The organism is Pseudochelatococcus sp. B33 (assembly GCF_053570585.1).
Map to the genome: position 1 here is coordinate 1 of NZ_JBSEFH010000018.1, position 115,343 is coordinate 115,343.

The 115,343-nt window shown below is 65.7% G+C and carries 100 protein-coding genes, 2 tRNA genes and 1 pseudogene (1 of these 103 running past the window's edge); 69 read left to right on the forward strand and 34 right to left on the reverse strand.

Going from position 1 to position 115,343, the window contains the following annotated elements:
- Positions 1-336: 336 nt before the first annotated feature.
- A protein-coding gene (locus ACUSIJ_RS19245) for an IS630 family transposase (RefSeq protein WP_449310031.1) occupies positions 337-1,283 on the reverse strand; the annotation gives its coding sequence in 2 pieces (ribosomal slippage) (positions 337-944 and positions 944-1,283; 948 coding nt in all).
- Between the two features lie 162 nt (positions 1,284-1,445).
- Between ACUSIJ_RS19245 and ACUSIJ_RS19250 the strand changes: the two genes are divergently transcribed.
- Entirely contained in the window at positions 1,446-4,112 is a 2,667-nt protein-coding gene (locus ACUSIJ_RS19250; protein ID WP_449310032.1) for an ATP-binding protein, read from the forward strand.
- Between the two features lie 80 nt (positions 4,113-4,192).
- Here the strand turns inward: ACUSIJ_RS19250 and ACUSIJ_RS19255 are convergent.
- Positions 4,193-4,417 (reverse strand): annotated as a pseudogene (locus ACUSIJ_RS19255) (electron transfer flavoprotein subunit alpha/FixB family protein); the annotation flags it as partial.
- Positions 4,418-4,560: 143 nt separating this feature from the next.
- On the opposite strand from ACUSIJ_RS19255, the gene ACUSIJ_RS19260 reads away from it, so the two are divergent.
- From ACUSIJ_RS19260 to ACUSIJ_RS19270, 3 genes are all read left to right on the forward strand, one after another.
- Complete coding sequence (locus ACUSIJ_RS19260; RefSeq protein WP_449310033.1) at positions 4,561-5,178, forward strand: tyrosine-type recombinase/integrase; 618 nt, start codon at positions 4,561-4,563, stop codon at positions 5,176-5,178.
- Between the two features lie 274 nt (positions 5,179-5,452).
- Positions 5,453-6,466, forward strand: a complete 1,014-nt coding sequence (locus ACUSIJ_RS19265; protein ID WP_449310034.1) for a restriction endonuclease — start codon at positions 5,453-5,455, stop codon at positions 6,464-6,466.
- A 339-nt stretch (positions 6,467-6,805) separates the two neighbouring features.
- Complete coding sequence (locus ACUSIJ_RS19270) at positions 6,806-7,645, forward strand: DUF4238 domain-containing protein (RefSeq protein ID WP_449310035.1); 840 nt, start codon at positions 6,806-6,808, stop codon at positions 7,643-7,645.
- A 514-nt stretch (positions 7,646-8,159) separates the two neighbouring features.
- Here the strand turns inward: ACUSIJ_RS19270 and ACUSIJ_RS19275 are convergent.
- The 4 genes from ACUSIJ_RS19275 to metX all read right to left on the reverse strand — a co-directional run bounded on the left by ACUSIJ_RS19275 (position 8,160) and on the right by metX (position 12,763).
- The gene (locus ACUSIJ_RS19275; protein ID WP_449310036.1) at positions 8,160-10,322 is read right to left on the reverse strand and encodes a ParB/RepB/Spo0J family partition protein; all 2,163 of its coding nucleotides are present in this window, start codon (positions 10,320-10,322) and stop codon (positions 8,160-8,162) included.
- A gap of 436 nt (positions 10,323-10,758) precedes the next feature.
- Positions 10,759-10,835: transfer RNA gene (locus ACUSIJ_RS19280), tRNA-Arg, on the reverse strand.
- 89 nt (positions 10,836-10,924) lie between these two features.
- The gene (metW, locus tag ACUSIJ_RS19285; RefSeq protein ID WP_449310037.1) at positions 10,925-11,593 is read right to left on the reverse strand and encodes a methionine biosynthesis protein MetW; all 669 of its coding nucleotides are present in this window, start codon (positions 11,591-11,593) and stop codon (positions 10,925-10,927) included.
- 3 nt (positions 11,594-11,596) lie between these two features.
- Complete coding sequence (gene metX, locus ACUSIJ_RS19290) at positions 11,597-12,763, reverse strand: homoserine O-acetyltransferase MetX (protein ID WP_449310038.1); 1,167 nt, start codon at positions 12,761-12,763, stop codon at positions 11,597-11,599.
- Positions 12,764-13,049: 286 nt separating this feature from the next.
- On the opposite strand from metX, the gene ACUSIJ_RS19295 reads away from it, so the two are divergent.
- The 3 genes from ACUSIJ_RS19295 to ACUSIJ_RS19305 all read left to right on the forward strand — a co-directional run bounded on the left by ACUSIJ_RS19295 (position 13,050) and on the right by ACUSIJ_RS19305 (position 16,086).
- Positions 13,050-13,898: a chorismate mutase gene (locus ACUSIJ_RS19295; protein WP_449310039.1), complete on the forward strand. Its 849-nt coding sequence runs from the start codon at positions 13,050-13,052 to the stop codon at positions 13,896-13,898.
- 87 nt (positions 13,899-13,985) lie between these two features.
- Entirely contained in the window at positions 13,986-15,098 is a 1,113-nt protein-coding gene (hisC, locus tag ACUSIJ_RS19300; protein ID WP_449310040.1) for a histidinol-phosphate transaminase, read from the forward strand.
- Entirely contained in the window at positions 15,091-16,086 is a 996-nt protein-coding gene (locus ACUSIJ_RS19305) for a prephenate/arogenate dehydrogenase family protein (RefSeq protein ID WP_449310041.1), read from the forward strand. The genes hisC and ACUSIJ_RS19305 overlap by 8 nt, the downstream gene beginning before the upstream one ends.
- A gap of 76 nt (positions 16,087-16,162) precedes the next feature.
- Here ACUSIJ_RS19305 and ACUSIJ_RS19310 read toward each other — a convergent pair whose 3' ends face one another.
- The 6 genes from ACUSIJ_RS19310 to hemB form a co-directional block, all read right to left on the reverse strand.
- A complete protein-coding gene (locus ACUSIJ_RS19310; protein ID WP_449310042.1) occupies positions 16,163-17,278 on the reverse strand; it encodes a DUF2125 domain-containing protein in 1,116 nt (371 codons plus the stop codon).
- A gap of 280 nt (positions 17,279-17,558) precedes the next feature.
- On the reverse strand, positions 17,559-18,317 hold the full coding sequence (locus ACUSIJ_RS19315; RefSeq protein ID WP_449310161.1) for a lysophospholipid acyltransferase family protein: 759 nt from the start codon (positions 18,315-18,317) through the stop codon (positions 17,559-17,561).
- Between the two features lie 135 nt (positions 18,318-18,452).
- On the reverse strand, positions 18,453-19,163 hold the full coding sequence (locus ACUSIJ_RS19320; protein WP_449310043.1) for a YdcF family protein: 711 nt from the start codon (positions 19,161-19,163) through the stop codon (positions 18,453-18,455).
- 83 nt (positions 19,164-19,246) lie between these two features.
- Positions 19,247-20,242, reverse strand: coding sequence for a cell division protein FtsX (locus ACUSIJ_RS19325; RefSeq protein ID WP_449310044.1), 996 nt, complete (start codon positions 20,240-20,242; stop codon positions 19,247-19,249).
- 13 nt (positions 20,243-20,255) lie between these two features.
- Positions 20,256-20,915, reverse strand: a complete 660-nt coding sequence (gene ftsE, locus ACUSIJ_RS19330; protein ID WP_449310045.1) for a cell division ATP-binding protein FtsE — start codon at positions 20,913-20,915, stop codon at positions 20,256-20,258.
- Between the two features lie 272 nt (positions 20,916-21,187).
- Entirely contained in the window at positions 21,188-22,243 is a 1,056-nt protein-coding gene (gene hemB / locus ACUSIJ_RS19335) for a porphobilinogen synthase (RefSeq protein WP_449310046.1), read from the reverse strand.
- 312 nt (positions 22,244-22,555) lie between these two features.
- Between hemB and ACUSIJ_RS19340 the strand changes: the two genes are divergently transcribed.
- The 11 genes from ACUSIJ_RS19340 to ACUSIJ_RS19390 all read left to right on the forward strand — a co-directional run bounded on the left by ACUSIJ_RS19340 (position 22,556) and on the right by ACUSIJ_RS19390 (position 33,520).
- Positions 22,556-23,188: a LysE family translocator gene (locus ACUSIJ_RS19340; RefSeq protein ID WP_449310047.1), complete on the forward strand. Its 633-nt coding sequence runs from the start codon at positions 22,556-22,558 to the stop codon at positions 23,186-23,188.
- A 79-nt stretch (positions 23,189-23,267) separates the two neighbouring features.
- Entirely contained in the window at positions 23,268-23,759 is a 492-nt protein-coding gene (locus tag ACUSIJ_RS19345; protein ID WP_449310048.1) for a DUF6163 family protein, read from the forward strand.
- 208 nt (positions 23,760-23,967) lie between these two features.
- Entirely contained in the window at positions 23,968-25,239 is a 1,272-nt protein-coding gene (locus ACUSIJ_RS19350; RefSeq protein WP_449310049.1) for a L,D-transpeptidase family protein, read from the forward strand.
- Between the two features lie 193 nt (positions 25,240-25,432).
- Positions 25,433-26,740: a serine hydroxymethyltransferase gene (gene glyA, locus ACUSIJ_RS19355; RefSeq protein WP_449310050.1), complete on the forward strand. Its 1,308-nt coding sequence runs from the start codon at positions 25,433-25,435 to the stop codon at positions 26,738-26,740.
- Between the two features lie 12 nt (positions 26,741-26,752).
- Positions 26,753-27,292: a transcriptional regulator NrdR gene (gene nrdR, locus ACUSIJ_RS19360; protein WP_449310051.1), complete on the forward strand. Its 540-nt coding sequence runs from the start codon at positions 26,753-26,755 to the stop codon at positions 27,290-27,292.
- The gene (gene ribD / locus ACUSIJ_RS19365) at positions 27,273-28,478 is read left to right on the forward strand and encodes a bifunctional diaminohydroxyphosphoribosylaminopyrimidine deaminase/5-amino-6-(5-phosphoribosylamino)uracil reductase RibD (RefSeq protein ID WP_449310052.1); all 1,206 of its coding nucleotides are present in this window, start codon (positions 27,273-27,275) and stop codon (positions 28,476-28,478) included. The genes nrdR and ribD overlap by 20 nt, the downstream gene beginning before the upstream one ends.
- Entirely contained in the window at positions 28,478-29,119 is a 642-nt protein-coding gene (locus tag ACUSIJ_RS19370; RefSeq protein WP_449310053.1) for a riboflavin synthase, read from the forward strand. Before ribD ends, ACUSIJ_RS19370 begins: the two co-directional genes overlap by 1 nt.
- Positions 29,120-29,160: 41 nt before the next feature.
- Complete coding sequence (gene ribH / locus ACUSIJ_RS19375) at positions 29,161-29,649, forward strand: 6,7-dimethyl-8-ribityllumazine synthase (RefSeq protein ID WP_449310054.1); 489 nt, start codon at positions 29,161-29,163, stop codon at positions 29,647-29,649.
- Positions 29,650-30,114, forward strand: a complete 465-nt coding sequence (nusB, locus tag ACUSIJ_RS19380) for a transcription antitermination factor NusB (RefSeq protein ID WP_449310055.1) — start codon at positions 29,650-29,652, stop codon at positions 30,112-30,114.
- Between the two features lie 38 nt (positions 30,115-30,152).
- Entirely contained in the window at positions 30,153-31,196 is a 1,044-nt protein-coding gene (thiL, locus tag ACUSIJ_RS19385) for a thiamine-phosphate kinase (RefSeq protein WP_449310056.1), read from the forward strand.
- Between the two features lie 200 nt (positions 31,197-31,396).
- Positions 31,397-33,520 (forward strand): sodium-translocating pyrophosphatase, encoded by a 2,124-nt coding sequence (locus tag ACUSIJ_RS19390; protein ID WP_449310057.1) that lies wholly within the window; start codon positions 31,397-31,399, stop codon positions 33,518-33,520.
- Between the two features lie 370 nt (positions 33,521-33,890).
- On the opposite strand, the gene ACUSIJ_RS19395 is transcribed toward ACUSIJ_RS19390, so the two are convergent.
- Positions 33,891-33,966, reverse strand: a tRNA-Lys gene (locus ACUSIJ_RS19395).
- A 1,050-nt stretch (positions 33,967-35,016) separates the two neighbouring features.
- Between ACUSIJ_RS19395 and ACUSIJ_RS19400 the strand changes: the two genes are divergently transcribed.
- From ACUSIJ_RS19400 to ACUSIJ_RS19450, 11 genes are all read left to right on the forward strand, one after another.
- Positions 35,017-35,544, forward strand: coding sequence for an FAS1-like dehydratase domain-containing protein (locus ACUSIJ_RS19400; RefSeq protein WP_449310058.1), 528 nt, complete (start codon positions 35,017-35,019; stop codon positions 35,542-35,544).
- Positions 35,545-35,591: 47 nt separating this feature from the next.
- The gene (locus ACUSIJ_RS19405) at positions 35,592-36,071 is read left to right on the forward strand and encodes an acyl dehydratase (RefSeq protein WP_449310059.1); all 480 of its coding nucleotides are present in this window, start codon (positions 35,592-35,594) and stop codon (positions 36,069-36,071) included.
- Between the two features lie 57 nt (positions 36,072-36,128).
- Positions 36,129-37,088 carry a hydroxymethylglutaryl-CoA lyase gene (locus tag ACUSIJ_RS19410; RefSeq protein ID WP_449310060.1) on the forward strand — a complete coding sequence of 320 codons (960 nt, stop codon included), beginning with the start codon at positions 36,129-36,131 and terminating at the stop codon, positions 37,086-37,088.
- A 59-nt stretch (positions 37,089-37,147) separates the two neighbouring features.
- Positions 37,148-38,098: a tripartite tricarboxylate transporter substrate binding protein gene (locus tag ACUSIJ_RS19415; protein WP_449310061.1), complete on the forward strand. Its 951-nt coding sequence runs from the start codon at positions 37,148-37,150 to the stop codon at positions 38,096-38,098.
- A gap of 82 nt (positions 38,099-38,180) precedes the next feature.
- Entirely contained in the window at positions 38,181-38,648 is a 468-nt protein-coding gene (locus tag ACUSIJ_RS19420; protein WP_449310062.1) for a tripartite tricarboxylate transporter TctB family protein, read from the forward strand.
- Between the two features lie 83 nt (positions 38,649-38,731).
- On the forward strand, positions 38,732-40,300 hold the full coding sequence (locus tag ACUSIJ_RS19425) for a tripartite tricarboxylate transporter permease (RefSeq protein WP_449310064.1): 1,569 nt from the start codon (positions 38,732-38,734) through the stop codon (positions 40,298-40,300).
- Positions 40,301-40,377: 77 nt separating this feature from the next.
- Complete coding sequence (locus ACUSIJ_RS19430; RefSeq protein ID WP_449310065.1) at positions 40,378-41,595, forward strand: ATP-grasp domain-containing protein; 1,218 nt, start codon at positions 40,378-40,380, stop codon at positions 41,593-41,595.
- A complete protein-coding gene (locus ACUSIJ_RS19435) occupies positions 41,592-42,551 on the forward strand; it encodes a succinate--CoA ligase subunit alpha (protein WP_449310066.1) in 960 nt (319 codons plus the stop codon). The genes ACUSIJ_RS19430 and ACUSIJ_RS19435 overlap by 4 nt, the downstream gene beginning before the upstream one ends.
- The gene (locus ACUSIJ_RS19440) at positions 42,548-43,699 is read left to right on the forward strand and encodes an enolase C-terminal domain-like protein (protein WP_449310067.1); all 1,152 of its coding nucleotides are present in this window, start codon (positions 42,548-42,550) and stop codon (positions 43,697-43,699) included. The genes ACUSIJ_RS19435 and ACUSIJ_RS19440 overlap by 4 nt, the downstream gene beginning before the upstream one ends.
- A gap of 94 nt (positions 43,700-43,793) precedes the next feature.
- Entirely contained in the window at positions 43,794-44,222 is a 429-nt protein-coding gene (locus ACUSIJ_RS19445) for a GlcG/HbpS family heme-binding protein (RefSeq protein WP_449310068.1), read from the forward strand.
- 324 nt (positions 44,223-44,546) lie between these two features.
- Positions 44,547-45,278: a GntR family transcriptional regulator gene (locus tag ACUSIJ_RS19450; protein ID WP_449310069.1), complete on the forward strand. Its 732-nt coding sequence runs from the start codon at positions 44,547-44,549 to the stop codon at positions 45,276-45,278.
- A gap of 20 nt (positions 45,279-45,298) precedes the next feature.
- Here ACUSIJ_RS19450 and ACUSIJ_RS19455 read toward each other — a convergent pair whose 3' ends face one another.
- The 4 genes from ACUSIJ_RS19455 to ACUSIJ_RS19470 form a co-directional block, all read right to left on the reverse strand.
- Positions 45,299-45,988: a GntR family transcriptional regulator gene (locus ACUSIJ_RS19455; protein WP_449310070.1), complete on the reverse strand. Its 690-nt coding sequence runs from the start codon at positions 45,986-45,988 to the stop codon at positions 45,299-45,301.
- 257 nt (positions 45,989-46,245) lie between these two features.
- Entirely contained in the window at positions 46,246-47,202 is a 957-nt protein-coding gene (locus ACUSIJ_RS19460) for a hydroxymethylglutaryl-CoA lyase (RefSeq protein ID WP_449310071.1), read from the reverse strand.
- Positions 47,203-47,289: 87 nt separating this feature from the next.
- Positions 47,290-48,564, reverse strand: coding sequence for a mandelate racemase/muconate lactonizing enzyme family protein (locus ACUSIJ_RS19465; RefSeq protein ID WP_449310072.1), 1,275 nt, complete (start codon positions 48,562-48,564; stop codon positions 47,290-47,292).
- 107 nt (positions 48,565-48,671) lie between these two features.
- Complete coding sequence (locus tag ACUSIJ_RS19470) at positions 48,672-49,355, reverse strand: metal-dependent hydrolase (RefSeq protein WP_449310073.1); 684 nt, start codon at positions 49,353-49,355, stop codon at positions 48,672-48,674.
- Positions 49,356-49,686: 331 nt separating this feature from the next.
- Here ACUSIJ_RS19470 and ACUSIJ_RS19475 point away from each other — a divergent pair, with 331 nt between their 5' ends.
- The 8 genes from ACUSIJ_RS19475 to ACUSIJ_RS19510 all read left to right on the forward strand — a co-directional run bounded on the left by ACUSIJ_RS19475 (position 49,687) and on the right by ACUSIJ_RS19510 (position 59,564).
- Positions 49,687-50,487, forward strand: coding sequence for an enoyl-CoA hydratase/isomerase family protein (locus tag ACUSIJ_RS19475; RefSeq protein ID WP_449310074.1), 801 nt, complete (start codon positions 49,687-49,689; stop codon positions 50,485-50,487).
- A gap of 174 nt (positions 50,488-50,661) precedes the next feature.
- Positions 50,662-51,657, forward strand: coding sequence for a Bug family tripartite tricarboxylate transporter substrate binding protein (locus ACUSIJ_RS19480; RefSeq protein ID WP_449310075.1), 996 nt, complete (start codon positions 50,662-50,664; stop codon positions 51,655-51,657).
- A gap of 79 nt (positions 51,658-51,736) precedes the next feature.
- The gene (locus tag ACUSIJ_RS19485; protein ID WP_449310076.1) at positions 51,737-52,768 is read left to right on the forward strand and encodes a Bug family tripartite tricarboxylate transporter substrate binding protein; all 1,032 of its coding nucleotides are present in this window, start codon (positions 51,737-51,739) and stop codon (positions 52,766-52,768) included.
- Positions 52,769-52,879: 111 nt separating this feature from the next.
- Positions 52,880-53,374: a tripartite tricarboxylate transporter TctB family protein gene (locus ACUSIJ_RS19490; RefSeq protein WP_449310077.1), complete on the forward strand. Its 495-nt coding sequence runs from the start codon at positions 52,880-52,882 to the stop codon at positions 53,372-53,374.
- Positions 53,362-54,885 carry a tripartite tricarboxylate transporter permease gene (locus tag ACUSIJ_RS19495; RefSeq protein WP_449310078.1) on the forward strand — a complete coding sequence of 508 codons (1,524 nt, stop codon included), beginning with the start codon at positions 53,362-53,364 and terminating at the stop codon, positions 54,883-54,885. The genes ACUSIJ_RS19490 and ACUSIJ_RS19495 overlap by 13 nt, the downstream gene beginning before the upstream one ends.
- 45 nt (positions 54,886-54,930) lie before the next feature.
- Positions 54,931-57,120 (forward strand): acetate--CoA ligase family protein, encoded by a 2,190-nt coding sequence (locus ACUSIJ_RS19500; RefSeq protein WP_449310079.1) that lies wholly within the window; start codon positions 54,931-54,933, stop codon positions 57,118-57,120.
- Positions 57,121-57,174: 54 nt separating this feature from the next.
- Complete coding sequence (locus ACUSIJ_RS19505; RefSeq protein ID WP_449310080.1) at positions 57,175-58,128, forward strand: 2-hydroxyacid dehydrogenase; 954 nt, start codon at positions 57,175-57,177, stop codon at positions 58,126-58,128.
- A 170-nt stretch (positions 58,129-58,298) separates the two neighbouring features.
- On the forward strand, positions 58,299-59,564 hold the full coding sequence (locus tag ACUSIJ_RS19510) for an MFS transporter (RefSeq protein ID WP_449310081.1): 1,266 nt from the start codon (positions 58,299-58,301) through the stop codon (positions 59,562-59,564).
- Between the two features lie 176 nt (positions 59,565-59,740).
- Here ACUSIJ_RS19510 and ACUSIJ_RS19515 read toward each other — a convergent pair whose 3' ends face one another.
- Together ACUSIJ_RS19515 and ACUSIJ_RS19520 are read right to left on the reverse strand one after the other, a co-directional pair.
- Positions 59,741-60,688 carry a hydroxymethylglutaryl-CoA lyase gene (locus ACUSIJ_RS19515; RefSeq protein ID WP_449310082.1) on the reverse strand — a complete coding sequence of 316 codons (948 nt, stop codon included), beginning with the start codon at positions 60,686-60,688 and terminating at the stop codon, positions 59,741-59,743.
- Positions 60,689-60,735: 47 nt separating this feature from the next.
- Positions 60,736-61,263 carry an FAS1-like dehydratase domain-containing protein gene (locus ACUSIJ_RS19520; RefSeq protein ID WP_449310083.1) on the reverse strand — a complete coding sequence of 176 codons (528 nt, stop codon included), beginning with the start codon at positions 61,261-61,263 and terminating at the stop codon, positions 60,736-60,738.
- Between the two features lie 211 nt (positions 61,264-61,474).
- On the opposite strand from ACUSIJ_RS19520, the gene ACUSIJ_RS19525 reads away from it, so the two are divergent.
- The 13 genes from ACUSIJ_RS19525 (at position 61,475) to ACUSIJ_RS19585 (ending at position 79,044) form a co-directional block, all read left to right on the forward strand.
- A complete protein-coding gene (locus ACUSIJ_RS19525; RefSeq protein ID WP_449310084.1) occupies positions 61,475-62,437 on the forward strand; it encodes an NAD(P)-dependent oxidoreductase in 963 nt (320 codons plus the stop codon).
- A 309-nt stretch (positions 62,438-62,746) separates the two neighbouring features.
- The gene (locus tag ACUSIJ_RS19530; protein ID WP_449310085.1) at positions 62,747-63,547 is read left to right on the forward strand and encodes an ImuA family protein; all 801 of its coding nucleotides are present in this window, start codon (positions 62,747-62,749) and stop codon (positions 63,545-63,547) included.
- Positions 63,498-64,982 carry a Y-family DNA polymerase gene (locus ACUSIJ_RS19535; RefSeq protein ID WP_449310162.1) on the forward strand — a complete coding sequence of 495 codons (1,485 nt, stop codon included), beginning with the start codon at positions 63,498-63,500 and terminating at the stop codon, positions 64,980-64,982. Before ACUSIJ_RS19530 ends, ACUSIJ_RS19535 begins: the two co-directional genes overlap by 50 nt.
- Entirely contained in the window at positions 64,979-68,185 is a 3,207-nt protein-coding gene (locus tag ACUSIJ_RS19540) for an error-prone DNA polymerase (RefSeq protein ID WP_449310086.1), read from the forward strand. Before ACUSIJ_RS19535 ends, ACUSIJ_RS19540 begins: the two co-directional genes overlap by 4 nt.
- Positions 68,186-68,504: 319 nt before the next feature.
- Entirely contained in the window at positions 68,505-69,872 is a 1,368-nt protein-coding gene (locus tag ACUSIJ_RS19545) for a V-type ATP synthase subunit B (RefSeq protein ID WP_449310087.1), read from the forward strand.
- 10 nt (positions 69,873-69,882) lie between these two features.
- Positions 69,883-70,515: a V-type ATP synthase subunit D gene (locus ACUSIJ_RS19550; RefSeq protein WP_449310088.1), complete on the forward strand. Its 633-nt coding sequence runs from the start codon at positions 69,883-69,885 to the stop codon at positions 70,513-70,515.
- Positions 70,512-72,350 (forward strand): V-type ATP synthase subunit I, encoded by a 1,839-nt coding sequence (locus tag ACUSIJ_RS19555; RefSeq protein ID WP_449310089.1) that lies wholly within the window; start codon positions 70,512-70,514, stop codon positions 72,348-72,350. Before ACUSIJ_RS19550 ends, ACUSIJ_RS19555 begins: the two co-directional genes overlap by 4 nt.
- A 12-nt stretch (positions 72,351-72,362) precedes the next feature.
- Positions 72,363-72,809 (forward strand): ATP synthase subunit C, encoded by a 447-nt coding sequence (locus ACUSIJ_RS19560; RefSeq protein WP_449310090.1) that lies wholly within the window; start codon positions 72,363-72,365, stop codon positions 72,807-72,809.
- 24 nt (positions 72,810-72,833) lie between these two features.
- Positions 72,834-73,538 carry a hypothetical protein gene (locus ACUSIJ_RS19565; protein WP_449310091.1) on the forward strand — a complete coding sequence of 235 codons (705 nt, stop codon included), beginning with the start codon at positions 72,834-72,836 and terminating at the stop codon, positions 73,536-73,538.
- Entirely contained in the window at positions 73,535-74,227 is a 693-nt protein-coding gene (locus ACUSIJ_RS19570) for a hypothetical protein (RefSeq protein ID WP_449310092.1), read from the forward strand. Before ACUSIJ_RS19565 ends, ACUSIJ_RS19570 begins: the two co-directional genes overlap by 4 nt.
- On the forward strand, positions 74,224-76,059 hold the full coding sequence (locus ACUSIJ_RS19575; RefSeq protein ID WP_449310093.1) for a V-type ATP synthase subunit A: 1,836 nt from the start codon (positions 74,224-74,226) through the stop codon (positions 76,057-76,059). Before ACUSIJ_RS19570 ends, ACUSIJ_RS19575 begins: the two co-directional genes overlap by 4 nt.
- 167 nt (positions 76,060-76,226) lie before the next feature.
- Positions 76,227-77,738 carry a polyphosphate:AMP phosphotransferase gene (gene pap / locus ACUSIJ_RS19580; RefSeq protein WP_449310094.1) on the forward strand — a complete coding sequence of 504 codons (1,512 nt, stop codon included), beginning with the start codon at positions 76,227-76,229 and terminating at the stop codon, positions 77,736-77,738.
- Positions 77,739-77,928: 190 nt separating this feature from the next.
- Positions 77,929-79,044: a pyridoxal phosphate-dependent aminotransferase gene (locus ACUSIJ_RS19585; protein WP_449310163.1), complete on the forward strand. Its 1,116-nt coding sequence runs from the start codon at positions 77,929-77,931 to the stop codon at positions 79,042-79,044.
- Between the two features lie 74 nt (positions 79,045-79,118).
- Here ACUSIJ_RS19585 and ACUSIJ_RS19590 read toward each other — a convergent pair whose 3' ends face one another.
- From ACUSIJ_RS19590 to ACUSIJ_RS19605, 4 genes are all read right to left on the reverse strand, one after another.
- Complete coding sequence (locus ACUSIJ_RS19590) at positions 79,119-79,265, reverse strand: hypothetical protein (protein ID WP_449310095.1); 147 nt, start codon at positions 79,263-79,265, stop codon at positions 79,119-79,121.
- 249 nt (positions 79,266-79,514) lie between these two features.
- Positions 79,515-79,985 (reverse strand): type III secretion system chaperone, encoded by a 471-nt coding sequence (locus tag ACUSIJ_RS19595; protein WP_449310096.1) that lies wholly within the window; start codon positions 79,983-79,985, stop codon positions 79,515-79,517.
- A 268-nt stretch (positions 79,986-80,253) separates the two neighbouring features.
- Positions 80,254-80,691 (reverse strand): HIT family protein, encoded by a 438-nt coding sequence (locus ACUSIJ_RS19600; RefSeq protein ID WP_449310097.1) that lies wholly within the window; start codon positions 80,689-80,691, stop codon positions 80,254-80,256.
- Positions 80,692-80,990: 299 nt separating this feature from the next.
- Positions 80,991-81,374 (reverse strand): response regulator, encoded by a 384-nt coding sequence (locus ACUSIJ_RS19605; RefSeq protein ID WP_449310098.1) that lies wholly within the window; start codon positions 81,372-81,374, stop codon positions 80,991-80,993.
- Positions 81,375-81,582: 208 nt separating this feature from the next.
- Here ACUSIJ_RS19605 and ACUSIJ_RS19610 point away from each other — a divergent pair, with 208 nt between their 5' ends.
- From ACUSIJ_RS19610 to ACUSIJ_RS19625, 4 genes are all read left to right on the forward strand, one after another.
- Positions 81,583-81,888: a DUF3572 domain-containing protein gene (locus ACUSIJ_RS19610; protein WP_449310099.1), complete on the forward strand. Its 306-nt coding sequence runs from the start codon at positions 81,583-81,585 to the stop codon at positions 81,886-81,888.
- A 117-nt stretch (positions 81,889-82,005) separates the two neighbouring features.
- Positions 82,006-82,476 carry a RidA family protein gene (locus tag ACUSIJ_RS19615; RefSeq protein WP_449310100.1) on the forward strand — a complete coding sequence of 157 codons (471 nt, stop codon included), beginning with the start codon at positions 82,006-82,008 and terminating at the stop codon, positions 82,474-82,476.
- On the forward strand, positions 82,476-83,222 hold the full coding sequence (locus tag ACUSIJ_RS19620) for a glycerophosphodiester phosphodiesterase family protein (protein ID WP_449310101.1): 747 nt from the start codon (positions 82,476-82,478) through the stop codon (positions 83,220-83,222). The genes ACUSIJ_RS19615 and ACUSIJ_RS19620 overlap by 1 nt, the downstream gene beginning before the upstream one ends.
- A gap of 11 nt (positions 83,223-83,233) precedes the next feature.
- On the forward strand, positions 83,234-84,394 hold the full coding sequence (locus tag ACUSIJ_RS19625; RefSeq protein WP_449310102.1) for a GNAT family N-acetyltransferase: 1,161 nt from the start codon (positions 83,234-83,236) through the stop codon (positions 84,392-84,394).
- A 90-nt stretch (positions 84,395-84,484) separates the two neighbouring features.
- Here the strand turns inward: ACUSIJ_RS19625 and rpmG are convergent, their stop codons facing one another.
- Positions 84,485-84,652 (reverse strand): 50S ribosomal protein L33, encoded by a 168-nt coding sequence (rpmG, locus tag ACUSIJ_RS19630; protein WP_449310103.1) that lies wholly within the window; start codon positions 84,650-84,652, stop codon positions 84,485-84,487.
- A 300-nt stretch (positions 84,653-84,952) separates the two neighbouring features.
- On the opposite strand from rpmG, the gene ACUSIJ_RS19635 reads away from it, so the two are divergent.
- The 7 genes from ACUSIJ_RS19635 (at position 84,953) to ACUSIJ_RS19665 (ending at position 91,350) form a co-directional block, all read left to right on the forward strand.
- Positions 84,953-85,195, forward strand: a complete 243-nt coding sequence (locus ACUSIJ_RS19635) for a twin-arginine translocase TatA/TatE family subunit (protein WP_449310164.1) — start codon at positions 84,953-84,955, stop codon at positions 85,193-85,195.
- 165 nt (positions 85,196-85,360) lie between these two features.
- Positions 85,361-86,017, forward strand: a complete 657-nt coding sequence (gene tatB / locus ACUSIJ_RS19640; RefSeq protein WP_449310104.1) for a Sec-independent protein translocase protein TatB — start codon at positions 85,361-85,363, stop codon at positions 86,015-86,017.
- Entirely contained in the window at positions 86,014-86,880 is an 867-nt protein-coding gene (gene tatC, locus ACUSIJ_RS19645; protein WP_449310105.1) for a twin-arginine translocase subunit TatC, read from the forward strand. Before tatB ends, tatC begins: the two co-directional genes overlap by 4 nt.
- 82 nt (positions 86,881-86,962) lie before the next feature.
- A complete protein-coding gene (serS, locus tag ACUSIJ_RS19650) occupies positions 86,963-88,258 on the forward strand; it encodes a serine--tRNA ligase (protein WP_449310106.1) in 1,296 nt (431 codons plus the stop codon).
- A gap of 38 nt (positions 88,259-88,296) precedes the next feature.
- Positions 88,297-89,070, forward strand: coding sequence for a 5'/3'-nucleotidase SurE (gene surE, locus ACUSIJ_RS19655; protein ID WP_449310165.1), 774 nt, complete (start codon positions 88,297-88,299; stop codon positions 89,068-89,070).
- A 16-nt stretch (positions 89,071-89,086) separates the two neighbouring features.
- Complete coding sequence (locus ACUSIJ_RS19660; protein ID WP_449310107.1) at positions 89,087-89,794, forward strand: protein-L-isoaspartate O-methyltransferase family protein; 708 nt, start codon at positions 89,087-89,089, stop codon at positions 89,792-89,794.
- A gap of 296 nt (positions 89,795-90,090) precedes the next feature.
- The gene (locus tag ACUSIJ_RS19665) at positions 90,091-91,350 is read left to right on the forward strand and encodes a peptidoglycan DD-metalloendopeptidase family protein (RefSeq protein ID WP_449310108.1); all 1,260 of its coding nucleotides are present in this window, start codon (positions 90,091-90,093) and stop codon (positions 91,348-91,350) included.
- Positions 91,351-91,418: 68 nt separating this feature from the next.
- On the opposite strand, the gene ACUSIJ_RS19670 is transcribed toward ACUSIJ_RS19665, so the two are convergent.
- The gene (locus ACUSIJ_RS19670) at positions 91,419-92,378 is read right to left on the reverse strand and encodes an ATP-binding protein (RefSeq protein WP_449310109.1); all 960 of its coding nucleotides are present in this window, start codon (positions 92,376-92,378) and stop codon (positions 91,419-91,421) included.
- A 147-nt stretch (positions 92,379-92,525) separates the two neighbouring features.
- Between ACUSIJ_RS19670 and yajC the strand changes: the two genes are divergently transcribed.
- The 5 genes from yajC to ACUSIJ_RS19695 all read left to right on the forward strand — a co-directional run bounded on the left by yajC (position 92,526) and on the right by ACUSIJ_RS19695 (position 96,943).
- Positions 92,526-92,873: a preprotein translocase subunit YajC gene (gene yajC / locus ACUSIJ_RS19675; protein ID WP_449310110.1), complete on the forward strand. Its 348-nt coding sequence runs from the start codon at positions 92,526-92,528 to the stop codon at positions 92,871-92,873.
- Between the two features lie 81 nt (positions 92,874-92,954).
- A complete protein-coding gene (gene secD / locus ACUSIJ_RS19680; RefSeq protein ID WP_449310111.1) occupies positions 92,955-94,562 on the forward strand; it encodes a protein translocase subunit SecD in 1,608 nt (535 codons plus the stop codon).
- 143 nt (positions 94,563-94,705) lie between these two features.
- Entirely contained in the window at positions 94,706-95,647 is a 942-nt protein-coding gene (gene secF, locus ACUSIJ_RS19685) for a protein translocase subunit SecF (RefSeq protein WP_449310112.1), read from the forward strand.
- 16 nt (positions 95,648-95,663) lie between these two features.
- Complete coding sequence (locus ACUSIJ_RS19690; protein WP_449310113.1) at positions 95,664-96,050, forward strand: Mth938-like domain-containing protein; 387 nt, start codon at positions 95,664-95,666, stop codon at positions 96,048-96,050.
- Positions 96,051-96,061: 11 nt separating this feature from the next.
- A complete protein-coding gene (locus tag ACUSIJ_RS19695; protein ID WP_449310114.1) occupies positions 96,062-96,943 on the forward strand; it encodes a phytoene/squalene synthase family protein in 882 nt (293 codons plus the stop codon).
- Here ACUSIJ_RS19695 and trmFO read toward each other — a convergent pair.
- From trmFO to uvrA, 3 genes are all read right to left on the reverse strand, one after another.
- Complete coding sequence (gene trmFO, locus ACUSIJ_RS19700; RefSeq protein WP_449310115.1) at positions 96,920-98,434, reverse strand: methylenetetrahydrofolate--tRNA-(uracil(54)-C(5))-methyltransferase (FADH(2)-oxidizing) TrmFO; 1,515 nt, start codon at positions 98,432-98,434, stop codon at positions 96,920-96,922. The two genes, ACUSIJ_RS19695 and trmFO, sit on opposite strands and share 24 nt — an antisense overlap.
- Before the next feature lie 177 nt (positions 98,435-98,611).
- The gene (locus tag ACUSIJ_RS19705; RefSeq protein ID WP_449310116.1) at positions 98,612-98,767 is read right to left on the reverse strand and encodes a DUF1127 domain-containing protein; all 156 of its coding nucleotides are present in this window, start codon (positions 98,765-98,767) and stop codon (positions 98,612-98,614) included.
- 197 nt (positions 98,768-98,964) lie between these two features.
- Entirely contained in the window at positions 98,965-101,910 is a 2,946-nt protein-coding gene (gene uvrA, locus ACUSIJ_RS19710) for an excinuclease ABC subunit UvrA (protein WP_449310117.1), read from the reverse strand.
- A 303-nt stretch (positions 101,911-102,213) separates the two neighbouring features.
- Here uvrA and ssb point away from each other — a divergent pair, with 303 nt between their 5' ends.
- Positions 102,214-102,720 (forward strand): single-stranded DNA-binding protein, encoded by a 507-nt coding sequence (ssb, locus tag ACUSIJ_RS19715; RefSeq protein WP_449310118.1) that lies wholly within the window; start codon positions 102,214-102,216, stop codon positions 102,718-102,720.
- A 109-nt stretch (positions 102,721-102,829) separates the two neighbouring features.
- Positions 102,830-103,672 carry a nucleoside triphosphate pyrophosphohydrolase gene (mazG, locus tag ACUSIJ_RS19720; RefSeq protein WP_449310119.1) on the forward strand — a complete coding sequence of 281 codons (843 nt, stop codon included), beginning with the start codon at positions 102,830-102,832 and terminating at the stop codon, positions 103,670-103,672.
- Here mazG and hflX read toward each other — a convergent pair.
- The 5 genes from hflX to ACUSIJ_RS19745 form a co-directional block, all read right to left on the reverse strand.
- Entirely contained in the window at positions 103,662-105,026 is a 1,365-nt protein-coding gene (hflX, locus tag ACUSIJ_RS19725; RefSeq protein ID WP_449310120.1) for a GTPase HflX, read from the reverse strand. The genes mazG and hflX overlap by 11 nt on opposite strands.
- Before the next feature lie 45 nt (positions 105,027-105,071).
- Positions 105,072-105,323 carry an RNA chaperone Hfq gene (gene hfq / locus ACUSIJ_RS19730; RefSeq protein ID WP_449310121.1) on the reverse strand — a complete coding sequence of 84 codons (252 nt, stop codon included), beginning with the start codon at positions 105,321-105,323 and terminating at the stop codon, positions 105,072-105,074.
- A gap of 209 nt (positions 105,324-105,532) precedes the next feature.
- Positions 105,533-106,661 (reverse strand): peptide chain release factor 2 gene (gene prfB, locus ACUSIJ_RS19735; protein WP_449310122.1). Its coding sequence is split into 2 segments (ribosomal slippage): positions 105,533-106,591 and positions 106,593-106,661, totalling 1,128 coding nucleotides; the frame shifts between segments, so codons are not numbered across the junction.
- Positions 106,662-106,770: 109 nt separating this feature from the next.
- Positions 106,771-109,203 (reverse strand): penicillin-binding protein 1A, encoded by a 2,433-nt coding sequence (locus ACUSIJ_RS19740; protein ID WP_449310123.1) that lies wholly within the window; start codon positions 109,201-109,203, stop codon positions 106,771-106,773.
- A 368-nt stretch (positions 109,204-109,571) separates the two neighbouring features.
- Positions 109,572-110,837, reverse strand: coding sequence for an N-acetylmuramoyl-L-alanine amidase (locus tag ACUSIJ_RS19745; protein WP_449310124.1), 1,266 nt, complete (start codon positions 110,835-110,837; stop codon positions 109,572-109,574).
- Positions 110,838-112,139: 1,302 nt separating this feature from the next.
- Between ACUSIJ_RS19745 and ACUSIJ_RS19750 the strand changes: the two genes are divergently transcribed.
- Positions 112,140-114,908 carry an Rne/Rng family ribonuclease gene (locus ACUSIJ_RS19750; protein ID WP_449310125.1) on the forward strand — a complete coding sequence of 923 codons (2,769 nt, stop codon included), beginning with the start codon at positions 112,140-112,142 and terminating at the stop codon, positions 114,906-114,908.
- 150 nt (positions 114,909-115,058) lie between these two features.
- Here the strand turns inward: ACUSIJ_RS19750 and ACUSIJ_RS19755 are convergent, their stop codons facing one another.
- Positions 115,059-115,343 carry the final stretch of a hypothetical protein gene (locus tag ACUSIJ_RS19755; protein WP_449310126.1) on the reverse strand. It continues 627 nt past the right edge of the window, so the window shows 285 of its 912 coding nt (coding positions 628-912); the start codon falls outside the window, past its right edge; the stop codon is at positions 115,059-115,061.

Here is a 115,343-nt window from a genome sequence, read left to right on the forward strand (position 1 = left end):
TGGGAAGCGGACGGGCGGCTATCCGGCATAGAATGACCGCTTCGCGCCAACTGCGGTCATTGTGCCTTGTCGGAAATCTCCTTCGTAAAGCGGATAATCACGAATCTGGGCGTGCTGGATGTTGTTGAAGGTGGCCTACGGTTGGTCGAGCTTGTAGATGGGGTCTCCAAAGAAGAGCTTCATGCCGCGACCGACGCCACCATCATCGGTAGATAGCCACGAGGTCGGGTGGATCAGTTACGGTCTGCCCGTCCCCGGTCCGTCGAGTATTTCTGTCAAAACTTTCGGATAGCTACTTTTGAGAGTAGTAAAGCGAGACGTTAGAGCGTAATCCTATCAGGTTGCATCGTATCCAGCCGCGCTGAAGTAGTTTACGCACTCGGAGGGTGGAAAGAGGTCGAGGATGCGGCCTATGGCGTCCCATAGACCGTTGACGGTTCGTTCGGCGGTCTTTCTCAGCATCGCCTTGAGCTTGGCGAAGGCGTTCTCGATGGGGTTGAAGTCGGGGCTGTAGGGCGGGAGGTAGCGCAGATTGGCACCGGCCGCGTCAATCAACTCGCGCACACGCGGCCCTTTGTGGCTGGACAGGTTATCCATGACGACGACGTCACCGGGCCGCAGTTCCGGGACCAGCACCTTGGCGATATAGGTTTCGAAGGTATCCCGATTGATCGGCCCGCCCAGCACCCACGGTGCGATGAAGCCGCGAAGGGTCAGCGCGCCGACGAAGGTCGTTGTCTTCCAGTGCCCATGCGGCACGCCCACCCGAAGCCGCTCGCCTCGCCGGCAGCGCCCGTGGCGGCGGGCCATGTTGGTCGATGCCCAGGTTTCGTCGATGAAGACCACTCGTTCGGGATCGAGGTCGAGTTGCCCCTCGAACCATTTCTCGCGCTTTGTCAGGACGTCGGCGCGATCCTGTTCGGTCGCGTGCGCGGTCTTTTTTTACGCGTGATGGCGTGGCGCGCGAAGAAACGCTGGATCGTACCATAGCCAAAGACGAGACCCTGCTTCGCCAAGCTGGCGCGCACCTCCTCGATTGTGGCGTCTCGGCCTGGTCCAAGTGCCGCTATCACGGTATCACGATGAACCTCGATCCGACCCGAACGCCGATCCCCGCCGAGCCGCCCGGGGACCGGGTCGCCCTGTTCGCGTTCCCGCTGCCGCCAACGGCTGACGCTGGCGGCGCTCACGCCAAAACGCTCGGCCGCCTCCCGGTGTGTCGCACCGGCTGCAACAGCTCCAAGGACCCGAACTCGAAGATCGACCGATAGGGCTCTCGACATGCCTGCCGGCCTCCATCCGGCAGGCACTCTGAATCACTTCCCAATTGATTTGGGAACCCCTCTCGATTCATTCAGTTCGGATTCCGCTCTAGCTGTCTATTTTCGCTGGGAAGTGGTAACTTAAGACTCCGTCATTTGGATTCGCTCATCTCCAGCTGCAGCATGAACCACGATTCGAAGTTCAAAATAGCCATCCCGCTAGACAAGAGCCGCTCCGACTTTCGAGAAGTCAAAGGCCGTCTTCTTGAATCGCTTGTCGGGCGTTTCCTCACCTATCAGAGCTACGTTGTCAAAGAGCGTGTTCGTGATGCGGGTAGCGAAATAGACCTCAAATGCCTTAACCGGCTTTCTGGCGACAGCGCGATTGTCGAATGCAAGGCGCGCACGGAAACTGTCCAAACCGACGCGGTTAACAAGCTCCACAGTGATGTCAGTCTTGAAGAGGCCGACCATGGCTGGATTTTTTCGATATCCGACATCGGGAAGGAAGCTCAGGCGAGACTGGACAGATTCAACGCAAAAGCTGGGAAGAACGTTTTCAAATTCTTCCCGCCACATGAACTGGTGACACTTCTAGTCGACGCCAAGGGTTTCGAACTTCCGGCGTTGCCGGGCAGCAACGGGGCTACCGAGGTTTTCCTTTGCTTGTTGGAGGGACGAGAGATTTGGGCCGTCCCGATGTGGACACCTAACAGGGAACTCAAGGGTCTTCTGGCTTGGGGCGCTAGTGACGGGTCTCCGATGAAACCAAGAGACTTGCCGGAACTGGCCAACACGGATTTTCCGTATCCCGAGGCGGGTTGGCTAGACCACAAGCACGTGGAAGTTCCTCCAAGCAAAGATGTACAGCCCGTCGTCGAAGTTATCCCCGGCGAAGAATGGAGCGATTATCGCCCATCGCGACCTGTAGACTTCGTGGGTCGGGAGGGACTGATTTACGACATACGGGATTTCTTTGATCGCATCCGGGAAGGTAAGACCTCGTCGAGGCTTTTCGGCATCAAGGGGCAGTCTGGTTGGGGAAAGAGCAGCCTCGCGCTGAAGCTTGCCCACGAACTACGGAAGGATAAGATTTTTATTCTCCCGGTCGATTGCCGAGCTGCGAAGACTTCGTACTACGCCGATCTGGCAATGTTGCGGGCATTGCAGGCCGCCGAGCAGTATATATCGCCCGGACCGCTGTTCCGCAGCACTCCGAAGATCGAGACGAACCCGTTCAACGATCCGGCAGTGCAAGAACTTCTGGCGCAGGCCCAGTCGCAGAACGCGGTAGTCTGCCTGATTTTCGATCAGTTCGAGGAAATCATCCATCGCTCCGAGCTCAGCGCGGCATTCAGCCGTATGCGAGACTTGGCACTGGCGGCGGATGAAGCGCGAGCGCCTTTCGCTATCGGCTTTTCCTGGAAAACGGATGGTACCGTTGGTTCCGATTATCCCGGATATCACCTGTGGCACTCGCTTTCGGATCGTCGAAAGGATTTCGTGGTCGACAGGTTCGCACGCGAGGATGCAGATGGCTTCATCGTGCTTGCACAACGCGAGTCGAAGCAGGCCCTGAAATACAACATTTCGAAGTTCATCGTCGAAAACTACGCGGGCTACCCATGGCTCCTAAAAAAGTTGGTGCGCCATTATATCGAAGATGCCAAGGCCGGCCGTGATCCGGGACCGTTGGGATCGCTCCCGAGCCTTGAGACGCTCTTCAACAACGATCTCCAGGAACTGTCGCAGGCCCAGACCCGGGCTATCCGGTTCATTGCCCAGAACTCTCCTGTCGAATACGGAGCTACGGCGGACAAGTACGGTGCTGACAACGTCGCGTCGCTTGTGAACCAGCGGCTCGTCATCAATACAGGTGGCAAGCTAAACCTCTACTGGGACATTTTCCGGGACTACATCCTCTATAACGAGGTGCCTCAGCTTCCGAATACATACATCCCGACGATCTCGGTCCGTCGAATTAGGGGCATTCTCAAAACTGTGCTTGGAGCGGACCGGCTCGACTACGAGCACTTCGCTGCGAGCTTGAATCTCAGTCTCACGACGACCGACAACGCCGTCCGCGACCTGGTCAACATGGGTATCGTCAGGTCGAACCGTCTGGAGCAATATTTCGAAAGAGCTTTTGAGAACTCGGCGGCGGCGACGGCCAAGATCATCGAATTCCTGCAGAGCAATTGCATCTTCATCAAGGCCCGAGAGCTCGTCGCCGCGCAGGGCGGGGCGACCTTCGCGGAAATCTGCACGGCGTCCGCACCGGAGTACGCCTTCCTTTCCATCGATGAGCAGACGTTGCAGCAGTACAATCGCCGTATCCTGGCGTATTGCTGGCACTTCGGTCTCCTGTCGAAAAACGGGATGCATTTCGTCCTCGGCGACCCTGTTTTCGACATCATGGAATCTGCCGAGCGAGTGGCGAACATCAGCGAAGTCGATATTTTCCGGGCGGCTGCACCACCGGAGCGCGTGATCGAACTCGTTGATCAGGTCAGGGGCGGTGTCTGCAAAACCAAGAAGGAAGCGGAGAGCCAAGGTCTTCGCAACGCGGTCTTCGCTGCAAGCACCCTTGGACTGATCGTTCAGCAGAATGGCGAGATAAGCATCGCAGATCATGTGAAGGACGACATGCCGACGTCAATGCTTGTGCGGCAAGCCCTCGTGCAAATCGAGCCCTTTAAGAGCAGTCTGGCCGAAATAGAATATCCCGGCCTTCCAGCCAGCGAGCTCGGTGCCATCATTGCCGATCTCTACGGCCTGAACTGGTCTACGGGGTCGTGCGAGCGTCACGGCTCTGCAATCAAGCGCTGGACGTCCTGGATGGCTCAGTAAGGGATTAGTCGAAATCTAGTAGTACATGTGCGGAGCGCGTGACGCCCTACCGCCCGCACGGGTACTCTCCCAGCCCCGGCTTACGCCCCGGCCAGTTTCTCGAACTCTGGCAGCACGTGGAAGAGATCGGCCACGAGGCCGTAGTCGGCGACCTGGAAGATCGGTGCCTCCTCGTCCTTGTTGATGGCGGCGATGACCTTCGAATCTTTCATTCCGGCCAGGTGCTGGATCGCGCACGATATGCCGCAGGCGATGTAAAGCTGGGGAGCGACGACCTTGCCGGTTTGACCGACCTGCCAGTCGTTCACTCCATTTAGCTGTCAGGGTCAACCCGCTGAAGAATGCCAATCTAAAGCCTCGTCCGCAATGGGCCGAGTAGCGATAACCGTGATAGCATCGACTTTCCCAATACGGGCGACGAGGTGGGAGGAGCGGAAGGGGCTTTGTCATGGACACTGTGCTGCGTACCCGCCGTCCTTGGAATAAGGGGATTTTGGTTGGTCAAAAGCGACCGCTTCAGCCGAAGAACGTGTGGTCAATCCGCGTTCGGCTTGAAATGAGCGGAGCGCACCGAGAACTGACGCTCTTCAATCTTGCCATCGACAGCAAGCTCCGCGCCTGTGATCTAGTTAGGTTGAGGGTCGAGGACTTGTGGTCAGGTAGCTCGATCCGGGACCGCGCCACCATCATCCAGAAGAAAACGAAGCGGCCCGTGCAATTTGAGGTCACTGAGCAGACGAAGAACGCGCTTGCCGCCTGGCTTCCGTTCGTTCGAAGAAATGGTGGTAGCTATCTGTTTCCCAGTCGCCGAAAAACATCGCGGCATTTGTCAACACGACAGTGCGCTCGGATCGTGCATCGATGGGTGGTTTCCATCGGGTTGGAAGCCAACGCCTACGGCACGCACTCGTTAAGGCGGACGAAGGCGGCGCAGATATACAAGAAGACCGGCAATCTCCGGGCTGTCCAGATTCTGCTTGGTCATTCAAAGCTCGAAAGTACCGTCCGATACCTTGGCGTCGAGGTAGATGACGCGCTCCGGCTCGCTGAGCAGATCGAGCTATAAGGGCAAATGACCATCGGTAGCCGCCGGTGGTCTCCCTTGCGCCAACATCGGACATTGGTTCGCCCATAAGGAACAACTTCCTCACGGCTGCCCAAGAACCGTCGAAGTCGAGTAAAGCTAGGTAGACATCTACTTACGGGATGCGATCAGTGAATTACCACAGACTCAGGAATAATCTCCAACAACAGAGGGGCATACAATCGATTTTTAACAGGACGGATGTTAGCGAGCGGCATAATCATCGACGGCTAGTCGCTCCAAGGGGAGAAAAAAGGTGCAGGACCAAGCTGATAACGGCCAAGAATTCAACTTCGCCGATTTGAGCTATCAGGAGTTTGAGCTTATCGTCGGTGCGTTGCTCGCCCGCTCAGGTCTTCAAATCGTTCATCAATCGGGGCTGGGCCATCCTGGCCCAGACATCGAGGCTGTCCTTCCGGGTGGCGAACGGCTGATCGTAGAGATCAAGCATTATCGTCGCCCCATTCCGCTTGCAATCGCGCGTCAGTTTGTTGGCGATATAGCGCGTTACCGGCTGCAGTCGCCCAGCACAGTAGCACTGCTTGTCATATCCGGCGAGCTTTCAGAGTCGGCAAGAAGAAGTCTCGAGCAGTCTGGCATAGATATTTGGACGGGCGTCGATGTGCGGAGCCGCCTTGCTCAGCATCCCGACATCGCTGCTGCGGCGCGTGCAAGCTCTGGGGCCTTGACGTCGCTGCAGATGATGATCGCCGGGGCAACCCCTCAACCGCTGAAGACCCTTGTAGGTCAATTCGAAGACAGGCTCTCAAAAATCGCTCCCGGCAACGATGACTGGCGGAAATTTGAAAAATGGGGCACGGAAATACTGACCGAAATCTTCAAACCGGACCTTGGGCCGCCCGACCAGCAGGTGCGCAGCGACGATACGTTAGACATCATGGACGCCATCTTTCCAATTCGCGCAGGTAGCCCGCCATGGTCCCTCGTTCGCGCTGAATACGTTACGCGTTTTGTTGTGGCCGAGTATAAGAACTACGGAGGCCCTATCGGTCCTCGACAAGTAGAATCGATCCAGCAATATCTGTGGAGTCAGGCTAAACGCCAGTTTGGGCTACTTGTCTCACGCCATGCTCCAGCACCGCAAGCCCTCGCACAACGTCGGCGCGCTTGGCTTGAGCAGGAAAAGATGATCGTCTTTCTCACAGCTGACGATCTCTTAGGAATGCTCGATATGAGTGAGAATGGTGGAGACCCTTTTGAAGTTATCGATGCTCAGCTAGAAGATTTCCTGCGCACCCTAAGCCCGTGATATATCGATATCGATTCCAGTTCCGGCATTGTCGTGGCGATAACCACTCAGAGACTGTGTTTAAGGAAGGGCACTCGAAGTCCGCTTTGGGCCGGAAGCTGTCGTCGACTAGGCGGGCTGCCAATGACCGCGATGAGGGTCGGAATCTGAACGACCGGATCGGGGTGGTTTCCGGTCAGACCGCTTTCTGGAAACATCGAGAGAAAGCCGGCATTCATAAAGCTACCACGCCGTGAAACAGAATTGACAATTCTGTTTCACGCGCGATATTATAGTAATGGCAGTGCCCTTGAATGTGCTAAGTAGCGTTATTTCATCAACTAGGCTTCCGACAGCGGTATGTCTCGCAACCCGTCCAAAAACCACCATTGGCTTCCCCAATGTCTTATGCGGCCGTGGGAAGGAAGTGACAACCTAGTGGAGTCGTTCTCGATTCAACCATGGGGGCTTTCTTCAAGAAGGAAAAGCAGTAAGGCAATCGGTTCCGAGAATAACCTACATAGGATTGACCTGCTTGAGGAACCGAATCTGGTGGAGACCATTTTTGGCAGAGTCGAAAGCAGCTTTGCCGATGCAAAATGTAAGGCCATCAATAAAGGAATTTCCGCGCTTAACAGGAATGAGCGGGAAGAGTTCGCCTTCTTCGTTGCTTTGCTGTCAAACCGGCGACCCGAGAAGCTTAAGGTAACTTCTATGGAGGCCGCCAACAGCTTGATGAAAAATTTAGGCGATAAAATAGTCAGTGCGTCCCCCTACCAAGCGGATATGGTTACAAAAAACGTTGGTAAATACGTTGCGATACGGGCCTCAATTGAGTTTGCTGCTGAAATTTTCCCGGAAATTGTGCGACTTGAATGGCGGATTATCGATTTTTCAGATATCCCCTTGAAACTTGTATTAGCAGACCGGCCTGTGCGAGCATGGGGTGAAGGCGCCAAACTTACGCAATTGACCTTTCCCTTGGGACCAGATCATCTGTTTGTCGCCGGAATATTCCCACCCCACAAGGAAATAATATTTGGCGAAAATTTTAGAGAAGTGCTAGCTATTGATATAATTGGGAAACAATTTCGGCAGGCTGCTAACTTTGTGGTAGCTTGTTCACGCGAGCCATATTTCAAGTTAGCGGAAACTATTATGAAGAATACTAACGCAATACCACCAAAAGGCACGTTGTAATTTAATGAATTATGAGCATGACTGCGAGATTATGCCGGTTTCCTGTAATTTATATTTCTCTATCGCCACTCTTTGTATGAAACAGAATCATAATTTTCTGTTTCATGGATCAAATGTCCGCTTCAAAGCAGTGAAAGTGGCAATACGAACGACTGAGATTGGGTCGGAAGCTGTTATTGGACTATAGCAGCGGGAATGGCAGCTTTGGTTCATCAAGCGCCGGAAAGCTGCCAGTCCGCAGGCGACCCTCTGTCAGCCATTCGTCCAACGGACTCTGAACACCCATAATCTGCTCAATGGCGTCGGCTCTCAACCAAACGGCAAGACCCTTTCGGGTTCAATGCCATTATCGCTACAATGAACTGAAAAGCCGGCAGGTGTTGCCAGTGCTGTGGACGGTGCAATTGCGTGATTCCAGTTTGCCCGTCGAGGTGATCCGGCCGCGCGACGAAGTCGCGCGGCCGCGGTTTTTCGGTGGAAAGCCGGGGTGGCGAAAGCGGCCCCGGCTCGTCCGTCATTCCGCTGCGGCCGGGAAGGTCTCGCCGCTTTCCATTTCCGGCTCGGTGCCGGGCTCGATGTCTGCTGCCTCCGGTTGCGTCCCGTTCAACCGTGCTGGCGGGTCGGTGCGCAGCGACGGCGGCAGCCATCCGGTGCCGGCAAGCAACTGCTCGGCCGTTTCCGCCATCGCCTGCTTTTTCAGGCCCGCGATCCGGTCCGCCGCCTCGTCGCCAAGGGCTTCCCGCACGGCGGCGAGGATATGTGCCTTTGTCACGCGGCCGAGATAGGTGCGCACCGTGGGCGTCCAGTGCGTCGTCATGTCCAGCGCAAGCGTCGTCGCCAGCTTGTCGGCCGTTGCATGGGCACGCTGCCTGCTGTCCCACGGCAGCTTGAGCACATTGACGGTCAGGGAGGCGCAGTGCGCGAACAGCGCCATGACGCTCGCCTGATCCAGCCCGGCAATGAAGTCCCAAAGCTCCCGAACGTCAGATGGCATGTCAGCTGCCCATCCGGCATGACGGTCCGCGAGCGCCTTCGCCGCCGCCGTATCCTCGATCCCTTCTGCGTGGCTCGCAAGGTGTGGGCTGCTCGGGAGTATTTCGAGGGCGTGAACGTCAACGCCACGATAGAAGGTCTGCGCGGCCAGCGCATGGGTGACGGCGATCAGGGCGATGTCCGGCTGTTCGCCAAGCGCAAGGCGCAAGCCAAGCGTCCGGTGCGCGGACAGGTCACGAATGAGCGCGTCGGACAGCGGCCTGCTATCGTCCTCCGCTTCCTCGTCCACGGGCGCGTCGCCGGCAACGGGATTCCCGTCCTCATCATGGTCGTCTGCTGCCATGATCGGGCCATCATCCACGTTACCGCTCCCGGTTTTCTCCGGCTCCGGCTTCTCGTCCTCCGGCCGGATGAAGCCACGTTCGATCCGAACTTCGCCATCATAGGAAATCGCCAAGATAATGCCGCCGCGCACGATGTCGTCGGGATCGTAGGCGCGGCGCATGGCGGCGATACGCTCGATTTCCGCCTGTAGCTCTCCGAGCCGCGCTTCCACATCGTCGGGCAAGTCCTCCACGCTCTCGTATTGTGACGACAGGCTTTCATATGCCTCCTGCGCGACCTCGAAAGCAGCCTCATCCTCATCGGAAAGCTCAACCGGGTGCGGATAGGCACGGCGCAGGCCGTTGCCGTGCGGATAGTCGAGATGAATCGAAGTCCATTTCCAGCCTTCCGCCTCCTGAATGTCGGCTGCGATCCCCTCCAGTTTGGCGATGGCGAGCCGGTCCAGAAGCGCGGCGTCCTCGAAATATCCGCCGCGATCCTCGCTGAACAGGTCGCGGAGAATGACGCCACCCGCTTCCGTATAGGCTTCCGCGCCGACGAAGATCGCGCGCCGGTCGGTTGCCGGCACGTTACCTTTGGTCAGGTCACGGCGGATGATCCACGGGTCGCGGTTGTAGGACAGGTTTTCGTAGACCCGCTCCTGCCGCGCGTGGTCCTCCGTGATCGCGAAGGCCGTCAACTGGTCGAGGTTCAGACCGCCGTCGCGGTATACCTGCAACAGTTTCGGGCTGACGGCGCCGAGGCGAAGCCGCTGCTTCACCACATGCGCGGTGACGCCGAAGCGGGCGGCGATATCCTCCGCCCCCCATCCGTGCTGTTCGGCAAGCTCGCGGAACGCCTCGAACTGGTCAGCCGGGTGCATGGCCTCGCGGGTGACGTTCTCGTCGAGGCTGATTTCCTGCGGATCGTTCACGCTGTCCAAAACGCAGCGGATAGGCTCGGCCTTGCCGATCTCCTTGCGCTTCGCGCGCAACAGGTGCGCGAGCCTGCGGCCTTCGCCGACCGTAACATAATAGAAGCCGGTTGGCTGGCCGGCCGCATCAAGCTCCGGCTCTACGATCAGATTTTGCAGCATACCTTTTGCGGCAATGCTGGCGGCCAGCGCCTCGATATGGGCCTCGCTGTGCGGCACCTTCCGGGCGTTGCGCGGCGACTTTTTCAGCCTGTTGAGCGGGATGAAAATTTCCGCGCCGTGTCCGGCTTCCGTTGCTGGCTCCGTCACCGGCAGGGCGGCGACCACCTCCGCCGCGATATTCCCGATGCTGCGGGCTTCGGTGTCCGCTGCCGCTTCCGTCGCCGCAACCGTGGCGGCGCTCGTCTTCCTTGCTGTCCTTGCCATTGTTCCAGTCCTTTCCCTGTCAATGCCGAAGGCATGTCCCCCGACATGCCTTCCGGGGGCGCGCGAGCGCGCGGCAGAGAGGGGGGCGGCTGCGGACGAGCATGGCCGGGCTGCGCAGCGAGCGGGGCGGATGGATGGTTTGGATGTGACGGCTATGCGCCGACCCTGCGAGTGCGCGGCCCTGCCATCGCGCAGACGGCGGTTGCGGGGGAGAGATGGCCAAGACCATCTCTCCCCATGTCGGGGAATCGGCAGGGCGACGGGAGGGACTGTGAAGCTTGAAAATCCGTCAGCGCGGACGCGCGTGCAGACCGGGTCTCAGGAGCCCTGCGGCGCGCCTCGGGCATTTTTGGTTGCAATTTGGTTGCAAATCGCCCGCGCTAAAATCCCCCTGGATTCTGGGGGATTATTAACTATCTGATTTATCTTGGAAATTTGGCGCACCCGACACGATTCGAACGTGTGACCTTTGCCTTCGGAGGGCAACGCTCTATCCAGCTGAGCTACGGGTGCTTGGGCCTTTCGGCTGATCGTCCCCATGCGATTAGCGTATTTTTCCCGGTGGCGCCATCCTTTTTTGAGGAGGGTCCACACCTTGCTGCTCACGCCGCACGTCGTTCCCGTGAATCGGACGCCGGCCTGCGGTGAAGCAGGAAAACCGCCTGTGAGCCGAACAGATTCCAGAACCACCATGGCGCGTTGACACGCACCGGGCGGCCGCTCGCGTGGAGCGCCACCGCGCGCTCGATGCCGGCGCCGATCACGTCGCACAGCTCCACGAAATCCCTGATCGTGCAGAAATGGATGTTCGGCGTGTCGTACCACGTCTCCGGCAGGTTCTCCGTCACCGGCATCGTGCCCTGGATCGCCAGGTGGGCCCGCACGCGCCAGTGGCCGAAGTTCGGCAGCGACACGATGGCCCGGCGGCCGATGCGCAGCAGATGCTCCAGAACCATCCGCGGACGGCGCGTGGCCTGAATCGTCTGCGACAGGATGACGTAATCGAAACAGTCGTCCGGGTAATCCGCAAGGTCCGTGTCGGCGTCGCCCTGGATGACCGAGAGGCCGCGCGCCACACAGCGGCTGACGCCGTCGTGCGACAGTTCGATGCCGCGGCCATCGACGTCGCGCTCGCGCACCAGCAGGTCGAGCAGCGCGCCGTCGCCGCAGCCCACGTCCAGAACGCGCGAGCCCGGCTCCACCATGCGCGACATGAGCAGGTGGTCGTGGCGCTCGCCGCTGCGCCCGAAATGCGGGGAGGAAGTCGCCAATTGTCAGATCCCCCGCGTCCGTGCCGCCGCCCGCAGAAAACCGCCCGTCGTGGCGATCAGCTCCGGCTCGTCGAGCAGGAAGGCGTCATGCCCCTTGTCGCTCTGGATCTCGACGAAGCTCACCGACGCACCCGCCGCGTTGAGCGCATGCACGACGGCGCGCGAGTTGCTCGTCGGGAACAGCCAGTCCGACGAAAAAGAAATGACGCAGAAGCGCGTGCGCGTGCCGCGGAATGCGTTCGCCAGCACGCCGCCGTAGCTGCCGGCGAGATCGAAATAGTCCATCGCCCGCGTCACATAAAGGTAGCTGTTGGCGTCGAAGCGCTCGACGAAGGCCTCGCCCTGATGGCGCAGATAGCTCTCGACCTGGAAATCCGCGTCGAAGGTGAAGGTGGGGGCGGCGCGGTCCTGCAGCCGGCGGCCGAACTTGCGGTGCAGCGCCGATTCCGACAGATAGGTGATGTGCGCGCCCATCCGCGCCACCGCAAGGCCCTGCGCCGGGCGCGTGCCGGCCTCCAGATAGCGCCCGCCGCGCCATTCGGGATCCGCCATGACGGCCTGGCGCCCCACCTCGCTGAAGGCGATGTTCTGCGCCGAGTGAATGGCCGCAGCCGCGATCGGCATGGCGCTGTAGACGCGCTCGGGAAAACTCGCCGCCCATTCCAGCACCTGCATGCCGCCCATCGATCCGCCCGCGACGCAGAAAAGCTGGTCGATGCCCAGATAATCGATGAGCATCGCCTGCGCCCGCACCATGTCGCCGATCGTCACCAGCGGGAACGTCAGCGCCCACGGCTTGCCCGTCGCCGGGTTGATGGAGGCCGGCCCCGTCGTGCCGAGGCAGCCCCCGACGACGTTCGAGGAGATCACGAAGTAGCGGTCGGTGTCGATCGGCCGGCCCGGCCCCACCATGGTGCTCCACCAGCCGGGCTTGCCCGTCACCGGATGGACGTTCGCCGCGTGCTGGTCGCCGGTCAGCGCGTGGCACACCAGAATAGCGTTCGAGCGCGCCGCGTTGAGCTCGCCATATGTCTGATAGGCAATCTGCAGCGGCGACAGCTCCACGCCGCTGTCGAGCACGAGCGGACGGCCGGGGCCGAAGTGGACCACGAGACTGTCGGGCGATTCGACCTGCGAAACGGAAGTGAGGGGGACGGCGCTGCTCGTCATCGATAATGAGGTGTCCGAATTTCAGGAAATGAGCAGGCCCGGCGAAGGTGGTGGAACGGTCGTCGCGCCGAAGCCGGGGTCGCCATAACCGCTTGTGTTCTTTATTCCGAACATTTCTGACAGATCGGCAACGCTGTCAAGGGCATGCCGGCCGCGATGCGAACGGACGAGACATTCAGCCTTGCATATCGGCGCTCTGCATATCGACGCTTTGCATATCGGCATGGGGGCTTTACAACGAAGACTTCCACCCGCCCGGCGGATGCGTGCGAAAATGGGACCCGTGATGAGCGCACCTGCAAGCATAGAGAAGACGGACGCCGCCCGGCTGACGGAACTGCGTCAGGACATCGACCGCATCGATGCCGAGATGCATCGGCTGCTGATCGAGCGCAGCGAAATCGTCAATGCGCTGATCGCCGTCAAGGGCACCCAATCGTCGGGGCAGGCGTTCCGTCCGGGGCGCGAGGCCGACATGATGCGCCGCCTCGCCGCCCGCCACCGCGGCATTCTGCCGCTCGACACCGCCGAGAACATCTGGCGAATCATCATTTCCACCTTCACCTATGTGCAGGCGCCGTTCAGCGTCCACGCCGACGTGTCGGCGGGCGATGCGCCGATGCGCGATTCCGCCCGGTTCCATTTCGGCTTCACCGTTCCCTATGTGCCCCACGCGGGCGCGGCCGCCGTCATTTCCGCCGTGGCGCACTCGCAGGGCGATCTCGGCATCTTCCGCCCGGACCAGAAGACCGCCGTCAATCCTTGGTGGGAGGCGTTGCGCGGCCGCGACGCGCCCAAGATCATCGCGCGTCTGCCGTTCATCGAGCGCCCCGACCATCCGGCCGGCACGCCGCTCTATGTGGTCTCGAAGCCGCTCGAGGACGCCGCCGTGCGCGAGACGGTGCTCGTCGCCGCCCGGGTGGAGCGATGGCGCGAGGACACGCAGCAGGCTCTTGCCGCCGTAGGCGCGGAGATCGCGGGATCGGCGGGCGTCGAGGGCGGGCTGTCGCTGCTCGTCGCCATCGACGGCGAAAGCGGCTTTGAGGCGGTGCGCGACGCTCTCGGCCGGGCCCGTGTGGGGCACGTGGAGGCGTCCGAAATCGGCAGCCACGCCAACCGTTTCCAGTTCTCGTAGGTTTCCGGCCTCGCTATCCTTTCCCGAATGGGCGGCCGGCGGAGCCGCCCCTGTCTGCCCTTTTCCGCCTTTCTGGAGTCCATCGTCATGAGTGCGTTGTCAGCCCGCCCCGTTCCCAAAGCCGGCGTTCTCGCCATCGATACCTATATTCCGGGTCGCAGCAGCGCGGCGGGCGTCAGCAAGATCTACAAGCTGTCCTCCAACGAGACGCCGCTCGGCCCGAGCCCGGCGGCGCTGGAGGCGGCGCATGCCGCGCTCCATCATGTCGAGGCCTATCCGGACGGCGGTGCGACGCGCCTGCGCGAGACCATCGGCCGGCGATTCGGCCTCGATCCGGCGCGCATCGTCTGCGGCGCGGGCTCCGACGACATCCTGCACCTGCTGTCGCAGGCCTATGTCGGGCCGGGCGACGAAGGCATTCTGACGGAGCACGGCTTCCTGATCTACAAGATCGCCATCCAAGCGGCGGGCGGCACGCCGGTCATCGTGCCGGAGAAGAACTACACGACCGACGTCGACGCCATCCTGGCGCACGTGAACGAGCGCACGCGGATCGTCTATATCGCCAATCCCAACAACCCCACCGGCACCTACCTGCCTTTCGAGGAGGTCAAGCGCCTGCATGCGGGCCTGCCGGGGCATGTCGTGCTGGCGCTCGACGGTGCCTATGCCGAATACGCGCGCGCCAACGATTATTCCGCAGGCATCGAGCTCGTGTCCGAGAACGAGAACGTCATCATGACGCGCACGTTCTCCAAGATCTACGGGCTCGCGGCGCTCAGAGTCGGCTGGGGCTATGCGCCGGCGGGCATCGCGGATGCGTTCAACCGCATCCGCGCGCCGTTCAACGTCAACACCCCGGCGAGCGCAGCCGCCATCGCTGCCCTCGAGGACGAGGCGCATCTGGCCGCCGCCGTGGCGCACAACAGCAAGTGGCTGGAGTGGTTGAACGAATCCATCCGGGCGCTGGGCCTTGCAGTGACGCCGAGCGCGGCCAATTTCCTGCTGGTGCATTTCCCGCGGGAGGAAGGCAGGGACGCCCGCGCGGCGGATGCGTTCCTCGCCGCGCGCGGCCTGCTCGTGCGCGCCGTCGCGGCTTACGGACTGCCCGACGCGCTGCGCATCTCCGTTGGCACGGAGGAGGCGAATCGGCTGCTGGTCGCGGCCCTGGCCGAGTTTCAGGGGCTCAAGCATGGTTGAAGACACAATCGTCCAGAAGGCCGCCCCTGGACTGAAGCGCCGCGATACGCCGCTGTTCGAGCGGCTCGCGGTCATCGGTCCCGGCCTCATCGGCTCGTCGATCCTGCGCGCCGCGCGGGAGGTAGGGCTTGCGCGGACGCTGGTCACCTCGGACGCGAGCTCCGGCGTGCGGGAGAGGGCGCGCGAACTCGGCCTCGCCGATGACGTGCCGGAGACGTCGGCCGAGGCCGTCTTGGGCGCGGACGCGGTGATTATCTGCGTGCCGGTGGGCGCGATCGCCGCCGTCGCCGGCGAGATCGCCGGCAACCTCAAGCCGGGCGCCATCGTCTCGGACGTGGGGTCGGTCAAGGCGGGCGTCATCGAGAAGGCGCTGCCGCTGCTGCCCGCGGGCGTGCACCTCATTCCCGCGCATCCCGTGGCGGGCACCGAATATTCCGGCCCGGACTCGGGATTCGCGACGCTGTTCGTCAACCGCTGGTCGATCATCACCCCGCCCGAGGGTGCCGACGGCCAGGCGGTCGCGCAGGTCGCCGAACTGTGGGAGGCCATGGGGGCCAACGTCGAGTTCATGACGGCGCAGCATCACGACCTGGTGCTGGCGATCACCAGCCACGTGCCGCATCTCATCGCCTACAATATCGTCGGCACGGCGGCCGATCTGGAGGAGGTCACCCAATCGGAGGTGATCAAGTTCTCCGCCGGCGGTTTTCGCGACTTCACCCGCATCGCCGCCTCCGATCCGACGATGTGGCGCGATGTGTTCCTCAACAACAAGGAGGCGGTGCTGGAGATGCTGGGCCGCTTCAATGAGGATCTGGCGGCGCTGGCCCGCGCCATCCGCTGGAGCGACGGCGACGCGCTGTTCGAGCTGTTCACGCGCACGCGCGCCATCCGCCGCAACATCATTGAACTGGGGCAGGAGACCAGCGCGCCCGACTTCGGACGCATCAGAGCGCTTTCCGATCAGATGGAACCATCTGATCGATAAGAATTCGTTCAAAATCAAATGGTTATATCATTTCAGCGTTTCCATGGAATGATATAACGCGCGGGCGGCGGCGCCGTCAGTACAGCGGCTTGATGCCCCCCACACGCAACGGCCCGACGAGCACCTGCCCGTCGTTCAGCACGACGGGGGGCAGGGGCGTGAGACCGGGAGGCGTGTTGCCGGTCCGCGCCCCGCCGCCCAGAATGGCGAGCCCGCCCGCGATCAGGTTGCCCCGGCCGCCGAGGCCGAAGCGGGCGAGCAATTCCTCAAGCCCGGCGACCGACGCCTCGATGCGCCCCTGGGGGCGGCGCAGGTCGTCGAGCGAGAACTGACCGCGCGCCTGCAGCCGCTGCTTGCCCTTGGCGGCGCTGAGTTCGTCGATCTCCAGCAATCCGCCGGCCAGGCGCCAGCGCTCGAACTCGACCGAGGGCGATTTCGCCGTGAAGGGAGCGGCCTCCGTGATCGCACCCTGAAAGGCCACGGTGGCGGGCTCGGTATTGCCGAGCAGGGCGTCGAGCGCCGGGATCCGCGCGTCCTGCAGCGTGAACGCCACGTCGTAGACGTAGTCCTCGGCCGGCCGTTCCGGATCGATGCGCAGATGCGACTGCCATGAGGCGGCGTGGAGCACCTGCGCATCGTTTCCCGCATCGTCGGGAGGGCCCACGTGGAGCACGGGCTCCGCGACCACGATGGAGAAACGGTCGAGGCGGTTGCCGGTGAAGATCGCGCTGGCGTCGAAGGCCTGCCAGTCCAGCGTCACCCGCTCGCCGCCCTCCTGGTCGGCGACCAGCGGCCCCCGCGCTTCCACGATGACGTGATTGGGCTTGTACACCTGCGCCACCGCCAAGAATTGCGCCACGGCGCCGGTGACCGTGCCCGCCGGCGTCGTGCCGGTGAAACGCAGGTCCGTGCAGCGCACCTCGAAGCGGAACGGAAAGCCGCCGAGCGTCCTGTCCGGGCATGTCCAGTGGCGTTGCTGCTCCGCCTCCTGCGCGAGCCATATGGTGATGGCGTCATGCACCCGCGCGCGCGCCACGAACCAGAACGCCGACCAGCCAGCCAACAACACGACGAGGAAGGCCACCGGCAGGAAGAGCCCCAGCCGGCTGACGCGCCTGGGCCGCGTCGGGGGGGATTCGGGTGCGAGGGTCTCGGGCGAAGGGGGCTGGGTGGCGTTGGGGCTTTCGCTCACTGGACATGAACTCCGGATAAAGCATCAAACCAAACAATCGATATCGTTTTTGGGATCGATTTGATGCGGAAACAAAAAACGGCGCCACGCGGGAGGTCGAGGCTCAACATCGGCCGGAATATCGGCGATTTTGAGGGAAAGCCAGGCGCCAAGCCCATCTGCTTGTGGATGCCCTACCTGCTTGTGGATGGTCCGACGGATGCCGGCTCGCGCCGGAGCGCGACTCGCTCGGATGGGACCATCCGACGGATCGGCGTTCGTGCCAAATCAAAAGATCGCGCTACGGGGCTATGCTCGGTGACGATGCGCCTTCGCGAAGGCCGGAGGCGTCGCGCAGCAGGCGGTCCGCTTCGGCCTCGATGCGCCGTTGCAGCTCCGCCACCACCTGCTTGCGCGGCAGGCCGCCGGGGAGGGGGGGCAGAATGCTGACCACGACGGTGCCGGGACGGCGCAGGAAACTCTGCCGCGGCCAGAACAGTCCCGAGTTCAGCGCGATCGGCAGGCACGGCACCTGCAGGCTGTCGTACAGGAAGGCGACGCCGGTCTTGTAGTCGGGCGGGGCGCCGGGCGCGCGGCGCGTGCCCTCGGGGAAGATGATGACCTGATGGCCCTCGCGCACCCGCTCGCGCGCCGCGCGCGCCATGCCCGCCAGCGCCGAGGCGCCCGCCGAGCGGTCGATGGGGATCATGCCGACCCGGCGCAGGTACCAGCCGAAGAGAGGCAGGCGCAGCAGCTCCCGCTTGAGGACGAAGATGGGGCGGTCGAACACGGCGATGAGCGCGAAGGTCTCCCACGCCGACTGGTGCTTGCTCGCGACGAGCAGGCCGCCTTCGGGGATGTTGTCGAGCCCACGCCATTCCACCTTGAGGCCGACCACAGTGCGCAGCAGCCACAGGTTGGTGCGCGCCCACGTCCGCGCCACCGGGAACAGATAGCGCGGCGGCCCGGCGAGCAGCGGCAGGCAGGCCATCAGCCATGCGGTGAGGTTGCCATAGAAGAGAATGGCGAACAGAAGGGAGCGGACGAAGAGCATGGTGATCGGGCCCGGGCGAGATTGGCTATTGCATCAAACCAAGAAATGGGACCCATTTTTTGGATAAATTTGATGCACAAACAAAGAGATAGAGCAAAATGGCGATTCAGATTCAGTGCATTTTGCTCTAGGACTGTTAAGTCAGGACAGCGGCTTCCTGCCGCCGAAAAGGACGACGAACGGCGAATGCTCCGGGTCGCTCTCCACGGAGGTGCGCGTGAAGGCGGCGACGTACTTGACGTACTCCCACAGCAGAAACCGCAGGGCATCGCTATCGGTCAGCCAGTCGTTGCCGTTCGACTGCGGCGCGACGACGGGGTAGGGCGTCAGCGTCACGTCGGGCAACACGTTCTTCAGCTCGAGCAAGGTGCGCGGCATGTGGTAGGTGGACGTCACGACGATCAGCGAATGGAAGTTGTTGCTCTCCACCCAGCGGCGCGTCTCGATGGCGTTGCCGACGGTGTTCAGCGCCCGGTAATCGAGATCGACGCAACAGCCCTGGCCCGCGACGACCGGGTGCTTGACGGCGATTTCCTCGCGGGTCGTCGCCTCGTTGACGCCGGTGATCAGCATGCGCCGCGCGCGCCCGTCCGCCAGCAGCGCCGCCGCATCGGCGATGCGCTGCGATCCGCCGGTGAGCACGACGATGCCGTCGGCGCTGGCGCGCGTATCGACCTTGTACGACTTGAGCGTCTGCACGAAACCCAGGAAGCCGCCCCCCAGCACGATACCCGCGGCGACGGACAGCAGCACCAAGCCGCGGGATATACGCCGGGCGAACAGGAAAGGCCTCCCGCCGAATCCCCGGCCGGCGGGCTTCCTGTGCTTCGAGACGTCCGTTCCGCTGCTCAACTCTTCTCCCGTCACGCTCGATCGAATGGTCGGATCGCAAATGGCCGGATCGGAGGGGCTTTCCAGCGCAAAGCCCTCCCGATCTACTGCAGCCGGGCCAGATACCGGCGCACCGTGAAGCCGGACACGACCGCCGTCACGGCAGCGACCACCGCCGCCACGCCGAACATCGAGGCGTATCCGCCCCATCCCATGGCGAAGGCGCCGAACAGCGCCTGCAACTGATCGCCGCCGGGGCTGGCGCGCCACCACGAGGATAGCAGACCCGCTCCGGCAATAAAGAGCACCGCCGCGATGCTCCCCCACAATCCGCCGCGCAGGCCCATCTTGAAGAAGCGCATTTCGTATTCCCGGGCGATAAATCTGTCATCGGCGCCGACAAAATGCAACACGTCGAGTATCTCGCGGTCGCTTGCGACGGCGCCACGCGTCGTGGTTGCGATCGCCAGCGCCGCAGCGGTGAGCACCAGCGCGACAATAATGATCGACACCAGCACGACCGTGCCCGCCATCGCCGACAGCCGCTCGATCCAGTTGCGGTGATCGTCGAGGGTCGCGACCGGCACGCTGTCGGCGAGCTGCTGGCGCATCTCGCCCATGTCGTCGGCCAGCGACTCGCTGCCCTCGCGCAAGGTCAGCACGATGATGCGCGGCACCGGCAGCTCGAGGAAATCGACGCCCTGCCCGAGCCACGGTTCGAGCAGCCGTTCCGCCTCCTGCCGCGAGAGCACGTCGACGCCGGCGATGGAGGAATAGGCGCGGGCGATATCGGCCGCCTGCGCAACGTCGCTCTCGATGTCGCGGCGCGGATCGGGCTTGATCTGGATGGTGGCCTCGCGCGCGATCGTGTCTGTCCAGTTGTGCGAGGCGGCGGCGACGAGCTGGGCGGTGCCCGCCGCGAGCGCCGCCAGAAAGGTCAGGATCGCCACCACCGTCACCAGCGCCCGGCCCGAGACCGAATCGGGCGGCACCAGCGGCTGGTTGCGCGCCAGGTTCTCGGGGAGGGCGTCGGAAGGGGGCACGGCGCTCGCGATCTGTACGGGAGCGGGACTGGCGTTGCTGTCGGCGTAATCGCTCACGGAAGGCTCCAGCTCAGTCGAAGATGTGCAGGCGTCCGTCGCCCAGCACGAAACGGCGGGCATCGACCAGATCCATCAGCGTCAGGTCATGGGTAGCGATGATGACGGAGGTGCCGAGGCGGTTCAATTCGACGAAGAGACGCAGCAACCGGCGCGCCAACGCGGGATCGACGTTGCCCGTCGGCTCGTCGGCGAGCAGCAGCTCGGGCCGCGAGATGAGGGCGCGCGCGATCGCCGCGCGCTGCTTCTCGCCGCCCGAGAGCACCGGCGGCAGCACGTGCATACGGTCGCCGAGTCCCACCCAGCGCAGCAGCTCCACCACTTCCGAGCGGTACTGCGCCTCCTCCTTGCCCTGCACCCTGAGCGGCAGGGCGACGTTCTCGAACGTGGTCAGGTGGTCGAGCAGCCGGAAATCCTGGAAGACGATGCCCATGCGCCGGCGCATGGCGGTCAGTTCCTCGCCGGTGATGACCGACACGTCGCGCCCGAACAGCGACACCAGCCCGCGCGTCGGCTTCAGCGACAGCAGAATGAGGCGCAGCAAGGTCGTCTTGCCCGCCCCCGACGGTCCGGTGAGGAACTGAAAGGATCGCGGCTCGATGGTGAACGTCAGATCCCGCAGGATCTCCGGCCCCATGCCATAGCGCAGCCCGACATTCTCGAAACGAACCAAAGACCCCAACTCCCCATACCGGCCAGAGCGGCGACGCGATGCATCCCCGGGACACGGTTTAGCACGCCCGGGTGAACCATACTAAAACGCCAGAGGTTTTGCGCAGTGGTTAATGCACACGCAAACATCGGCCCTTGCGCCGATTCTCTCGTGTTGCGGGGCAGGATTGTCCCTTGCTGGGGCAGCAATGTGACGACGGAAGGCGGGCCGCCCGCCCGCGCTCACCCACGGGCGGGCGGCAGGATCGGAGGCGACCCTTCAGAGGCGATCCTTCAGAGACGTCCCTGGCGCAGCCGTTCGGCGACGCGGGGCGCGAAATAGGTCAGCACCCCGTCCGCGCCGGCGCGCTTGAACGCGATGAGGCTTTCCAGCATGGCCTTGTCGCCGTCGATCCAGCCCTGGCGTGCCGCGCCCTCGATCATCGCGTACTCGCCCGATACCTGATAGGCGAAGGTCGGTACGCGGAAAGCCTCCTTCACCCGGTGCACCACGTCGAGATAGGGCAGGCCGGGCTTGACCATCACCATGTCCGCGCCCTCATCGAGATCGAGCGCGACCTCGCGCAGCGCCTCGTCGCCGTTGGCGGGGTCCATCTGGTAGGTGCGCTTGTCGCCCTTGAGGGTCGCGCCGGAGCCGACCGCGTCGCGGAACGGGCCGTAGAAGGCGGACGCGTACTTGGCCGCGTAGGCCATGATCTGCACGTCGCGAAATCCCTCGCGGTCGAGCGCCGCGCGAATCGCGGCGACGCGGCCGTCCATCATGTCGGAGGGGGCGATGATGTCGCTGCCCGCGGCAGCCTGCACGACGGCCTGCTCGACAAGGGCCGCGACCGATTCGTCGTTCAGCACCTCGCCGTCGCGCATCAGCCCGTCATGGCCGTGGCTGGTGTAGGGGTCGAGCGCGACATCGGTGATGATGCCGATCTCCGGCACGGCCGCCTTGATGGCGCGGGTGGCGCGGCACACGAGGTTGCGGCTGTTGAAGGCCTCGCTGCCGGCCTCGTCGCGCAGCGCGGGGTCGGTGTAGGGAAAGAGCGCGATCGCCGGGATGTCGAGGCTCGCGGCGCGCTCCGCCTCGCGCACCGCGGTCTCGATGCTCAGCCGGCACACGCCAGGCATGGCGCCGACCTCGATATCGTCGTTGCCATCGATGACGAAGACCGGCCAGATGAGGTCGTTCGCGGACAGCTCGACCTCGCGCACGAGGCGGCGGGACCAGTCCGCCCGGCGGTTGCGCCGCGGTCGCTTGGTGAGGCCCAGATCGGTGGCGGGAATATCAGTGTGAACGTCCTTGCGGCGTTCGAAAGGAGTAACGACGCGACTGCCCATTGCCCTCGAATCCTGGTCCGTGACGCCGTCATTCACCCGATGCGGCATCTTCGCCGTCATTGTTAGCACATAGGAACGGTTCAAAAAAAGATGGATAAGTCGTCGCAGGGGGGATAATTGCCGTCGCAGGGCAGTGTCCCGGTTTGAATTTCGGCTTTGGGTGGGAGGCCGAAATTGCTTCCCGGCTTCCTTTTGCTTAGGCTGCGTATTCAGCGTCCGCATGCCTACCTCCGAGGATGGAGGCACCATCGGGGAGCGTGGACGGCTTGGCCCGCTGTGCGGGCAGATCGTCCCCATTGTTGGAGGCCACCCGTGCCGGACACGCCCAACCTGCTCGCTTTCGCCCTCATCGCCCTCGGAATGGTCCTGACGCCGGGACCGAACATGATCTACCTGATCTCGCGCTCGATCTGCCAGGGGCGTGTCGCCGGCCTGGTCTCGCTCGGCGGGGTCGTGCTCGGCTTCGTCTTCTACATGCTCTGCGCAGCGTTTGGCATCACCGCGCTCGTGTTCGCCGTACCCTACGCCTACGACACCATTCGCTTCGCCGGAGCGATCTACCTGCTCTGGCTCACCTGGCAGGCTGTCCGCCCCGGTGGGCACTCCCCCTTCCATGTCCGCGACCTGCCCAGCGACAGCCCGCGCAAGCTGTTCGTCATGGGCTTCCTCACCAATCTGCTCAACCCGAAGATCGCGGCGCTCTACCTTTCGCTCCTGCCGCAGTTCATCGATCCGGGCAACGGCAGCGTGCTTGCACAATCGCTGGCTCTCGGCTTCACGCAGATCGTCATCAGCGTGTGCGTCAATGCCATGATCGCCATATCGGCCGGCTCCATCGCCGTCTTCCTCGCGCAACATCCGACATGGGCGCAGATCCAGCGCTGGCTGATGGGGACGGTCCTTGCGGCGCTTGCGGTGAAGATGGTGGCAGACGCACGCCGATAGTTGCGGAAGGGATTTGACCTCCCTTGCCGGCATGAAGCATAGTCTGGCCGTCTTCTGCGGTTGGGGGGAAGTCCGGGGAATGTCGCTGCCTACGGAACAGACGCCAAGGCTCGGGGCTGTCCGGGACCGGGGCCGCGAGGCGGTCGGCGAGGCGCCGGTGCGCGAGCTTGCCCTGCATCTCGCCGACGAACGCAAGGCGGTGTTCCGGTGGGATATCGCGCTGGTGTGGTTCATGCGCCTCGTCGCCCTGGTCTGGGTGGCGAAGGGGCTTGTCTACTGGGCACTGCTGCTGGGCGTCCTGCCGCAGGTGGCGCTTTTCGAAGGGCAGCCGCTGCAATGGCAGACGGTCGTGGTCTATTTCGCGGTCATCGATCTCGTCGCCGCCGTCGGCCTGTGGCTGACGAGCACCTGGGGCGGCGTGATGTGGCTTCTCGCCGCGATGAGCTATTTTCTGGCGGCGATCGTGGCCCCTCACGCAGTTGTGAGCGGGCCGATCCTGCTTGCCGGCCTCGGCGCGCTCGTGGCCGCCTACTTCCTATTGTCCTGGTATGCCTCGCGAATCGAGACCTGAGGGGGGTGACCGCCGTGCCGGGACGGCTGTCGCGCCGTGGCGGTCTGCGATGCCGGAATAGCCCGCTCCGCTCATGTTTGCTTAACTTCGCCCGTTCTAGAGTGTAGAAGTCAACGCTTGAACGCGGCGCATCGGGGCAGCGACCTCCATGGTCAGGGAGATCGCGGCTGCCGGAGTTGTGACGCCGCCAGACGACGGGGTCAGTTTCGTGAGAGTTCAGTTCGCCAGTCTGTCCACGGTCATTGCCGGTTGCCTTACCCTGGCCGTGTCCGCCGCATCCACATCGGCTGTCGCCCAGCAACTGGCCTTCGGCCAGGCCGAATGGCAGCAGAATTACGATTCAGCCCAGCGCGCCAGCGTGACGCGCTCCAACACGCCGACGCTGTCTCCGGACGCGGTCGCCGCCACCGAGCAGGCGATCGCCCACTATCGCGCCATCGTCGAGCGCGGCGGCTGGGGGCAGATCGGCAACGACCGGCTGCGCCTCGGAGCGCGCGGGCCGGCCGTGCAGGCGCTGCGCCAGCGCCTCGTCATCTCGGGCGATCTCGATTCGTCCGCGGCGCGCGGCGAAGTGTTCGACTCCTACGTCGAGGCGGGCCTGAGGCGGGCGCAGGCGCGCTACGGCCTCGCCACGACCGGCGCGCTCAATCCCGGCACCGTCGCGGCGCTCAACGTGTCGGCGGACACCCGCCTGCGCCAGCTCGAGCTCAATCTGGTGCGGCTGCGCTCCTATTCCGGCAATCTCGGCAACAAGTATGTGGTGGTGAACATTCCCGCCGCCGCGGTCGAGACGGTGGCGGCTAACCACGTCGTCACCCGCCACGCGGCGGGCGTGGGCAAGATCGACCGCCAGTCGCCGATCTTCAATTCCCGCATCACCGAGATCAACTTCAACCCGTTCTGGACCGTGCCGGCGTCGATCATCCGCAAGGACCTGATCCCCAAGATGCGCCAGGACCCGTCCTACCTGACGGACCAGAAGATCCGCATCTACAACGCCCAGGGCGAGGAGATCCAGCCGAGCCAGGTCGACTGGAGCACCTACGAGGCGACGCGCTACCGTTTCCGTCAGGATCCGGGCGCGGACATCAACTCCATGGGCTTCGTGCGCATCAACATTCCCAACCCCTATGGCGTGTACATGCACGATACGCCGGCCAAGGGCGTCTTCGGCGACGACTTCCGCTTCGTCTCCTCGGGCTGCGTGCGGCTGCAGAACGTGCGCGACTATATCGCCTTCCTGCTCGCCGACACGCCCGGCTGGGACCGGCAGCAGATCCAGGCGGCCATCGACTCGGGCAAGCGCATCGACGCACCGCTGACGAACCCGGTCCCGGTCTACTGGACGTACATCACCGCCTGGGCGACCCCCGACGGCGTGGTGCAGTTCCGCTCCGACATCTACAACCGCGACGGCCTTGGCCTCGGCGGGCAGATCGCGGCGCTCGAAGCCAACGATTCCGAGGCGTCGCAGTACTGACGCCACCCAACACGCGGACATCCGGAACGGAACGGCGGCATGCCCGCCGTTCCGTCAACGCATGGGTGGCATGAGGCGCGGGCGTGAATCGTCAAAACCGCCGTTGGCAGCGGCACTTTCCTCATGATACGGTCCGCCGCGAGTCGCCAGAGCATATCAGGGGAACATCTCTCCCCCATCGCGGAGCACGGATATGAGCGCCACCGAAGCCACTGCCCAATACACCCTTTCCAACAGTTTCTTCTCTGCCCCGCTGGCCGAGAGCGATCCCGAGATCGCCCGCGCCATCGCGCTCGAACTCGGTCGCCAGCGCGACGAGATCGAGCTGATCGCTTCCGAGAACATCGTTTCCCGGGCGGTCATCGAGGCGCAGGGCTCGGTGCTGACCAACAAATATGCCGAGGGCTATCCGGGCCGCCGCTACTATGGCGGGTGCCAGTTCGTCGACATCGCCGAGAATCTGGCCATCGAGCGGGCAAAGAAGCTGTTCGGCGTCGGGTTCGCCAACGTGCAGCCGAATTCCGGCTCGCAGGCCAACCAGGCGGTGTTCTTCGCGCTGATGCAGCCGGGCGATACGTTCCTCGGCCTCGATCTCGCGGCCGGCGGCCATCTCACCCACGGCGCGCCGCCCAACATGTCGGGCAAGTGGTTCAAGCCGGTGTCCTACACCGTGCGCGAGGACGACCAGCACATCGACTACGACGGCGTGGCGCGCCTTGCCGCCGAGCACAAGCCGAAGCTGATCATCGCCGGCGGCTCGGCCTATTCGCGCTTCTGGGACTTCGCCCGCTTCCGCGAGATCGCCGATTCCGTGGGCGCCTATTTCTTCGTCGACATGGCGCATTTCGCCGGCCTCGTGGCGGGCGGCGCGCATCCGTCGCCGTTCCCGCATGCGCATGTCGCCACCACCACGACCCACAAGACCCTCCGCGGGCCGCGCGGCGGCCTGATCCTGACCGACGACGAGACCATCGCCAAGAAGATCAACTCCGCCATCTTCCCAGGTCTGCAGGGTGGGCCGCTGATGCATGTCATCGCGGCCAAGGCTGTCGCCTTCGGCGAGGCGCTGCAACCCGAATTCAAGGCCTACGCGCGGGCGGTGGTCGAGAATGCGCAGGTGCTGGCGAAGACCATCGCCGACGGCGGCTACGCCATCGTGTCGGGGGGCACGGACAACCACCTGTTCCTCGTCGACCTGCGGCCCAAGGGCCTCAACGGCAAGGCGGCCGAGGCGGCGCTCGGGCGGGCGCACATCACCTGTAACAAGAACGGCGTGCCGTTCGACACCGAGAAGCCGACGATCACGTCGGGCATCCGTCTCGGCACGCCGGCGGGCACGACGCGCGGTTTCGGCACGGCGGAATTCGCCGAGATCGGCCGCCTCATCGTGCAGGTGCTCGACGGGCTCGCCGCGAACGGCGAGGAGGGCAACGCCGGCATCGAGGCCGAGGCGCGCGCGAAGGTCGAGGTGCTGACCGGGCGCTTCCCCATCTATCAGTGATCGGCTGCCTTCATGCGGTGCCCGTTCTGCGGAAGCCTTGAGACGCAGGTCAAGGATTCCCGCCCGGCGGACGACCACGCCACGATCCGTCGGCGGCGCATCTGTCCCGACTGCGGCGGGCGCTTCACCACCTTCGAGCGCGTGCAGTTGCGCGAGCTGACGGTGGTCAAGCGCTCCGGCAAGCGGGTACCGTTCGATCGCGACAAGCTGACGCGCTCGATCAATATCGCGCTGCGCAAGCGCGCCGTCGACGCCGAGCGGACCGAGCGGATGATCAACGGCATCGTGCGCCAGCTCGAACAGACCGGCGACGCGGACGTCACGAGCGAGCAGATCGGCGAGCTGGTGATGGAGGGGCTGCGCCAGCTCGACAGCGTGGCTTTCGTGCGCTTCGCCTCGGTCTATCGCAACTTTCGCGAGGCGAGGGACTTCGAGGAATTCGTCGGCGAGCTCGCAAGCAGCAAACCGGAGCTTGCGGGAGACAGCGATGAAGGGGACAATGCGGCTCCCGACCCGATGAAGGCCAGCCCCGATGACGGAAAACGCGCCTGAGCGGCAGCGCTCCGCAGAAATGCTGCGGCAGCGCTCCGATGATCTGCGCTTCATGCGCGACGCGCTGACGCTCGGCTGGCGCCAGCAGGGGCTGACCTCGCCCAATCCCGCCGTCGGCGCCGTCATCGTGCGCCAAGAAGGCGGTTATGAGGGCGCTTATGAGGGTGGCATGCCGGTCGTCCTCGGGCGCGGCGCGACGCAGGCGGGCGGGCGGCCGCACGGCGAGCCGATCGCGCTCGCCATGGCGGGCGAGGCGGCGCGCGGCGCGACACTTTACGTCACACTCGAACCATGCTCGCATCACGGCCGCGCCGGGCCGTGCTCGGATGCGGTCATCGCCGCCGGCATCGCGCGCGTGGTCTCCAGCATGGAGGACCCGGATCCGCGCGTGGCCGGGCAGGGGCACGCGCGCCTGCGCGCGGCCGGGGTTACGGTGGACATCGGCATTCTCGCCGAGGAGGCGGCGCGCGCCCACAGGGGGCACGTCCTGCGGGTGACGCAGGGGCGCCCGGCGGTAACGCTCAAGCTCGCCCGCACCGCAGACGGTGTCGTTGCCAGCGGCAGCGCCGCGCGCCTGCTCATCACGGGACCGGCCGCGAACGATCAGGTCCACCTGCTGCGCGCCCACACGGATGCGATACTGGTCGGGGCCGGGACCGTGCTCGCCGACGATCCGCTGCTGACCGTGCGGCTGCCGGGACTGGAGGGGCGTTCCCCCATCCGCGTGGTGCTCGACAGCCGGCTGCGGATTTCGCCCTCGGCAAAGCTGGTGACGGGCGTGGCAGAGCATCCGACATGGATCATCACCACCGACAACGCGCCGGCCGCTGCCGAGGAGGTCCTGCGCCGCGCGGGCGCGGAGGTGATCCGCGTCGAGGACGGGCCGCAGGGGCGCGTGTCTCCCGCCGCCGCCCTGGCGGCGCTGGCGCGGCGCGGTGTCGCGCGCGTGCTGGTTGAGGGCGGGCCGGAACTGGCGGATGCTCTCGTTGCAGCCGACCTCGTCGACGAGGTGCTGATCGTCACCGCTCCCGGCGTGCGCTTCGGCAATGGTGCGGACGCCGCGGGCACCGGCCGCGCTCTGGGATCGGCGCTTGCAGCCGCGCTCGACGATCCCGCCCGTTTCAGATCGCGCCGGAGCGGCCTGTGGGGGCCGGACACATATGATGAATTCGAGAGGTTTTCCTGATGTTTACGGGAATCATTTCAGACGTTGGCGAAATCGTCTCCATCGAGGCTTTCCAGGGCACGCTGCGCCGCCTGCGCATCCACTCGCGCTATGATCCGGCAACGATCCAGCTCGGCGCCTCCATCGCCTGCGGCGGCCCGTGCCTGACGGTGGTGGCCTTCGGCCAGCTGGAGCACGGCGCGTGGTTCGAGGTCGACGCGGCGGCGGAGACGCTGGCGCTCACCACGGTGGGTGACTGGCGGGTCGGCACGCGGGTCAATCTGGAGCGGGCGCTGAAAATCAGCGACGAGCTCGGCGGGCATATCGTCACGGGGCATGTCGACGGCATCGCGGAACTCCTCGCGCGTGACGAGATCACGGCGCAGGCGGGTGATTCCTGGGGTGACACCGCCCGCTTCACCCTGCGCGCGCCGCGCGAGCTCGCGGCCTTCATCGCGGCCAAGGGCTCGGTGACGCTCGACGGCACATCGCTGACGGTCAACACCGTGGAGGACGATCTGTTCTCCGTGCTGCTCATTCCGCATACGCTCGAGATCACCACCTGGGGCGAGCGGCGGGCCGGGGACCGCATCAATATCGAAGTCGACCTGATGGCCCGTTACGCCGCGCGGCTTGCAGAAGCGCGAGCGGCAGGGTACTGACAGGCGGGGATGACCCGGCCTGCGTGCGGAGGAGCAAGGACATGGCACAGTCGATCCAGCTTACTGACAACGATTTTTCCGCCGTTTCCGGCGCCCGGGTCCTCATTGTCGAGGCCCGGTACTATGCGGACATCGCGGACGAGCTGCTCCGTGGCGCCCGGGAAGTTCTCGAAGCGGCCGAGGCCGAGATCGAGGTGATCACAGTGCCCGGCGCGCTCGAAATCGCCCCCGCCATCGCCATCGCGCTGGAAGAAGGGCTGGACGTCGATGCCATCGTGGCGCTCGGCACGGTCATCCGCGGCGAGACGAGCCACTACGACATCGTCGCCGGCGAAAGCGCGCGGGGGCTGACCGAGCTCGCGCTCGACTACGTGGTGCCGATCGGCAACGGCATCCTGACAGTCGAGAACGCCGAGCAGGCCTGGAAGCGTGCGCGCGTGTCCGAGGAAAACAAGGGCGGCTTCGCGGCCCGCGCCGCGCTGGCGCTCGTGGGCGTGCGGCGTCAGATCGCGGACAAGGTCGAGGACTGAATGTCGAAGTCGGAAAAGCGCAGCGCGGCGCGCATGGCGGCCGTGCAGGCGCTATACCAGATGGAGATCACCGGCTCGGGCGTGGTCGATGCCACGGTCGAGTTCGAGCGCTTCTGGATCGGCAAGGAGGTCGAGGGCCTCACCTTCAAGCCGGTCGAGGACGCGTTCTTCCGCGACCTCGTCGCCGGCGTGGTGCGGGAACAGAAGACGGTCGACCGGCGGATCGACGAGGCCCTGGCCAAGGGCTGGCCGCTGCGGCGCATCGAGACGGTGCTGCGCGCCATCCTGCGCGTCGCCGCCTTTGAGCTGCTGTTCCGCAAGGACGTGCCGCCGCGCGTGACGATCACGGAATACGTGGATGTCACGCGCGCCTTTTACGACGACGACGAACCGGGCCTCGTCAATGCGGTGCTCGACACGCTCGCGCGCAGCGACCGCAACGAGGAGCTTCTGGCCCGCAACTGAATATCTCCCCGCGTCCCGGCGTTTGCCCTTGAGGCTTCATGATGACGGTTTCCTCGCTGAGCGAAGACGAACTGATCCGTCAGATATTCGCGCCCGTCGCCGGCGAGGGATCGCTCGATCTGCGCGACGACGTGGCGCTGCTGCCGTCGCCGCCGGGTTCCGATCTGGTGCTGACCGTCGATACCATCGTCGCGGGCGTGCATTACTTTCCCGACGATCCGCCGGGCATGGTGGCGCGCAAGGCGCTGCGGGTGAACCTGTCCGACCTCGCGGCGAAGGGGGCCGAGCCCCTGGGCTTCCTCCTCTGCCTGTCGATGCCGGCGGAGACGTCTCTGTCGTGGCTCGCGGCCTTTGCCGAGGGGCTCGGCGCCGATGCGCGGGCCTTCGGCTGCCCGCTGGTCGGCGGCGACACGGTGCGCACGCGCGGGCCGTTTACGGTTTCCATCACCGCAGCCGGGCGGGTGCCGGCCGGCTACATGGTGCGCCGCACCGGCGCGCGCGCCGGCGATATCCTCGCCGTGACGGGGACGATCGGCGACTCGGCTCTTGGCCTCGCCCTGCGCCTCGGCGAGGGAGCGCCGCCGCCCTGCGGTGGTGTCTCGCCCGATCCGGGCTCGCCCGGTCCTGCCTGGCGCGACGAGCTGACGCCGCTTGAACACGCCCATCTCGCCCAGCGCTATCTGCTGCCCGAGCCGCGCAACGCGATCGCGCTGGCGCTGCGCGACCATGCCAGCGGCGCCATGGACGTGTCGGACGGCCTCATCGGCGACGCGCGAAAGTTCCTGCGCGCTTCCGGCGTGACCGGCAGGATCGACCTCGAGACCGTGCCCCTGTCGGCGGCGGCGCGCGCGGCCGTGGAGGCCGAGGCCGGGGCGCTGACAACAGCGGTGACCGGCGGCGACGACTACGAAATCCTCTGCTCGGTTCCGCCGGCGCGCTTCGAGGCGCTCCGGGCGCAGTGCAAGCACGCGAACGTGGCGCTGACCGCCATCGGCAGGGTGGAGCAGGGGGACGCGCCGCTGTCGGTTTTCCTCAACGGCGCCGACTATCCGGTGGGCAAGGGCTCATACTCCCATTTCTGAGGCCGGGCTTTTGAGCCTATAGTGGGAAGGTGGCTTTCCTGTCGAAGCTGCCCTTGCTTCGACACGCCGCGTTGTTGCACGATAGTCCGTTCTCATACCTCATAAAAATTCTCATAAAAAATACGTCAAACAAAAATGTCAGGGTTTCACGCCGGCCGCCGAGACCGGCCTGCTGTCCCGGATTGCGGAAGGAAACAACGATGCTCGCGCTTTTGATCGTGATTGCCGCAGGTGCACTGTCGATCATCTATGGTTTCATTACAGTACGGGAGGTCGTGGCGGCCGACACCGGCACCCAGCGCATGCGGGATATCGCCGGGGCGATCCACGAGGGCGCGCAGGCCTATCTCTATCGCCAGTACGTGACCATCGCACTGGTGGGCGTCGTGCTGTTCGGGCTGCTCGCCTGGGGACTTGGCTGGACGGTCGCGGCCGGCTTCGCCATCGGCGCCATTCTCTCGGGCGCGGCGGGCTTCATCGGCATGAACGTGTCGGTCCGCGCCAACGTGCGCACGGCGCAGGCGGCCGCGAGTTCGCTCGCCGACGGGCTCAGCGTCGCCTTCCGGTCCGGCGCGGTGACGGGGCTGCTCGTCGCCGGGCTCGCGCTGTTGGGCGTCGCGGTATCCTATACGGTGCTGGTGCACGGGTTCGGGTATGCGCCCGATAGCCGCACCGTGGTCGACGCGCTCGTGGCGCTGGGATTCGGCGCTTCGCTGATCTCGATTTTCGCGCGTCTGGGCGGCGGCATCTTCACCAAGGGCGCGGATGTCGGCGGCGATCTTGTCGGCAAGGTCGAGGCCGGCATTCCGGAGGACGACCCCCGCAACCCCGCCACCATCGCGGACAACGTGGGCGACAACGTCGGCGACTGCGCCGGCATGGCCGCAGACCTCTTCGAGACCTATGTCGTGACCGTGGTCGCCACCATGGTGCTCGCCATCGTGGCCTTCGCCGGCCAGCCCGTCCTGGAGACGGTGCTGCTTTATCCGCTGGCGGTCGGCGCGGCCTGCATCGTGACCTCGATCGCGGGCACGTTCTTCGTTCGGCTCGGCGCGACCGAGTCGATCATGGGGGCGCTCTATCGCGGCTTCATCGCCACCGGGCTGCTGTCGCTGGTGGCGCTGGCGCTGGTCACGTGGCTGGTGTTCGGCGGCTTCTTCACGACGCTGACCACCGCGGGCGGCGAGAGCTTCTCGGCGCTGGCGCTCCTCGCCTGCGGCGTGATCGGCCTTGCCGTGACGGCGGTCATCGTGGTCATCACGGAATACTACACCGGCACGCAGTACCGGCCGGTGCACGCCATCGCCGCCGCCTCACAGACGGGGCACGGCACGAACGTGATCCAGGGGCTCGCGGTATCGCTGGAGGCGACGGCGCTGCCGGCGCTCGCCATCATCGCCGCGATCGTGGCCGCGAACGCGCTGGCCGGCCTCTTCGGCATCGCCATTGCCGTCACGGCCATGCTGGCGCTCTGCGGCTTCGTGGTGGCGCTCGACGCCTTCGGCCCGGTGACGGACAATGCCGGCGGCATCGCCGAGATGGCTGGCCTGCCGGCGCGCGTGCGCCAGGCCACGGACGCGCTCGATGCCGTCGGCAACACGACGAAGGCGGTGACGAAGGGCTACGCCATCGGCTCCGCCGGGCTCGGCGCGCTGGTGCTTTTCGCCGCCTATACCTCGGATCTCGCGTTCTTCACCGCCCGCTCGGATGCCTACCCCTACTTCGCCGGCGTTTCGGTCGATTTCTCGCTGTCGAATCCGTTCGTGGTGGTGGGGCTGCTGTTCGGCGGCCTGCTGCCGTTCGTGTTCGGCGGCTTCGGCATGACGGCGGTCGGCCGTGCTGCGGGAGCTGTGGTGGAGGAGGTCCGGCGGCAATTCCGCGAGAATCCCGGCATCATGACGGGCGAAACGCGCCCCGACTACGGCCGCGCGGTGGACCTGCTGACGAAGGCGGCGATCCGCGAGATGATCATCCCCTCGCTGCTGCCGGTGCTGTCGCCGCTGGTGTGCTTCGGCGTGGTGCTGCTCGTGGCCGGCAAGAGCAACGCCTTCGCCGCGCTCGGCGCGATGCTGCTCGGCGTCATCGTCACGGGTCTGTTCGTGGCGATTTCCATGACGTCGGGCGGCGGCGCCTGGGACAACGCCAAGAAGTACATCGAGGAAGGGCACTACGGCGGCAAGGGCTCGGACGCCCACAAGGCGGCGGTGACGGGCGACACCGTCGGCGATCCCTACAAGGACACGGCCGGGCCGGCTATCAACCCGATGATCAAGATCACCAATATCGTGGCGCTGCTGCTGATCGCCGTGCTGGCGCACGGATAGCAGGGGCGGAGGCGGGCGCCTGCCACTGCAGGCGCCCTTCCGGAAACGACCCCGCGAGCAGGAGGCAGGCCGGGATCCGACGCCCGCCAAAAGAACCACCGCCGGATGGCCTGCAAGCGCTGCTCCGAGGCCTATCCGAGATGCTCACCCAACGCGGCGGACTAAGAATCGGGCTCGGCACTGCCGAGCTAGCCCTTTGTTTGCGCATCAAATTTTTATGAAAGCGGGGAGCGAATGCGCATTCGCGCCTTCACCGGCGCACGACCATTGCCCCGGGGGTCGTCGTGCTGTTACCCGGCCGTTACCCCAGCACGGGACTGCCGACACAATCGCAAGGTCGGCACTAAGCCATCGATTTTTTGGAAGTCGATGGTGGGCGCACAAGGGCTCGAACCTTGGACCCGCTGATTAAGAGTCAGCTGCTCTACCAACTGAGCTATGCGCCCATCGACACGGAAATGGAAATACCATCCCTTGCGTTGCCCGGCGGGGCAACGCCTTGTGTGGATGGTGAGTACCAAACCGGAGTCGGCTTGTCCAGCACTCCGTGACACTTTTTTTGATTTTTTGCCCGCTCCGGCGTCCGATCCGCTTCAGTACCTGCCAGGGCCGCGTTCTGTGGGCAAAGGTGGATAATTTTCGAACCCGACACATCTGGCGCGTATGCGTCATTTCCGATTGATCGTTCCGGCTTTGTGCGCGAGAAGGACTCGCCGGGTCGCAACGGCCCGGCAACACGAAAGGAGGTGAGACGATTGAAATTCCGGCTTACGCTGATGGTCAGGTTAGGGTCTTGGCGGATCACCCTGACAATCAGTCGGTAAGAGTACCGGGGTCGGGCGAAAGCCCGGCTCCCACCGGAAGAAAGGTCGTCTCACCTCCCCGATGAAAGACATATAGCATCCCACCGGATGTTTTCAAAGCCTGGGCGGAAGGCGTCGCTTTTTCATCGCGAGGCCGCCCCCCATAGCGGTCGTTGAAGCCGCGTTTGCGCGCCATCGACCAGTCGCCTTGTGAAAAACAGCAACGCGTCTTCGCGTATCAGCGGCGCGGGCCTCGATATCGAGAGGCTGGTCACGGCTCCCGGCCGCTTTTGCCGCCAAACGACAGGGCAAGCTCCAACACGTCCGTGACGGCGTTTTCTCCGGTGGCCGGGCCATCCCGGCATGAATACGCTTGATTTACAACGCCTTGTAAGATTGCTTGTCAGTCCGACTGGATAGTTGACAATGTCGTAATTTTCTATCAAACTTTAGAAAATTAAATACATAAGGGCGGCATTCGAGACCGCCTGCTCAGGGAGGGTGATAAAAAGACGGGAATCCCGCGTTGGCGGTTGATGCCCGTACGCAGCTTCCGCCAGAAGCAATCCGGACCATACCAGCCAAGGACGGCGAGCGCCCGGCGCGGGTTCTCTCCGTGCTGCGAAGCTCAAGCGAAACCTTCGGCAGATTTGACAAGCACCGTTCAGAGAAAACACGGCGATCGGAGCAGCAATGGTCAATTACATCACAGACGAGGTCAAGTCGTATATCGGGCGCGAATCCCAGTGGGTCGAGTGTACTGATGCGGTCGAAAAGGGGCAGATCCGCCGGCACTTCCAGGCGATCATGGACCCCGACCCCTGCTATTGGGACGAGGAATACGCCAGGAAGACGAAATTCGGCGGCGTGGTCGCGCCGCCGCTCTTCCCACTCCATGCCCTGAGGCCGGTGCCCGGCCAGCCCGATCCGTTCGAGGGCACGCATCTCGATCCCGATTTCGACGGCTCGAAGCGCGGTCCCGTGCTCGGCCTCGACCACCCGCCGATCCCGCTGGTCCGCATCCTCAACGGCGGCAATCAGGTCGAGCTCTACCAGCAGGCCCGGCCCGGCGATCGCATCTACTTCAAGAGCAAATATGTCGACGTCTACCAGAAGGAAGGCCGCACAGGGACCATGGTCTTCCTGCTCACGGAAACCGTCTACAAGAACGACAAGGATGAGATCCTGATGAAAGGCATCCAGACGAAGATCATGCGCTGATCAAGCCTGGTCCTTTGTCAATAAAAACAGAACGGAGCAGCATTCGCATGGCAAATCCCCAAGTGTATTTCGACGATGTCGAGATCGGCATGAACATCCCTGAATTGTCGAAGGGTCCGATGACGCCGCCGCATATCATGCGCTGGTCGGCGGCGATGGAGAACTGGCATCGCATCCACTACGACCTCACCTACGCGCGCGAGCACGACAAGCTGCCCGACGTTCTGGTGAACGGCAGTTGGAAACAGCATGTGCTGGCGCAGGTGCTCAAGGACTGGGCAGGGGAGGGCGGCTGGCCGTGGAAAATCGGCTTCCAGTATCGCGACATGGACATTCCGGGCGATCTCATCACCGCCTGGGGCAAGGTCACCGGCAAGAGTGAGAAGGATGGCCTCGGCTATGTCGATCTCGACATCGGCCTGAAGAATTCGCGCGGCATCGAGTCGACGAAGGGCACGGCCGTCGTCGTTCTGCCCAAGCGCGGCGGCCGGAAGGTGCCCTATCCGTTCGTTCCGCCGGAGGACTGAGCCGCTCCGCGCCGCAACCGTCCCGCAATCCCGAGGCCAAGCTCCCGAGGTCAAGCCATGTCCGACCTACCCAAGAAAGTGACGATCTACGAAGTGGGCCCCAGAGAGGGGTTCCAGTTCGAGAAGCATTTCATCCCGACCGAGCGGAAGCTTGAGCTCATCAATGCGCTTGCCGAAACCGGCGTCGCCGACATCGAGGCCACGTCCTTCGTGCACCCCAAATGGGTGCCCGTGATGGCCGATGCCGAAGCCGTGTCGGCCGGCCTGACGCCGGTCGAGGGCATGCGCTACAGTTGCCTCTATCTCAACGCCAAGGGTCTGGAACGGGCAGCCGCCACCGGAAAATATTACTTCGACGGAGCGCTCAAGCTGTCGGCGAGCCCGGCCTTCATCAAGAAGAACACCAACAAGACGATAGAAGAGGCGATCGCGGCCTTCGAGGAATACGTCGTCAAGTATCGCGAGCTCGGCGTGCCGCTGGAACAGGCGACGGTGAGTTGCGCCTGGGGCTGCAACTACCAGAAGGATATCCCGCCGCAGTGGGTGCTCGACCGCATCTCGACGATCGAGACGGTGATCAACCGCGAAGGCTTCACGCTGAAGCGCATCCTCGTCGCCGACACGATGGGCTGGGGCAATCCGGCGCAGACGCGACGGCTGCTGTCGATGATCCGCGACAGGTGGCCCGATGCCGAGATCCGCATCCATCTGCACGACACGCGCGGCCCGGGCATGGCCAATGCGCTTGCCGCGCTCGAATGCGGCGTCTCGCATTTCGACTCGGCCGTCGCGGGGCTCGGCGGCTGCCCCTTCGCGGGCCACGCGGCCGCGGCGGGTAACATCTGCACCGAGGATCTCGTCTTCATGTGCCACGAGATGGGCATCGAAACCGGAATCGACCTCGAGCGGCTGGCCGACTGCGCCCGCCTGGCGGAAACGATCGTCGGGCATGCGCTGCCCGGCAAGGTCATGAAGGCGGGTACGCTCAAGCAATATCGGGAAGCGACGCTGAACTGAGTCCGAGTCAAAACCATAACCATAACGATAACCATAATGATAAACGGGAGGATAAGGGCATGGTGTCATTGAAAAAACTGGCCGCGGTTCTCGCCCTGGCCATCGCTGTCCCATTGGCGGCCGAGGCCGCCGAATATCCGGACGACCGGGTCAAGTTCGTCGTTCCGTTCGCCCCCGGCGGCGGTTCCGACGCCGTCGCCTTGCGCATCGTGCGCACGGCGGCGAAATACACCGACAAACCGATCGATCTGCTCTACATGCCCGGCGGCGGCGGCGTCATCGGCGCTCGCCACGTCGTGCAAGCGGAGCCGGTTCCGCCGCTGCCGATCCTCGTCGCGCTCTCGGAATTCATCACGGCGCCGCCCGCCGAAGCGGGCTATGTTGCCGAGGACTTCGAGTGGATCGCGGGGCTGACCGTCTACGGCATCGGCGTGGTGGTGCCGCCCAACTCGCAGGAAACCCTCGCCAGTTTGATCGAACGGGCCAAGAACCAGCCGGGCTCCGTCAGTCTCGGCTCTCTCGTCGGCGGCGGATCGGAGATCATCAACCAGCGGTTCGAGGAGCTGCTCGGCGCGAAGTTCAAGTTCGTGCCCTTCACCAGCAACGGCGAGACCATGCTGGCCGTCCTGGGCGGCCATGTCGACCTGGCGCTCGTGTCCTCCGGCGGTGCGATGGACGCGCACCGCAACAAGACCGCGCGCGTGATCAGCATGTCCCTGCCCGAACGTCTTTCCGCGCTTCCCGATGTGCCCACGATCTCGGAAGTCACGGGCCACGACTTCAATTTCGGCATCGACCGGGCGATCTTCGCCCAGAAGGGGATTTCCCCCGAAGCCAGGGCCTGGATCGAGGATTTGATAGAGAAGGTGGTCAACGATCCGGTCTTTTCGTCCGAGGTCGCGGCGGACGGCGAGAACCCCGCCTATCGCAAGGGCGAGGAGTTCCGCACCTATCTCAACGGGCAACTGGAAATGCTGCGTCCGCTCTTCGCCAAGACGGACAAGAACTAGAAGACAGACAAAGCTAGAGGCCGCATCGCCGGTGGAGTAGGGCGACCCTTTCCACCGGAGAGCTTCGGCAGGGAGGAAAGCCATGCCAAGTCTGCGCTGGTCCAAGTCTGCGGAAGGGTCGCTCGTTCTGGCGATGGCGGCGGCGGCCTTGCTCGTCTACGGCTACTTCCGCGAGAATCTGTTCGTGCTGAACAAGGGTGCGTTGCCCGGCGTCGCACTGCTGGTCATCTGCGCCTTCAGCCTCATCGATTTCCTGCTCAACAGGGAGGCGCAACACGCCGAGCTTCAGGAATACGCCGCCACCGGCGAAGGTTCCATGACCATTCCCGAGATCATCGTCGCCGCGATTATGGCGATGATCTACGCATACGCCATGCTCCATGTCGGTCTGGTCGTATCGACGATAATATTCATTACCCTGGCGTCATGGTATCTGGATGCGAAAATAACGATGCTATATTTTATCGTTGCAATTATAGTCTCTTCATTACTATGGTTATCTTTCGTCAAAGGAGGCGGTACATACTTCGGAAATCCGATACTGTTCTGATCCAAGCAGGAAACAAAAGCTGACGGCCGCTCCGGAAACGCGATGGCCGAGCCGCTGCCCACGCGAATAGGAAGATCCGCATCATGGCTCCCGATATCTGGACATTGTTCCAAAACGCGTTCGCGCTGGACGTGCTCCTCTATACGACGATCGGGACGTTCGTCGGCCTCGTTTGCGGCGCCTTGCCCGGCGTCTCGGGCGGCATGGCGATGGCGCTGCTGCTGCCCTTCAGCATGTTCCTGCATCCGCTCGCCGCTCTCGGCCTCATCATCGGCGCGTACAAGGGCTCCGGCTTCGGCGGCTCGATCACCGCGGTGGCCTATGGCGTGCCCGGCACCTCGGACTCCATCGTCTCCATCTACGACGGCTACACCCTGACGCGAAAAGGCTATCCGAAGAAGGCGATGTCGACGTCGCTTTACACCTCGCTCTTCGCGGATACGGCAAGCAACGTGCTGCTGCTCTTCATCGTCGCCCCGCTCGCCGCGGTGGCGGTCGCCTTCGGGCCGCGGGAGATCTTCGCTCTCACCTCGCTGGCCATCGTGCTCATCGTCGTGTTCGTGCATGAATCGCCGATCCGCGGCGCAATCGCGGCGGCGATCGGCATCTTCATCGGCTCGATCGGCACCGACCCCATGGTGGCCCTCAGCAACCGCTATACTTTCGGCCTGCCGGAGCTGCTCGGCGGCGTCGACCTGGTGCCTTTCGTCATCGGCCTCGTCGGCATGAACCTGCTGTGGCAGCAGGCGACCGCCCTGCACAGGCAGCGCATGTTCAGCGGCACCGAGCGGGCGGCGGCCATGCAGACGATGATCCATCAGCCGAGGCAGCCCGACGACCGGCTGACTTTCAGGGAGTGGATCGCCTGCTGGAAGGAGCTTCTCGTCGGCACGGGCCTCGGCATCGTCATCGGCGCGGTTCCCGGCCCGGGAGCCACGACCGCGGCCTTCTCCTCCTACGCCATCCTGAAGCGGTTCTCGCGCGACAAGGAGAATTTCGGCAAGGGCTCGCTCAGAGGCCTGGTCGCGGCGGAGGGGCCGGATTCCTCCATCATCGCCGCCACGCTCATCCCTCTCTTCGCCTTCGGCATTCCGGGCTCGGTCAATGCGGCCATCTTCGCGGCCGCCCTGCTGCAGCAGGGCATTCCGCCCGGTCCGACCATGCTGCTGACGCACGGCCAGCTTCTCTATTCGTTCCTGGTCCTGCTGATCTTCGCCAACGTCATCAACTTCATGCTTTCGAAGATGCTGATCCCCTTCGCGGCCTATCTCGCCAAGACCAACGGCGCCATTCTCGTACCCGTGCTGCTGGTCTGCAATCTGGTCGGCGCCTATGCCTACATGAACAGTTATCTCGGCGTGGTGTTCGCGCTCGCGGGGGCGGTGCTCGGCTGCCTCCTGCGCCGCTGGAACCTGCCGAGCCCGCCGGTGATCATCACCATGCTCGTCGTGCCGCTGATGGAGAAATCGTTCGGACGCGCGGCGGCGATCGCCGACGGCAACGTGCTCTACTTCTTCGGCAGCCCGCTCGCGCTGTTCCTCTACGCGCTCATGGCCGTGTTCCTCTACTTCGCGCTGCGCAAGCCGCTGCGCAAGAAGCCGGTGGAGCTCGTGGAGGCCCCTGTCGCGGACATGCCCGAGCCCAAACCCTGATCTCCAACCCCCCGGCGCGACAGGGGCCTTGCCGCCTGTCGCGCCGGTGAAACGATGCAGAAGGAACCCACCGACACATGGCGCCGCTTCTCGAAAACAGGATCAAGGGACTACTCGGCCAGCATGGGATGAGAGTGCCGAAAGGCGTGACGATCTCGTCCGTCGACGAGGCACCGTCGGCCGCCCGGACCATCGGTTTCCCGTCGGTGGTCAAGGCGCTGGTGCCGATCGGCAAGAAGGGCAAGGCGGGCGGCGTCCGCTTCCCGGAGGACGAGGCGGCGTTGCGCGCCTGCACGCAGGCGCTGCTCGGCGAAACCATCCGCGGCTTTCGCGCGGACTCCGTCCTCGTCGAGGTGAAGGCGCCGATCGTCGACGAACTCTTCCTGTCCTTCAATTTCGACGGCCTGCTGCGCGGCCCGGTGCTCTTGATGGGCACCCTGGGCGGCGTCGATGTCGAGGAGGCCGTGCTCGACAGGCCGGACGCCTTCGCCAGGGTGCCGCTCGACGTCACGCAGGAATATGATGCGGACTTCTTCATCGACAAATGGAAGCAGCTTGGCCTCGACGCCGGCAAGAGCGCTGCCGCGGGCGCGGCCACGGCCGCGGCCTATGAGGTCTTCCGCCGCTATGACGTGCGCGTTCTCGAGATCAATCCGCTGGCGATCGATGCCGATGGCGAGGCCGTCGCCGTCGGCGCCCTGATGGATGTCGACGACGATTCGCTCTTCCGTCAGCCGGAGCTTTCGGAATGGGTGGAGTACGGTTCGGGTCGGCTCGGGCGTCTGCCCACGCCTCTCGAGCGCGAAATCCTGCATCTCAACGCGACGGAACCGTCCGGGAGCCTGCGCTTCATGGAACTCGACGGCGATCTCGGCCTGCTGATTTCCGGCGGCGGCTGCAGCCTCTGGTCGGCGGACCACATCATTGACGGTGGCGGCAGGCCGGCGACCTATTTCGACGCCACGGTGCCGACCGAGAAGATGTGGCGCACGCTCTTCCGCGGCGTGCTCTCGCTGCCGCGGGTGCGCGGGCTGATGTTCGGCTCGAACATCATCAACCTGACGCCGATCGTGACGCGCGTGCGTTACCTCGTCGAGACGATCGAGGAGCTGAACATCGATACGGAAGCCTTTCCGGTCGTGCTGCGCATGGCCGGAGCCGGAGAGGAGGAAGCGCGCGAGATCGCGAAGCGGATTCCGCACCTGCAGTATTACGGCGACGAGGTGACACTCGACCAGGCGCTCGACGCCTTTCTGGCCGCCGTTGAAAAAGCCAAGGCGAAGGACCACACATGAGCATCCTGCTTGACGAGAGCACCAACGTCCTGGTGCAGGCGATCACCGGCCAGCAGGGCCAGATCGACCTCAGGCGCATGCAGCGCTACGGCACCCGGGTCGTCGCCGGCGTCACGCCCGGCAAGGGCGGACAGGAAGTGATGGGCGTGCCGGTCTACGACACCGTCGCCGAGGCCTGGAAGCATCACCCCGTCGACGCGGTGATGAGCTATGTGCCGCGCCAGCGCATCAAGGATGCGGCCCTGGAGGTGGCGCGGGCGGGCATTCCGCTGATGGGCATTTCGGCCGAGCGCATCCCGATCCACGACCTCGCCTACCTGCTTGCCGAAACGAAGCGCATGGGCACGCGCGTCGTCGGCCCCAACACGCTCGGCATCGCCAGCGCCGGCAGGGCGCTGATGGGCGGCATCGGCGGCGAGATGCCGGCGCGCACGCTGCTGCGCGGCCCCGTCGGCATCATGTCGAAGAGCGGCGGCATGGGCGCCGAGCTCTGCTGGACGCTGACGCGCGCCGGCATCGGCCAGAGCACCTACGTGTCGCTGGGCGGCGAGCCGCTGTCGGGTATGTCGTTCCGCGACGGGCTGGAACTTTTCCAGGCCGATCCCGAAACCAGGGTCGTGATCATGTTCGGCGAAGCCGGCACGCGCTACGAGGAGGAGGCCGCCGACTTCATCCGCCAGCGCGGCATCACCAAGCCGGTGCTCGCCTTCATCGTCGGACGCTTCACCGAAAACCTGCCGGGCGTGCGCTTCGGCCACGGCGGCACGATCATCGAGGCCGGGACCGGCACGCCGTCCGCCAAGATCAGGGCGCTGGAAAGCGCGGGCGTCACCATGATACGCCGGCTGATCGACCTGCCCGCCGCCATCCGCGAGAAACTCGACGGCGCGCCGGCGCGCTGGTCGCCGCCGGAGGAAGCCGCAACGCAGACAACAGCAGTCGGGAGGCACTCTTGAGCAAGATCACCAGAGTCGAGATCCACGAATACACATACGACATCCACGATCTCGACGGGCACCGCACCTACAGCCCCGGCGCCAAGCTGACCCTGCCGAATTTCGGCCTGCGCATCCTGACCGATGACGGGCTGATCGGCGAATACTGCCCGCTGCACGCGGGCAAGCGCGCCTTCACCGGCCAGGTGATGATGCTCGCGCCGCTGCTGATCGGCCGCAACCCATTCGAGCGCACGCAGATATTCGACGACCTGAAGCGTGCGCTGAGGCAGCTCGGCTTCCTCGGCGTCGGCGCCATCGACATCGCGCTCTGGGACCTTGCCGGCATGGCCTACGGCCGCCCGGTGAGCGAGCTGCTCGGCGGCTTCCGGAAGACGCTGCCCACCTACGCCAGCACCATCCACGGCGACCGCGTCGGCGGGCTGGACAGCCCGGAGAAATTCGTCGAGTTCGCCGAGCGCTGCCACGAGATGGGCTACCGCGCCTTCAAGGTGCACGGCTGGAGCGACGGCGACGCCCGCGAGGAGGCGCGCAACGTCGAATATCTCGCCGACCATGTCGGCGACCGCATGACGCTGATGCTCGATCCCGCCTGCGAGCTCAGGACCTTCGCCGACACGCTCTATGTCGGCCGGGCCTGCGACTACGGCAAGTATTTCTGGTACGAGGATCCGATGCGCGACGCCGGCACCTCCATGCACGCGCACCGCAAGCTGCGGCAAATGATCAAGACGCCGATCCTGCAGACCGAGCATGTGCGCGGCATCGAGCCGAAGGCGGACTGGATGGCCGCGGAGGCGACGGACTTCATCCGCGCCGATCCCGATCTCGACCTCGGCATCACCGGCACGATGCGTATCGCGCATACGGCCGAATCCTTCGGGCTCGATGTCGAGATCCACGCCTGCGGCCCGGCGCACCGCATCTGCATGTCGGCGATCCGCAACTCGAATTATTACGAGCTGGCGCTCGTTGGCCCGAAGACGCTGAATCCGATCCCGCCGATCTACGCCTGCGGCTACAACGATCAGCTCGACGGCGTGGCGAAGGACGGCACCTTCCCGGTGCCCACCGGACCGGGACTGGGCGTCACCTACGACTGGAATTTCATCACCTCGCGCAAGACGGCGGTGCATGTCTATCAGTGATGAACCACCAAGCGTTTCGAGGCAGGAATTGTGATTCCGTTTCCCCGACGCTAGAAAGGTGAGCGCAATAGAACCCCAGTCTGGAGGACCGCCGATGACCGAACTCACGCTTGCCAAGGCCAACGCCATTATCGCCACCGCGCTGTCGAAAGCGGCGGAGCTGCAGTTGAAACCACTCGGGGTGGTCGTGCTCGACGCCGGAGGGCATCCGGTGGCGCTCCAGCGGCAGGACGGCGCGTCGATCCTGCGGACCGAGATCGCCTCCGGCAAGGCCTATGGGGCGCTCGCGGTTGGTTCGGGCTCGCGGGCGTTGAGCAAGGCGGCGGTCGATCGGCCGCATTTCTTCCAGGGCCTGTCGGGCGTCTCCGGCGGCAGGATCGTGCCGGTGCCGGGCGGCGTCCTGGTCCGCGCCGGCTCGGGGGCCATCCTCGGCGCTGTCGGCATCTCGGGCGACACGTCCGACAATGACGAAGCGGCCGCCATTGCCGGCATCGAGGCCGCGGGCTTCACGGCGGAGGGCTGAACCCGGACCCTGTCCCGGCGCTCGAGGGCGTCGGGACTTTCCCATAGAGCTTTCCCGGATTCGCGCGACGGTGGAACTGCCCCAGCTGCCCGTGGCGGGCGTCCGGTCATGTCATCATTTCATGGAAACGATCTAACTTATTGATTTTAAGAGACTTCTTATCGATCAAATGTTTCCATTCGATCGGAATGCGCTCTCGCACACGCCTGTCGATCATCTTGACTCGCACCCGATTCTATATCATCTGCTAATATTGTCATGAATCGCTATCGATTGAGCATTCATAGGCAGCGTTGCGTCAGTTCCAGCGCGTCCGGAGCGGATATGAAATCGAAGAAAGCTGTCGATGGCGGACCCGGCACACCTGCATACGCTGCGGCGAGGGACATCATCAGGGCCGAAATCCTGTCGGGGAACATTCCGGCAGGATCGCGGCTGACAGCGGGCTCGCTGGGGAAACGCTTCGCGATCAGCCAGATGCCGGTCCGCGAGGCGTTGCAGGCGCTGCAAGGCGAGGGGCTGATCACCATCCGCCATCACCGCGGCGCCACGGTGCTCTCGCTCGACGCCAAGCGGATCGGCGACATCTACGACCTTGTCAGCGCCGTCGAGGTGCTGCTTCTGCGTTCCGCGCTTCCCAACATCACCAACGCCGCCATGGCCAATCTGTGGAGCATTCAGCAGCAGATGCGCGACGCGGTGGCGGCTGAGGATTCGGCAAGTCTGTTCGAATTGAACCGGCAGTTCCACGCGCTGATCTTCGACTATGCCGACAGTCCGGATCTGCGCGGCATCTACGAGCGCTACGTGAACCTGCTGCGGGCGCTGCGCTCCAAGTTCGGTTTCACCAGGTCGAGGATGGAGCGGATGCTCGAGCAGCACGAGGAACTCCTGTCCGCGCTCAGGGACGCCGACGTGTCGCGGCTGGAGACGATCATCCAGCTGCATTCGCGCGGCGCCAAGGAGGATCTGGTGTCGCGGGTGCGGGAGGAAGAAATGGCCGCTTCGGTCAAGCGGCCCAAGAGGATAGGGGCCCAGGATAGGGGCCCAGGATAGTGCCCCTGCCCGAACGGACCTCAGACCGCGTCGCGCAATGACGGGTGGATGTGCGGCTTGTTGTCCTGCATCAGCGCGAGCATGTCGAGCTTGGCGCCTTCGCAGTGATGCTTGAGGAGCGCCATCAGCCGGTGTTCGTCCTGCGAGCGGAGCGCATCCAGGATCTCCTGATGCTCGTCCATCATCTGGTCGACACGGACCTTGCGGAAGCCGTAGGTCTCGCGCAGCGTGCCGAGCAGGCTGGCATAGCGGTTGTAGATGTTGAACGCCTCGGCGTTGTCGGCATGCCTGTAGAGCAGCTGATGGAACTGATGGTTGAGCGAGAACAGGTTGGTCAGATCGCCGCTCGCGACCTCCGATTTCATGCGCTCGTGCAGGGTGCGAGCCTGCGCCATGGCCCGGTTGCTGAGATTGGGGAGGGCGAGCCGGATCAGAAGCGCCTCGAGCGCGCCGCGCAGGTCGTAGATGTTGCGCACGCGGGAGATGTCGAGGGGGAGAACGGCGGCGCCCTTGTGCGGCGCGATCTCGATCAGGCCCTCGCCCTCCAGGGCCTGAAGCGCCTCGCGGACGGGCATCTGGCTGACGCCGAACCGCTCCACCAGCGACGCCGTGGTGAGACGCGCCCCGGCCGGCAGCTTGCCCGACAGGATTTCCGCACGCAGACGGTCCCTGAGGGCGGCATAGGTCGGCACCCCGGGCTCGATTTCCATCTTGAGGTTCATCATATCTCCGGCCGGCCGAGCATATGCTGGGAAATCAAGTTCAGATGACTAGAACAGTGATGCCTGCGTTGGGCTATACTGCGATGATGATGGTATCACCTTCACCACTATCGACTTTTGTCTCCGGACGTCCAATTTTGATTTTTACCATATTCTTCCGTTTGCGTCCATCTGGCCGGCCGTGACATCGCCGCGGCGGCGCCCGATGCGCTTTCTTCGGAGGAATAGCCGGAGACCGCCTTCCGTCAGGACGCGATCTTCTGCTGGCGCTCCGGTGCCGGCAGCAACACGTTGCCGCGGCCGGCGCGCAGCAGCGCGCTGTCGAGCGTGTGCGGGATGAAATCCTTGTGCATCGCGGCAACCGCGAGCAGTTTGTCGAGATCGATGCCGGTTTCGATGCCCATGCCGTGCAGCATGTTGACCATGTCCTCGGTGGCGATGTTGCCCGTCGCGCCCGGCGCATAGGGGCAGCCACCGAGGCCGGCGACGCCGCCGTCGAACCGGCTCATGCCGGCCTCGAGCGCGGCCAGCGTATTCGCGAGCGCCATGTCGCGCGTGTTGTGCAGGTGCAGGTTCCACGTCACCTGCGGATATTTCGCCAGCATGTGCGAGGCGATCTCGTAGACCGTCTTCGGATTGGCCACGCCGATCGTGTCGGCGAGCGACATGTTGGTGATGCCCAGGGCCAGGTAGCTGTCGGCGACGCGCTCAAGCTTGTCGACCCCGACCTGGCCTTCGAACGGGCAGCCGAGGCTGCAGATCATGCTGCCGGAAACGGTGAAGCCTTCCTCGTGGGCCACCTTCGCCATCCTGGCGATTTCCTCCAGCGTCTCGTCGATCGAGCGGTTGCCGTTGGCGCGGTTGTGGGATTCCGTCACCGACAGCATGAAGGAAACCGTGTCGATGCGGTCGCGGAACGGGCGGGCGCGTTCGAGCCCGCGCATGTTCGGCGTCATGGCGCGATAGCTGACCCCGGGAACGATATCGATCCCCGCCACCACCTCTTCCGCATCGGTGAATTGCGGAATCGCCTTCGGGTGGACGAAGGAGGTGATCTGTATTTCCGGAACGCCCGTGCGTGAAAGCGCGTTGATGACCTTGATCTTCGTCTCGGTGGGGATGAACTGCCTCTCGGACTGGAAGCCGTCGCGCGGGCCGACTTCCATGATGTGGACTTGCTTGACTTTGTCCGTCGCTAGCATTGCGTTCCTCCTCGATTGTCGATGTGAACGGGAAGTCAGGCCTCCCGCTTCCTTGCCCGGCGATGATCGATCCGTGTGCCTGCCGGCTCAGAACCAGCGGCATGAATCCGGCGGGCGGATGTCCGTCAGCTTGCCGGTGAAATGGCGCAGGTTATGGACCTTGTACGGATACTTGGCGAAGGCTTCCTTCCGCAGCTCGACGCCGAGGCCCGGCGTTTCCGGCACCACAAAGCAGCCGTCCACGAAGGTCCAGTCCTCGGTCGTGATCTCGCGCCGCCAGGGCACGTCGATGACGAAGGTCTCTAGCACCATGAAATTGTTGCACGAGGCGGCGAAGTGCAGGCCCGCCGCGTGGCAGACCGCGCCGTTGGCGTTGTGCGGGGCGACGGGAAGGAGGCTCGAATCGGCGATGGCCGCGATACGCTTCATTTCGAGCAGGCCGGAGACATGGCAGATGTCGGGCTGGAGCACGTCGACGGCGCCGGCGGCGATCAGGTCGGCGCAGTCGAAGCGCGAATAGCTCCGCTCGCCGATGGCGATCGGTATCGGCACCGAGCGGCGGACCTCGGCGATCGGGGCCGCCCGCGTCGGCACCGTCGGCTCCTCGAACCACCTGATGCCGAGCCCCCCGAGTGCGCGCCCGACCTCGATCGCGGTCGCCACGTTGAAGCGGCCATGGCCCTCGACATAGAGATCGATATCCGGACCGACCGCCTCGCGCACCGCGACGACGTTGGCAACGGACGCGTTGATCTGCGCCGTGGTCATGGTCAGGTAGGCCTGGCCGAAGGGGTCCCACTTCAAGCCGGTGAACCCCTGGGCAACGGTGGCGGCCGCCTTCTCGGCGAATTGCTCGATCGACCTCGCGCCGGCGAACCAGCTGTTGGCGTAGACGTTGATGCGATCGCGCACCTTGCCGCCGAGAAGCTGATAGACCGGCACGCCGAGCGCCTTGCCCTTGATGTCCCAGAGCGCGAGCTCGACCGCGCTGATCGCGGTCGACAGGATCGGGCCCGACCACCAGTAGCTCTCGCGCTGCATCAGAAGATGCAGGCCCTCGATGTTGAACGGATCCGCTCCGAGCAGAATGCGCGACAGCTCGTCGATGGCCTGGCACACTGTCGGTTCGCGGTATTCGATGCTGCCTTCACCGACGCCGACGATGCCCTGGTTGGTGTGGATCTCGACGAAAACCCAGTTCGTGCGATAGCAATCGACGATGAAGGTCTCGATGCCGGTGATTTTCAGGTTCAACCCCCGGGACGATGGAGCGGGGACAGCCTCCGACGACTCGGCTCCGGGGTCGACGGATGAAGCGGAATCCGCTCCGGTCTCCTTGAGGGTAGCAACTGAACCGCACATGTATCTAATTTAATCCCATATGATATTTTATAATCGGATTATATCCAATTTGACCAGAGTGTCAATCGGCCGGCCCCCACCTGACGCGTGTCGGCTTTCATGCAGGTTTAGAACGACACCTCGTCTCCCGGATCGATGACGTGGATCCTGGCGCCGGGGGCGTCCTTTGCCGCGAAGCTGACGAATTCGTCCGCGTTCTGGGCCAGCAGCGGGAAGGTCCGGTAGTGCATGGGCAGCGCCGCCTTCGCCTTCAGCAGCTTCAGGGCGCGGGCGGCCTGACGGCCGCCCATGGTGAAACGGTCGCCGATCGGCACGAGGGCGAGGTCGATGTCAAACAGATCGCCCCAGATGGCCATGTTGGCGTGGAGAGCCGTGTCGCCGGCATGATAGAGAACCTTGCCGTCCTCCAGCGTCAGGATGTAGCCCGTGGGGCAGCCGGTGGCGCTGCTGTGGTAGGCATCGACCATGGTGGCGGTGACGCCGTCGAGATCGACGGAGCCGCCGGTGTTCATCGCCAGGACGTCGGGCGCGCCTTGCTCCTTGTAGGAGGTGACGGTCTCGGGCTGGCCGACAAGCGTCGCTCCGGTCTGTCTGGCGACCGCGACCGCATCGCCCGCGTGGTCGCTGTGATCGTGCGAGAGGAGGATGAACCCGGCAGGGGGCAGATCCTCGATCTTGACAGGTGCGAGCGGGTTCTGCGTGAGCCAGGGATCGATGAACAGCACCTTTCCCGTGGAAGTCGTCAGTTGCCACCCGGAATGTCCGAGCCACTTCAATCGATTGGTCGTCATGATCTCTCCCTCGTGCGACGGGAATGACGTCACATTATTAGATACAACAAGCGAATTCTATATCAAATATGAGGGGTTGAAAAAGGGGCCAAGGCGATCCTCATGCGATTGTGCGCAAAACATATGGCGGTTCTTGCCGGTTTGCCGGGTTGACACCCCGAATCAAATTGTATCTAATTTTACATATTTTTATCGAAAGAGAAACTTCGTAGAGTATTTTGGCTTGCCGTGGCGGACCGCCAGGACCTTCCGCCACACATCGGCGACAGTTGAACACAGACCCGGGAGCGCCGGGCCTATCAGGCGAGGAAACCATGCAGGCGAGGAAACCATGAACGACTCCAACACGCATGCCGCGGGCGCGGATATCGAAGGCGGCTATCAGACGATCCTGTTCGCGGTCGAGGGGCCGATCGCGAAGGTGACCTTCAACCGGCCGGAACAGCGCAATGCACTGACGATCCGCTTTTTCACCGAGCTTCTGCATGCGCTGGACCGCATCGAGGCGGACGACGACATCCGCGTCGTCATCATCGCCGGCAATGGCCCGGCTTTCTGCGCCGGCCGCGACTTCAAGGAATCGACGAAGGCGACGCCGCAGGAAGGCGCCCTTTACGGACAGCTCAACCTCGAAGCCCGCACACGCCTGCGCCAACTCGCCAAGCCGGTGATCGGGCGCGTCCATGGTCCGGCGGCGGGTGGCGGTGCTGCCATCGCCATCGAATGCTGCGACATCACCATCGCCACCAAGGCGGCGCGCTTTTCCATCCGTGAGGTGCAGGCGGGCACGCTGCCGGGACTGCCGGTCTTCACCATCGGCCGCGCCCGCTCGCTCGGCATGCTGCTGACCGGCGACTGGGTCTCGGGCGAGCAGGCCGAGCGCTGGGGCCTGATATACAGGGTGGTCGAGGACGATGACGAACTCGACAAGGCCGTGAACGCACTCGCCGAGCAGCTCGCGCCGCAGCCGGCGCTGGCGATGACCTATACCAAGCGGGCGATCGCTTTCCTGCTCGATCTCGCTGGCCACACCCAGGCCGAGCAGTATCTCGCCGAATGCCGCAAGCTCCTGCACCAGAGCAAGGAGCGCATCGAGGCGCAGCAGGCGTTCATCGACAAGAAGCGGCGGTGATCCGCCTCCCGGTGCAGACATGCGGATTAAATCTAATCATTATGAGTTGTATAGATCATATTTGTGATGTATAAAATCCGCAAGCTAGATAAGGCTGCGGCAAGTCCCCTGCCGGACGACCCGTTCCGCGGCGACCAAATGGCCGGAGAGCCAGAAGCTGAGGGAGAGAAACCAATGGAAAACACAAAGATAGACCGTCGTGGCTTTATGGGCGTGATGGCGGGCGCCGCCGGGCTGGCACTCGGTTCGGGCGCGGCGCGGGCCCAGCGCGCGTTCCCCAGCAAGCCGATCGAGTGCCTCGTGCCGTGGGGCGTGGGCGGCGGCGCCTCGACCGTTTCGGACATCGTCAGCAAGATCTCGTCGGAACTCGGCCTGTCGCCGCAGCCGATCGTGCTCGACCATCGTCCCGGCGCCAGCGGCCTGATCGGCACCGCGCTCGTCGCCGAACGCAAGGGCGACCCCTATGTCTTCATGCCCGGCGGCGCCGCGCTGCTGCCGCAGGTGGTCGTCGGCGACTCGCCGGTGCATCCGCTGAACGACCTGACGCCGCTCGCCATGAACGCGCTCGATTCCTCGATCGTGTTCACCCGCGCCGAATCGCCCTTCAACACAATGGCCGACGTCTTCGAGAAGCTGAAGAAGCAACCGAGGTCGGTGACGATGGCCGGCGCGGGCGGCGGGCCGGGCAGTTGGGACGGCATGCTCGAGACCGTGATCGGCGCGGGCGCCGGCGTGGAATTCAACCAGATCCCGTTCGGCGGCGGCGGCGACGTGCAGGCCGCCATTCTCGGCGGCCAGGTCGACGTCGGCACGCGCCAGCTCTCCGACGCGCGCGACCTGCTCGAAGCAGGGCAGGCGAAGGCGTTGGTCATCTTCGACGCCGAACGCAATCCGACCCTGCCCGACGTGCCGACCATGCGCGAACTCGGCTACGACGCCGTGCTGAACCTGCCGCGCGGCTGGCTCTCCCCCGCCGGCATCAAGCCCGAGGAGCTCCAGTGGTATGCGGAGTTCTTCCGGAAGATCAGCGACTCCAAGACCTGGGACGACTTCTGCACGCGGTCGGGCATCATCAACAAGTATCTCGACCCGCAGGGCTGGACGGACTTGATAGCCAGCAACCTCAAGACGATCGAGACGACCTACAAGAAGATCGGCATTGTGAAGTGATCTCGGGGCGGGCCTTTCCGGGGCCGCCCGGAAAGGCCCTCCTCCAACGACAAGACGCCAGAATTGCAGGGAGGATGCAATGAGCGGGCATCATCGCCACGATGGGTTGTCTGGAGCGAAGCTTGCGGTCAGTCGGCGGACCGTCTTGAAGGGATCGCTGGTCGCAGGGGTTGTGGCCGGCGAGGGGCTGAGGGCCGGGGGGAGCTTCGCGCAGGAGGCCTTCCCGAACAAGCCGATCACCATACTGGTGCCCTGGGGGGCGGGGGGCGGCCCGTCGCAGATCTCCGACGCGGTTTCGAAGATCTCGGCCGAAGCCGGCTACTCGCCGCAGCCGATGGTGCTCGATCATCGTCCGGGCGCCAGCGGCCTCATCGGCACGGCGCTGGTCGCCGAGCGCAAGGGCGATCCCTACGTCTTCATGCCCGGCGGCGGCGCCCTGCTGCTGCAGACCGTCATCGGCGAGTCGCCGGTCCACCCGCTCAACGATCTGACCCCGCTCGCCCTCAGCACGCTCGACTCGTCGGTGGTGATCGTGGCCGCGAACTCGCCCTTCAAGTCGCTGACCGAGGTGGTCGAGACGCTGAAGAAGACGCCTCGCTCGATAACGATGGCGGGCGCGGGCGGCTCCGGCTGGGACAGCGTCGTGGCGAACACGCTGGGCGCGGCGGCGGGCGTCGAGTTCAACCAGATCCCGTTCGCGAGCGGCGCCGAAGTGCAGGCGGCGGTGCTCGGCGGCCAGGTGCAGATCGGCGCGCGGCAGCTCTCCAATGCGGTGGATCTGATCAATTCGGGCGAGATGCGGGCGCTTGCCGTCTATGACGCCGGGCGCAACCCGCAGGTGCCCGACGTGCCCACCCTGCGCGAACTCGGCTACGACGTGGTGCTCAATCTCGCGCGCGGCTGGTTCGGCCCCGCCGGCCTCAGGCAGGAGGAGATCGACTGGTACGGAGAGCTGTTCAGGAAGCTCGGCGAGAACGCCGAATGGCGCGCCTATGTCGAGAAGTCCGGCAGCCAGAGCAAGTATCTCGGCCCGGCGGAATTCACCGCCTTCGTGGCCGAGACCATGAACACGATCGAGCGCCTCTACAGGAGCCTCGGCATCATCAAATAAACCCGCAGAAACCGGCGGGCGGCGACAGCGCCCGGCCGATTTCCAATCCGACCACGCCGAGACAGGCGCCAGACCGGCGCAGAACAGGCGAAGGTATAAAAGGGGGATCACGTGCAACGCGCGCATATTATCCTGCCCGCTCTTTTGACGGGGCTCGGAGCCGTCATTCTCTGGCAGTCCTTGTTCAAGATGGACTATTTCTACGTCAATCGCGGCGCGCCGGGACCGGGCTTCCTGCCCTTCTGGGTGTCGCTCGGCGTGGTCGTGCTGGGCGGCCTGCTGACCATCCGCGCATCCGCATCCGGATCCGCGCCCGCGGATGTCGAATGGCCCGACAGGAGTGGCTGGCGGCGGATCGGCATCGTGCTCGGCGGCTTCCTGCTGTTCCTGATCTTCGTCGGGCTGATCGGCTTCACGCTGTCGACCATCGCCTTCCTGGCGGGCGTCAGCTACCTGCTCGGCATGCGCAGGCTGATCATCGTGCTGCCGGTCGCCGTCGGCGTCGGGCTGTTCCTCCACATCGTCTTCGGCACCTGGCTTCGCATATCGTTGCCGATCGGCCTGCTCGGCCGCCAGTTCCAGGAGGTCGCGCCGTGGATCTTCTGAGCAATCTCGCGACCGGTTTCTCGGTCGCCTTCACACTGACGAACCTGCTGTTCGTCACCCTCGGCGTGACGGCCGGAACGCTGATCGGCGCGCTGCCGGGGATCGGACCGGTGGCCGGCATCGCGATGCTCCTGCCCTTCGCATACGGCATGGATCCGGTCACGGCGATGATCCTGATGGCCGGCGTCTACTACGGCACGATGTTCGGCGGTTCGATCACCTCCGTGCTCGTCGGCATACCGGGCGAGGCGTCGAACATTCCCACCTGTATCGACGGCTATGAAATGGCGAAGAAGGGCCGCGCGGGGCCGGCGCTGACCATCTCCGCGATCGGTTCCTTCATCGCCGGCACCTTCAGCGTGATCATGCTGACCATCGCCGCGCCGCCGATCGCCCGCTGGGCCCTGAGCTTCGGGCCGCCGGAATATTTCACGCTGATGCTGCTGGGGCTTGCCGCAACCTCGGGGCTGATGGGCGACAACAAGGTCAAGGGCTACCTGATGGCCTGCCTCGGCCTGATGCTGTCGCTGATCGGTTTCGACATGATCACCGGATACCAGCGCTTCACCTTCGGCTATCTCCAGCTCGCCGACGGCGTGAAGTTCCTGCCCATCGCGGTCGGCATGTTCGGCATCGCCGAGGTTCTCGTCACCCTCGAGAGGATGGACAGCTACCGGGTGATCGGCACCAAGCTCAGGGATATGGTAGTCACCAGGCAGGACCTGAAGGAAAGCGCGCCGGCGATCGGCCGCGGCTCCGTCATCGGCTTCGTCGTCGGGCTGCTGCCGGGCGCCGGGGGAGCGGTCGCGTCGCTGCTTTCCTATGTGGCGGAGCGCAAGTTCGCCAAGCATCCGGAACGGTTCGGCACCGGCGAGATCGCCGCGGTGGCGGGCCCGGGCGCTGCCGACAACGGCTCGACCGGCGGCTCGATGATCCCGATGCTGACGCTCGGCATTCCGGGATCGGCCACCACCGCGGTGATGCTCGGCGCGATGACGCTGTTCAACATTCAGCCGGGACCGTTCCTGTTCGCCTCCCAGCCGGAATTCGTATGGGGCCTGATCGCGTCGATGTACATCGGCAACGGCATGCTGCTCGTTCTGAACATCCTTTTCGTGCCGGTCTTCGTCTCGGCGCTGCGCATCCCCTTCACCTTGCTGGGGCCGCTGATCATCATCTTTGCCATCGTCGGCGTCTACAGCGTCAGCGCCAGCATGTTCGATCTGTGGGTGCTTCTGGTGTTCAGCATACTCGGCTATTTCATGAAGAAGCTCGAGTATCCGGCCGCGCCGCTCGTGCTGGCGCTGGTGCTCGGCAACGGCTTCGAGACCGCGCTGCGCCAATCGCTGATGATCTCCCAGGGCGACGTGTCGATCTTCTTCCTGCGGCCGATCTCGGGCACGCTCATGGCGGTTCTGCTGATCATCGTGACGCTGCCGCTGATCCGCACCCTGATCAGGAGAATGCGCACCCCCGCCGCCGGGGAACCGGCCCGGCCCAATCGCGCCTGATGAACCGGGTCCTCAAAAACAATGACTGGAGAGGGAGAGGTAACGTTGACGATTGCGAATGACCCGCAGGCGCGGCTGCGTTCGATCGATGCCATGTTCAACCCGCGCTCGATCGCCGTCGTCGGGGCCACCGAAAAACCCGGGTATGGCGGCCGCCTGTTCACCAACCTCCTGAACACCGGGAGCACGGCGACGCTCTATCCGGTCAATCCGAACCGCAGCGAGGTGCTCGGCATTCCCGCTTTCCGTTCGCCGGCCGATCTGCCCGAGCCCGTCGATCTGGCGACGATCGTCGTGCCGTCGGCGGACGTCGTGGCCACTTTCCGGAGCGTCGCCGAGCGGGGCGCGAAGTCGGCGCTGATCGTGTCGGCCGGCTTCGCCGAGCTCGCGACCGACGAAGGGCGCGCCCGGCAGGCCGAGCTGCGCGCGATCGCGCGCCAGTACGGCACCCGTCTGTGCGGCCCGAACTGCCTCGGCTTCGCCAATGTCGCCGGCAACAGCTGGACGACGCCGTCAAGCCGCATCGCGCCGCAGATGAAGGACCTCGACCCGCGCGTGGCGCTCGTCTCGCAGAGCGGCGCGACGGCCTACCGGCCGCTGATGGGCATGGCGCTCGACCGGGGCATCGGCTTCCGCTACATGATCGCGACCGGTAACGAGGCCGACCTCGAATCCACCGATTTCATCGAATACATGCTGCGCGACCCCGAGGTGTGCGCGATCATGGCCGTGGTCGAGAGCTTCAAGGACGGCCCGCGCTTCATCGATGTCGCCGAGCAGGCGCTCGAGGCCGGCAAGCCGATCGTGCTCCTCAAGATCGGCCGCACCGAGGCCGGCGCGCGCGGGGCCGCGAGCCACACGGCAGCGATGACCGGTTCGGACGACGTGCAGGATGCGCTGTTCCGCCAGAAGGGCGTCATCCGCGTCGACGACTATGATGAGCTGATCGAGACGGCGGCCATGTTTCGCGACCGGAAAGTGCCGAAGGGAAAGCGTGTCGGCGCCATCTCGGAATCGGGCGGCATGGGCTCTTTCCTGGCCGACAGGTGCGCCGGGGAGGGGCTGGAGGTGCCGGTGCTCTCCGACGCGACCCGCGACAAGCTGCTCGCCATCATGGGCGAGCGCGGCTCGGCGGCCAACCCGGCCGACCTGACGCAGTTCGGAAACGGGCCGGAATTCGCGACGATTCTCGACATCCTGCTCGCCGAGGAGCAGCAGCAGGACCTCATCATCATCAACAGCGTCGGCCTCGCCAACCAGGCCGATATCGTGATGGCGGCGACGCAGAAGACCGACAAGCCGATCCTGTTCATCTGGGCCGAGAGCAGCACCGCGCAGAACCGCGACTACGACGCGCTCGCCAGGCTGCGGCAGTCGGACGTGCCGCTGTTCTACACGCCGGGCGGGGCGGCCAAGGCCGGGCGCAGGCTGGTCGCCTATCACCACACCCGCGACCAATGGCTCGCCGAGAAGGCGTCGAAGGTCGCGCCGCTCAGGCAGGATATCGAGACGGTCCGGGCGCTGGTGCGGGAATCCGCAGCTGCGACCCTCAACGAGCGCCAGAGCAAGCAGGCGCTGGCGGCCTATGGCGTCGGGGGCGTGGGCGACAGGTTCTGCGCCGACCGTGCCGAGGCGCTGCGCGCCGCCGATCTCATCGGCTATCCGGTCGCGCTGAAGATCGTGTCGGAACAGATTCCGCACAAGACAGAAGCCGGCGGTGTGCGCCTCGGCATCGCCGACGCGAAGGCGCTCGCTGAAGCCTATGACGCCATGATGCAGTCGGTCGCGGCCTATGATCCGAAGGCGCGCACAGAGGGCGTGCTGGTGCAGAAGATGGCCTCCGGCGGCATCGAGCTGATCGTCGGCGTCTCGCGCGACGAGCAGTTCGGCCCCGTGCTGATGCTCGGCCTCGGCGGAGTGCTCGCCGAGGCGCTGGAGGCGGTGACGTGGCGCGTCTGCCCGGTCAACCGCCGCGAGGCGCGCGAGATGATCGGCGAGGTGCGGGGGCTCTCCAGGCTGCTTGCCGGCTTCCGCGGCAGTCCGAAGGCGGACGAGGGCGCGCTGGTCGATGCGCTGGTGGCGGTGTCGCGTCTGGCGGTCGATGCCGCGGACGAGATCGCGAGCCTCGACATCAACCCTCTGTCGGTGCTGCCGGAAGGGCAGGGCGCCATCGCGCTCGACGCGCTCGTCGTGCCGGTGCATAGAACGGCCGAAGAGCGGCGGAAGGCCGGTTGAGGACACCGGCATGCCGTCAGCGACCAACCTTCATTTCGTCAGGCAGGGGTGCCCATGCGCGTGGTGATTGCAACGGACGGCTTCCTCGAGCCAGAATACACGCCGAAGATGAAGCATGACATCGCCTTCGTGCCGCACGACGATATCGAGGCGCTGGCGGCTGCCCTTGCCCGGTCGGACGCGCTGGTGTCGCGACGCGTCAACGCGCCGGCCGAATTCCTGAAGCGGATTGCCAACGTGCGTCTGGTGCAGCAGGTCGGCGTCGGCACCGACCGCATCGACCTCATGGCGGCGTCGGCGCTCGGGATCAGCGTGGCGAACACGCCGGATGCGCCGAACAACGCCGTCGTGGAGCACACGTTCCTCATCATCCTCGCGGCGCTGCGCGGCTTCAGCGATCAGGTGAACGCCATGCGGACTGGCGGCTGGTCCGGCGCCGAGGTCTGGGAAGGCGAGGAGATCGGCGGAAAAACCGTGGGGATCCTGGGCTTCGGCTCGATCGGATCGGACCTCGCGCGCCGCCTCGTCGCCTTCAAGGCGGAGACGATCGTCCACACGCGGACGGTTCCGGCCGAGGCGCCTGCCGGCATCGCTTTCGTGGATCTGCCGACGCTGCTGCGGCGCAGCGACATCCTCGTCGTCGCGGCCGGCCTCAACCCCTCGACGCGCGGCCTGCTCGGTCCGGCGGAACTCGCGATGATGAAGCCCGGCGCGCTGTTCGTGAACATCGCGCGCGGCGCGATCGTCGACGAGCCGGCGCTGATCGAGGCCCTGGGGACCGGGCGTCTGCGCGGCGCGCTGGACGCCTTCGCGCGCGAACCGGTGCCGGCGGACTCGCCGCTGCGTCGGATGGCGGGCGTCGTCGTGACGCCCCACAGCGCAGGCGCCTCGCGACAGTCGCGGGACCGGATCTGGGCGCAGATGCGCGACAATCTCGATCGGCTCGCCGACGGGCGCGAGCTGATCAATGTGATCAACCGAAGGGATCTGCGTCAACCGCAACGTTAGCGGGTTTCACCGTCACGGAAACGGCGAAACCCTCTCACTTCCCTGTTTTGAGCGAATTCTAATCGATCAGACGGTTCCGTCTGATCGGACAGCATTCCAGCGCGGCAACCTGACCGGGAGACCATCGGCGCAGTGGCCGTCTCCGGAGGCCCGGTATTTGGAGGATACAGGTGCGCGGTCTCTATCGCGGTTGGCTCATCGTCGGCCTGGCCTTCATGGTCATGACCGTCGTCTTCGGCGCGCGCTTCACCCTTGGTCTTTTCGTCCCCGGCCTCACCCAGGACCTGAATGCGAGCGTCACTTCCGTGTCGCTGGTGTTCGCGCTCGCGACGCTGCTTTCCGGCTTCACCCAGCCCGTCATCGGGGTGTTCGCGGACCGTTTCGGTCCGGCCATCGTGATGCACGTGGGGCTGGTGGCGATGGGGCTCGCCTATGTCGGAACCGGCTTCGCGACGGAGATGTGGCAGGTGATGCTGCTGATGGGCGTGATGTCGGGGATCGCCTTCAGCGGGGTCAACCTCGTCATCCTGTCCACCCTCATCTCGCGCTGGTTCCGGCGCAAGCGCGGAACCGCGCTCGGCATCGTCACGTCCGGCTCCAAGGTCGGCACCTTCGTCGTGATGCCGGCGGCGGGGGCTGCGATCGTCGCCGTGGGCTGGCGGGAAACGTTGCTGATGCTCGGCGCGAGCATGCTCGTTCTCGTGCCGCTGATGTGGCGCTATCTGCGTTCGAACCCGCAGGATATCGGCCTCCATCCGGATGGCGATCCCATGCCGGCCCCGGCGCCGGTCCCCGTCGGCACGCCGCTCGCGACGCCTGCAGGGAGCGGCGTCTTCGAGATCGCCAGACGGGCCGTCGTCACGCCCGCCTTCTGGCTGATCACCGTCAGCCTGTTCGGAAACGGCTTCCTGATGAACCTGGTCTATTTCCACCTGCCGTCGGCGATCCTGCATCTCGGCCACTCGCAGCTCGTCGCCACCGGCGTGCTGGCCCTGATGGGCGCGATCGGCATATTCGGCAACATCCTGAGCGGCACGCTGTCGGACTATATGAGCCGCAAGCACGTGCTGGCGGTGCTCTATATCGCGCGCTCGGCCGCGACGCTGCTCATCGTCGCGCAGCCGGAGCTCTGGCAGATCTATCTCTTCGCGGCGATCTTCGGCTTTCTCGGCTATGGCGCGGTGGCGCTGACCTCCAACATCACCGGCGACGTCTTCGGGGCGGGATCGCTGGCGACCATCTTCGGCCTGATCTATGTGCTGCATCAGGTCGGCGGCGCGCTCGGCACCTATGCCGGCGGCCTGTCCGTCGATCTCACCGGATCCTACGCCGCCGCTTTCTGGATGTGCGCGGTCATCTCGGCCATCTCGACGGTCGTCACGCTGCTGATCCCGGTCAGGCCGCTGTCCCTCGAATGTGTCACGAGCAAACAATAATTCCCCGCCGCATCGAGACGCGGCGGGGAGGGGCGCCCGGCCGGGAGGAGCGCCGGGATCGGAAGCCGGAAGGGTCAGAGCACGTCATCATTTCACGGAAACGATAACATGCTCTTACTTTTTTATTTTGAGCGAATTCTGATCGATCAGCCGATTCCGTCTGATCGGAACGCGCTCTAGTGGCGGTACTGCTTCAGCGAGCCGCCCTTCATCACCTTGCCCGGAAGCGGATGGCCGACGACGTCTTCGGCAAGACGCGCGCATTCGATCATCTTCTCCAGATCGATGCCGGTCTCGATTCCCATCTCGTGCAGCATGAACACGAGATCCTCGGTGCAGATGTTGCCCGCCGCGGCCGAATGGCCGGCGAAGGGGCAGCCGCCGAGCCCGGCGACGGCGGAATCGAAATGCGAGATGCCGAGTTCGAGCGCGGCATAGGCATTGACCAGGCCGGGGCCGCGCGTGTCGTGCAGATGGATCCTCAGTTGCGCATCGGGCCAGCGGTCACGGATGGCGCCGAGCAGCTTCTTGGTCTGGACGGGATTGCCCCAGCCCATCGTGTCCGAGATCAGCAGCCGCTTCAGCTTGTAGCCGTGCTCCTCGAGCTTCTTCTCGATCGTGGCGATGCGGGTGAGCACCCAGTCTGCCGGGATGTCGCCCTGATAGTTGCAGCCCCAGGCTGCATTCACCGTCGCCTGCTCGACCGGAACGCCGAGAGCCTCGTATTTCGCGATCCAGTCGTCGAAGGTCGCGGCGGTTTCCTCGATGGTCTTGTTGGTGTTCTTCTTGATGAAAGCCGGGCTGGAGCCGAGTTTCAACGAGCCGTCGAGATAATATTTGCCGGTGGCCGCGGCGCGCTCCAGCCCCTGCGTGTTGAGGTATAGGCAGCTATAGCGCAGGCCCTCGACGGGCTTCAGGCCGGCAGACACCTCGTCCGCGTCCGCCATCTGCGGCACCCATTTCGGATTGACGAAAGAAGTGACCTCGATATCGGCAACGCCGGTCTCCGCGAGCGCGTTGACGAGTTGCAGCTTCCTTTCCGTGGGGATGAACGTCTTCTCGAACTGGAACCCTTCGCGGGGGCCCACTTCGTAGATCGTCACTTTGCTCGGCAGATCGCTCATTCACATGGCCTTTCGATTGGGCTCGGTATCACGGGCTTTTCGCCGGCTCAGCGCATGATGCGCGTCTGGATGGCCTTCAGCAGCAGCTCACCCTTTTCATTCGTGTAGAGGGTCTCCGTGAGCAGGAAGACCATCGTGCCGGTGCGGCCTTCCTTCTGGTAGATGTCGATGTACTTGCTCTTCACGCGGATCCGCTCGCCGGGTTTCGCCTGCTGATAGAGCTCGACCTGATTGCCGCCGTTGAGCACGCGGGTGAGCGGGATGGGCAGAGGCGGCAGGCCCTTCATCACACCGCGGACCGAGCCGTCGAAATGCGGGTCGGTCGGAGCGCGGTCGAACGAATCCGGCGCGCTGGCGGGCACGCGCAGGGCGTGGAGCGGAAAGAGAGGGGGCGCGACGATACCGCCGAACTTGGTCGAGGCCGCATGGGATTCGTCCCAGTAAACCGGGTCGCGGTCCATGGTGGCCTGGATATGGCGCCGGATCTGGCCCTGCTCGACCGGATCGCAGGCTTCCTCCCACTCGGACTCCAGTCCGATCATCGCCTTCACTTCATCGGTAATATAATCCACCATTCTCCCGGACTCCTCCTGTCGCCGCTTATCAAGGCTGCGGCTTTGTTCGTCTCGATCCGACGCACTCGGACAGCGCGCCGGTTTCCCAAGGATCGGACCCAATTTTATACATCCAAACATAATTTGATCAAGCATATATCGATTAAATAGGATTTTGAGCTTATGATACGGCGAACGGTAACGATCGGCTGGGCGCGGGAGGAATTGGCGGATGGCTTTGCGTGTCACGGTGATTGCGGGTGGCGTTCTCGATCCGGGCACCGCGCCTGCGACGACGCATGATCTTACCTTCGTGCCGCTTTCCGATCCCGGGGCGCTGCGGAGGTCGCTGGTGGAGGCGGATGCCTTTGTCACGCGCCAGGTGGCGGTGACGGACGAGTTGCTGTCTGTCTGCAAGCGCCTGCGGCTGGTGCAGCAGGTCGGCGCGGGCATCAACCGGATCGATCTTGCGGCGGCTGGGGCGAGGGGCATCCCGGTGGCGAACACGCCGGGCGCGCCCACCATCGCCGTCGTGGAGCATATGTTCCTGCTGATCCTCGCCGCGCTGAGGGACCTGCCGGGTCAACTCGACGCGATGCGCTCCGGCGTCTGGTCGGACACGGTGGTGTGGGAGAACGACGAGATTGCGGGCCGCACGGTGGGACTGATCGGCTATGGCTCCATCGGCCGCGCGTTTGCAGCGCGCATGCTCGCCTTCGACGCCAGGATGCTGGTGACGACGCGCACCGTGCCGGATGACACGCCGCAAGGCATCCGCTTCGTCGATCTGGACACGCTGCTGCGCGACAGCGAGATCCTGGTCGTCGCTGTGCCGCTCACACAGGAAACGAAGGGCATGATCGGCGCGAAGGAACTCGCCAAGATGCAGCCCTCCGCCCTGTTCGTGAATGTCGGCCGCGGCGCCATCGTCGACGAGGCCGCCCTGTACGAAGCCCTCGCGAACAACAGGCTGCGCGGCGCGGCGCTCGACGTCTTCACGCAGGAGCCGCTGCCGCTGGATTCGCCGTTCCGCAAGCTGCCGAACGTCATCCTGACGCCGCACAGCGGCGGCTCCACGAAGCATGCGCGCCGCCGCATCTGGACCGCGGCAATGGACAATCTGGACAGGCTGGCCGGAGGGCGCGAACTGATCAACATCGTCAACGCCAGGGAACTGAGCGCCGCGCGGCGATAGCCGCCTGCGCCGGCGTTACGCCAGAGCGGCGGGCATTCGGACAGAATCGTTCCGCCGCTCTATCCATTTGTTTACGCATCAAGTTTTTCCGAAAAGTGCACACACTTTTCGGCTTGATGCTATAGCCGACAGGTGCGGATCGGAACGACAGGCGAGGTTCCCAGACGTGCCCTCGGCATGAGTCCGAAGCACGCATCCGCAAAAGCACCCACCCGCAAATCCTGTTGACTCGCCGGCCATTTAAGAACAAATAATGAACATATGGCGGAAAGGTGTTCCGCCAGACCATGAGACCAGCGCTTTTCCGCCATGTCGCCCTCCGCCGCCAATCCGGTCATCGCCGAGCTTCGGGAGCGCGTCCGGCGGTTCGAGGGTGCGGGACGGGGCGTGCGGCAGGTGCTGCCGTTCGGCGTGGACGAGATCGACCGGCGTCTGCCGGGGGGAGGGCTCATGCTCGGGTGTCTGCACGAGGTGGCGGGCGGCGGCAGCGGGGCCGTGGACGGGGCGGCTGCCGCCCTGTTCGCGGCCGGCATCGCGGCGCGCACGAAGGGCAAGGTGCTGTGGTGCGTCACCCGGCCGGACCTGTTCGCCCCGGCGCTGGCCCAGGCGGGCCTGCCGCCCGACCGGGTGATCCATGTCGAGGCCGGCGAGGAGAAGGATCTGCTCGCCTGTTTCGAGGAGGGGTTGCGTCACGGCGGGCCCGGCGCCGTGGTGGCGGAGGTCTCGCGCCTGTCCATGACCGCCTCGCGGCGGCTGCAGTTGGCGGCCGAACGGTCCGGCGCGACCGGGATCGCCATCCGGCGCTGGCGGCGTCCGGCCGATGCGGCGGACTTCGGACAGCCGACCGCCGCCTTCACCCGCTGGCGCGTTTCGGTGCTGCCGTCGGCGCCGTTGCCGGTCGCGGGCGTCGGGCGTTCCCGCTGGTGGCTCGAACTCGTGCGCTGCCGCGGCGGCGAAGGTTTCGATATCGAAGTGGAGGCCTGCGATGCCGAAGGGAAACTCGTCGCGGATCGTGTCGCTGTTCCTGCCGAGATGGCCCACGGACCGTCTCGGCAGGCAAATGGGCGGCCAAATGGGCGACCGAGCGGGCGGCGCATCGCCCCGGCCTGACGGGCCGCTCGTCCTAGCGGGCCGCGAGGGCAGGCGGCGCGTCGTCACCGCGCTCGATGCGGCGGCGGAGCGCCTTGGGCTCGTCGCCGGCATGGCGGTGACGAAGGCGCGGGCGCTGGTGCCGGGGCTTGCGGTCGTGGATGCCGACCCGTGCGCCGATGCGCGGGGGCTCGAACGGCTGGCGCTGTGGGCGCTGCGCTTCTCGCCCATCGTCGCGTCCGACCCGCCCGACGGGCTCGTCATCGACACGACGGGGGCCGACCATCTGCACAGCGGTGAGGCCGCCATGCTGACGGCTATCGTGGAGCGCCTCGCGGCCGCCGGCATCGAGGCGCGGGCGGCCGTCGCCGACACATGGGGTGCGGCCCACGCCGCCGCCCGCTTTCTCGGCCGGGCGACGGCGGTCGTCCCGCCGCAGGGGGCGGAGCGGGTGCTGCGCCCCCTGCCGGTCGAGGCGCTGCGCCTTGCGCCGCAGACCGTCCGCGATCTGCGCGGGATCGGATTCGAGCGCATCGGAGACCTCGTCGACCGGCCGCGCGCCCCGCTGGCGCTGCGTTTCGGGCCGGATCTCATGCGCCGGCTCGATCAGGCGCTGGGACGCGTGGCCGAGCCCGTCGAGCCGGTGCGCTCGCCCGATCTCATCGCGGTTTCCCGCGTCTTCGCCGAGCCGATCGCGGCGCCCGAGACCATCGCCCGCTATACGCACAAGCTCGTCGCCGCCCTGTGCGCCGGGCTGGAGGCAAGGGGGCTCGGCGCGCGCCGCCTCGACCTGCTGTTCCGGCGCATCGACAACGGCCTGCAGGCCATCCGCATCGGCACGGCGCAGCCGGTGCGGGATGCAGGACGGCTGACGCGGCTCTTATGTGAGCGCATCGAGACGATCGATCCCGGCTTCGGCATCGAGGCCATGACACTGACCGCCACCCGCGCCGAGCCGCTCACGGCCCGGCAGGTGGCCGCCTCGCTCGCGGACGAGGCGGAGCCGGACATCTCCGGCCTGATCGACGTGCTGGCCAACCGCGTCGGCGTGCGCCGGGTCTATCGCCTCGCGCCCGTCGCCAGCGACGTGCCCGAGCGCTCGGTGATGCGCATTGCGCCGCTGTCGCCGGCGACGGGCGGGAACTGGACGGGGGAATGGCCGCGTCCGCCGCGGCTGCTGGCGCGCCCCGAGCCCATCGACACCATGGCGCTGCTGCCCGATCATCCGCCAGTCTGGTTCGCCTGGCGCGGGGTGCGGCGGCGGGTCGCGCGCGCCGACGGGCCGGAGCGTGTGTTCGGCGAATGGTGGAAGCGGGAGGCGGAACTTGCCGCGGTGCGGGATTATTTTCGCGTCGAGAGCGAGGCCGGCGAGCGCTACTGGATCTTCCGCACGGGCGACGGCGAGGATCCCGAAACCGGCTCGCACCGGTGGTTCCTGCACGGGATATTCGCATGAGCGCGGCTTACGCCGAACTGCAGGTGACGAGCCATTTCAGCTTCCTGCGCGGGGCATCCTCGTGCGAGGAGCTGTTCCTCCGGGCGCAGGAACTCGGCATCGAGGCGCTCGGCATCGTCGACCGCAACTCGCTCGCCGGGATCGTGCGGGCGCATCAGGCGGCGAAGGTGACGGGCGTGCGCCTGATCGTCGGCTGCCGCCTCGATCTTGCTGACGGCCCGCCGGTGCTGGTCTATCCCATGGATCGCCCGGCCTATGCGCGTCTGTGCCGGCTGCTGTCGCTCGGCAAGAAGCGGGCCGGCAAGGGTCGCTGCCATCTTGCATGGGCCGATCTCGCCGCTTGCACAGAGGGGCTGATCGCCATCCTGGTGCCCGATGCGGCGGATGACGCCTGCGCGCGCGACCTCTACCGGCTGCGCGACCTCTTCGGCGACCGCGCCCACGTGGCGCTGACGCTGCGCCGGCGGCCGAACGACCAGTTGCGGCTGTGGGAACTGTCCAATATGGCGGCGCGGGCGCGGGTGGCGACCGTCGTCACCAACGACGTGCTCTACCACGAGCCCGGCCGGCGCATCCTGCAGGATGTCGTCACCGCGATCCGGCACACCGTCACCATCGACGATCTCGGTTTCCGGCACGAGCGCCACGCCGACCGCTACCTCAAGCCGCCGCAGGAGATGCACCGGCTGTTCGCCCGCTATCCAGAGGCACTGGCGCGCACGCTCGACATCGCCCGCTCCTGCACGTTCTCGCTCGATGAACTGGCTTATCAATATCCGGAGGAAAAGCTCCATCCGGAGCTCACGCCGCAGCAGACGCTGGAGAAGCTGACATGGGAGGGGGCGGCGGGCCGCTATCCCTCGGGCGTGCCGGACAAGGTGCGCCGCACCCTCCAACACGAGTTGCGGCTCATCGAGAAGCTCGACTACGCGCCCTATTTCCTGACGGTCAACGCCATCGTCCGCTTCGCGCGCTCAAGGAATATCGTGTGTCAGGGCCGGGGCTCGGCGGCGAATTCGGCGGTGTGCTACGTACTCGGCATCACCGCCATCGATCCCGGCAACAACAATCTCCTGTTCGAGCGCTTCGTCTCGGAGGAGCGGCAGGAGCCGCCGGACATCGACGTCGATTTCGAGCACGAGCGGCGCGAGGAGGTCATCCAGTGGGTCTACGAGACCTATGGCCGCGACCGCGCCGCGCTGTGCGCCACCGTCATCCGCTACCGCGCGCGCGGCGCGCTGCGCGACGTCGGCAAGGCGCTCGGCCTGCCGGAAGACCTGACCAGGATGCTGTCGTCGCAGGTCTGGGGCACGTCGGAGAAGGTCGAGGCGAAGCATGCCGCACAGCTCAACCTCAACATGGCCGACCGCAGGCTGCGGCTGACGCTGGACCTCGCCCGCCGGCTCATTGGCACGCCCCGTCACCTCTCCCAGCATCCGGGCGGCTTCGTGCTCACCCGCGACCGGCTGGACGACCTCGTGCCCATCGAGCCCGCCGCCATGGAAGACCGGCAGGTGATCGAATGGGACAAGGACGACATCGACATCCTGCGCTTCATGAAGGTCGACGTGCTGGCGCTCGGCATGCTCTCATGCATGCGCCGCGCCTTCGACCTGATCGAGGAGAAAACGGGAAAGAGGCACGACCTCGCCTCCATCCCCCAGGGGGACGATGCGACCTATGCCATGATCTGCAAGGCCGATACGCTCGGCACGTTCCAGATCGAGAGCCGCGCGCAGATGAGCATGCTGCCGCGCCTGAGGCCAGAAAAATTCTACGACCTCGTCATTCAGGTGGCGATCGTGCGCCCCGGCCCGATCCAGGGCGGCATGGTGCACCCCTACCTGCGCCGGCGCGACGGGATCGAGAAGGTCGATTATCCGAAGCCCGAGCTCAAGGTCGTGCTCGGCACGACATACGGCGTGCCGCTGTTTCAGGAGCAGGCCATGCGGGTGGCCATCGAATGCGCCAGCTTCACCCCCGGCGAGGCCGATGAGTTGCGCCGCGCCATGGCCACGTTCAAGCATACGGGCACCATATCGAACTTCGGCCAGCGGCTGATCGACGGCATGGTGGCGAACGGCTACGACGCCGAATTCGCCCAGAAGATCTTCCGCCAGCTCGAAGGCTTCGGCAGCTACGGCTTTCCCGAGAGCCACGCGGCGAGCTTCGCGCTGATCGCCTATGCCTCCGCCTGGGTCAAGTGCCATCATCCGGACGTGTTCTGCGCCGCACTCCTCAACGCCCAGCCCATGGGCTTCTACGCCCCGGCGCAGATCGTGCGCGACGCGCGCGAGCACGGCGTCGAGGTGCGCCCCGTCTGCGTCAACGCCTCCCGCTGGGACTGCACGCTGGAGCCGCGCGACGCGCAAGATGGCCGTCTCGCCGTGCGGCTCGGCTTCAGGATGGTCAAGGGGCTGGGCAACGCGGAGGCGGCGCGCCTCGTCGCCTGCCGGGCCGATACGCCGTTCGTATCGGGCGATGATGTCTGGCGGCGGGCGGGCGTCTCGACCGCCGCGCTGGTCGCGTTGGCGGAAGCGGACGCCTTCCGCCCCGCGCTCGGCCTCGCGCGGCGTGAGGCGCTATGGGCGCTCCGGGGGCTTCGCGACGAGCCGCTGCCGCTGTTTGCGGCCGCCGCGCAACGCGAACGGGCCACCGTGGCGGAACAGGTGGAGCCGGCAGTCGCGCTCAACCCCATGACCGCCGGCGGCGAGGTGGTCGCGGACTACGGCCATGTCGGGCTGACGCTGCGCCGTCATCCCGTCTCGTTCCTGCGGCGGGATCTGGCGCGCCGGCGCATCGTGACCTGCGCCGAGGCAGGCGCCGCCCGCGACCGCAGCTTCATCGAGGTCGCGGGGATCGTGCTCGTGCGCCAGCGTCCGGGCTCGGCCAAGGGCGTCGTCTTCGTGACCATCGAGGACGAGACGGCCATCGTCAATCTGGTGGTCTGGAAGCAGATGCTCGACCGATACCGGCCCATCGTGCTCGGCGCGCGCATGATCGCCGCGCGGGGACGCATCCAGCGGGAAGGGGAGGTGATGCACCTCGTGGTGCACCGCCTGACGGACCTGTCGCCGCTGTTCGCCAGCGTCGGCGCGCGTGACACGGGCCTTGCGCCGGAGCAGGCCGTTACTGCTCCTCATGAGCAGTATTTTCATAAGAATCTTGGCGAGATCCGGGTGAAATCGCGGGATTTCCGGTGATGCATCGTGCCGGCAAGTCGGCTGGCCGTTTGCACGTTCGCATCATCATGAAGATCGGCCCCTGAAAATCGGTCCATCACGGGATCTATGGCCAGCCAATCATTAAATTTTTCCCAGACACTTGTTAAATGTCATGTATCGCATAAAAAATGTCGTCAAGCTTGCGCTAAAGCAGTTCCAGCAAAAGCGGAAACCGGTTTTGCGTCCGGAATTGCGTAAAAACAAAGAGATAGAGCATTTCTCCGTTTCAACGAAAAAGGAGAAATGCTCTAGAGGCTGTGGCTATAACACCTCTGACGACAACCAGAAGGACCAGCGAATGAGCGCACTCTCCATCCATTATGATCGGGTGCTGTCGATTATAGGAGAGGTGGTGCGCGTCGCCCTGCCGTCCCGCGCGCCGGGCGTGGCGGAGGACGATCCCGACGGGCCGCGCTACGGCGATCTCGCCATCGTCAGCGAGGGCGACGGCGAAGCCGGCGCGACCGGGCGGCTGGCGCAGGTCGTGCGGCTCGATGCCGGCGAGGTGTCGCTGCAGGTGTTCGGCGGCACGCAGGGGTTGTCGACGCGGTCCAAGGCGCGGTTTCTGGGCCATCCGCCACGGGTGGCGTTCTCGGGCAACATCCTCGGCCGCGTCTTCTCCGGCGACGGGCGCGTGTCGGACAGCGGCCCGGGGCTCGACTACGAGCCGCAGGTGGAGATCGGCGGGCCGTCGGTCAATCCGGCGCGGCGCGCGCTCGCCTCGCGCATGATCCGCACCAACGTGCCGATGATCGACGTCTTCAACTGCCTGGTCGAGAGCCAGAAGATCCCGATCTTCTCGCGTGCCGGCGAGCCCTACGACGCGCTGCTCGCCCGCATCGGCGTGCAGGCGGATGCCGATATCGTGGTGTTCGGCGGGCTCGGCCTCACCTTCGACGACTACTGGCGCTTCCGCTCCACGTTCGAGGATGCGGGCGTGTTCTCGCGCACCGTGATGTTCGTCAACCAGGCCGCCGACCCGCCGCTGGAGCGGCTCCTGGTGCCGGACATGGCGCTGGCGGTGGCGGAAAAGTTCGCCGTCGAGGAAAAGAAGCGCGTGCTCGTGCTGCTGACCGACATGACCGCTTTCGCCGATGCGCTGAAGGAGGTCGGCGTCGCCATGGAGCGGGTGCCGTCGAACCGCGGTTATCTCGGCGATCTCTATTCGCAGCTCGCGCGCCGCTACGAGAAGGCGGCCGTGTTCCATGGCGCTGGTTCGGTGACGATCCTGACCGTCACCACCATGCCGGGCGGCGACGTCACCCACCCGGTGCCCGACAACACGGGCTACATCACCGAGGGCCAGTTCTACCTGCGCGACGGGCTGATCGACCCGTTCGGCTCCCTGTCGCGCCTCAAGCAGCACGTCATCGGCAAGGAGACGCGCGAGGACCATTCGGCGGTGATGAACACCATGATCCGCCTCTACGCCGGCGCGCGCGAGGCCGAGCGCAAGCAGGCCATGGCCTTCGAGCTGTCGGACTACGACGAGCGACTGGTGCGCTTCGGCGAGGCGTTCAAGACGCGCTTCATGGACATCGCCGTGTCGCTGCCGCTGGAGGAGGCGCTCGACCTCGGCTGGCGCACCATGGCCGAGAACTTCTCGCCGGACGAGTTGCTGATCCGCCAGAACCTGCTCGACAAATATTATCCGCAGCCGGCCTGAGGGGGAGACGATGAGTCAGATCCCCCTGAGCAAGGCGCAACTGGCGCGCGAGAAGGAGAGCCTTGCCGCGAGCAGGCGCTTCCTGCCCGCCCTCGATCTCAAGCGTCAGCAGCTGATGGCCGAGCGCAACAAGGCGCGTGTCGCCGCCCGCGAGGCGCGCGAAGCGTTCGATCGGGCGGTGATCGAGGCCGGGGCCACCGTGCCGATGCTCGCCGACCGGCGCATCGACCTCAAGGACCTGGTGAAGGTTGACGCCGTACACCTCGGCGAACGCAACATCGCCGGCGTCAAGGTGCCGGTGGTGGACGACGTCACCGTTTCGATCCGTCCCTACGGCCGCTTCGCCCGCCCGCACTGGGTGGATGAGGTAGTGCGCCGGCTGGCCGCGGCCGCGCGGCTGCGCATCGAGGCGGAGGTCGCCGAGCGCGCCGTCGGCCTGATCGACAGGGCGGTGACGCGCACCACACAGCGCGTCAATCTGTTCGACAAGATATTGATTCCGCAGGCGGAAAGAAACATTCGCCGCATTCTGGTGGCGCTCGGCGACAACGAGCGGGCGGCCGTGGTCGGCGCCAAGCTCGCCAAGCGCAAGCGCCAGCAGGAGGAAGCGGGACAGGGCAACGGCAGGGGAGGCGAGGCATGACCATCGTCCCCATGCGCCGCATCACCCTGTGCGGGCTCGTCGGCGAGAAGGAAGCGGTGCTTGCCGGCTTGCAGGATCTCGGCTGCGTTCACCTCATCCCGCTGCGCCAGCCGGGCGCGCTCGCGCCGGAGGATCCGGTGCTGCGCCGGCGCACGGAAACGGCCTTCCGCCACCTGGAGGAGGCGCCCTACAAGCTGCGGCCCTTCCGCCTTGCGACCGAGTTCGACCTGTCGGCGGCGGTGGAGGAAATCGTCGCCAACCGCGCCCGCCTGCGCCAGTTGCGCGACCGGCGCGACGCGCTGGAACAGCGCATCGCCACGCTGGAGCAATGGGGCGATTTCAAGCTGCCGCCGGTCGAGAACCTCGCCGGCCAGCGGCTGTGGTTCTATGTCCTGCCGATCAACCAGCGCGCCGCGCTCGATCGCGTCGAGCTGCCGTGGCAGATCGTCGGCAAGGGGCCGACCGTGGTCTACGTCGTCCTCATCTCGCCCGACGAGCCGCCGGCGGAGGTGCTGCCGGTGGCGCGCTCGCGCACGGGCGCGAAGCCGCTCGCCGATCTGCGCGAGGCGCTCGAGGACACGCAGGTCGATATCGAGGAAGCCGAGGTGCGGCGGGCGGAACTCACGCGCTGGCGTCTGGCGCTCGGCCTGCATCTGGCGGAGGCCGCCGACAGCGACGAGCGGCGCGCCGTCGCCGAACAGACCCATGACGAGGAGCAGGTGTTCGCCCTGCAGGGCTGGGCGCCGGCCGAGGCGGCGCAAAGGCTGGAAGCTTTCGCGAAAAGCCGCGGTCTCGCCCTCGTGGTCGAGGAACCGGCGGCGACCGACCGGCCGCCGACCCTGCTGAGCCCGCCCGAGCGGGTGGCAAGCGGCGCGGACCTCACGCACTTCTACACGAGCCCCGGCTATCGGAGCTGGGACCCGAGTCTCGTGGTGTTCGTATCGTTTGCCTTCTTCTTCGCCATGATCGTGGCGGACGCGGGCTATTCGGCCCTCATCGCTGCCGGCGTGCTGCTGTTCTGGCGCAAGTTCAACGCGAGCCTCGCCCTGCGGCGCACGCGGGTGCTGCTCATCGTGCTGTCGGCGGCGGCCATTGTCTACGGCGTGCTGGCCGGCTCCTATTTCGGCGTCAGCCCGCCCGAAGGCAGCCTTCTGGCGCGGTTCGAGATCATCGACGTGCACGACTTTGACGCGATGATGCGGCTGTCGATCGGCATCGGCGTCGTGCATCTGTCGGTCGGGCTGGCCGCCGACGCGTGGGTCAACCGTGGTCCGGGAGGGACGATCGGCGGCAAGTCGCTGACCGCGCTCGGCTGGATCACGGCGATCTGGGCCGGCTTCCTGATGTGGCTCGGCGAGGGCGGGACGGTCGCGACCTCGCTGACCTCGATCATGCTTCTCGGCGGCCTCGCGGCAGTTGCGCTGGGCGGCGCGACGGCGCAGCCGGACGCGGGCCTGGGCAAGCGCGTGCTCGGCGGTGCGCTGGCGCTGACCGGCGTCACCAAGATCTTCGGCGATGTCCTCAGCTACCTGCGCCTCTTCGCGCTGGGGCTCGCGAGCGCCTCGCTCGCCGCGACCTTCAATGCGCTGGCGGCGGACATACGCGGCGAGAGGGCGGGCATCTACGTGCTGCTGTCGGTGCTGGTGCTGCTGCTCGGGCACGGCGTCAACCTCGCGCTCGGCATCATGAGCGGGGTGGTGCATGGCCTGCGGCTCAATTTCATCGAGTTCTTCAGTTGGGGGCTGACCGAGGAGGGCTATCCCTTCCGGGCATTCGCCAGACGTGCGACCAAGACGACGCCGGCCGCCGCGCCGCCGCCGGCACACGCCAAATGAAAGAGGCAGTCAATGAATGAGTTCATCATCGCCCTTGGGTGGCTTGGCGTGTTCGCGCCGATGGGATTGGGGGCGCTTGGCAGCGCCATCGGTGTGGCGCTCGCCGGACAGGCAGCCATCGGCGCCATGCTGGAGACGGACGGCAACTACGGCCGGTATCTCGGCGTGTCGCTGATGCCGTCCTCGAACGTGATCTACGGTATCGTCGTGATGTTCTCGCTGCAGCAGCCGATCACGCCGCAGAACGGTGGGGCGCTGTTCGGCATTGGCATCATCACCGCGCTCGTGCTGCTCTATGCGGGCGCCTATCAGGGCAGGGTGTGCGCCAGCGCCATCGCCGCCTCGAAGAACAAGCCGGAGATCTTCGGCCTCAGCCTCGCGCCGGCGGCCATCGTCGAAGGCTTCCAGGTCTTCGCCTTCGTCTTCGCGCTCGTGCTGGCGGGCTATATCGAATCGTGACTATTGGCAGGGGAGGGCGGCCGCATGGCTGAGCAGACAGGAGCACTACGTGCGTCATCTGGCACGGCGTCGGGCGTGGAGACGCTGATCACCCGCCTGCGGGACGAGGGTGTCGGCGCGGGGCGCGCGGAGGCGGAGCGGATCGTGGCGGAAGCGCAGGCGCTTGCCCGCGCCACCGTCGAGGAAGCCCAGTTGCAGGCGACCGAGACCCTGGAGAGGGCGCGCCGCGAAGCCAACAACTTCCAGCGCGCCGGCGAGGACGCGCTCAAGGCCGCCGCCCGCGACACGGTGCTCGACCTCAAGGACTATCTGTCGCGCCGCTTCGCCGGTGACGTGGCCAAGACCGTCTCCGCCGCGATGCGCGACGAGGAGCTGCTCAAGCAGATGATCCTCGCCGTCGCCGGGCGGGTGCGCGAGGAAGCGGGCGTCGACCGCTCGAAGGCCGTGGTGTTCCACCTGCCGCGCGCGGCCGTGGGGCTCGACGAGCTGCGCCGCAATCCCGAGGAGCTGAAGGAGGGGACGCTGACGCACTTCGCCGCCGCCTCCGCCGCAGCCCTGCTGCGCGAGGGCGTGACCTTCGCCCGCGCCGAGGACGACGCCGGCGGCCTGCGCATCCACCTCGACGACCGGGGCGTGTCGGTCGATCTCACGGACCAGGCGGTGGCCGACATGATCCTCGCCCATCTCCAGCCGCGTTTCCGCGCGCTGCTGGAAGGCGTCGTCAAATGAGCACGGCCGATTCCTACATCATGCTGGTCGCGAGCCTGCCGGATCTCGGCGGGTTCCTGGAGGCGCACGCGCCGCCGATCAACCGGCTGCAGATCGAGGAACGGCTGGCCATGCTCTCGCCGGAAGACCGGGCCGAGCTCGACGCCGTCGCGAGCGTCGTGGCGTGGGACCGCATCCGCGGCGAGGACGAGGACGCGACCGTGCTGACGCGCGCCGAGCGCGTGGTCGCATCGCTCAGGAGCGAGACCCTGCGCCTTCTCGTGCGCGACCGGCTGGAGATCCGCACGCTCATCGCCGCCCTGCGCCGCCGGCACGCGGGCGAGGAGGCGCCCGCCCCGCACGTGCGCTGGGGCTATGGCCGCTTCAAGGAAACGATCCGCGCCAACTGGGGCGACCCCGCCTTCGGCGTCGCGCTCGCCTTTCCGTGGGTCGGGCAGGCGCGCGAAAAGCTCGAAAGCGGCGATACCGCCGGCTTCGAACGGGTGGCCCTGCAAGCCGTCTGGGACGCGATCGGCCGCCATGGGGACCTGCACACGTTCGATCTCGAGGCCGTGGCGATCTATCTGCTGCGCTGGGCCGTGGTCGACAACTGGGCGCACTACGACACCGCCGCGGCCACGACGCGCTTCGCCCGCCTGCTCGATGAGGCCCTCACCGACACCATCCCGACATTCGAGGCCACACCATGACCGCATCAGCTTCCGCCGACAACCCGTCCGGGCGCGCCGCGCCGACGGCGAGCGTCGTCGCCGTGCAGGAGGACATCATTCGGCTGCGGCTGAACGACCCGGAGCAGGGCCGGCTGGTGAAGAACGAGGTGGTCTACATCCACCCCGCCCGCGCCCCCGGCCAGCGGCTCAAGGGCGAGGTGCTGCGCGTGCAGGGCGACACGGCGGATGCGCAGGTGTTCGAGAGCACGGTGGGCGTGGGCCTCGGCGATCCGGTCGAGCAGACCGGCCGCCAGTTGTCGATCCGGCTGGGGCCGGGCCTGCTGGGGCAGGTCTACGACGGCCTCCAGAATCCGCTCGAAGGGCTCGCGCAGGGGCACGGCCTGTTCCTGCCGCGCGGCGTGGAGGCGGCAGGGCTCGACGGCAACGCGAAATGGGCCTTCACCGCCACCCGGCGCGTCGGCGACCGGGTGAAGGCCGGCGACGTGCTCGGCACCGTGCCGGAAGGGCCGATCACCCACAAGATCCTGGTGCCCTTCGACCTCGACGAGACGGTGACGGTCGACTGGATCCGCGACGGTTCCATGACCATCGAGGAGCCGCTCGCGCGCCTCAAGGCGGCGTCGGGTGCGACCCGCACCATCACCATGGTGCAGGAATGGCCTGTGCGCGAGCCGCTGCCGCGCCGCCTGCTCGCCAAGGGCTATTCCACCCGCCTCTATCCCGGCGAGCCGATGGTGACGACCCAGCGCATCATCGATGCGTTCTTTCCCATCGTGCAGGGGGGCGCGGCCTGCATCCCCGGCCCGTTCGGCGCGGGCAAGACCGTGCTGCTCAACCTCATCGCCCGCCATTCGGATGTCGACGTCGTCATCCTCGTCGCCTGCGGCGAGCGCGCCGGCGAGGTGGTGGAGACGATCACCGAGTTCCCGCAGCTCACCGATCCGCGCACCGGCAATTCGCTGATGGACCGCACGGTGATCGTGTGCAACACGTCCTCGATGCCGGTCGCCTCGCGCGAGGCGTCGATCTACACCGGCATCACCATCGGCGAGTACTACCGCCAGATGGGCCTGCGCACCCTGATGATCGCCGACAGCTCCTCGCGCTGGGCGCAGGCGATGCGCGAGATCTCCGGCCGGCTCGAGGAAATTCCGGGCGAGGAGGCGTTTCCCGCCTATCTCGACAGCGCCATCAAGGGCGTCTACGAGCGCGCCGGCGTCATCGCCACCAACGACGGCGCGAAGGGCGCGCTCACCATCATCGGCGCGGTGTCGCCGGCGGGCGGCAATTTCGAGGAGCCGGTGACGCAGTCCACGCTTGCCGCCGTCAAGTGCTTCCTCGGCCTCTCCTACGACCGCGCCTACAAGCGCTTCTATCCGGCCATCGACCCGTTGCAGTCGTGGTCGCGCTACCGGCAGCAGCTGGAGGGCTGGTACGCGGAGAACATGGGCGCCGGCTGGACCCGCCAGGTGGCGGAGCTGACCGAGCTGCTGCAGCGCGGCGACGAGATCGCGCGCATGGAGCAGGTCGCGGGCGAGGAGGGCATCAGCACCGGCGACTTCGTCATCGCCGAGGCGGCGCGTTTCGTCGACATGGTGTTCCTCCAGCAGGACGCCTTCGACCCCATCGACGCTTCCGCCTCGCCCGAGCGGCAGAAGGAGCTGTTCGCGCTGGTCTATTCCATCGCCACCCGCCCCTACGGCTTCGAGGACAAGGAAGACGTGCGCCGCCACTTCACCAAGCTGACGGGCCTGTTCAAGAACTACAACTACGCCGCGCGGGGATCGAACGAGGCCAAGCGGCTCGTCGGCGAGATCGAGAAACTCGACGCCAGCGCACCGGTCAGTTGATCCCCCCTGGGGAGATGCTATTGCATCAACCAAAAAATGGGACCCGTTTTTTGGATGAATTTGATGCATAAATAAGGAGATAGAGCAAAATAGCGATTCAGATCCAGTGCATTTTGCTCTAACGTATCGAAAATTGTGCCGACTTAATAATCAAAAGGATAACGGCGGTGTTCGATTCGGCGAAGCTTGAACACAAGCTGGGGAAAGAAGAGTTCCGGGAAATTCAGGCGCACCTGCGCAATGAGCTGCTCGACGCCCAGCGCGAATTGAAGGAACGCGGCTCCCACAGCATCATGGTCCTGATCAACGGCGTCGACGGCGCCGGCAAGGGCGAGGTGCTGAACCGGCTCTACGAATGGCTCGACCCGCGCTACCTGGAGACGATCAGCGTCGACATCAGCGACGAGCGCGGCACCGGCCGGCCTCTGGCATGGCTTTACTGGCGCGACATGCCGGCCAAGGGCCGCGTCAGCGCCGTGCTCGGCTCGTGGTATCACGTGATGTTGCGCGAGCGCGCGCTCGGGCGCCTCGACGCCGACGGCTTCCTGCGCGCCGTGTCGGGCGCGCGCGAATACGAGACGATGCTCCGGCACGAGGGCGTGCGCCTTCTGAAGCTGTGGCTGCATGTCGATCTCGACGAGGCCGAGCGGCGCTATCGCAGCGAGAGCAGGAAGAGCGGTTTCCGCCGCCCGCTGGTGCAGGAATGGGCCGACGTGCCCGCGGCGCACGACAGGAAAAGGCTGCACGAGGCGGCGCGGGAGGTGGCGCAGCTCGTCTCCCCCAACGCGGTGCCGTGGACGGTGGTGCCCGCCGCCGACGCGCGCTATCGCGATGTCGCCATCGGTCAGGCGCTGCTGGCGCTGATGCGCGAGACGTTCGAGGCCGACAATCATGCCGGCGCCATCGCGGCGGCCACTTCCCAAACCGCTGCCGAGCCCTCCGCCGCGACGCGGCCTCTGCCGCGCCCGTCGATCATCAGCACGATCGACCTGACCAGGACCATCGACCCGGACGAATACAAGGTCCGCCTGCGGCAGGAGCAGCACCGCATTTTCGAACTGACGGAATCGAAGGCGTTCCGCAAGCACGGTCTCATCTGCGTGTTCGAGGGCAATGACGCGGCCGGCAAGGGCGGCTGCATCCGCCGCATCCGGCAGGCGCTCGACCCGCGCGATTTCCGCGTCCACGCCGTGGCGGCCCCGTCGGACGAGGAGCGGGCGCGCCCCTATCTGTGGCGTTTCTGGCGCAACATCCCGAAGAAAGGCCGCACGGCCATCTTCGACCGGAGCTGGTACGGGCGCGTGCTGGTGGAGCGCGTCGAGGGCTTCGCGTCCGTCCCCGACTGGATGCGCGCCTATGGCGAGATCAACGCCTTCGAGCGCCAGTTGACGGACAACGGCTATGTGGTGGTCAAGTTCTGGCTGGCGATCACCCCGCAGGAGCAGTTGCGACGCTTCGAGGAACGCGCCGACACCCCTTACAAGCAGTTCAAGATCACCGACGAGGACTGGCGCAACCGCGAGAAATGGGACGTCTACGACGAAGCCGTCACCGATATGGTCGACCGCACCTCGACGCTGCACGCGCCGTGGACGCTCGTTCCCGCCGTCGACAAGCGCCATGCGCGGGTCCACGTGCTGAAGACGGTCGCCGATCGGCTGGAATCGGCGCTGTCGTAACCCGAAAGGCGCTGCCGGGTCGCCAGACGGATTTTTCATGCTATGAGTCGTGCCTTCTGCATTCCGGAGGCCGATCATCGCCGTCATGACGCAAACCCCAGCATTTCCCGCGTCGGCATTTCCCGCCCGCCCGCTGCCGCGACAGCGGCGCGTCTCGTCCCGGCTCGGGGCGGTGGCGCCGTTTCTGGCCATGGATGTCCTGTCGCAGGCGCGCGCGATCGAGCGCTCCGGGGGCAGCGTCATCCACATGGAACTCGGCGAGCCGTCCGCCGCCACGCCGGCCGTCGTGCGCGAAGCCGCCGTCCGGGCGCTCGAGGCGGGGCGCGTCAGCTATACGGAGGCGCGCGGACAGGAGGGGCTGCGCGCGCGCATCAGCCGGCACTACCGGCAGGTTTACGGTGTCGACGTCGATCCCGGCCGCATCGTGGTGACCACCGGCTCATCGGCCGGGTTCGTGCTGTCGTTCCTGGCGCTGTTCGAGCCGGGCGCGCGCGTCGCCGTCTCGTCGCCCGGCTATCCGGCGTACCGCAACATCTTCAGCGCCCTGGGGCTTGAGGCAGCACCGATCCCGCTCGCCGACGGCAACGGCTGGGCGATCACGGCGGACGCCGTCGAGCGCCTGCATGCCGAGAACCCGCTCGCGGGCGTGCTGGTCATGAGCCCGGCCAATCCCTCCGGCGTCACCATGGACCACGCGGCGCTCGCGGCTGTGGCGGCAACCTGCAAACGCCTCGGCATCTGGCTCATCTCGGACGAGATCTACCACGGCCTCACCTATGGCGTTCCCGGCGAGACGGCGCTCGCCTTCGACGACGAGGCGGTCATCGTCAATTCGTTCTCGAAATACTACTGCATGACGGGCTGGCGCATCGGCTGGCTGGTGGTGCCGGAGAGCGTCGTGCGCGGCGTGGAGCGGCTGGCGCAGAACCTCTATATCTCGCCGCCGTATCTGTCGCAGGTGGCGGCCGAGGCGGCCTTCGACGCCACCGAGGAGCTGGAGCGCATCAAGGCAGGCTATGCGGCGAACCGCGACCTGCTGCTGAACGAACTGCCCGGTATCGGGCTCGGCAAGGGGCCGGCGCCGACAGGCGCGTTCTATCTCTACATCGACGTCAGCCACCTGACGGACGATTCGCTGGCATTGAGCCGCGAGATCCTGTCGCGGGCGGGGGTTGCCGTCACGCCGGGCCTCGACTTCGACCCGGAGAAGGGCGGCACCTACATCCGCCTGTCCTTCGCCGGCTCGCTCGATGACTGCCGCGAGGCCGTGTCACGGCTCAGGGCGTTCGTGCACACGAACGGGTGAGCCCGGCGGAAGCACCGCCGGCGGGTGCGTGTCAGGTCGAACGCAGCTCGGTTCCGCATGGAGCGGCTGCGGCGTCAGGCGGCGTCGGCAAGCGCCCCGGTCGCCCGGCTGCCCGCAAACCGGGTCTGGAAACCCACGATATGATCGGAGCCTCCCGACAACACGGAGACCGGCCGGTTGTTGTCGGCGCTTCGTGCCGCCGACGTGATGGAGGCCTTCATAGCGTCCGGCGCCAATCCTGGGGTACTTCTGAATGCCGACATCGAGGAAGCGCCCGGCGCCCCGGGTGCACCCACGCCCTGAAAAGACAAGGGACCGATACCAAGACTATTCTGGATCGCATTAACCACTGCACTACTCCATAATAACAATATAATTGTACAGGGAACGATAACGGTTAAGTCAAAGCGCCAAATCAGTCAGTCTGGCAAATCAGTCAGTCTGGAGGGAGATTACACCTGCATCAGTTGTTACACCTGCATCAGTTGAAAGTGCCCTCCCTCCGGTATATGTCCCGCCATCGCGTCGTGCAGGAAATCGGGCGAGTTGACGAGCTTCGTCCACGCGCCGGCGAGGCGGGCCGAGCGGCGCAGGAAGTCCTCGAACTGCTCGACCGTCAGGCCCTTGACGCTGATGCGGTCGATGAAGAACAACTGCTCGCTCCGGCGGTTGAGGCCGATGAAGCCGTGCCGGCCGGTCATGCCCGACACGAGATTGAGCTCGAGCAGATAGGCATAGATATCGGCGGCGCTGGCGGAGGAGATCGACGTCACCTCCGACGATATCAGAAACACGTCCTTCTCCGCATCGAGCTGAATATCGACGAAGACGCCGTCGAGCAGCACGTGAAAGAGGTTGTATTCGTCGAAGGACAAGCCCACTACGCCCAGCCGCGCACCCAATTGCGATACGAGCGAGACGGCATGCGCGGACGGACTCATCGAAACCCTTCAATCATGCAAGCACTGAAGACTGACAGGAAATTACCACACAATAATCCACAATAAAACACAAAAACGTGAACTTAAATATCAATATAACTCTCGTCAATTTTGCAATATATGCATAAATTAAGATCCATATATTCAATATATATTCAAGGCAATACAAATAAAATATCTTCTGAACAAATCGATCAATCTGAAATACAGGAAACAAATTCGACACTTTCTTTGTTGGACTGGCGCGGGGCTTTCCCCGCGCCGGCGCTCACCCCTCGTCCTTGTCGAGTTCGGCGCGGATGCGGGCGGCGTGTTCGGCCAGCACCTGCTGATCGGCGAAGCCGCCGGAGGCGTGTCGGCGCAGCTCGACGCCCTCGAAGCGGGGCAGGATGTGGACATGCAGGTGATAGACGGTCTGCCCCGCCGCCGCCTCGTTGTACTGGCCGACGAACACCCCGTCCGCATTGAAGGCGGCGCGCACCGCGCGGGCGATCTTCCGCGCCGCCGTGAACAGCTTGGCGACGGTGGCGGGATCGGCATCGAGGAGGTTTCGCGATGGCGTCTTGGGAATGACGAGGGCATGGCCATCGCTCTGCGGCATGACGTCCATGAAGGCGAGGACGTCGTCGTCCTCATAGATCCGGGTGGCGGGGATCTCGCCGCGCAGGATCTTGGCGAAAACGTTGTCGGGATCGTAAACGGCCATGGGGTCGCCTTTCAGTCGAGGGTGTGCAGGGGATAGGCATGGCAATTTCGCCCCTGCGCGTCAATATTCGGCGCACGGGAAAGAGCCCGATGACGTCTACATGGCATGAAAGCCGACCGGGAGCGGGCGAAGCCGCTCAACGCTCACCGGTCGGCACCCCACGGACCCAGGAGATGCGGCGGACCTGAGCACTCCGCAGGGAATTCGGCTGCTTTCTTTATATCGGATCTGGAAAAGGTGTAAATCGATTCCCGTTGCTGCGCCGTCGAAAGATCAGCCGTGTGCGGCAACGCACAAATTCATGATCCGGCGCGCGGTGCGGGGGCATAGGTGCGCACGGTCTCCAGAAATTTCGCCACCGAGATCGGCTTCGACAGATAGGCCTCGCAGCCGCTGGCGCGTATGCGCTCCTCGTCGCCCTTCATGGCGAAGGCGGTGACCGCGATCACGGGAATGGCGCGCAGCCCGGCATCGGCCTTCAGCCATTGCGTGACCTCGATGCCCGACACTTCCGGCAACTGGATGTCCATGATGATCAGGTCGGGGTGGTGGGCGGCGGCGAGTTCCATGGCCTCGCGCCCGTTGGTCGCCTTGAGCGTACTGTAGCCGTGGGCCTCCAGCAGATCGCCGAAGAGCTTCATGTTCAACTCGTTGTCTTCGACGATCAGTACCGTGCTGGCCATACGTCCGACCCGTCCCTTCGCTCAGTGCGTCCATTCTCGCATAGCCGGATGGTCGCGCCGATTCCCGCTGGCCGCCATCCCGACGCGCGCCTTTCCGCGCAATATCCACCGTCGGTTGGCAGCCTTGCGCGCAAAGCGCCTTGTGTTCAACTTATATATCAGTAACCTATTGATGAAAGGCAAATTTCGATCATGGGCCGGTTCGATTATGGGCAAGGCGGATTTCCAGTCGGATTCCGGGGATGAGGCGCTGGCCATCGCGGCGCTCTCCTTTCTCGCGAGCGATCCGGAGCGGCTCGGGCGGTTCCTGGCCGTGACGGGGCTCGGGCCCGAGACGTTGCGCCAGGCCGCCTCGCGTCCCGGCTTTCTTGTGGCGGTTCTCGACTATCTCGCCAGCGACGAGACGCTGCTCGTGGCTTTCGCCGCCAACGCGGGGCTTGAGCCCGAGGCGGTGGTCCGCGCCCATCGGCGGCTCGGCGCGAACCACGCTCCGGGGCAGGAGGATTTTGCCTGAATTGCACGGGCGAGCGGGCGGGAAATGACTCGGCGCCGAAGCCGCTCCCGGATTATATAGTCGGGCGCCGCGCGGCGGCGGCCCCGTTCATGATGTTACGAAGGAAAGATTCAGGCTATGAGCGCTATCGACACCCGACTTGCTGAACTCGGCATCACCCTGCCCACGCCCGCGACACCCGTCGCGAACTATGTTTCGTTCGTTCAGTCGGGCTCGCTGCTCGTCATCTCGGGGCAGTTGCCGCTCGGGGCGGATGGCGCCATCGCCGACCAGCACAAGGGCAAGGTCGGCGGCGAGGTGAGCCCCGAGGCCGCCGCCGACGCGGCGCGCCTTGCCGCCATCAACGTGCTGGCGCAGGCGCAGGCGGCCGTCGGCGATCTGTCGCGCATCGTGCGGGTGGTGCGGCTCGGCGGCTTCATCAACGTCGCGCCCGGCTTCACCGCCGTGGCGCCGGTCATGAACGGCGCTTCCGATCTCGTCGTGGCCGTGCTCGGCGATGCCGGCCGGCACGCCCGCTCCACGGTCGGCGTGGCGGAGCTGCCGCTCGGCGCGGCCGTCGAGGTCGAGGCGATCATCGAGGTTGCGTGATGCCGGCGCCCGCCTGGCTCACGGCGCGTGCGATCGCCCATCGCGGGCTGCATGATGCTGCCGCCGGCATCGTCGAGAACACGGCGACGGCGGCGGAACGCGCCGCGCAGGCGGGTTTTGCCATCGAATGCGACGTCCAGCTGTCGGCCGACGGCGAGGCGGTCGTGTTCCACGACTTCACCCTCGACCGGCTGACCGACGGGCGGGGGCGCGTCGATGCGCTGCCCGCGTCCGCGCTGGCGGCGCTGTCCTACAGGCAGGGCGGCGACCGGATCTTGCCGCTTGCCGCCTGTCTCGACCTCATCGCCGGCCGCGTGCCGCTCGTCGTCGAGATCAAGAGCCGGTTCGACGGCGACCTCACGCTCGCGCGCCGCACGGCCGAGATCGTGCGCGACCGCGCGGAGCAGGTGGCGCTGATGTCGTTCGATCCCGACGTCGTCGCGGCGCTGCACGCGCTCGCGCCCGAACACCCGCTCGGCATCGTGGCGGAAGCCGCCTATGCGGAAGCCGAGTGGGGCGACGAACTGCCCGGCGAACGGCGGGAGGAACTGGCGAACTTTCTTCACATCGGCCGCAGCCGGCCGCATTTCATCGCCTGGCGGGTGAGGGACTTTCCGCATCCGACGCCCGCGCTTGCGCGCCATTTCGGCCTGCCCATATTGACGTGGACGGTGCGCACCGCCGAGGATAGGCGGCAGGCGGCGCGCTTTGCCGATCAGATCATATTCGAGGGCTTTCATCCTTGAAGATCAGCGTCGTGGGTTCTATCGCGGACATTCCGGCGGTCGACTGGGATGCGTGTGCGCACGATTCCGCCGCGCGCTCGCCGGGGGAGGATGCCGACAACCCCTTCCTGCGCCACGCCTTTCTGCTGGCGCTGGAGGAATCCGGATCCGTGAGCGCCCGCACCGGATGGCGGCCGTTGCACCTCACCGTGCATGACGAGGCGGGCGGGCTTGCCGCCGCCGCTCCCTGCTACCTCAAGGGGCACTCGCGCGGCGAATACGTCTTCGATCATGCCTGGGCCGATGCCTACGAGCGGGCCGGGGGGCGCTATTATCCCAAACTTCTGGTGGCCGTGCCCTTCACGCCCGTCACCGGTCCGCGTCTTCTGGTGCGCGCCGGCCCCCGCGCGGGCGAGGCCGCATCGGCGCTGATCGAGGGCCTGCGGATGGTGCGGGCGGCGACGCGGGCCTCATCCATCCACGTCAATTTCGCCACCCGGCAGGAAGCGGCGCAGCTCGAGGAAGCGGGCTTCCTGCCGCGCATCGACTGCCAGTATCACTGGACGAACGAGGGTTTTTCCACCTTCGAGGACTTCCTCGCCACGCTCGCGTCGCGCAAGCGCAAGACGATCAGGCGCGAGAGGCGCGAGGCGCTCGGCAACGGGATCTCGGTGGAGCTGCTCACCGGCGACGCCATCACGCCCGCGCATTGGGACGCGTTCTACGTCTTCTATCTGGACACGGCCGGGCGCAAATGGGGCAGGACGGCCTATCTCACCCGCGCCTTCTACGACGCCATCGGGCGCACCTTCCGTGACCGCGTGCTGCTGGTGATGGCGCGGCGCGGGGGGCGCTACATCGGCGGCGCGATCAACTTCATCGGCCGCGACACCCTGTTCGGCCGCCACTGGGGCGCCGTCGAGGAGCACCCCTTCCTGCATTTCGAGGCGTGCTACTATCAGGCGATCGACTTCGCCATCGCGCGCGGGCTGAAGCGCGTGGAGGCGGGCGCCCAGGGCGAACACAAGCTCGCCCGCGGCTACCGGCCCGTGCTGACCCACTCGACCCACGACATCGCCGATCCCGATTTCCGGCGCGCCGTGGCCGCCTACCTGGCGCAGGAGCGCCCGGCGGTGGAGCGCGAGGTGGCGCTGCTGCAGGACGAAACGCCGTTCAGGCACCAGCCCGACTGACGCTCGACATCACCGCAAACGAAAACGCCCCCGCGAAAACGCCCCCGAAAGCCGCGCTTCCGGGGGCGTTTCGGCAACTCGCAAAAGATCTTACTTGATCTTGGTTTCCTTGAACTCGACGTGCTTGCGCGCCACGGGATCGTACTTGCGCTGCGACAGCTTGTCGGTCTGGGTGCGGGAGTTCTTCTTGGTCACATAGAAATAGCCGGTGTCGGCGGTCGACAGCAGCTTGATCTTGATGGTGTTGGCCTTGGCCATGGCGGAACCTCGAGCAGGCTGACGCCGCGGCGGGCGTCCGTAAAACTAAAAGGGCCGGAAACCCGGCCATTCGCGCAGTGACATGACGCATCGGTGTGCCGCTGTCAAGAGCCGAAAGGGGGCCTGCCCACTTCCCGGACGAAAAACGTGACCGGGGGTGCGGCGACGAAGTTCTTGTTTTCGCCCTTCGAGACCCCTAGTTTAAACAACCATGGCACGCTGGCGGCGGCGGTTGCGGGCACACGCGTGATTCGCCGATGTCCCTTGCGGACAAGGCGTTACTCGGCGGAGGAACTGGTTATGGGTGGATTTGGCAGCATTTGGCACTGGATCATCGTCGGCGCTCTGGTCCTGCTCCTTTTCGGCGGACGCGGCAAGGTGTCCGAACTGATGGGTGACGTCGCCAAGGGAATCAAGGCGTTCAAGAAGGGCCTTTCCGACGATGACAAGACCACGGCCGGCGAAAACAGCACGGCACAGAGCCGCGTCGCGCACGACGAGCCGGTGAAATCGGCCGCCCCCGAGAACAGCAAGGTCAACTGAAACAGGCGCGGCGGGACCCGGCCGGGGCGTTCCCGGCCGCTCCGGCCGCGACCGGATCGGGCCGGTGTGCATAGGATGGAAAATATCCTTTTGTCTTAATTGCATCCGGGTAGATGCTGATCAATCGCATCAGGAATACCGGTTTCAGGACATACAGAGCGCCGCATGTTCGATTTGAGTTGGAGCGAGCTTCTGCTGGTGGGGGCTATCGCGTTGGTCGTCATCGGCCCGCGCGAATTGCCGCGTGTGCTGCGCACCATCGGGCAGACGCTCGCCAAGCTCCGGCGCATGGCCGGCGATTTCCAGTCCCAGTTCAATGCCGCGATGCGCGAGGCGGAGCTCGACGAGATCCGCAATGCCGTCAATGACGTACAGACTGCGGCCAACCGCGCCGTCGGTTCCTCCTCCAGTGCGCGGTTCGATCCGCTGCGCACCGTCCGCGACGAATTGCGCGATGCCATCGAGAAGCCTCCGGCCGCGGGCGCCCCGCCGCCCGGTCCGGCGACGCCCGTCGACCTGCCGCCTCCCGCACCGGCGCTGCCGGTCAGCCCCGGGGTGCAAGCCGCGAAGCCCCAATTGAGCAAGGAAGCAGCGACCGGGGCACCGGCCGGCAAGCCCGCCGACAAGTCCAAGCCCGCCTCCAAGCCCGCCGGCAAGCCCGGGCGCGTCATCGTCGCCGCGCCGCGCGAGGCGGTCAAGCCGCTCGCCCGCCCGGCGCGCGGCACGTCGCGCCTTTACAAGAAGGTCCGGTTTTCGGCCTTGCCCGTCCGCTCCCGTCCCGCCCGCTCCCGTCCCTTGGGCGATGGGGAGGGCGACGCATGAGCACCCCCGCCCAATTGCAGACGAGCGATAATGTGAACCCGCATGCATCACTGCCTCCTTCCGCGGAGGAGGACGAGATCGAAGCGTCGCGCGCGCCGCTGATCGAGCATCTGATCGAGCTGCGCTCCCGTCTGATGAAGGCGCTTGCGGCGTTCATCGTGATGTTCTTCATTTCCTTCGCCTTTGCGAAGCAGATCTACAACATTCTCGTCTGGCCCTATGTGTTCGCGGCGGGCGAGGGCGCCGATGTGCGGCTGATCTACACCGCCCCGCTCGAATACCTGTTCACCCAGATCAAGATCGCGGCTTTCGGCGCCGCCTTCCTGTCGTTCCCGATCGTCGCGATCCAGATCTACAAGTTCGTCGCGCCCGGCCTCTATCGCAACGAGCGGCGGGCGTTCCTGCCCTATCTTTATGCCACGCCGGTGTTTTTCGTGCTCGGCGCGCTGGTGGTCTATTTCATCGCCATGCCGATCGTGATGCAGTTCTCGCTCGGCCAGCAGCAGGCCGGGGGCGAGGGCCAGGCAGCGATCCAGCTTCTGCCGAAGGTCAGCGAGTACCTGTCGTTGATCACGACGCTGATCTTCGCCTTCGGCATATGCTTTCAGCTGCCGGTCATCCTGAACCTGCTGGCGCGCGCCGGCTTCGTCGATTCGCAATACCTGAAGTCGAAGCGCCGCTACGCCATCGTCATCGTGTTCGCCGTCGCGGCGGTGCTGACGCCGCCGGACGTCATCAGCCAGATCGCACTTGCGGTCCCGACCCTCCTCCTTTACGAGCTTTCCATCGTCTCGGTCCGCATGATCGAGAAGAAGCGCGCCGCTGAGGAGGCCGCGCGGGAGAGCGTCGCGCAGGACGACTGATCCCGCCCCGCTTCCGGCGCGTCGGCAACGGCACAGCTTGAGGAGAGGCGGCGCCCGCCATGCGCCGCCGTTTTGGAACGTCATGCACGATATCCGCACCATCCGTGACGACCCGCAAGGTTTCGACAACGCCCTCGCGCGCCGGGGGCTGCCGCCGGCGGCCGAATCCGTCATCGCCATCGACGAGCGCCGCAAGGGTGCGATCGCCTCGCTGCAGGTGCTGCAGGAGAAGCGCAACGCGCTCTCGAAGGAAGTCGGGCAGGCCAAGGCCGCGAAGGACGAGGCGCGGGCGCAGGCGCTGATGGCCGAGGTATCGTCACTCAAGGATGCCATGCAGGAGGCCGACGAGGCGCAGAAGGCGGCCATCGCCGAGCTCGACGGCGTGCTTGCGGCGATCCCGAACCTGCCGCTCGCCGAGGTGCCCGAGGGTCCCGACGAGAGCGCCAACGTCGAGCATCACCGGTTCGGCGAGCGCCGCGCCTATGATTTCACGCCGCGCCAGCATTTCGAGCTCGGCGAGCAACTGGGGCAGATGGATTTCGAGACCGCCGCCCGCCTGTCGGGATCGCGCTTCGTCGTGCTCAAGGGCAGGCTGGCGCGCCTTGAGCGGGCCATCGGCCAGTTCATGCTCGACACCCACACCCAGTATCACGGCTACGCCGAGGTGAGCCCGCCGCTGCTGGTGAACGACAACGCGATGTTCGGCACGGCGCAACTGCCGAAGTTCTACGACGACCAGTTCGCGGTGTCCGACAACAAGTGGCTCATCCCCACCGCCGAGGTGCCGCTGACCAACCTCGTGCGCGAGCTCGTCCTGCCCGAGGGTGAACTGCCGCTGCGCTTCACGGCGCTCACGCCCTGCTTCCGCCGCGAGGCCGGGGCTGCCGGACGCGACACGCGCGGCATGCTGCGCCAGCACCAGTTCAGCAAGGTGGAGCTGGTGTCGATCACCACGCCCGGGACCTCGCGCGACGAGCACGAGCGCATGCTCCACTGCGCCGAGGCGGTGCTGAAGGCGCTCGAGCTGCACTACCGCGTCGTGACGCTGTGCACCGGCGACATGGGCTTCGCGGCGCAGAAGACCTACGACATCGAGGTCTGGCTGCCGGGGCAGGAAGCGTATCGCGAGATTTCGAGCTGCTCGGTGTGCGGCGATTTCCAGGCGCGGCGCATGAACGCGCGCTACCGCCCGGACGACGAGAAGGCCCACGGAAAGGGGCCGCGCTTCGTGCACACGCTCAACGGCTCGGGCACGGCGGTCGGGCGGGCGCTCATCGCCGTCATGGAGACGTGGCAGAATGCCGACGGCTCGGTGACGGTGCCGCCCGCGTTGCGCCCCTACATGGGCGGCGTGGACAGGATCGAGGCCGCTGGCTGAGGCACACGAGGACCGGCGGGGCCGGGCAGGGGACAATGATGCGCATACTGGTGAGCAACGACGACGGAATCGACGCCGACGGCCTCGGCGTGCTCGAAAAGGTCGCGGCGGAGCTGTCGTCCGACGTGTGGGTCGTCGCACCCGAGAGGGACCAGAGCGGCGTCTCCCATTCGCTGTCCCTGCACGACCCGCTGCGGATGCGAGAGCTCGGCGGCAACCGGTTCGCGGTGTCAGGCACGCCGACCGACTGCATCATCATGGCGGTGCGCCACCTGTTCAACGACGCCTTGCCCGATCTCGTGCTCTCCGGCATCAACCAGGGGCAGAACGTCGCCGAGGACGTGATCTATTCCGGCACCGTGGCGGCGGCGATGGAAGGCACGATCGTCGGCATTCCCTCGATCGCCCTCTCGCAGGTCTACGGGCCGGGCGGGCGCAGCGACACGAACTGGAACTGCAGCCGCACGCATGCCGCAAGCGTCATCCGGCGCATCGTCGAGGCCGGCATCGAGCCGGGCGTGCTGGTGAACGTGAATTTTCCCGATTGCGCGCCCGGGGAGGTCGAGGGCATCGCGGTCACCGCCCAGGGGCGGCGCAGCGTCGCCTTCATGAAGGTCGAGGAGCGGCTCGACGGGCGCGGGCGGCCGTACTACTGGCTGATGGGCGCCCGGCTGCCGCACGAGCCGGTGGACGGCACGGACCTGTGGGCCGTGCGCAACAGGCGGATCGCGGTGACACCGCTGCAGATCGACCTGACCCACGAGCCGAGCATGACCCGCTATGCCGGCCTGTTCCACGGCTCCCGCGAATAGCCCGGCCGCAGCGGACATGGACAGCAGCGCCCACCCGCCAGCGAAAGGAGCCGAGGAAACGGCCGCCTTCCTGCTGAGCCTGCGCGAGCGGGGCATCAGCGACACGGCGCTGCTGCGGGCCATGGAGCTTGCGCCGCGCGACCTGTTCGCGCCCCGGCGGTTCAGCGATCTGGCGCGCGCCGACATCTCCCTGCCGCTGCCCTGCGGCCAGACCATGACCGCGCCGGGCATCATCGCCCGCATGCTGCTGGCGCTGAAGGTCGCGCCCGGGCAGCGCGTGTTCGAGGTCGGGGCCGGATCGGGCTATGTCTCGGCCGTGCTCGCGCGGCTCGCGGGGGAGGTGATCTCGACCGAGAGATACCGCACGCTGGCGCTTGCCGCCGCCGAGCGGCTGGCGACGCTCGACCTCCACAACGTTCTCGTCCTCCCCGCCGACGGCCTGGCGGCCCAATCCGTCGCCGGCCGGCATTTCGAGCGCATCCTGCTCAACGGCGCGATCGAGGGCGGGTTTCCGCCCGCGTTGCTCGCCGCGCTGGCGCCGGAGGGCATACTCGTCGGCGCGCGCGTCATCGACGGCGAGCCCCGCCTCCTGCGCGTCACGCGCCGGGACGCGGAAGCGGACGCAGGCGGCCCGGAGGCCGCGGCGGAAGAGGCGTTCCGGCACGAGGATCTGGGCGCGATCAGGCTGCCGCCCCTGGCGCACGGCGTCGCGAAGGTTTTATAGGCAGGGTTAAACGCCGTTTACAGCATCAAACCAGAAAGTGTGCGCACTTTCTGGAAAAATTTGATGCGTTAACAAATGGATAGAGAAAAATAGCGATTCAGATTTAATGCATTTTTCTCTAACGGTCGCTGCGGCAGAATTGTTCGCCTGAATTGTGACCTCCATGCCGCCCGGTGCAACAATCAGTGGTCAGGGTGAATCAAATCGAAGCATTTGGCCGTTTGGCAACGCTTGCTTAACCAGAATCCGATCTTATCAGAGACATCGAAATTCAGGCGTAGGGGTTAGGTGGGACGATGCCTCAGAGCGAAAAAACGTTGCTGCCGTCGATGCATGCAGGATCCATCCAGCGTCTTGCGATCGTGGGCTTGCTTGCCGGCGCCACGGCTGCTTGCAGCTCCGATACCTTGCGCTTCGGGGACAACCCGTTTTCCAATCCCTTCACGCAGGCGAAAACGGCCGATGCGACCACCACCGGCAGCATCGGCTATTCCCCCACGCCGGCCGTGTATTCAGCCCCGCTCGCCCCGCCGCAGGCGACCCAGCCCGTGACCCAAGCGGCCACGCAGGCTGCTTCGGGCGCGATCGAGGCCGTCGGCGGTTCGGCGAAGGGCTGGACCGCCCAGGGCGGATCGTCCGTCTATGTCGGCAGCGCCGATACGCTTGCCAGCCTGTCCGGCCGCTACAACGTTCCCAGCGCCGCCATCCTCGCGGCCAATGGCCTGACGAGCGCCTCCCAGATCGCGCCCGGCCAGCAGATCACCATTCCGGTCTACAACCCCGGCGGCGGAGCGCTTCCGATCGCAACGGCGAGCACTGCGGGAGCCGCCGCCTCGGCTTCCGTGACGCAGGCCGCCACGCAGGCCACGACCCATGTCGCCGCGCCCGTGCACAACGCCGCCGCTTCCGCGTCGCAGGCGGTCGCCAGGCCGGTCCAGCGGGCACAGGCCGCAACCGGCACGCTCAACGAGCAGGCGGCGCGGCTTTCGCAGCCCAGCCCGCCCGTGGCCGCGCCGCCGGCGCGGCAGGTCGTCGCCTCCCTGCCCAGCGCGACGAACACCATCAAGCCGTCACCGGCGGAACAGAAGCCGGCCGTCACCGTGGCGCCCACTCCCGCGCCCCCCGCCGCGGCGGCGGAGCCGGCCAGGCAGTCCGAGCCCGCAAAGGCCGAGAAGACGGCGGAGCCGGCCGGCGGCGGCTTCCGCTGGCCCGCCCGGGGCCGTGTCATCAACGGTTTTGGCAATGGCAACGAAGGCATCAACATCGCCGTGCCCGAGGGAACGCCGGTCAAGGCGGCGGAAGGCGGCGTCGTCGCCTATGCCGGCAACGAGCTCAAGGGATACGGCAATCTGGTCCTGATCCGTCACGACAACGGCTTTGTCACTGCCTATGCCAACAACGGCGAGTTGAAGGTCAAGCGCGGCGACAAGGTGACGCGCGGCCAGACCATCGCCCATTCGGGCCAGACCGGCAACGTCACCTCGCCGCAGCTCCACTTCGAGCTGCGCAAGGGCTCGACGCCGGTGGACCCGCTGCCGCATCTCGCGGGCCTGTGAGATAGCCAATACATCGTACAGACAAGGCCGCCCGGTTTCCGGGCGGCCTTTTTTGCGTTCCCTGTCGGCTACGGGTCGATGCGCACGCCGAGCCGGCCGGCGAGATCGTTGATGTATTGCCAGGCCGTGCGCCCCGACCGCGCCCCGCGTGTGGTCGACCATTCGAGCGCTTCCGCCCGCAGCGTGTCGCGATTGATGTCGATGTTGAGGAAATCCGCGTAACCATAGACCATATCGAGATATTCATCCTGGCTGCACTTGTGGAAGCCGAGCCACAGGCCGAAGCGGTCGGACAGCGACACCTTTTCCTCGACCGCCTCGCCGGGGTTGATGGCGGTGGAGCGTTCGTTGTCCATCATGTCGCGCGGCAGCAGGTGGCGGCGGTTCGAGGTGGCGTAGAATATCACGTTGACCGGCCGTCCCTCGATGCCGCCCTCCAGCACCGCCTTGAGCGACTTGTAGGAGGTGTCGTCGGCGTCGAACGACAGATCGTCGCAGAAAATGATGAAGCGATGCGAGTCGTTGCGCAGGATGTTCATCAGCGCCGGCAGCGACTCGATGTCCTCGCGGTGAATTTCCACAAGTTTGAGCGCCGGCTCCCCGGTGTGTGCGAGGCGGCGGTTGGTGTCGGCATGCACCGCCTTCACCAGCGAGGACTTGCCCATGCCGCGCGCGCCCCACAGCAGCGCGTTGTTGGCCGGCAGGCCCTTGGCGAAGCGCTCGGTGTTCTCCGCCAGCGTGTCGCGCGACCGATCGATGCCGCGCAGCAGGCGCATCTCGACCCGGTTGACACGCCGCACGGGGTTGAGCGCGCCGGGCGGCTGCCACACGAAGGCGTCGGCGGCGGCCGTGTCGGGAACGGGCACGGCGGGCGGGGCCAGCCGCGCGAGGGCGTCGGCGATGCGCCCGAGCTCCGCCAGGACGGCGACGTCCGGCACAACCTCTCCCGAACGCCGCCCCCGCTTCTTGCCGATCCTCTTGCCGATCCTCTTGCTGCCCCCCTTGTCGCCCACGTGTTGGCCCTTCATCGTCACATCCTTGATATTTTGGTCCGAGCAGGGCGCGAAGCCCAGGCTCAACGTTTGATTTCGCTTGCGCGATGGTTATAGTCCGCCCAACTTTCCGACTCCATATCCGTCGTGGATGGAAGAGTTGCATCCGTTGGAGGACACCCGGTGATCATTTCGACTGCCTTCGCCCAAGGCGCAGCGCCTGCCGCCGGCGGCGGCGATATTCTGATTCAGTTCATTCCCTTCATCCTGATTTTCGTGGTGATGTGGTTTCTGATCCTGCGGCCGCAGCAGAAGCGCGCGAAGGCGCATCAGGAAATGGTGAAAGGCGTTCGCCGGGGCGACACCATCGTGACCTCCGGCGGCTTCATCGCCAAGGTCACCAAGGTGATCGACGACAACGAGATCGAGGCGGAGATCGCGGAAGGCGTGCGCGTGCGCATCGTGCGCGGCACCATCGCCGACGTCCGCGCCAAGGGCGAGCCGGTGAAGACCGATTCTCCGTCGGCGTAAGCGGTTTCTCCCCGGCGGCGATACAGCTTGAAACATGATTGAAACAACGTCATCCGGCAGCGTAGGGAAGGCCCTTCGACGATGCTCCGTTACTCGACCGGCAAGGTCGTTGCCGTCCTCATCCTGACAGTCCTCGGCTTTCTCTTCGCCGCCCCCAGCCTGTTCACGCAGCAGCAGCGCGACGGCTTCATCGCATCCGTGCCGTCATGGATTCCGCGCTTGCTGGTGCCGCATCAGGGGATTGTGCTCGGCCTCGATCTCCAGGGCGGCTCGCATGTGGTGCTGGAGGTGGACACCGCCGATCTGCTGCGGTCCCAGGTCAACCTGCTGCGGGACGACGTGCGCGCCATCCTGCGGGAGGAGCGGGTGACCGCCCAGGGCGGCATCGTCGTCCAGCCGCGCGGCGTGCAGATCCGCGTGCCGGACGAGGCGGGCCGCGACAGAATTCTGCCGCGCCTGCGCGCGCTGTCCCAGCCCATCGGCAATCCGCTGCTCGGGCAGGCGGGTGCGGCCACCATCGACATCAACGTCAGAGGGGACGGGCTCATCCAGCTGGCGCTCTCGGAAGCCGGCATCAACGATCGGGTGCGCCGCGCGGTCGACCAGGCGATCGAGGTGCTGCGCCGGCGTGTCGACGCGCTGGGCACGACGGAGCCGAACATCCAGCGCCAGGGTGCCGACCGCGTGCAGGTGCAGGTGCCGGGGCTGCAGGACCCGCAGCAGCTGAAGGAGATCCTCGGCCGCACGGCGAAGCTGGAGTTCCGCTTCGTGTCGGAGACGGGCGGCGGCGATGTCGAGAACATCCCGACGCAGGAGGCTCCCGGCCAGACGCTGCCGGTCGAGCGGGAGCTCGCCGTCGACGGCGCCGATCTCGTCGATGCGCAGCCCTCCTTCGACCCGCAGACGGGCCGGCCGATCGTCAACTTCCGTTTCAACACGCGCGGCGCGCAGCGTTTCGGTCAGGCGACGACGGCGAACGTGGGCCGGCTGATGGCCATCGTCCTCGACAACGAGGTGATTTCCGCTCCCCGCATCCAGACGCCGATCACCGGCGGATCGGGCATGATCTCGGGCAGCTTCACGGTCGAGCAGGCCAACAACCTGTCCATCCTGCTGCGCGCCGGCGCGCTGCCGGCCAAGCTCACCATCGTGGAGGAGCGTACCGTCGGCCCCGGGCTCGGGCAGGACTCGATCGAGGCGGGCAAGGTGGCGGTCGCCGTTTCCACCGTTTTCGTGGTGCTGTTCATGTTCGCCACCTACGGTCTGTTCGGACTGATCGCCAATATCGCGCTCATCGTCCATGTGGTGTTCATCTTCGCGCTGATGTCGCTGCTCGGCGCGACGCTGACGCTGCCGGGCATCGCGGGCATCGTGCTGACCATCGGCACGGCGGTCGACTCCAACGTGCTGATCTACGAACGCATGCGCGAGGAATTCCGCGGTGGGCGCTCGCTGGTGACGGCGCTGGAGGCCGGCTTCAACCGCGCGTTCGCGACCATCATCGATTCGAACTCCACCATGCTGATCGCGGCGCTCATCCTGTTCTTCCTCGGATCGGGTCCGGTGCGCGGCTTCGCGGTGGTGTTCATCCTCGGCATCCTGACCACGGTCATCACCGCCGTCACCATGACGCGCATGATGGTGGCCCTGTGGTACAGGCTGGCGAGGCCGAAAAAGTTGCCGTTCTGAGGTTGCCCGGGCGGCCCGAACGTCGCCCATTGGAGCAAAATGCGTTGCACGGGAGACATTTTGCGCCAACTATTTGTTCATGCATCAAATTGATCCCGAAAATGGTGCCCGTTTCCCGGGTTTGATGCCGTAAGGAGAAAAGCGTGGGCCTGCTTCGCATCTATCCCGACGATACCCGGTTCGGGTTTGTCCGCTTCCGGCGCGTGACGCTGCCGCTGTCGGCGCTTCTCGTCGTGGCGACGATCATTCTCGGCTTCACCGTCGGCCTCAATTTCGGCATCGACTTTCGCGGCGGCACGCTGATCGAGCTGCAGGCGAAATCGGGCGAGGCCAATGTGGGCGCCATACGCCAGTCGGCGGAAGCGCTCGGCTTCGGCGCCGTCGAGGTGCAGGAATTCGGTACGCAGGGCGGGGTTTCGCTGCGCTTCGCCATTCAGGACGGCGGCGAGGCGGCGCAGAGCAACGTGGTGCAGCAGGCCCGCAGCACGTTCGAGGCCGATTACGAATTCCGCCGCGTCGAGACGGTGGGCCCGCGCGTCTCCGGCGAGCTGGTGCGCTCGGGCACCCTCGGCGTCGTGCTGGCCATCGGCGCGGTGATGGCCTACCTGTGGTTCCGCTTCGAGCTGCAATTGGCGATCGGCGCCATCATCGGCACCATCCACGACATCATCCTGACCGTGGGGTTCTTCGTCGTCACCCAATCCGAGTTCAACATGACGTCGATCGCGGCGATCCTGACCATCGTCGGCTATTCGCTCAACGAAACCGTCGTGGTGTTCGACCGCACGCGCGAGCTGATGCGCCGCTACAAGGCGATTTCGGTCGAGGAACTGCTTGATCTTTCCGTCAACACCACCATGTCCCGTACGGCGATGACGGCGACGACGACCTTCCTCGCCGTGCTGGCCCTGGTCATTTTCGGCGGCGAAGCCATCCGCGGGTTTGCCGAGGTGATGCTGTTCGGCGTCGTCATCTGCACTTATTCGGCGGTGTTCGTGTCGTCGCCGGTCCTGATCTATCTCGGCCTGCGCTCCCGCACCAGCCCGGCGGAAGCGGCCGCCGACGCCGCCGCGCAGTTGCCCTGACGAAAGGCAAGTTCCCTTGGCGAGGCCCGAAGCGCGATACGACGGTTTCCTGCCCGGGCAACATCCGGTGACCGCCTATGGCGACGGCGGCTTTCGGTTCGCCGAGATGTCCCATCGCGGTTCGCTGCTGTTGCTTCCTTCCGGGGTGCGCGCGGTGGAGGCGCGGGATGTCGGCGAGCTGTCCGCGGCCAGTGTCGAGGCCATCGTGGCGGAGGAGGGTGCGGTCGAGCTGCTCCTGGTCGGCACCGGACGCGATGTCGCGCCGCTACCCGTGCCGCTGCGCGATGTTCTCTCCGCCGCCGGCATCCGCCACGAGACGATGCAGACCGGGGCGGCGGTGCGCACCTACAACGTCCTGCTGGCGGAGGATCGCCGGGTGGCGGCGCTCCTCATCGCCGTCTGACGGAGCCCGCGGTGACGGATGACGCTTCTCTTGTCGAGGCTTTCGCCTATTGCGAGGCGCTGGTGCGCGACCACGATCCGGACCGGTACTGGGCGGCCTTCTTCGCGCCGGCCGACAGGCGCCCCCATCTCTTCGCGCTCTTCGCCTTCAATCAGGAGATCGCCCGGGTGCGCGAGAGCATCAGCGCGCCGCTGCCGGGAGAAATCCGCTTCCAGTGGTGGCGCGACCTGCTCGACGCGCACGCCGGGGCCGCCGCCTCCCGGGATGAGGCGCAACCTCCGGTGGCGCGCGCGCTGATCGCGACGATCGCCCGTTTCCGGTTGCCGGTGCAGGCTTTTCAGGATCTGATCGACGCGCGGGTGTTCGATCTCTACGACGACGCCATGCCCTCGGTCGCCGACCTCGAAGGCTATTGCGGCGAAACCTCCTCCGTCCTGTTCAGGCTCGCGAGCCTGGTGCTCACCGACGGGCGCGAGCCGGGCGGCGCGGATGCCGTGGGTCACGGCGGCGTTGCCTTTGCGATAACCGGGCTGCTGCGCGCGCTGCCGTGGCACCTGCGGCGCGGGCAGGTGTTCGTGCCCGCCGATATCGCCAGCCGGCACGGCCTCGACCGGGAGGGCATGCTCGCCCCATCCGCCGACGACGCGGCCCTGCGGCACGCGCTCGCGGACATGCGGGCGCTGGCGCGCGACCATCTCGCCAGGGCGCTGGCGCGGATCAGCGACATCTCGCCGGACGCGCGCGCCGCGGCGCTGCCGCTCGCAACCGTTCCCGCCTATCTGAAGCAGATGGAGAAGCGGGACTACTCGCCCCGCCGGACCATTGTCGAGGTGCCGCAGTGGCGGCGGCTCTGGGCGCTGTGGCGCGCGTCACACCGCTGGCGCAATCTCTGATACCGCCCCGGGTACTGACAGGGCGCGAAGCCAGACCGCCAGATCCCGGCGGGCGCGGTCGGTGAGCGCCTTCTTGCGCGCCGCCGCCTTGGCCGATCCGCGCAGGCGCTTGCCGTCCTCGGACCGCAGCGCCTCGGTGAGCGGCGGAAACAGGCCGAAATTGACGTTCATGGGCTGGAACGACGACGGCTTTGCCGTCGCTTCGGGCTGGAACGACGACGGCTTTGCCGTCGCTTCGGGCTGGAAGGGCGACGGCTTCTCCGTCGCTTCGCCGTCCTCCTCGTCCGCGCTGACATGACCGCCGGTGATGTACTCGACCAGCGCGCCGATGGCGGTGGTGGGCGGGGGTGGGGGCAGCGCCACGCCGCGCGCCTCGGCCGCCGCGTAGCGCCCGGCGAGAAGGCCGACGGCGGCGCTTTCGACATAGCCCTCGCAGCCGGTGATCTGTCCGGCGAAACGCAGGCGCGGCAAGGCCTTGAGCCGCAACGTGCGATCGAGCAGCTTCGGCGCGTTGATGAAGGTGTTGCGATGCAGGCCGCCGAGGCGCGCGAACTCCGCGTTCTCCAGTCCCGGAATCATGCGCAGGATGCGGATCTGCTCGCCGTATTTCAGCTTCGTCTGGAAGCCGACGATGTTGTAGAGCGTCCCGGCCGCGTTGTCCTGCCGCAATTGCACGATGGCATGGGGCTTGACCTGCGGGTTGTTCGGATTGGTCAGGCCGACGGGCTTCATCGGCCCGAAGCGCAGCGTCTCGCGCCCGCGCTCGGCCATGATCTCGATGGGCAGGCAGGCGTTGAAATAGGGCGTGTCCTTTTCGAAATCGCGAAACTCGGTCTTCTCGCCCGCCAGCAGCGCGTCGACGAAGGCATTGTACTGCGCCTCCGTCATCGGGCAGTTGAGGTAATCGGCGCCGGTGCCGCCGGGGCCCGCCTTGTCGTAGCGCGACTGCGCCCAGACGATGCCGCGGTCGATCGATTCGGCATGGACGATCGGGGCGATGGCGTCGAAGAATGCGAGCGCACCTTCGCCCGTGACCTCGTGCACGGCCCGCGCCAGCGCGTCCGAGGTGAGGGGGCCGGTGGCGATGATGGTCTGCCCCCATTCCGCCGGCGGCAGGCCGGTGACCTCCTCCCGCATGACCGTAACCAGCGGATGCGCCTCAAGCGCCTCCGTCACCGATTGGGCGAAGCCGTCCCGGTCGACCGCGAGCGCGCCGCCCGCCGGCACCTGATGCGTATCGGCCGAGGCCATGATCAGCGACCCCAGCGCGCGCATCTCCTGATGCAGCAGCCCGACCGCGTTGGTCTCGGCATCGTCGGAACGGAAGGAATTGGAGCAGACGAGTTCCGCGAGCGCCCTGGTTTTATGGGCGGGCGAGCTGTTGCCGGGCCGCATTTCGTGCAGCACCACGGGAATCCCCGCCGCTACGACCTGCCAGGCGGCTTCCGAGCCGGCGAGACCGCCGCCGATGATGTGAACCGGATTCGTCATCCGGACTATGTGTCGCGGCCCCCTGCAAACGTCAAGCACGAACCTGTCCGCACCCGCACCATGGAGAAACGCGTTCGTTCAAAAAAACGCCCGTCCAAAAAAGAACGCCCGTCTCATGGGGACGGGCGTCTCGACTTGGCCATTGCCGGCCGGTTGTCGCGTTGGCACGCGAAAACCTCAGGCATTGGAATACTTCTTCGCCACATAGGGAATCTGCCAGCGCGACAGGCCGACATCGCTCAGCTCGCGATCGGACAGCTGCGACAGCTCCCGCACGGTTTCGCGATAGCGCAGCCACGCGCGGATCTTGGACAGAACATAAGAAACGATCATCACACTCTCCTGAAGCCGAGAGGAGCATTTACCCTCTCATACTGCGATGCAATATATATCATCAGCCGCTGCCTAGGGAGAGAGCTATTCGAAGATCAGTTACGCAACAAATGCATGGTTAAGAGGCTATTGTCGCCTCATTTGGGCAAATTGTGGCGAAAATCCCCTTAGTTTCATCTGTAAGCATTGCACCTGCGTCATTCCGCCGCCTGTGTGCGCTTGCGAAGAGGGCGGCGCTCCAGCACCTCGCGCAGAAAGCGCCCGGTGTGGCTCGCCGCATTGCGGGCGATGGCCTCGGGCGTGCCCTGCGCCACGATCCGCCCGCCGCCGTCACCGCCTTCCGGGCCCATGTCGAGCACCCAGTCGGCCGTCTTGATGACTTCGAGATTGTGCTCGATGACGATCACGGTATTCCCTTGCTCCACCAATTCGTGCAGCACTTCCAGCAACTTGGCGACATCGTGGAAGTGCAGGCCGGTGGTCGGCTCGTCGAGGATGTAAAGCGTGCGGCCGGTGGCGCGTTTCGACAGCTCCTTCGACAGCTTCACGCGCTGCGCCTCACCGCCGGACAGCGTCGTGGCCGGCTGGCCGATCTTCACATAGCCGAGCCCGACCCGGGAGAGCGTCTGCAGCCGGTCGCGGATGGCCGGCACCGCCTTGAACAGCTCGAGGCCCTCGTCCACGGTCATGTCGAGCACGTCGGAGATCGAGCGGTTACGGTATTTCACCTCCAGCGTCTCGCGCTCGTACCGCTTGCCCTTGCAGACGTCGCAGGTGACGTAGACATCGGGCAAAAAGTGCATCTCGATCTTGATGACGCCGTCCCCCTGGCATGCCTCGCAGCGCCCGCCCTTAACGTTGAAGGAGAAACGCCCCGGCCCGTAGCCGCGCGCCTTCGCCTCCGGCAGGCCGGCGAACCACTCCCGGATGGGCGTGAACGCGCCGGTGTAGGTCGCGGGGTTCGAACGCGGCGTACGGCCGATCGGCGACTGGTCGATGTCGATGACCTTGTCGAGGTGTTCGAGGCCGTCGAGCTTGTCGAACGGGGCAGGGTGCGTCACCGACCCGTTGAGCCGGCGCGCCACCGCCTGATACAGCGTGTCGATGACGAGGGTCGACTTGCCGCCGCCCGAGACGCCGGTGACGCAGGTGAAGGTGCCGAGCGGGAAGGCCGCCGTCACATCCTTCAGATTGTTGCCGCACGCGCCCGACAGCGTCAGCATGCGGCTCTTCTGGGGCTTGCGGCGTTTTTCGGGCAGGGGCACCGACAGCTCGCCCGTGAGGTATTTCGCCGTGAGCGAGGCCGGGTTCTTCAGCAGTTCCGCCGGCGTTCCCTGGGCGACGATGGTGCCGCCGTGCACGCCCGCGCCCGGCCCCACATCGACCACGTAGTCGGCCTGCAGGATGGCGTCCTCGTCATGCTCGACGACGATGACGGTATTGCCGAGATCGCGCAGGCGCTTCAATGTTTGCAGCAGCCGCTCGTTGTCGCGCTGGTGCAGGCCGATGGAGGGCTCGTCGAGGACGTAGAGCACGCCGGTGAGGCCCGATCCGATCTGCGACGCCAGCCGGATGCGCTGGCTCTCCCCGCCCGACAGCGTGCCCGACGCGCGCGCCAGCGTCAGGTATTCGAGCCCGACATCGAGCAGGAAGGTCAGCCGCTCGCGGATTTCCTTGAGAATGCGCACGGCGATGGCGTTCTGCTGCTCCGTCAGCTTTTCCGGCACGGCCTCGAACCACCGGCGCGCCTCGGCGACTGACAGCACGCCGATCTCGCCGATGTGCCGCCCGTCGATCTTCACGGCGAGCGCCTCGGGCTTGAGGCGGAAGCCACCGCACGCCGCGCAGGGCGTCTCCGACATGAAGCGGCCGATGTCCTCGCGCGCCCACTCGCTGTCGGTTTCCTTGAAGCGCCGTTCGAGGTTCGGAATGACGCCCTCGAAAGGCTTGTTGACCTCATAGCTGCGGCTGCCGTCGCTGTAGAGAATGCGCACCTTCTCCTGGCCCGTGCCGTAAAGGATGGCGTTACGCAGCTTTTCCGACAGGTCGGTCCACGGCGTCGATGTGTCCTCGCCGAAATGGGCGGAGAGCGCGTCGAGCGTCTGGGCGTAGTAGGGCGAGGTGGATTTCGCCCACGGCGCCACCGCGCCCGCGCGCAGGCCGCGGGTGGTGTCGGGCACGACGAGATCGGCCGAGACGTGCATTTCCCGCCCCAACCCGTCGCAGACGGGGCAGGCGCCGTAAGGGTTGTTGAACGAGAACAGTCGCGGCTCGATCTCGGGGATCGTGAAGCCCGACACCGGGCAGGCGAACTTGGACGACAGGATGACGCGCCGCGCCGCGCCCTTGTCGTCCTTCTCGTCGGCGAATTCGATGACGGCGATACCGTCGGCGAGATCGAGCGCCGTCTCGAGCGATTCGGACAGCCGCGAGGCGATATCGGCACGCACCACGAGCCGGTCGACCACGACATCGATATCGTGCTTGAACTTCTTGTCGAGCGCCGGCGCGTCGGCGATCTCGTAGAACTCGCCGTCGATCTTGACGCGCTGGAAGCCCGCCTTGAGGTATTCGGCCAGTTCCTTGCGGTACTCGCCCTTGCGGCCGCGCACCACCGGCGCGAGCAGGTAGAGGCGCGTCTTCTCGGGCAGCGCCAGCACGCGGTCGACCATCTGGCTCACCGTCTGGCTCTCGATGGGCAGGCCCGTGGCGGGCGAATAGGGCACGCCGACCCGCGCCCACAGCAGGCGCATGTAGTCGTAGATCTCGGTAACGGTGCCGACCGTCGAGCGCGGGTTGCGCGAGGTCGTCTTCTGCTCGATGGAGATGGCGGGCGAGAGCCCGTCGATCTGGTCGACGTCGGGCTTCTGCATCATCTCCAGAAACTGACGCGCGTAGGCCGACAGCGATTCGACGTAGCGGCGCTGGCCCTCGGCGTAGATCGTGTCGAAAGCCAGCGACGACTTGCCCGACCCCGACAGCCCGGTGAACACGACGAGGCTGTCGCGCGGGATCGTCAGATCGACGTTCTTCAGATTGTGCTCGCGCGCACCGCGTATGCTGATGACATGACGCGAGACCGCTTGCCGGGAAGCGCCGGGCACGGGAGTCGATCCTTCGAAAAGGTCGTCAAGAGAGGCCATCGTTCAAGCTCGTCAATTGATCGAATGGAATAATCCGGCTGCAATGATCCGTCGGCAAGGGCGATTGGCGATGGTCTATCCACCGGCATGCGCATAGATGAGAGATTGACCATCGCTCGGTCTTGCCAGCAGTGTTGCATTGCGCTAAGAACATTTCAAGAACAATCTTCACCGCCATTCGCCGGCCGGGCGGTCATTTCCGGGGCATAAGGGCTCGTCGCGTTCAAGTTGGCGGTGGCTGGCGTTCAGGTTTCCGGTATTGTCCGGCGTAAGGGACGATACATGCATCAGGAGGGTATCCGTATGGCGGGCAGTGTGAACAAGGTCATTCTCGTGGGCAATCTGGGCCGCGATCCGGAAATCAGACGCCTGAACTCCGGCGAGCCCGTGGCCTCGCTGAGGATCGCGACTTCCGAAAGCTGGCGCGACAAGGCCTCGGGCGAGCGCCGCGAACGCACGGAATGGCACAACGTCGTGATTTTCAACGAGAACCTGGTCCGTATCGCCGAACAGTACCTGCGCAAGGGGTCGAAGGTCTATGTGGAGGGCCAGTTGCAGACCCGCAAGTACCAGGACAAGGACGGGCAGGAGCGCTACACGACGGAGGTGGTGCTGCAGCGATTCCGTGGCGAATTGACCATCCTCGACAGCCGCGGCGGAGAGGATGGCGGCTCGGGCGGCGGTTACGGCAGCGGCAGCTTCGGCGGCGCGGAGCCGTCACGCCCCAGCGTCAGCGACAGGTCGTCCGGTGGACAGAGCGGCACTCCGTCGAGCTTCTCCAACGATCTCGACGACGATATCCCGTTCTGATCGCAGATCGCGCCCGGATCGGCCGCGACGCGGGCGCCCCAAGGCGGCGCCTTGGGAACGCCCCAGCGATTCGGCTAAGCAGGATTATGGAACCCGATCGAGGTCTATCATGACGCCATCACGCGATATCGGCCGGCTGCTCGACATCATGGCGGCGCTGCGCACGCCGGACACCGGCTGTCCGTGGGATATCGAGCAGGATTTTTCCTCGATCGCGCCCTACACGATCGAGGAAGCCTATGAGGTGGCCGACGCCATCGAGCGCGGCGATCTCGACGACCTGCAGGATGAATTGGGCGATCTCCTGCTGCAGGTCGTGTTCCATTCCCGCATGGCCGAGGAGCAAGGCGCCTTCGCGTTCGGCGACGTGGTCCAGGCCATCACGGAAAAGCTCATCCGCCGCCATCCGCACGTGTTCGGCGACGCGCGCGACCTGTCGCCGGACGAGGTCAAGGCCGTGTGGGCCAGTATCAAGGCCGAGGAACGGCGGCTGAAGGCTGCGCGGCGGCCGTTGCCCAGCCTTGCGTCCGCACCGGAAAGCGTGCTCGACGGCGTACCGCGCAACATGCCGGCGCTGGCCCGGGCGGAGAAATTGCAGAGCAAGGCCGCGCGTGTCGGCTTCGACTGGGCGGACACGACGGACGTCATCGCCAAGATCCGCGAGGAGCTGGACGAGGTCGAGCAAGCGTTGGCGGCCGGTGAGAAAGCAGCCGTGCGCGAGGAGATCGGCGATCTCATCTTCGCCGTCGCCAACCTCGCCCGGCATCTGGGCGTCGACCCCGAAACCGCGACGCACGCCACCAATGCCAAATTCACGCAACGTTTCAAATATATCGAACAGAACATTGAAAAGACGGGAAAAGCGCTTGCCGACTCCACGCTCGACGAGATGGAGGCGCTGTGGCAGGAGGCCAAGCGCCAGTCTGTAGAGGCGGCGAGCGCTAGCGGATGAGCCGCGCGCCGGGGCAGCGGTTGATGAGGCGCGGTTCCTTCTCCGGCGCCACGCGCACCACCACGGCGAGGCGTCCGTCCGCGTCGGCGCGCCGTTCCAGCACCTCGGTTTCCTCGTGCAGCCAGCCGAGCAAGGCGCCCTCGGAGGGCTCCAGATTGACGAGATAGATGCGCCTGCCCTCGGCGATGCGGCTTTCGATGGCGGCAAGCAGCCGATCGACCCCCTCGCCCGTCGCCGCCGATATCAGCACCGGCCGCCTGTCGCCGGCGCGCGAGGCGGCGACAGTGAGCAGGCGCTCGTGGGCGGCCTCATCAAGCAGGTCGGCCTTGTTCCAGACCTCGATGATATGCGGCGAATCGGGATTGATGCCGAGTTCGCGCAGGATCTCGTTGACGTCCGAGGCCTGCGCCTGCGTGTCGATATGCGAGACGTCGCGCACGTGCAGCAGCACGTCGGCCTCGATCACGTCCTCAAGCGTGGCGCGGAAGGCGGCAACGAGCGTCGTCGGCAGGTCGGAGATGAAGCCGACGGTGTCGGAGAGGATGGCCTTGCCGCCATGGGGCAGCTTCACGGCGCGCGCGGTCGGGTCGAGGGTGGCGAACAGCATGTCCTCGGCCACCACCTCGGCCGCCGACAGGCGGTTGAACAGCGTCGACTTGCCCGCGTTCGTGTAGCCTACCAGCGCCACCACCGGGTAAGGCACGCGCCGGCGGCTCTCCCGGTGCAGCGAGCGGGTGCGCTTGACGCCCTCCAGCTCGCGCTCGATGCGCGTCATGCGCTCCTGAATCACGCGCCGGTCGGCCTCGATCTGCGTTTCGCCGGGACCGCCGAGAAAGCCGAAGCCGCCGCGCTGGCGCTCAAGGTGCGTCCACGAGCGCACCAGCCGGCTCTTCTGATACGCGAGATGCGCGAGCTCCACCTGCAACGTGCCCTCGCGGGTGTGGGCGCGGTTGCCGAAAATCTCCAGAATGAGGCCGGTGCGGTCGATGACCTTCACCTTCCAGGCCCGCTCCAGATTGCGCTGCTGCACCGGCGACAGCGCGCAGTCCATCACCACGAGGCCAATATCCTCCTGCCCGACCGCCTCGGCGATCTCCTCGACGCGGCCCTTGCCGATGAACGTCGCCGGACGCACGGCATCGAGATTGATCACGATCGGCCGTGCAACATCGAGGTCGATCGCCCGCGCCAGACCAACGGCTTCGTCGATGCGCGCATCGATATCGCGCACCGCCGCGCCGTCGGCAGCGCCGGGAGGCGCCGCCGATCGATCGGGCCGACGGGCGAGATAGGGACCTATGACGAAGGCACGCGTTCCGCCCGCGGTGGGCGCCTGCAATTCAGTCAGCGACATCGATAGCCGGGTTGCGGACGATGCGACGACATGCCGGCCGTCCGGCTACTTGTCGCCAAGTTCGTCCGCCTGTTCGAACAATTGCACCGGCTGGCCGGGCATGATGGTGGATATGGCATGCTTGTAGACAAGCTGCGAGTGGCCGTCCCTGCGCAGCAGGACGCAGAAATTGTCGAACCACGTCACGACACCCTGCAACTTCACGCCGTTGATGAGAAAGATCGTCAGTGGAACCTTGTTCTTTCGCACATGGTTGAGAAAGGTGTCCTGAAGGTTTTGCGTGCGTTCGCCCGCCATTTTCTTGAGCCTCGTGAGCCAATCGCCGCCCTTGGATGGTGCCTTGGGCAAGGCGATACTGTTGTTGTTATTGCCCGCCGCTCCAAGTCACTCCGGGAGCGCGAAATACGGGCCTGTCTCTCCAATGTTGCATCACAACATGAAAATCGCAAGGGACTGCATCATAATCAATTGGTGAAACAGTCCCCTGCCCCGCCGCAAGGCGCGAATCAGTCGATATCCTCGACATCGACATCGCCGCCGTAGACGCGCTGCGCCAGCGCCGCCTCCAGAAACGGGTCGATATCGCCGTCGAGCACGTCGGAGGGCGTGCCGGAGGTCACGCCCGTGCGCAGATCCTTGACGAGCTGATAGGGCTGCAGCACGTAGGAGCGCAGCTGATGACCCCAGCCGATGTCCGTCTTGCTGGCAGCCTCTGCGCTGGCCTTTTCCTCGCGCTTCTGCAGCTCCAGCTCGTAGAGGCGCGCGCGCAGCATGTTCCACGCCGTGGCGCGGTTCTTGTGCTGCGAGCGCTCGGACTGGCAGGAGACGACGATATTGGTCGGAATGTGCGTGATGCGCACCGCCGAATCAGTCTTGTTGATGTGCTGGCCGCCCGCGCCCGAGGCGCGGAACGTATCCACGCGGCAGTCCGACTCCTTGATGTCGATCTGAATCCGGTCGTCCACCACCGGATACACCCAGATCGACGCGAAGCTCGTATGCCGGCGGGCGTTGGAATCGAACGGCGAGATCCGCACCAGACGGTGCACGCCCGATTCGGTCTTCAGCCAGCCATAGGCGTTGTGACCCTTGATCTGCAACGTGGCGGACTTGATGCCCGCCTCCTCACCATCGGTCAGTTCCAGCATCTCGACCTTGAAGCCGCGCCGCTCCGCCCAGCGCGTGTACATGCGCATGAGCATCAGCGCCCAGTCCTGGCTTTCCGTGCCGCCGGCGCCGGAATGCACCTCGAGGAAGGTATCGTTGGCATCCGCCTCGCCCGAGAGCAGCGTCTCGACCTGGCGGCGCGCCGCCTCGGCCGCGAGCGCGCGGATGGACTCCTCGCCCTCGGTGACGATCTCCTGATCGCCCTCCGCCTCGCCGAGCTCGATGAGGTCGATGGCGTCGGCGACGTCGCGCTCGATCCGCAGGATGCCGGCGACGGCCTCGTCGAGTTCGGTGCGCTCGCGCATGATCTTCTGCGCCGCCTCGGCGTCGTTCCACAGATCCGGCGTCTCGGCCAGCGCGTTCAGCTCCGCCAGGCGTTTTTGTGCGACATCCCAGTCAAAGATGCCTCCTCAGCAGTCCCACGGACTGCTTGACGTTCTCGACCAGCGTTTCGATTTCTGCGCGCATGAGTTTCCGTTGCTACCCGTCAAAAGATTCCGCCCGGGGCATGCAGGATGCCCCGCAGGCCCCAGTGAAGGCCCCATGTAAGGCCCGTTGTATAGGACGGTGAACGATGTCAGTAAAGCCCGCCCGCCGCAAAGCCGCCCGCGGCGGGAGCCGCCCGTGGCGGCGCGGAGGGCGCCTCGGACCCGCGCGACTGCGCAACGTTGCCCGATCCGCCCGAATCGGGGGGAGCCGTGCCGGGCTTGAAGGCCTCCAGAATCACGCTGTTGCCGCTGCCCGACGTGCGCTTGCCGGAGCCCGCGTCCACCTTGACGAGCTTGATCCCGGCCGGCACGCGGAACGGCGTCGCGGGCTTGTCCGCCAGGGCGATCTTCATGAAATCGCGGAACATCGGCGCCGCATAGGCCGCCGCCTGCGCCTTGGCGCCCAGCGAGCGCGGCCTGTCGTAGCCCATGTAGACGCCCACGGCGAGGTCGGGGGAGAAGCCGACGAACCACACGTCCTTGGCGTCGTTCGTCGTGCCCGTCTTGCCGGCGAGCGGCTTGCCGACCTCGGAGACGATGCGCCCGGTGCCGCGTTCGACAACGCCCTCCAGCATCGACACGATCTGGTAGGCGGACAGCGGATCGAGCACCTGCTCGCTGTTGTCGACGAGCGTCGGCTCCTGCTGCCCGGTCCAGGCCTGGGCCGCGCAGGTATCGCAGACGCGCTGGTCGTGGCGGAACAGCGTCTTGCCCCAGCGGTCCTGGATGCGGTCGATGAGCGTCGGGCGGATGTGACGGCCGCCGTTGACGAACATGGCGTAGGCGGTGGTCAGACGCAGCACCGTGGTCTCGCCCGCGCCAAGCGACATGGACAGCATGGCGGGCATGTCGTCCATGATGCCAAAACGCTTGGTGTACTCGATGATCAGCGGCATGCCGACGTCGCGCGCGAGCCGCACGGTCATGAGATTCTTGGACCGCTCCAGCCCGTAGCGCAACGTCCTCGGCCCGGCGAAACGCCGCTCGAAGTTCTCGGGCCGCCACACGCCGATGCCGGGACCCTGGTCGATCTCGATCGGCCCGTCGACGACGATGCTCGACGGCGTATAGCCGTTGTCGATCGCCGCCGCATAGACGAAGGGCTTGAACGCCGATCCCGGCTGGCGCAGCGCCTGAATGGCGCGGTTGAACTCGCTCTGGTCGAACGAGAAGCCGCCGACCATGGCGAACACGCGGCCCGTCGCCGGATCCATGGCGACAATGGCGCCCGACACCTCCGGCAATTGCCGCAGCCGGTAGGTGTCCCGGCTGCCGGCCTGCTGCGGCTCGACATAGATCAGATCGCCCACGGACAGCACCTGCGCCAGCGCGCGACGCGTCCAGCGCACACCCTCCGCCGTGATGAGGCCGGTGCGCCGTTCGGGATCGACGCGCCCGCCCGGATCGACGCCGGGCTGCAGGCCGATGCGCGCGCCTGTCCTGTCGACGGACAGGACCACGGCGAGTTCCCACGGCTTGATGTCGCCGAGCATCGGCTTTTTCGCCAGCACCTCGCCCCAGTCGCCGTCAAGGTCGATCCTCTCGTCAGCGCCGCGCCAGCCGCGCGCCTCGTCATAGCGGACGAGCCCGTCGGTCAGCACCTTGCGGGCCGTGGCCTGCAGCTTGGGGTCGAGCGTCGTCCGCACGGAGAGGCCGCCCTCGTAGAGCTCCTTCTGGCCGTAGCGTTCAGCGATCTGCCGGCGCACCTCATCGGCGAAGTAGCCGGCGACGTAGGTGTTGGGCGAGAGCGTCCGCGGCGTCGCCCTGAGCGGCGTTTCCTTGGCGGCGGCGGCCTCCTCGGCGCTGATGTAGCGATTCTCCACCATGCGGTCGAGCACCCAGTCGCGCCGCTCGATCGCGGCCTGGTTGCGCGTGTAGGGGTTGTAGTTGTTCGGCCCCTTGGGCAGGGCGGCGAGATAGGCCGCCTCGGGCAGGGTGAGCTCGTTGACCGATTTGTTGAAATAGTTCAGCGCCGCCGCGGCGATGCCGTAGTTGCCCATGCCGAGATAGATCTCGTTCAGATAGAGCTCGAGTATCTTGTCCTTGGTGTAGACGCTCTCCATGCGCAGCGCGACCAGGATCTCGCGTATCTTGCGGTCGTAGCTGCGCTCGTTCGTGAGCAGAAAGTTCTTCGCCACCTGCTGGGTGATGGTGGACGCGCCCTGGGGACGGCCGCCGCTGCGCACGTTGGAGACGACGGCGCGTACGATGCCTTCGGGGTCGATACCGTTATGCTTGAAGAAATTCTTGTCCTCAGCCGACAGGAACGCGTCGATGACAAGCTTCGGCGTGGCCGAAATGGGCAGATAGAGCCTGCGCTCGCGCGAATATTCGGCCAGCAGGCTGCCGTCGCCGGCGTGCACGCGCGTCGTCACCGGGGGCTGATAGTTGGCGAGCTGGGAATAGTCGGGCAGGTCCTGGGAGTATTTCCAGATGAACAGGCCCGCCGTCGCCGCGCCGACAACGAACAGCAGCACGAGGGCTGTAAAGGCAAACCCGACGAACCGAAGCAGAAATCTCATATGCGAAGGCCTGTCGCCCTTGTTCAAGACACTCCGGGCTTGGAGCGCCTCACGAAACCTCGCGGGGTCGGCTGGCCGGTGCTTCCGGTCTCCGGCTGCGTCGCCGATCCTGCCCGATGCAACCGGCATCGACTGCGGTCGGTTCCCTGCCGGAAGACCAAAAATCCCTCGGCCACCCTCAGCCCGGAGGTTTCGTCAGGCACTCCTATTGCCCATTCCCCGCCCCCCTTGGTGAGCGCACTTTCATATATACCTCTAGCATGAAGAATCCATTCGCGAAAACACCACTTCGGCTCCAATCGGCGGAAATGTGTCCTGCGTGCATCGCTCCGGCGGCTTTGGCGCGCCATGCTCTCGGATATTTGATGTCATCCCCTGTCGGTATGCTGCTCGGCGATGCGGCGGACGAAGAAGCGATCGAGCGCCTGGATCAGCGCCGAGATCGTCTTGCCCTGCCATTCCTCGGAGGTGAGCAGCGCGACGTCCTGTTCGCTGGAGAGATAGCCGAGTTCGAGCAGGACGGAGGGAATGTCCGGCGCCCTCAACACGCGGAAGCCGGCGGAACGGTGCGGATTGCGTGTGAGACGCACCTGCTTGCGCAGGGCCTCGATGGTGCCGTCGGCGAAGACGCTCGACAGCGTCTTGGTTTCGCGGCGGGTCAGGTCGGCCAGGATGCCGACGACGTCGTCCGTCTCCTCCACCGCCTCGACGCCGGCGATCTGGTCGGCGAGGTTTTCCTTGGCTGCGAGCTGGGCGGATTCAGCGTCGGTGGGCGTGCTCGCGCTGGTGTAGATCGTGGCGCCGCGCACGCTGCTGTTGCGGCGGAGCGAATCCGCGTGGATCGAGATGAAAAGGTCCGCCCCCGCCTCGCGCGCAATGCGCACGCGCCCGCCCAGCGAAATGAAGCTGTCGTCGTTGCGCGTCATCAGCACGCGGTACCGGCCCGTGGCCTCGATCCGCTCGCGAAAGCGCTGGGCGAAGGCATAGACGAGGTCCTTCTCCTGCACGCCGAACCGGATGGCGCCGGGATCGACGCCGCCGTGGCCGGGATCGAGCATGATCAGAGGGCGCTCGTCGCGCTCCTCGGCCGAATCCGCCGCGGCGGCGGATGCGCGCGCCGCCGCGGCGCGGGCGTTTTCCGCCTGCGACAGCGCGGCCGCGGCCTCGACCATCGGCTGCATGGCGGCCCGGCTGTAGGAGGCGCGGTCGGTGCGCGTCAGCTCGATCGTCAGCGTCGCGCCTTGGGCCGCCGTCTCGCTCACGACCTTCGTCGCCAGCGCGGGTTCCTTCAGGTCGATGACGATGCGCGAGCGCCCCTGGGCGAACAGGCCGTAGCGGTATGAGGCGACCAGCGTTCCACCCTTTTGCGTCTGCGCATCCGCCTGGTCGCCGGCCGGCAGGTTGAAGGCCACCTGCGGCAAGTCGACGATCACCCTGTCCGGCCGTTCGAGCAGGAAGGCGCGGGCCTCGACGGGCGCAGACAGGGTCAGCACGAAACGGGCCGTGCCGGGATCTCCGGTGACGTCGATCGCCACCGCCCGCACCACGCCCTCCGCGGCATGACTGTCGGCGGGCGCAAGGCCGGCGGCGAGAGCGATCGCCAGGGCGAGCGCAACCGAGCGGATCGCGCCCATGCCCCGCCCCTCGCCGGGTGATGACCGGCGCCTGCCGTGGAAGGGCGAATCTCCGCCAGCGCGCCGGAGGGCACCGAGACGAACGACGCCCGCGACGCGGAACGGACCCAACAGTTTGATGCCATTCCAGAAATCCATCGGATGCCGACGCCCTGCCTGAGATGCTTTCAACAACATAATAGGGGGATGGTTAACCGTGCTTTACCGGATGCGTGCCGGCACAGAAAGCCCCCTATGGTCTGAAAAGGCCGCATCGTCCCCTGCGGGCGGCGACGTCCGATTGTGCCCTCACTTCGGCACAATCGCCAGTCGGTATGACGCATAATGCTTGCCAAATGGCAATCCCGTTCTGTAATGAAGATGATCCGGTTTCGGCATCGTCATGTATCGTTCGTCCCGTCCGGGCGAATGCTGTGACGGCCAGTCCTTCGTGCCCGCGAGGTGTCCGCACTGTGGTGGGGGCGGGTGCGCGACGGTTTTCGTGGCTGCCAGGAGGGTGTCGCTGCCCGGATCGATGGAGTCTGCGGTTCCGGCAGTCGGTCCACGGGGAGTGAGCGCAAGGGCATGATGTTGCCGGTGCGACACCCCGACGCCACCTGTCGGCAGGCGATCCGCCGGCGAACGCGCTTCGCCATGGGGTCGTGTGCCGTGCGTGCGGTCTGAAGCCGTTGTCCGCCGCTCCATGCAAGCCGTCTTCAAGATGGCAAGCTGTCTTCAGATGCCCTGTTGCGGTGGGCCCAGTCACCGGAACAGGCCCGGGCCCGTGGGGCGGTCAGGGCATCGGCATGTCGCAGCGCTCCGCGTCGTGCGCGCCGCTGGGGCACGATCCCGAAAGGTGGATGACCACTTTTCGGAACAGATCGTGTCCGATCGGGTGGCCGTGTCGCCGGGGCGGGTCGGTCGGATTGTTGTTGCCGGGCAGTGTTCCTGAGGGACACGACCCGTCGTTTCGGAATGTGCATTGATTTATACGCTTGAGATTGCACCGCAGAGCCGCATCCGCCCCCTGGCGGATCGCCAGGCTCATGACCCGGCGCGGCAGCTGCTGCCCGCCGGCACGCGGCATTGTCGGCGTCACGCTTCCGGAACCGCCGAGACCGCGCTGGCGCGGTCGCCGTCCTTCGTTTCATTCCAGCATTCCCCCATCCAACATCCCTTGAGCCGGATATCGTCCGGCATTTTTGCGTTCCGCCGTCGTGCGGTTTGCGGGCCTTGGCCGGTTTCCGGACCGGCCGGTTTTTCCCGCAGCCTGCCCCGCGCAGTTGCCGCAGGGGGGCGCGAACGCCTGTTTGAGAGTTCATCATGGCCAACAAGATGCTTATCGACGCCTCGCACCCGGAGGAAACCCGGGTCGTCGTGGTGCGTGGAAACAAGGTAGAAGAGTTCGATTTCGAGTCCGCCAACCGCAAGCAACTGCGCGGCAACATCTATCTGGCGAAGGTCACCCGGGTGGAGCCCTCGCTCCAGGCGGCCTTCGTGGAGTATGGCGGCAACCGGCACGGCTTCCTCGCCTTCAGCGAGATCCACCCGGACTATTATCAGATACCCGTGGCCGACCGGCAGGCCCTGCTCGAGGAAGAGGCGCGCGCCGAGCGCGATCTGGAGCGGGACGAGGAACGCGGCAGCCGCAAGGGCCGCGTGGCCAAGCGCAACACTTCGGAGCGCAACGGCTCCGGCGCCGACGAGCGGGTGTCCGCGTCCGCCGAGACAGCGGGGGGCGACGACGCCGCCGGGAACGGCGGCGACGAGAACGGCAACGGCGACGAGGACCACGTCGAGCAGGTGGGCGGCGCGAGCGACGCGCTGGAGGAGATCCCCGACCGCCGGCAGCGCCCGCTGCGCCGCCAGTACAAGATCCAGGAAGTGATCAAGCGCCGCCAGGTGCTGCTGATCCAGGTGGTCAAGGAGGAGCGCGGCAACAAGGGCGCGGCGCTCACCACGTATCTGTCGCTCGCCGGGCGCTATTCGGTGCTGATGCCGAACACGGCGCGCGGCGGCGGCATCTCGCGCAAGATCACCAACGTCCCCGACCGCAAGCGCCTCAAGGCGATCGCGCAGGAACTCGAGGTTCCGGACGGCATGGGCGTGATCGTGCGCACCGCAGGCGCCTCGCGCACCAAGGCCGAGATCAAGCGCGACTTCGAATATCTGCTGCGCCTGTGGGAGAGCGTGCGCGAGCTGACGCTCCAGTCGAGCGCCCCCGCCCTCGTGTATGAGGAAGGCTCGCTGATCAAGCGCGCCATCCGCGATCTCTACAACAAGGATATCGACGAGGTTCTGGTCGCCGGCGACGACGGCTATCGCGAGGCCAAGGACTTCATGCGCATGCTCATGCCGAGCCATGCCAAGGTCGTGCAGCCCTACAAGGACGTCCAGCCGCTGTTCGCGCGCCACGGCGTCGAGGCGCAGCTCGACGCGATGTTCTCCAGCCAGGTGACGCTGAAGTCCGGCGGCTACATCGTCATCAACCCGACGGAGGCGCTCGTCTCCATCGACGTCAACTCGGGCCGTTCGACGCGCGAGCACAACATCGAGGACACCGCCTACCGCACCAATCTGGAGGCCGCCGAGGAGGTGGCCCGGCAGTTGCGGCTGCGCGACCTCGCGGGGCTCATCGTCATCGACTTCATCGACATGGAGGACAAGCGCAATGTCCGCACCGTCGAGAAGAAGCTCAAGGATTGCCTGAAGAACGACCGCGCCCGCATTCAGGTGGGGCGGATATCGGCCTTCGGCCTCATGGAAATGTCGCGCCAGCGCATCCGCACCGGCGTGCTGGAAAGCTCCTCCGTGCCCTGCCCGCATTGCGCCGGCACCGGCTTCGTGCGCGCGACGCCGTCCATCGCGCTGCACATCCTGCGTGCCATCGAGGAAGCGCTGATCCGGAACGCCGGCTACGACATCGACGTCAAGACCCGCACCGAGGTGGCGCTCTATGTCCTCAACCAGAAGCGCGTGCACCTGCGCGAGCTTGAAACCCGTTTCGGCGTCACGATTTCGGTGCTTGCCGACGACCTCAATCTCACGGGCATGAACTATTACGTGCTCGAGCGCGGCGAGGCCGCCGCCGGTCTGGCGCGCGCTCCCGCGACCGGGGTGCAGGTCGACGCCGTCGAAGCGGAAGCCGAAACCGGCGGCACGCGGGAGGCCGAGGACGACGCCGGGGAAGCGCGTCAGCGCGACCGTTCGGGCGGCAGGCGCCGCGATGGCGACAGGCCCCCGGTCGTGGCCGCGGCCGCGAGCAGCGCCGATGAAGCCGACGAAGCCGATGCGACCGAAGCGGGCGAGGAAGGCGCGCCCGTCGCCTCCGAGGAGCGGGCCGAGGGCGAAACCGGTTCCCGCCGTCGCCGTCGCCGTCGCCGTCGGGGCGGGCGGCGCAACGCTGAGAACGGCGCCGCGGCACGGCAGGAGACCCTTGCGGACGATTCGGCCGATGGCGAGGACGAGGGCGACGACGCCGACGCCGCGTTCGACGCCGATACCGAGCAGGAATTGCCCGTGGCAGCCGAGGCCGGCCCGCCGGTGGAGAGTGAACCGTCGCCCGCCGAGGTTCCCGTTGCGGACGAGCCGGCTGCCGAGGTCGGCGATGTCGCCGCGCCCGGCGAGACCGTGACGGCGGAAGCCGCCGACGGCGAAACGGCTGAACCCGCCGCGCAGGAGGCGGTCGAGACAGCCGACAAGGCGCGTCCCGCGCGCCGGCGGACGGCGACGCGGCGGCGGTCGAAGGCGGAGGCCGTCCCGGCCGACGACGCCGGGATCGAGGTTCCGCAGACGGGCGGCGATGAGACGCAGGATGCCGGAGCCGGGATCGCGGAGACGCCGGTTCCCCTGCCGGAGAGCGGCGAACCCGCGCTGCCCGTCGACGCAATCGAGACGGCACCACAGGAAAGGATCCCTGAGGAAACGGCCCCTGAGGAGGCAGCCCCTGAGGAGGCAGCCCCTGAGGAGGAGGCCCCTGAGGAGGAGGCCCCTGCCCTCGCCTCCTGGTCATCGGAGCCGGAGACCGTCGTCACGGCCGAGGAGCCGCCGCGCCCGAAGCGGATCGGATGGTGGTCCCGCAAAGACAGGTAATGCCAAGGGCCAGCGAGCTTGCCTCGCTGGCCCTTGATCAAGCCCGCGCGGTGGTTGAGCGAGGCCCGCTCGGGCATCGGTCGAGGAACCGGGGCCGGCCGATTGCGCGCTCGCCTGCTGCGGCCGGAACGGGCTCCGCCATCGCAGGTGTCAGAGCCGACTTGTCAATCTGGCCTGCATGATCTGCTCGACAGCCTGATCGTTCAGCCTGTCGCTCACCTGCTTGCTGCTCGACAGCCGGTGGCCCTCCTTGTCGATGGTGAAATGCCCGGTATGGTACGTGTCGCCGCAGACCTCGAGCTTGCGGCACTCTTCCATGTCCGGAGGGCCATAAGCTTTCAGCGCCGCATACAGCCGCAATCCGCGCTTGGTCGGTTTTCCCTCCTCGGTGAGCGGCATGTCGAAGCCGGCGCCGACGATGCTGTTTCCCTGGCG

Excerpts from the sequence above, each read along its gene's own strand:
- tatC (WP_449310105.1), top strand. The coding sequence starts at position 86,014 with ATGAGCACCCCCGCCCAATTGCAGACGAGCGATAATGTGAACCCGCAT.
- ACUSIJ_RS19590 (WP_449310095.1), bottom strand. The coding sequence starts at position 79,265 with ATGAAGGCCTCCATCACGTCGGCGGCACGAAGCGCCGACAACAACCGG.
- ACUSIJ_RS19605 (WP_449310098.1), bottom strand. The coding sequence starts at position 81,374 with ATGGCCAGCACGGTACTGATCGTCGAAGACAACGAGTTGAACATGAAG.
- uvrA (WP_449310117.1), bottom strand. The coding sequence starts at position 101,910 with ATGGCCTCTCTTGACGACCTTTTCGAAGGATCGACTCCCGTGCCCGGC.
- ACUSIJ_RS19455 (WP_449310070.1), bottom strand. The coding sequence starts at position 45,988 with ATGGAAATCGAGCCCGGGGTGCCGACCTATGCCGCCCTCAGGGACCGT.
- trmFO (WP_449310115.1), bottom strand. The coding sequence starts at position 98,434 with ATGACGAATCCGGTTCACATCATCGGCGGCGGTCTCGCCGGCTCGGAA.
- nrdR (WP_449310051.1), top strand. The coding sequence starts at position 26,753 with ATGCGGTGCCCGTTCTGCGGAAGCCTTGAGACGCAGGTCAAGGATTCC.
- ACUSIJ_RS19250 (WP_449310032.1), top strand. The coding sequence starts at position 1,446 with ATGAACCACGATTCGAAGTTCAAAATAGCCATCCCGCTAGACAAGAGC.
- ACUSIJ_RS19400 (WP_449310058.1), top strand. The coding sequence starts at position 35,017 with ATGGTCAATTACATCACAGACGAGGTCAAGTCGTATATCGGGCGCGAA.
- ACUSIJ_RS19595 (WP_449310096.1), bottom strand. The coding sequence starts at position 79,985 with ATGAGTCCGTCCGCGCATGCCGTCTCGCTCGTATCGCAATTGGGTGCG.
- thiL (WP_449310056.1), top strand. The coding sequence starts at position 30,153 with ATGATGACGGTTTCCTCGCTGAGCGAAGACGAACTGATCCGTCAGATA.
- ACUSIJ_RS19390 (WP_449310057.1), top strand. The coding sequence starts at position 31,397 with ATGCTCGCGCTTTTGATCGTGATTGCCGCAGGTGCACTGTCGATCATC.
- ACUSIJ_RS19665 (WP_449310108.1), top strand. The coding sequence starts at position 90,091 with ATGCCTCAGAGCGAAAAAACGTTGCTGCCGTCGATGCATGCAGGATCC.
- surE (WP_449310165.1), top strand. The coding sequence starts at position 88,297 with ATGCGCATACTGGTGAGCAACGACGACGGAATCGACGCCGACGGCCTC.
- ACUSIJ_RS19540 (WP_449310086.1), top strand. The coding sequence starts at position 64,979 with ATGAGCGCGGCTTACGCCGAACTGCAGGTGACGAGCCATTTCAGCTTC.
- ACUSIJ_RS19450 (WP_449310069.1), top strand. The coding sequence starts at position 44,547 with ATGAAATCGAAGAAAGCTGTCGATGGCGGACCCGGCACACCTGCATAC.
- ACUSIJ_RS19750 (WP_449310125.1), top strand. The coding sequence starts at position 112,140 with ATGGCCAACAAGATGCTTATCGACGCCTCGCACCCGGAGGAAACCCGG.
- metX (WP_449310038.1), bottom strand. The coding sequence starts at position 12,763 with ATGACGAGCAGCGCCGTCCCCCTCACTTCCGTTTCGCAGGTCGAATCG.
- ACUSIJ_RS19620 (WP_449310101.1), top strand. The coding sequence starts at position 82,476 with ATGCCGGCGCCCGCCTGGCTCACGGCGCGTGCGATCGCCCATCGCGGG.
- ACUSIJ_RS19565 (WP_449310091.1), top strand. The coding sequence starts at position 72,834 with ATGGCTGAGCAGACAGGAGCACTACGTGCGTCATCTGGCACGGCGTCG.
- ACUSIJ_RS19570 (WP_449310092.1), top strand. The coding sequence starts at position 73,535 with ATGAGCACGGCCGATTCCTACATCATGCTGGTCGCGAGCCTGCCGGAT.
- hemB (WP_449310046.1), bottom strand. The coding sequence starts at position 22,243 with ATGGGCAGTCGCGTCGTTACTCCTTTCGAACGCCGCAAGGACGTTCAC.
- nusB (WP_449310055.1), top strand. The coding sequence starts at position 29,650 with ATGTCGAAGTCGGAAAAGCGCAGCGCGGCGCGCATGGCGGCCGTGCAG.
- rpmG (WP_449310103.1), bottom strand. The coding sequence starts at position 84,652 with ATGGCCAAGGCCAACACCATCAAGATCAAGCTGCTGTCGACCGCCGAC.
- ACUSIJ_RS19545 (WP_449310087.1), top strand. The coding sequence starts at position 68,505 with ATGAGCGCACTCTCCATCCATTATGATCGGGTGCTGTCGATTATAGGA.
- ACUSIJ_RS19660 (WP_449310107.1), top strand. The coding sequence starts at position 89,087 with ATGGACAGCAGCGCCCACCCGCCAGCGAAAGGAGCCGAGGAAACGGCC.
- ACUSIJ_RS19345 (WP_449310048.1), top strand. The coding sequence starts at position 23,268 with ATGTCGCTGCCTACGGAACAGACGCCAAGGCTCGGGGCTGTCCGGGAC.
- serS (WP_449310106.1), top strand. The coding sequence starts at position 86,963 with ATGCACGATATCCGCACCATCCGTGACGACCCGCAAGGTTTCGACAAC.
- ACUSIJ_RS19560 (WP_449310090.1), top strand. The coding sequence starts at position 72,363 with ATGAATGAGTTCATCATCGCCCTTGGGTGGCTTGGCGTGTTCGCGCCG.
- ACUSIJ_RS19575 (WP_449310093.1), top strand. The coding sequence starts at position 74,224 with ATGACCGCATCAGCTTCCGCCGACAACCCGTCCGGGCGCGCCGCGCCG.
- ACUSIJ_RS19705 (WP_449310116.1), bottom strand. The coding sequence starts at position 98,767 with ATGATCGTTTCTTATGTTCTGTCCAAGATCCGCGCGTGGCTGCGCTAT.
- ACUSIJ_RS19305 (WP_449310041.1), top strand. The coding sequence starts at position 15,091 with ATGGTTGAAGACACAATCGTCCAGAAGGCCGCCCCTGGACTGAAGCGC.
- ACUSIJ_RS19430 (WP_449310065.1), top strand. The coding sequence starts at position 40,378 with ATGGCGCCGCTTCTCGAAAACAGGATCAAGGGACTACTCGGCCAGCAT.
- ACUSIJ_RS19260 (WP_449310033.1), top strand. The coding sequence starts at position 4,561 with ATGGACACTGTGCTGCGTACCCGCCGTCCTTGGAATAAGGGGATTTTG.
- mazG (WP_449310119.1), top strand. The coding sequence starts at position 102,830 with ATGACGCCATCACGCGATATCGGCCGGCTGCTCGACATCATGGCGGCG.
- ACUSIJ_RS19425 (WP_449310064.1), top strand. The coding sequence starts at position 38,732 with ATGGCTCCCGATATCTGGACATTGTTCCAAAACGCGTTCGCGCTGGAC.
- ACUSIJ_RS19270 (WP_449310035.1), top strand. The coding sequence starts at position 6,806 with ATGTCTCGCAACCCGTCCAAAAACCACCATTGGCTTCCCCAATGTCTT.
- ACUSIJ_RS19445 (WP_449310068.1), top strand. The coding sequence starts at position 43,794 with ATGACCGAACTCACGCTTGCCAAGGCCAACGCCATTATCGCCACCGCG.
- ACUSIJ_RS19465 (WP_449310072.1), bottom strand. The coding sequence starts at position 48,564 with ATGTGCGGTTCAGTTGCTACCCTCAAGGAGACCGGAGCGGATTCCGCT.
- ACUSIJ_RS19520 (WP_449310083.1), bottom strand. The coding sequence starts at position 61,263 with ATGGTGGATTATATTACCGATGAAGTGAAGGCGATGATCGGACTGGAG.
- ACUSIJ_RS19485 (WP_449310076.1), top strand. The coding sequence starts at position 51,737 with ATGAGCGGGCATCATCGCCACGATGGGTTGTCTGGAGCGAAGCTTGCG.
- ACUSIJ_RS19415 (WP_449310061.1), top strand. The coding sequence starts at position 37,148 with ATGGTGTCATTGAAAAAACTGGCCGCGGTTCTCGCCCTGGCCATCGCT.
- tatB (WP_449310104.1), top strand. The coding sequence starts at position 85,361 with ATGTTCGATTTGAGTTGGAGCGAGCTTCTGCTGGTGGGGGCTATCGCG.
- ribH (WP_449310054.1), top strand. The coding sequence starts at position 29,161 with ATGGCACAGTCGATCCAGCTTACTGACAACGATTTTTCCGCCGTTTCC.
- ACUSIJ_RS19740 (WP_449310123.1), bottom strand. The coding sequence starts at position 109,203 with ATGAGATTTCTGCTTCGGTTCGTCGGGTTTGCCTTTACAGCCCTCGTG.
- hfq (WP_449310121.1), bottom strand. The coding sequence starts at position 105,323 with ATGGCGGGCGAACGCACGCAAAACCTTCAGGACACCTTTCTCAACCAT.
- ACUSIJ_RS19370 (WP_449310053.1), top strand. The coding sequence starts at position 28,478 with ATGTTTACGGGAATCATTTCAGACGTTGGCGAAATCGTCTCCATCGAG.
- ACUSIJ_RS19405 (WP_449310059.1), top strand. The coding sequence starts at position 35,592 with ATGGCAAATCCCCAAGTGTATTTCGACGATGTCGAGATCGGCATGAAC.
- ACUSIJ_RS19410 (WP_449310060.1), top strand. The coding sequence starts at position 36,129 with ATGTCCGACCTACCCAAGAAAGTGACGATCTACGAAGTGGGCCCCAGA.
- hflX (WP_449310120.1), bottom strand. The coding sequence starts at position 105,026 with ATGTCGCTGACTGAATTGCAGGCGCCCACCGCGGGCGGAACGCGTGCC.
- ACUSIJ_RS19615 (WP_449310100.1), top strand. The coding sequence starts at position 82,006 with ATGAGCGCTATCGACACCCGACTTGCTGAACTCGGCATCACCCTGCCC.
- ACUSIJ_RS19745 (WP_449310124.1), bottom strand. The coding sequence starts at position 110,837 with ATGGGCGCGATCCGCTCGGTTGCGCTCGCCCTGGCGATCGCTCTCGCC.
- ACUSIJ_RS19470 (WP_449310073.1), bottom strand. The coding sequence starts at position 49,355 with ATGACGACCAATCGATTGAAGTGGCTCGGACATTCCGGGTGGCAACTG.
- ACUSIJ_RS19275 (WP_449310036.1), bottom strand. The coding sequence starts at position 10,322 with ATGGCAAGGACAGCAAGGAAGACGAGCGCCGCCACGGTTGCGGCGACG.
- ribD (WP_449310052.1), top strand. The coding sequence starts at position 27,273 with ATGACGGAAAACGCGCCTGAGCGGCAGCGCTCCGCAGAAATGCTGCGG.
- ACUSIJ_RS19475 (WP_449310074.1), top strand. The coding sequence starts at position 49,687 with ATGAACGACTCCAACACGCATGCCGCGGGCGCGGATATCGAAGGCGGC.
- ACUSIJ_RS19480 (WP_449310075.1), top strand. The coding sequence starts at position 50,662 with ATGGAAAACACAAAGATAGACCGTCGTGGCTTTATGGGCGTGATGGCG.
- ACUSIJ_RS19585 (WP_449310163.1), top strand. The coding sequence starts at position 77,929 with ATGGATGTCCTGTCGCAGGCGCGCGCGATCGAGCGCTCCGGGGGCAGC.
- ACUSIJ_RS19295 (WP_449310039.1), top strand. The coding sequence starts at position 13,050 with ATGAGCGCACCTGCAAGCATAGAGAAGACGGACGCCGCCCGGCTGACG.
- ACUSIJ_RS19535 (WP_449310162.1), top strand. The coding sequence starts at position 63,498 with ATGGGCGGCCAAATGGGCGACCGAGCGGGCGGCGCATCGCCCCGGCCT.
- ACUSIJ_RS19530 (WP_449310085.1), top strand. The coding sequence starts at position 62,747 with ATGTCGCCCTCCGCCGCCAATCCGGTCATCGCCGAGCTTCGGGAGCGC.
- ACUSIJ_RS19550 (WP_449310088.1), top strand. The coding sequence starts at position 69,883 with ATGAGTCAGATCCCCCTGAGCAAGGCGCAACTGGCGCGCGAGAAGGAG.
- ACUSIJ_RS19635 (WP_449310164.1), top strand. The coding sequence starts at position 84,953 with ATGGGTGGATTTGGCAGCATTTGGCACTGGATCATCGTCGGCGCTCTG.
- ACUSIJ_RS19515 (WP_449310082.1), bottom strand. The coding sequence starts at position 60,688 with ATGAGCGATCTGCCGAGCAAAGTGACGATCTACGAAGTGGGCCCCCGC.
- ACUSIJ_RS19610 (WP_449310099.1), top strand. The coding sequence starts at position 81,583 with ATGGGCAAGGCGGATTTCCAGTCGGATTCCGGGGATGAGGCGCTGGCC.
- hisC (WP_449310040.1), top strand. The coding sequence starts at position 13,986 with ATGAGTGCGTTGTCAGCCCGCCCCGTTCCCAAAGCCGGCGTTCTCGCC.
- ACUSIJ_RS19670 (WP_449310109.1), bottom strand. The coding sequence starts at position 92,378 with ATGAAGGGCCAACACGTGGGCGACAAGGGGGGCAGCAAGAGGATCGGC.
- ACUSIJ_RS19555 (WP_449310089.1), top strand. The coding sequence starts at position 70,512 with ATGACCATCGTCCCCATGCGCCGCATCACCCTGTGCGGGCTCGTCGGC.
- secD (WP_449310111.1), top strand. The coding sequence starts at position 92,955 with ATGCTCCGTTACTCGACCGGCAAGGTCGTTGCCGTCCTCATCCTGACA.
- ACUSIJ_RS19435 (WP_449310066.1), top strand. The coding sequence starts at position 41,592 with ATGAGCATCCTGCTTGACGAGAGCACCAACGTCCTGGTGCAGGCGATC.
- ACUSIJ_RS19525 (WP_449310084.1), top strand. The coding sequence starts at position 61,475 with ATGGCTTTGCGTGTCACGGTGATTGCGGGTGGCGTTCTCGATCCGGGC.
- ACUSIJ_RS19600 (WP_449310097.1), bottom strand. The coding sequence starts at position 80,691 with ATGGCCGTTTACGATCCCGACAACGTTTTCGCCAAGATCCTGCGCGGC.
- ACUSIJ_RS19505 (WP_449310080.1), top strand. The coding sequence starts at position 57,175 with ATGCGCGTGGTGATTGCAACGGACGGCTTCCTCGAGCCAGAATACACG.
- ssb (WP_449310118.1), top strand. The coding sequence starts at position 102,214 with ATGGCGGGCAGTGTGAACAAGGTCATTCTCGTGGGCAATCTGGGCCGC.
- ACUSIJ_RS19460 (WP_449310071.1), bottom strand. The coding sequence starts at position 47,202 with ATGCTAGCGACGGACAAAGTCAAGCAAGTCCACATCATGGAAGTCGGC.
- ACUSIJ_RS19420 (WP_449310062.1), top strand. The coding sequence starts at position 38,181 with ATGCCAAGTCTGCGCTGGTCCAAGTCTGCGGAAGGGTCGCTCGTTCTG.
- glyA (WP_449310050.1), top strand. The coding sequence starts at position 25,433 with ATGAGCGCCACCGAAGCCACTGCCCAATACACCCTTTCCAACAGTTTC.